The sequence below is a fragment of the Methylosinus sp. LW4 genome (genome assembly GCF_000379125.1).
Lineage (GTDB): Bacteria > Pseudomonadota > Alphaproteobacteria > Rhizobiales > Beijerinckiaceae > Methylosinus.
Genome location: NZ_KB900626.1, coordinates 1,640,230 through 1,749,713, shown reverse-complemented (window position 1 = coordinate 1,749,713; position 109,484 = coordinate 1,640,230). Strand labels below are relative to the sequence as shown.

The window sequence follows — 109,484 nt, the reverse complement described above, 5'->3', positions numbered from 1 at the left end:
CATGCGCGATGAGGCTCGACGCCTTGATCTGATGCATGGCGAAGATCATCGCCGTCGAGGCGCATTGCTGGCCGAGCGAGGTGCAGATCTCGGCGACGTCGGCGAGCGAGGCTCCGCCGCCGCCGAACTCGATCGGGATCAGCAGCGACAGCAGGCGCGCATCCTTGAGCGCCTGAATCGCTTCGATCGGGAAGCGGCCGTTGCGGTCGACGTCATCGGCGTGGCGGGCGGCCGTCGCAATGACATTCGCTCCGCGATCGAGTGGCGCATTCATCAGGCGGCTTCCTTGAGCTCGTGCAGGCAGCCGGCGATCGAGGCGATCGAGGAGAAGCTGCGACGGTTGAGCATGCGGTCGGGAAATTCGACGTCGAAAGTCTCTTCGAGCGCCAGCATCAGCTGGACGGCGGCGAAGGATGTGAGGCCCGTGGCGTAGAGATCGGCGTCGTCGCCGATCGCCTCCGCGGCCACGGCCAAGCGGCCTTGTTCATCGACGAGTCGTCTAATCGTATCGAGCATCTTCTTCTCCATCGACCAAGCTCGAGTTTCAGCGTCACCATACGCGCTCGCGCTGCATTTTCAGCTAAATTGCCGCTCGTTGGTGAACAGTTTGCGGATTTGATCGTTGCCAAATTCGTTCCATAAAATTTGACCCGTTCGGGCAAGAATTTCGCGGCCATTTGCGTGAAAATGAAACGCGGCTATGATGCTCTGGACATGGACGAGACACTCGAGGCGTCTCGAATTCTGTCACGATCGTGAAACGTGGCGAATCGTCCCTGCAAACCCTATTTTCGACATGAAGAGGATGAATGAGAGAGAGGGGTTTAAGAAACGTTAACCATGAAATGGAACATTCGCCTTCAGCGCGAATGCGGGGCTGTGCTCGCTTGTTCGACGTCGGAACGGAACTCGCGTGATGTTGGACTATGAATCCGGGTCGAAAAGCGTCGCCGAACGTCAGCGCCCCATGGCGGAGCCGCCGCGCGCCCGCTCCTCGCTGACGCCGGGGAGCTTGATCGCGCTCGCGCTTCGCAACAAGCTGTTCATCCTGTCCGTCGCGCTCGCCTGCGCGGTCGGCGGCTATGCGCTCACCAAGCTGCTGACGCCGCGCTATGTCGCGGCCGCGCAGATATATCTCGATCCGCGCGGGCTGCCCGGACTCGAGGGCGACGCCAATCAGGGCCAGGATTCGACCGGCTTCATCAATTTCGTCGAGACGCAAACGCGCATTCTGACCTCGCAGGTCGTGCTCGAGCGCGTCGTCGAGGCCGAGAAGCTCACCGAGGATCCCGAGTTCGGAGCCTCTACCTCCTTGCTCGGCAAGCTGTTCGGGCATTTCGGCCGCACGCCGACGAAGGACGAGATCGTCGACGGCGCCGTGCGCGCGCTCGGCACGAAGATCATGGTGCGCCGTCCCGAGCGCACCTTCATCATCGACATCGCCGCCTCGAGCGACAATGCGCAGAAATCCGCGCGCATCGCCAATGCGGTGGCGCAAGCCTATATCGATGTTCGCTCGACGATGCATAAGGATGCGGCGCAGCAGGCGGCGACCTCCTTCACCGGACGCCTCGACGGGCTGCGCGAGCGCCTGCTCGCCGCGGAAAAAGCCGTCGAGGCCTATAAGGCGGAGAATGGCTTCGTCGGCACGCGCGATTCCTACATAGACGAGCAGCGGCTGAAGGAGCTCAATCAGCAGCTCACCTTCGCCCGCACGCGGCTCGAGGACACGCGCTCCCGCTTCGAGCAGGTGCAGCGCGCGGCGCATTCGGACACGGAGCTCGCGGCCATCGCCGCCAATATGAATTTGATGACGCTGAACGCGCTGCGCGGGCAGCAGGCGGAGGCGGCGCAAAAGCTCGCCGATCTTTCCGCCGAGCTCGGGCCGCAGCATCCGGTCGTCAAGAATGCGACCGCGCGGCTCGCCGAGACCAAGCGCCTCGTCAATACCGAGCTGGCGCGTGTCGCCGTCTCGCTGCGCAAGGATTATGAGCGCGCGCGCAGCACGGAAGAGGCGCTGAACCGCGAGATGCAGAAGCTCGAGGGCAAGGCTGTCGTCTCGGCGCAAGCTTCGGTCAAGCTTCGCGATCTCGAGCGCGAGGTCGAGGTCAGCCGCACGATCTACGAATCCTTCCTGACGCGCTCGCGTCAGACCGGCGAGGCGCGGCAGCTCGACGCCGCCAGCACGCATATCATTACAATGGCGACGCCGCCGATCGCGCGCAGCTTTCCGCCGGGCGCCGGGCTGATGACGGGCGCGGGCTTTGTCGCCGGCCTCACTCTGGGCCTCGGCCTCGCTTTTCTGCGGGAGCGCGGCTTCGGCGGCGCGCCCGAGTCGGGTCCGCGTCGCGACGTCGAGAACGAGCCGGTGCGCGTCGCCGTGACCGATGCGACGAAATTCACCGTGCGTGGGCCGACGGCGGGACCCGACCGGCTCGAGCTGACGCGGCTCGGCATTCCTTTTGTGCGGCCTTTCGCCGATCGTCGCGAGCTCGAGGCGGTGGTGTCGCGCTTCGGCGCGCTGGTCGCCGAGAGCGCGCATCGGCCGCTCGTCATCGGTCTGGTCGGCGATGCGCCCGGCTCCATTCGCACCGTGATGGCCGTCAATATCGCGCTGGCGCTGCGGCTGCAGCATCTCGAGGTGGCGCTGGTCGATGCGGACCGCGATCATGCGGCGCTCACCGTTCTCATCGAGGATGGGCTCGAGGCCTTCGGCGACGCCGACGATCCTTTCGTGCGCACCGACGACAGCGTGCTGCTGGCGCTGCCGGCGATCGATCGTCGCTCGCGCGCGGCCGGAGCGGTGGAGCGCATCGTCGACGGCTTCCGCGACGGCAGTCCGGCCGAGGTCGATATCGTGCTCTGCGACGGCGTCGGCTCTGACGAGAGCATGTTCGAGCGGCTCGATTTCGTGGCGCCGGTGCTTGGCCGCGATCAGGATGAGGAGACCGCGATCGGCGAGCTTCCCGAGGCGCTGCGCGCCAAGATCGCGGTGATTTTGCGAGTCGATCATAGCGATCCCTGGCTGCCGCGTCGCGATGCGCGCCGCCGTGCGGAGACGACGCGCAGGACCGCCTGACGCGGTCGTCTTCTCTCTCTTTTACTCGGCCATAAGCGGCGCGGCGTTCATGGGCTCTGTATCGATCGCGGCCGCCACAGCGGCGGCGGCGTCGCGCCAGCACTGATCATAGAGCGGCGATAGCGAGCGCGACGGCAGGCGCTCCGAACGCGCGAGGCGGTCGGCATAGGCGGGCGCATCGGCGTCATTGGCGAGCAGCATCAGCGAGCCGTCGGCGATGGCGCGGCGATAGGCGCGATGATGGTCGAACTCGCCGGCCTCGCGCGGCGCATTGACGATCACCGGCTTGCCGGATTGCAGGCAGGCGAGCACGCTGCCGCGGCGCGAGGTGAGCCCCTCGGGAAAGCGATAGAGGAAGCAGTCGACCTCGGCGAAGAGCGCATGCAGATCGCGCGGGCCGTCGACATAGCCGGTCACGAGGCAATCCTCGGCGAGGCCGAGCGCCCGAGCCTTGGCGCGAAAATCCTCCTCGACGCGATCGACGCCTTTGACGAAGCCGCCGATGAAGAGGCAGAGGACCGGCCGGCCGGAGTCGCGCAGCCGCGCTGCGACATCGAGCACGAAGTCGGATTGCTTCTTGGGATAGATCGAGCCGAAATGGCCGATGACCATGCGTCCCTCGGCGCGCGCCGCCTCTATGCGCGCGGCGAGCGGGGAGGGGCCGTCCGGCGCGGTCGGCGGAATATTGGAAGGGATGGGCGCGATGGCGCTGCGGGCGGCCAGAAAGCGCGTGACGACGCCTTCGGCGAAGCCCTCGCGCACGAAGGGCGAGGAGAAGACGAAGCGCTGCGCGAAGAGGGCGTAGACGGAGATGATGAGGCGGCGGCGCCAGTCGAGATCGGCCCATTCATGCAGGATCAGGACGCGCCCGCGACCGCGCAGCATCGCGAGGACGAGTGCGACGAGCGGCGTCAGCACGATTTTTTTCCAGGCGACGACCGGCAGATTGATCGCGATGGCGTCGACCTCGCCGAGCGCGCGCCAGATCGCCGCCCAATCGGAGAGCTTGCCGGAGACGGCGAGCCGCTGCGCCTCGAGGCCGAGCTCGCCCCAGCGCGCCGCCACATGGCGGGCGAAGGATTCGACGCCGCAAGGCTGCGTGGCCGTCGAGACCAGGAACAGCGTCTTCTTGCGTTCGGTCGCGCGGATCATCAATGGCTCCGTCCTGTTTCAAAATGAGACGGCGGCGGCGCCGCCATCCCACTCGGAGCAAGAGACGAACCGTTTTTCTCAGCGGCCGGTTTTCACCCGCGTCCATTCGCGGGTCACGATCTTCTGGATCGGCTGATCCGGCGCCGTGACGGTGAAGAGGCGCTTCATCGTCGCCGCATCGGGATAGATGGCCGGATTTTCGGCGATCTCCTTGTCCACCAGCGGCCGCGAGGCGCCGACGCCATTGGCGAAATTGGTGATCTTGGTGTTGCGGGCGGCGACCTCCGGCCGCAGCAGATAATCGATGAAGAGATGCGCCTCGTCGGGGTGCGGCGCGTCCTTGGGGATGGCGAGGCTGTCGAGCGACATCAGCGTCCCCTCCTGCGGGATCACAAAGGCGATTTCGACGCCATTGGCGGCCTCACGGGCGCGATTGCGCGCCTGGAAGCTGTCGCCGGCCCAGCCGATGGCGAGGCAAATGTCGCCATTGGCCAGCGCGTTGATATATTCCGAGGAGTGGAATTTCTTTATGTGGCGCCGAAGGCCGGAGAGCAGATCGGCGGCGCGGCGAATGTCGCCCGGCTCCTTGGAATTTGGATCGAGCTTCAGATAATTGAGCGTGATCGAGAAGAGATCTTCGGGACTATCGAGCACATAGACGCCGCAATCGGCGAATTTGCGCAGATTTTCCGGCTTCAGCACCTGCTCCCAGGAGGCGATCGGCTTGTCGCCGATGCGCTCTTTCACCTTGGCGACATTATAGGCGACGCCGGTGGTGAACCACATATAGGGGGCGGCATAGGCGTTGCCTGGATCATAGCGCGACAGACGCTGCGCGATCTCCGGCCACACATTGTCGATATTCTTGAGCTTGCTCTTGTCGAGCGGGCGATAGACGCCGGCCTTGATCTGTCGCTGCAGAAAGGTCGCCGAGGGGACGACGACATCATAGCCGGCGGCGCCGGCGAGCAGGCGCGTCTCCAATATCTCGTTGGAATCATAGGTGTCGTAGACAACCTTCACGCCCGTCTCGCGGGTGAAGTCCTCGAGCACGCGCGGGTCGATATAATCGCTCCAATTGAAGATGTTGACGACACGCTCGGCGCCCTGCGCGCCCATGGCGCTTCCGAGCGCGAGCAGACATGCGGCGAGGATTCTCATTTTGCTTCGCTCTCCCTCAACGTCCGGCGATTTGCTTCGCCGCTTGCGCGGCGCGTCGCCTCATGGGCACAATGGCCATCCTCTCGCTCTCCCGCCATTCCGAGATTATGCGATGGAGCCTGCCTCTCCGCTGGAAAGTCTGCGCGAGCAAAACGCCCGTCTCGTGACGCGCGGCGCGCGGCGCTATTTGCGGGCGGCTGGGTTTTCGGTGCTCGCGGAGCTGCCGCTGCCGGGCGGGCGGCGGGCCGATCTCGTCGCTCTCGCGCCGGATGGAGCGCTGCGCATCGTCGAGGTGAAGAGCTCGCTCGCCGATTTCCGCGCCGATCGCAAATGGATGGACTATCGCCTCCATTGCGATCGTTTTTATTTCGCCATTCCCTGCGATCTCTCCGAGGAGGCCTTTCCCTTGGACGTCGGCCTCATCGTCGCCGACGCGCATGGCGCCATGCTGACGCGCGAGGCGCCGGTCCATAAGCTCGCTCCGGCCAGCCGCAAGGCCATGCTGCTGCGCTTCGCCGGCGCGGCGGCGGAGCGGCTTCATTACGCCCTGCATCGCGACGAATTCTGACCCGCGCCGCCGCGCGTCATCGCGATGCGCTCATCTCGGCGCACGCTTGGCCAATATGCGCTGCAGCGTGCGGCGATGCATGTTGAGCCGGCGCGCCGTCTCCGACACATTGCGGTCGCAGCTCTCATAGACGCGCTGAATATGCTCCCAACGCACGCGATCGGCCGACATGGGATTGTCGACCGCGTCGGGCTTGTCGATCTTCGTCGCCATCAGCGCATGATAGATTTCATCGGCGTCGGCGGGCTTGGCCAGATAGTCGAAGGCGCCGAGCTTCACCGCCGTCACCGCCGTGGCGATATTGCCATAGCCGGTGAGGATGATGCCGCGCGCGTCCGGCCGCTTCACCTTGAGCGAGGAGATGACGTCTATGCCATTGCCGTCGCCGAGCCGCATGTCGATGATGGCGAAGGCCGGCGCGGCGGCTTCGACGGCGGCGAGGCCGTCGGCGACGCTCTCCACCGCCGTGACGAGAAAGCCGCGCGCCTCCATGGCGCGCGTGAGCCGGCCGAGGAAGGGCTTGTCGTCCTCCACGATCAGCAGCGAGCGCTCCTGCGGGAGCTCCCCGAGCGCGGCCTCCACGGCCGCATCGAAATCGGTGTGTTCGGCTGCGCCAGCGTCGTCGATCATGCGTCGTCGTCCTGGTTTGGGATTGTTCAATATAGCATCACGCCGCGTCGGACGAAGGCGTTTGTTGGTCTGAGCCACGCTCGTGCCCGACTGCCTCGCCATTGCCGCTGGAGCGCTCCAGCGCCGCGCGCGGCCAGGAGATCGTCACCTTGGCGCCTGTCTGCGGGGCCTGCACATTGGCGGTCGTCACGGTCGCGCCGGAGCGCTCGAGCAGCGTCTTGGCGATGAAGAGGCCGAGGCCGAGGCCGGAGCCCGGCTCGTTCTTGGTGCGCCGGTCGGTCGGGCGTCCGCTGACATAAGGGTCGCCGAGGCGATTGAGAATCCCCTGCGAGAAGCCGGGGCCGTCATCCTCAATGACGAGGACGACGAGCTCCTTGGACCACAAGGCCTCTATGCGCACGCGCGAATGCGCGAAATCCACGGCGTTCTCGACGAGATTGCCGAGCCCGTAGACGATGCCGGGATTGCGCGAGAAGCTCGGCTCCGGGGGCGGGCCGCGCCGCGTCAGCTCTACGTCCACGCCGAAGGCGCGGTGCGGCTCGATCACCTCCTCGAGCATGGTCTCCAGCGTCTGCATGTCGAGCAGGCCGCCCGTGTCCGCCTGGCCGAGCGAGACGAGCTTGCGCAGAATGTCCCGGCAGCGCCGCGCCTCCTGGGCGAGCAGGGCGAGATCGTCGGCGAGCGCCGGCGCCGTCGCGAGCGCGGATTTCTGCAATTCCTTCGTCACCACGGCGATGGTCGCGAGCGGCGTGCCGAGCTCATGCGCGGCGGCGGCCGCGAGGCCGTCCAGCTGCGAGAGATGCTGCTCGCGCTCCAGCACCAGCTCCGTCGCCGCCAGCGCCGTCGACAATTGCCGCGCCTCGTCGGAAACGCGCGCCGCGTAGAGACCGACGAAGGCCGCGCTCAGCACCAGCGCCGTCCACACGCCGGTGCGATAGAGCAGCGGGAAATGCAGCTCGACGCCCTCGTACCAGGGCAAAGGCTGAAACTCGACGGTCAGTATCGTCGCCGCGGCGATCATCAGCACGCCGAGCAGAATGGTCAGCTTGCGCGGCAGCGACACCGCCGAGATCATGACCGGCGCCAGAAACAGCATGGCGAAAGGATTGGCGACGCCGCCGGTGAGATAGAGCAGGGCCGAGAGCTGCAATATGTCATAGGACAAGAGCAGCGCCGCCTCGCCATCGTCGAGGCGGAAGGTGCGCGTTGTCGCCAGGCGCAGCGCGGCGTTGAGGCAGGCCGAGGTCGCGATGGCGATGAAGCTCAGCCCGATCGGGAAATCGAACTGAAAATAGAAGAAGGTGACGAGCGTCGCGAAGGTCTGGCCGGCGATCGCCAGCCAGCGCAGGATGATGAGCGTGTCGACGCGAAGCTGGCGGGCCTGATGGCCGAAATCGGCGTCGGCTGTATTGGTCATGAGGCGGCGTTGTCTCGAAAATTGCAGCAGCGCGAGACGCGCGGCTCTGCGATTTGTAGCGCGTTTCGCCTGTGCTCCGCAGCGATTTTCCGCAGGACTATATGCCGCGCCCCCTTGCTGCGCGCCACAGCCGCCACTGCCGCCGCCATTGCGGCGGCTCGGCGATCATATGGAGAGGATCGAAGCCTTTGCGCTCCATCGCGCCGAGATAGAGTGGAATCAATGCTGCGGGCAGCAGAGCCGCGCGCGCCGCGCCATCGCCGCGCACGGCTTTGCGCGCCTTTTCGAAATAATCGCGCGCCGAGCCGCGCAGCTCCGCCAGAGCGGCGGCGAGCGCGGGCGTGAGCTTCGCCTCGACGAAATCGCTCTCGGCGCGGCAGCGCGCGAGAAGATCGAGGGGCAAGAATCGCTGCCCTTGCGCCAAATGGCGGGGCAGGGCGCGCAGAATCGCCGTGAGGCCAAAGGCGCGCCCGGCGAGGCGAAGCGCCTCCTCCTGCCGTGCGGCGTCCTCGGCGTCGATGACGCGCGCGCGCCAGCGCAGAGGCGCGCCGAACACGCGGTCGCAATAGGTCTCCAGCGCCGCGAGACTCTCCATCTGCTCGTCATAGAGATCGAAGCTATGGGCCTCGAGCAGCTCGACGACCTCCTCCCGCGGGATAGCGCAGCGCTCGAGCGTGTCGAGAAGAGCGTCGGCGATCGGATGGGCGTGGGCGCCCTCGCTATCGGCCGGCGCCTCCAGCAAATCGTACCACCAGCGCAGCCGCATCTCGCCGAGAATCGGCTGCGAGACGCGCGCCCGCACGCTGGAAATCTCTGCGCAGAAAGCGCCGATCGCATGGAGATGCGGCCGCGCCTGCGCCGGCGCGAACAGGCAGGCGAGCCAGAGATCGAGATCCTGCTCGCGCAGCGCCGCCTCGCAATGGCGGTAATGGTCGGCGAGCTCGGTCTCGCGCGCGGTCGTCGCGGCCTCGTCCATGGGCGAAAAACCTCGGCTCACACCACGATCAGCACAGCGGCGACGCGGCGGTCCTCGTCGAGCAGCATATTATAGGTTCGCACGGCGGCGCCGGTGGCCATGGCCTCGACCATGATTCCCGCCTGCTTCAGCCGCGCGCGCAGGGCGGGCGAGGGCGGGCGCAAATTCGCGCCGGAGCCGAAGATCAGCAGCTCGACCGCGCCGGCGCTCTCGTCGAAGAGCGGCGCGAGCGTGGCCTCGTCGATCTCCGCCGCGGCGACCGGCTCCAGCGCATGAATCCCGGAGGGCAGGGCGAGCAGCGAGCCGCGATGCGACATTTCCGCGAAGCGAAAGCCGCCGCCGCCATAGGACTCGATCCTGTGGCGGCCCGGAACGAAGCCTCGACCCTGCTCGGCCATCAGGCCGCTTTGGGCTTGGCGCGCGTCGTCGCCTTGGCGGCGCCCTTGCCCGGCGCGGCGGCGGCCTCGGGCGCCGGGCCGACATCCTCATTGCGCAGGCCGAGATAGATCAGCATGGGCGAGCAGATGAAGACCGACGAATAAGTGGCGACGAAAATGCCCCAGATCATCGCGAGCGAGAAGGAGCGGATCACATGGCCGCCGAAGATCGCCAGCGAGAGGAGCGCCAGAAACACCGTCGTCGCCGTCATGATCGTGCGCGGCAGCACCGCGTTGATGGAGAGATCGATCATCTGATCTGTCGGCATCTTCTTGTATTTGCGCATCATCTCGCGAATTCGGTCGAGCACGACGACGGTCTCGTTCAGCGAGTAGCCGACGATGGTCAGGATCGCCGCGATCGACGTCGTGTTGAATTCGAGATGGGTGAGCGAGAAGAAGCCGACGGTGAGCAGGAGATCGTGCATGGTCGCGATCACCGCGCCGACGGCGAACTGCCATTCGAAGCGGAACCACAAATAAGTGAGCACGGCGACGATCGACAGCACGACGCCGAGCGTTCCCGATTGCACCAGCTCGCCGGAGACGCGCGGGCCGACGACCTCGACGCGGCGCAGCTCATAGTCGGAGCCGACCGAGCCGCGGACCTTCTCCACCGCCGCCTGCTGGGCGGAATCGCCGCCCTTCTGAGGGCCGAAGCGGACCGTCGCATCGGATTGATTGCCGAAGGCCTGCACCTCGACATCGCCGAGCTCGAGCTTCTCGATCGTCGTGCGCAGAGTGGCGATCTCGGCTTGGCCGGTCTTGGCGCGCAGCTCTATGACCGTGCCGCCGGCGAAATCGATGCCGAAATTCATGCCGCTGAAGATGAACAGCAGAATAGAGCAGATCGAGAGCACGGCCGAAAACGGGTAGCTCACGCGGCGGAACCGCATGAAGGGGAACTTGGTGTTCTCCGGGGCGAGACGCAGCAGCTTCATCTGTTTCACCCTCAGATCGGCAGGCGCGTCGGGCGCGCGTAATGATACCAGATCGCGATCATCATCCGCGTCATGGTGACGGCGGTGACGATAGTCGTCAGAATGCCGAGCGCGAGCGACACGGCGAAGCCGCGCACGGGGCCGGAGCCGAGGAAGTAGAGGATCGCCGCGGCGACGAACATCGTCACATTGGAGTCGACGATGGTCGCGAAGGCGCGGTTGAAGCCCGCGTCCAGCGAGGCGAGGATCGAGCGCCCGCCATGCTGCTCCTCGCGAATACGCTCATAGATCAGCACGTTGGAGTCGACCGCCATGCCGATCGTCAGCACGATTCCGGCGATGCCCGGCAATGTCAACGTCGAGCCGAGCAGCACGAGGCCGGCGAAGATGAAGGCGATATGGACGAAGAGCGCCAGATTGGCGAAGATTCCGAACACGCCATAGGTGATGAGCATATAGACGACGACGAGGCCGGCGCCGACATAGGCCGCACGCTTGCCGGCGTCGATCGAATCCTGGCCGAGGCCGGGGCCGACCGTGCGCTCCTCGATGATGTCGAGCTTGGCGGGCAGGGCGCCGGCACGCAGCAGGATCGAGAGGTTGTTGGCCTGCTCGACGGTGAAATGGCCGGAGATCTGGCCGGAGCCGCCGGTGATCGGCTGCAGGATGCGCGGCGCCGAGATCACCTTATTGTCGAGCACGATGGCGAAGAGCCGGCCGACATTCTTGGATGTGACCTCGCCGAATTTCTGCGCGCCGCGAATATTGAAGCGGAAATTCACCACCGGCTCGCCGCCGCGCTGCTGGTCGAAGCCGGGCTGGGCGTCGGTCAGATCCTCGCCCTGCACCATGACCTGCTTCTCGATGGCGATCTTGCCGGATTGATCGGCCTGATCGAGTTCCTCGAGCTCGGCCGGGCTCTGGCCCGGCTCGGCGACGAGGCGGAATTCCAGCTTGGCGGTCTGGCCGAGGATGGTCTTCAGCTGCTCCGGGTCCTGCAGGCCGGGGACCTGAACGATGATGCGGTCGTCGCCCTCGCGCTGAATGCTGGCCTCGCGCGTGCCGAGCGCGTCGACGCGGCGGCGGATGACCTCGATCGACTGATCGACGGCGTGGCGGACCTTGTCGGTCACGCCGGAGTCGGTGACGACGATCTGCACCAGGCCGTCGCCCGAATCGCGCACTTCGAGGGGCGGCGCGCCGCCGATCTTCGCGCCGAAGCCCTGCGCCAGATTGCGGAACTTCGGCAGCACCTTGGCGCGGTCGGCGGCCTCCGGTATGCGCAGCTGCACGCCGCGCGCCTGCGCGCCTATGCCGCCGGTGATGGCGATCTTCTCCTCGCGCAGGATGCGGCGGACGTCGTCGCGCAGATTGGTCACTTGCGTGTGCAGCACCGAGGCTTTGTCGACCTCGAGCATCACATAGGAGCCGCCCTGCAGATCGAGGCCGAGCACGATGGTGCGCGGCTGCGCCCAGGAGGGCAGGACGTTTTCGAGCGCCTTGACGCTCGCCGGCGCGAGCATGCTGGGGACGACGACGAGAACGGCGGCGAGCGTCAGCGCCAGAATGGCGATGATCTTCCAGGTGGCGAAGCGCAGCATGGATCGTCGGTCCTGTGAGGCGGTCCTAAAAGAAAGGTCCCGGCGCCGGGCGTGGCGGCCGGGATGGGAGACGTCGCGTTCTGAGCGAAGGCTAGCGCGAGGCCGCCTGATCCTTCACCGGCTCGCCCTTGGCGCGCACCTCGGCGATGGCCGAGCGCAGCACGCGCACGCGAATGTTCTGCGCGATCTCGACCTCGACCTCGGCGTCGTCGATGGTCTTGGTGACCTTGCCGATCAGCCCGCCGGCGGTGACGACCGTGTCGCCGCGCCGCACATTCTTGAGCGAGTCCTTCTGCTCCTTCGTGCGGCGCGCCTGCGGGCGCAGCACGATGAAATAGACGATCATGGTGACGAGCAGCAGCGGCACGAGCTGCGTGATCATGTCGGGAGCCGGAGCCGCCGGAGGCGCGCCGACATCCGGCGCCGTCTGCACTGCCGTGCTGGGCGGGACGGGCGGAGCCGAGGGAGCCGCCGGAACAGGGGGAGCGGCCGGGGCCGGCGGAGCGGGAGGAGCCGCGGGAGCGTCGGTCTGAGCAGGGGCCGTCTGAGCTTGGGCGGTCTGGATCAATTTCATGTTCGATCTCTTAGAAGCGGCGCGCGCGCCTTCGTGCCGGCAGGAAGCCGCCTTGCAACGGGCGCGGACTATAGCCGGCCCTATCCCGAAATCAATGGCGGCCCGTGCGCTGCGCTGCGGCGCCTTCGCCGATAGGAATTCGGCGAGGTCTGTGCGACAACTCACAGTCGGAGGCCTCGGCGGGGGAGTATGTCGCCTCTGGGAAGCATCGGGGCGGAGGGGCTCCGCGCGCTTCGCAGCGAAGTGAGGAGAATTCCGATGTTCAAGAAATTATCGCTCGTCGTCGCGCTGGGCGCCGCGCTCGCGCTGCCGTCGGAAGCCTTTGCTCAGCATCACGGCGGCGGCCACGGCGGCGGCGGCCATGGCGGCGGCTGGCATGGCGGTGGCGGTGGTTGGCACGGTGGCGGCGGCTGGCACGGTGGCGGTGGTTGGCACGGCGGTGGTCGTGGTTGGCATGGCGGCCCCGGCTGGCGCGGAGGACCCGCCTATGGCTATGGCGGCCGTGGCCGTTTCTGGCATGGGCGCTGGTATGGCTATGGCGTCGGCCCGTGCTGGCGCTGGGTCGGCTATTGGGTCTGGGCCTGCTACTGAAAGCCTCTGGTTCCGCTCGGCGCCTCTCTCAGGCGCCGAGCTCGCGGGCGAGGCCGCGCATGAAATCGACGCAGGCCGCGAGCTCGCCGATTTCGATATATTCGTCCGGCTGATGCGCCTCGTCTATGCGGCCAGGGCCGCAAATGACGCTGGGAATGCCGGTCTGCTGGAAGTGCCCGGCCTCGGATGCGTAAGGCACGGCGATGGTGCGATTGGCGCGCGCGAGCCGGAGCGCAAGAGTCTCCGCCGGCGACCCCGGCTGCGGCGCGAGGCCCGGAACCGCCACCTCCATTCGCGTCTCTATGCCCGTTCCGGGGAAGGGCGCGAAAAATTTCTGCGTCAGCTCGGCCGAATAGGCGGAGAGCTTCTCCTCGACGATTCGGGCGGCGTCGGTTCCCGGCACGCCGCGCACCTCCCAATGGAAGACGCAGTCCTTGGCGACGATGTTGCGCGCCGTGCCGCCCTCTATCGCGCCGATATGCAGAGTGGAGTAGGGCGGGTCGAAGCGCCCTGTCGGGTCGCCCGCTGCGACCAGCTCCTCGCCGATTCGCAGCAGCTCGGCGCCGAGCAGCAGAGCGACATGCACGGCGCTGACGCCGCGATGCAGATTGGCGGAATGAATCTCATAGCCGCGGACCCGGGTGACGAAGGTCGTCACGCTCTTATGCGCGTCCGCCACCTGCATGGAGGTCGGCTCGCCGATGACGGCGACCGCAGGCCGCGGCAGGTCGTAGCCGAGGCGCCCCAGGAGATCGAGCGGGCCGAGGCAGGTCGTCTCCTCGTCATAGCTGAGGAAGATATGGATCGGCCGCCTGAGCCCCGCCGCCTTGAACTCGGGAATCATGGCGAGGCAGACCGCGCCGAAGCCCTTCATGTCGACGGCGCCGCGGCCGAGCAGCCGGTCGCCCTCGCGACGCAGGGTGAAGGGATCGGCGGTCCAGCTCTGGCCCGTGACCGGCACCACATCCGTATGGCCCGAAAGCACGACGCCCCCCTCGATCGGCGGGCCGATCGTCGCGAAAATCGCCGCCTTGTCGCCGGTGGCGTTGGGCGCGCGAATGCAGGGCACCTCCTGCGCGCGCAAATAGGATTCGACGAAATCGATGAGCGCCAGATTGGATTTGGAGCTCTCCGTGTCGAAAGCGACGAGCCGTCCGGTCAGCTCGATCGCGCGCTCGATCGTCGAATTGTCGACAGCCATGCGCCGCGCTCAGTTCAGCGTCGGCTTGGAGAGCGGGCTGTCCAGCGAGAAGGCCGGCACCTCTATGTCGAAGGTTTCGCCGTCGGTGGTGATCATCGTGTAGCTTCCCTTCATCAGTCCCGAGGGCGTCGTGAGCGGACAGCCGGAGGCGTAGCGGAACGTCTCGCCGGGCTCGAGAACCGGCTGCTCGCCGACCACTCCCGGCCCCTTCACCTCTTCCTTGCGCCCGTAAGCGTCGATGATGATCCAGTGACGTGACAGGAGTTGGACACGCTCCTTGCCGAGATTGGCGATCTCGATCGTGTACGACCAGACGAAGCGATCGTTGGCGGGGTCCGACTGCTCGTGGAGAAAGTCCGGCAGAGCAGTGACCTGAATGTCTCTTGTGATGGATATATACATGGGACCTACTCTAGGACGCATCGCGCCGAAGGGAAATGTGGAATGCGTCGCCGCCCACTGGTGAAAGCCGGCGCCGAGCCGTCTCCGCTTAGCAAAATCTGTGACATAATTGACACGGGTCAAGGAAAAGCTTCTCCGTGGCGCATCGGCTCGATTGCCCACGCCTTCGGCTGCGCGTAGCTTCTGCCGCGGGAAGAAATCTTTCCCGACGGCGATTGGTGGCGATGCGTCGATTTTCTCTCCGTGGCTTGCTGGCGGCAGTCGCCTTGGCGCTTCAGGCGCTGAGCGCGGCCTATACGCTCGGCGTTCCGACGGCGATGGCGCATGGCCGCGGAGGCTCCGCCTATTGCGCCGCGCTCGACGGAAACGCCGATCGTCGCGCGCCGATCAGCGGCCACAGGGACGCCGGCGCCTGCATCGCCTGCCAGAGCTGCCTCGCCGGCTTCTCGCCCTTCCTTCCGTTTTCCATCGCGGGCCATGCGCTCGACCGGCGCAGCGTCGGCGGGGCGGAATGGACCTTCGGCCCGAGCAATGGGCTCGGCTTCGGCCTCTCCCAGGCGCAGCGCGCCCGCGCGCCTCCGGCCTTTTCGTGAAGCGATAGCGCCACGGTCTCCTTCGGGCCGGCGGCGTTCGGCTCGTGAGGCGTTTCGCTAAAGCGCATGGCGCTTTGCCGGAGCGCGCCTTCTCAATCCCAGATCACCGTCGAGACTGCGCGCGCCGGCTCTATGAGAAGCCGCGGCCGCGACATGTCCGAAAGCGCCCGTTCGAAGGCGCAGGAGGAAAAAATGACTCGTCACCATCTGCTGCGCGGCGCCTCCGCCTGCGCGCTGGCCTTCTCGCTCGCCGCCGCGACGGCGCAGGCGCAGGAGGCGCTTCCCGGCATCGATATCGCCGGCGTCCAGAACGGCGCCGAGGGACAGGCGCCGGCTCCGGCTCCGGCCCCGGTCCGTCGCGCCATACCCGACAACATCCCCGCCGTGGTGGAGAGCGTCACCCGCGCCGACATCGACCGCACGGTCAATGTGATGACCACGGCCGAGACGATGAAATATCTGCCGAGCGTGCTGGTGCGCGAGCGCTTCATCGGCGATCGCAACGGCATTTTGCAGACGCGCGTGAACTCGCCCATCGCCGGCGCGCAGAACCTCGTCTATGCGGACAATATTCTGCTCTCCAATCTGCTCGGCAACTCCTTCAACACGGCGCCGCGCTGGGGCATGGTGTCGCCGGGCGAGATCGACCGCATCGATCTCGTCTACGGGCCTTTCTCGGCCCTCTATCCCGGCAACTCCATGGGCGGCGTGATGGCGATCACGACGCGCATGCCGGAGAATTTCGAGTTTCACTTCTCCGGCAACGCCGGCCTGCAGCCCTATTCGCTCTATGGCTCCAAGGAGAATGATCTTGCCGGCGACATGAATATTCTCGTCGGCGACAAGATCAATGATTTCTCTTTTTGGGCCAGCTACGACCGGCTCGACGCGCAAGGGCAGTCGCAGACCTTCCCGGGCGGCAATGTCAAATCCGGCTCCGGCCCGCGCATTCTCGGCGGCTACGCCGACATCGATCAGGCGGGCAATCCGCGATTCGTGGGCGGCGCCAATCAGGCCGACCATTCCGAGCAGCACATGGGCAAGATCAAGCTCGACTATGAGCTCGCGCCCAAAATCCACGCCGCCTACCAGCTCGGCTTCTGGTCGCTCGTCGACAACACCCGTCCGACGACCTACATTCGCGACACGAATGGCGTCCCGATCTACAACACGCAGAACGGCAATGTGCAGGTCGGCAACGCCGTTTTTCCCTTCACCGTCAATCCGAGCCATGGCAACGCCTCGCATCTGATGCAGGCGCTCTCGTTCAAGTCGGACACCAAAGGCGTCTTCGACTTCGACTTCTCGGGAACCTCCTATAATTTCCTGCGCGACTACAACAATACCGCCAAGGCCTATGGTCTCCTGCCCAATGCCGCGGGAACCGCCTATTCGATCGATCCGCGGGGCTCGAACACCAATCAGACCGGCACTTTCTGGCGCACCTTCGACGCGCGCGGAATCTGGCGCCCGGAATGGACCGATCTCGGCAAGCACGAGGTCTCGATCGGCGCGCATTGGGACCTCTACTCGCTCTCGCAGACGCTGACCAACACCAATGTCTTCACCGATAATTATTACAACTCTATCCAGGCGATAAACTACGGAAAGACGGAGACCAAAGCCGTCTATCTGCAAGATGCCTGGGAGTTCGCGCCGAAATGGAAGCTGACCTTCGGCGGTCGCGAGGAGTTCTGGAGCGCCTTCGGCGGCGTCAACAACACGCTCGGCCAAAAATACACGCCCGGCTTCGCCGGCTGGCCGCCGTCGCTGGTCACGCCGCCCTATCTGCCGTCCGTCGCCAAGCCCACCTTCTCGCCCAAGGCGGCGATCGAATATCAAGTCTTTCCAGACCTCAATCTGCGTGGCTCGGTGGGGCGGTACTATCGCTTTCCCACTGTGCTGGAGCTGTTCCAGAACATCGCCGGTCCCAATTCCATCTCGATCAGCAACCCGGATCTGCAGCCGGAAAGCGGCACCTCCTATGATCTGACCGGCGAATATGTGACGACCAATGTGTTCGACGGCCTCATCGGCGAGGCGCGTCCACGCATCTCGCTGTTCATGGATCATCGTTGGAACGCCATCGTCTCGCAGACGGATTTCTCCACCGGCGTCGGCGTGACGCAGAACTCCAATGTCGGAAAGGCGATCTTCCGCGGCGTCGAAGGCGCCGTCGTGCTGAAGGACGTCGTGTGGAAGGGCCTCGACTTCAACGGCAGCGTGACCTTCACCGACGCCAAGGTCGTGTCCGACTATCAGCAGCCTTGGGTGCAGGGGATGCAATATCCGCGCATTCCGCGCATCCGCATCCGCGCCGTCGCCTCCTATGCGCCGACCGACGAGTTCTCCGTCTCGGCGGGCGTGCGCTATGCGACTGGGGCGTTCGTCAGCCTCAACAACTCGGACTTCAACCATAATAATTACGGCAGCGTGGACAGCGAATATCTCGTCTTCGACGCCAAGGCGACCTATAAGATCGCCAAGGAATGGACGCTCAACGCCGGCATCGACAACATCGGCCGGTGGAAATATTACGTCAATCCGAACCCCTATCCGCAGCGGACCTATTTTCTCGGTCTGAAATATGACTTCGGCGGTCCGGCTTCGGGCATGTTCTCCGATGTGAAGCTCGGCGCCAAATAGCCGATTGTGCAATGAAGGCGGGGGAGGGGATGCTGCGGCGCATCACATTCCCCGCCGCTCGCTCTCTTGCCCCGCGGGGTGAATTGCGACAGACTCGCCCCTCATCGCGGGCAGGAGCTTTCATGCGTCGGAATTTGACGAGCATATTGCTGTTTTCGTTGGCGCTGGCCGTTCAGGCCCTTGCGCCCGCGACGGCAGGGCTCGCCCATTCCGCCTTCGTCCCAGGGCAGATTTGCGCGACCGTCGCCGACGCCTCCGGCGCGGCCTCGGCCGCTCCTATCGGCCATGCCGATGTCGGCCCCGGACTTTGCGATCTCTGCGCCCTTTGTTGCGGCGGCGCGGGACCATTGGCGGCGCGGCCGGAAATCTCCGGCGTCGCCTCGCAGGACTGGGCGGCGGCGCAATGGCCGGCGCCGGTCGCGCGCGCTGTTGTTTTCGCCCCGGATCATGCGCGGCGCGCGCGGGCGCCGCCTCTCTCCATCTGATTTTCCAACCGAATTCGACCGTCCGCGGGAGCGGGCGCCGATCATCGCTTCGAAAAGACGATGCGTCGCCAAAACGGCGCGGGGAGGGGAAAAAGTGTTTCGACTTTCAATGAGCGATCGCGCCGGGGTCGGCGCATTCTTTCGGGAGTTTCTGCGCACGCTCGCCGGCGAGCGCCGCGCCTTCGGCGTGTTCGAGACCCGCGGGGCTTTCGTCGTCCCGGCCGCGGCGCCGCCGGCCGAGCGGGAGCCCGAGCCATCGCCGGCGCCCGTGATCGCCGCGCGGCGCAGCGGCCGCCTCATCGACCTCGAGCGCCGCGCGAAATTCGGCCAGTTCTGACCGTTCAGCCGCGCGCGGCGGAAAGGCCGCGCGCCAGATCGTCGAGGAGATCATCCGTATCCTCGAGCCCGACCGAGAGACGCAGCAGCCCATCGCCGACGCCGATGAGCGCCCGCGCCTCTGGCGTCAGCCGCTGATGCGTCGTCGTCGCCGGATGGGTGACGAGGCTCTTGGCGTCCCCGAGATTATTGGAAATCTTGACGATTTTCAGCGCGTTGGCGAGGCGGAAGGCCGCTGCCTTGCCGCCCGCCACGTCGAATGTCACCAGCGTGCCGCCGCCCGTCATTTGCCGCCGCGCCAGCGCGGCCTGCGGATGATCGGCGCGGAAAGGATAGAGAACGCGGGCGATCTCCTTCTGCTCGGCGAGGAAGTCGGCGATCCGCGCCGCGCTCGCCGTCTGCTGCGCGATGCGCAGTGGCAGGGTTTCCAATGCCTTCAGCATGGTCCAGGCGTTGAACGGCGATAGAGCCGGCCCGGTCTGGCGCAGGAAATTATGGATATTCTCCTCGATCAGCGCCTGCGAGGCCAAAATGACGCCGCCCAGGCAGCGGCCCTGGCCGTCTATGTGCTTGGTCGCCGAATAGACGACGACATCGGCGCCCAATTCGAAGGGTTTTTGCAGCAGAGGCGTGGCGAAGACATTGTCGACCACGAGCCGCGCGCCCACCTCATGGGCGATGTCGGCGATGGCGCGAATGTCATAGACCTCGAGACCGGGATTGGTGGGGCTCTCGAGGAAGAAGAGCTTGGTCTCCTTGCGGACGGCGGCCTTCCATTGCGCGAGATCGGCTCCATCGACCAAGGTCGAGGCGACGCCGAATCGCGGCAGCAGATCCTCCACCACATAGAGGCAGGAGCCGAACAGCGCCCGCGCCGCGACGATATGATCGCCGGCGCGCAACTGCGCCAGCAGCGCGGCGGTGACGGCGGCCATTCCGCTCGCGGTGGCGCGCGCCGCCTCGGCCCCCTCGAGCAGGCACATGCGCTGCTCGAACATTGCGACGGTCGGATTGGAGAAGCGCGAATAGATGAAGCCCGGGTCCTCGCCCTTGAAGCGCGCCTCGGCGGCCTCCATCGTGGGGTAGGCAAAGCTCTGCGTGAGGAACATCGCCTCGGACAGCTCGCCGAATTGCGAGCGCAGCCCCCCGCCATGCACGAGCCGTGTCGCGGGGCGCAGTTTCTTCTCGTCGTCGCTCAACTTTCGTCTCCCCTGCGGCGCGACTGGACGCGCCACGGCGACAAAAAGCGGATTTCACGAGGAAACCCGGCCTTTTAGCGCCTTGTTTTACGTGGCGGCAAGCCGGCCGGCTCAAAGAACCACGCGTTCGTTTAACAGAATGAACCGAAGGACGCGGCCAAGTCAACACTGGCCGGCGTCCTCGGCGCATCCTTGCGGCTCGCCGATTTTCTCGCCACTAGAACACGATGGCGTCCCGCGTGTAAGGTCCCCGCGACGACAGAACCGTTGTGATAGGAGTTTCGATGGCGTCCGCCGCCCATGGCGTGCTCTCCTGCGAGCAGATTCGTGAATTGGCGGCTTCCGGCGCGATCGTCGCGACGCCGCCGATCGAGGAGGGCCAGCATCAGCCGGCGAGCCTCGATCTGCGCCTCGGCCCGACGGCCTATCGCGTGCGCGCCAGCTTTCTGCCCGGCAAGCGCCGCAGCGTCGAGGCGCTGCTCGCCGAGCTGACCTATGACGAGATCGACCTGCGCGACGCCGGGGCGGTGCTGGAGCGCGGCTGCGTCTATGTGATTCCTCTGCTCGAGAGCCTCCATCTGCCGGAGGACGTTTCCGGCGTCGCCAATCCCAAGAGCTCGACCGGGCGGCTCGACATCTTCACCCGCCTCATTACCGATGACACGGAGATTTTCGACCATGTCGCGGCCGGCTATCGCGGGCGGCTCTATGCGGAGGTCTCGCCGCGCAGCTTCAGCGTGCGCGCGCGGCAGGGCTCGCGGCTCGATCAGCTGCGCCTGCGCCGCCGCGCCGCCGCCGGCGAGACGACGCTCTCCGACGCCGGGCTCGCCGCCGAGCACGCCCGCGCGCCGCTCGCAGATGGCGAGCTGACGCTGCGCGACGGCGTGATCTTGCGCGTCGCGCTGGACGGGCTCGGCGATGTCGTGGGCTATCGCGCGCAAAAGCATACGGATGTGATCGATGTCGATCGCGTCGATCATTACGCCATAGAGGATTATTGGGAGCGCCTCGCGCCGCGTCGCGGCAAGCTCATCCTCGATCCGAACGAGTTCTACATTCTCGCCTCGCGCGAGCGCATCCGCATTCCCTCGCATCTCTCGGCCGAGATGATGGCGATCGACCCCGCAATGGGCGAGTTCCGCGTGCATTACGCCGGCTTTTTCGATCCCGGCTTCGGCTATGGCGCGCAAGGCCTGCCGGGCAGTCGCGCCGTGCTGGAAGTGCGCAGCCATGACGTGCCTTTTATCTTGGAGGATGGGCAGGTCATCGGCCGGCTCGTCTATGAGCAAATGGCCGCCGAGCCGAAGATTCTCTACGGCCAGGGCGGCGTCTCGAATTACCAGGGGCAGGAGCTGAAGCTCTCCAAGCATTTCAAGGCGCCGTGAGCGCATCCGAGAGCGGCTCGATCGGAGACGGAGATGTCGTTCCAGAGCGTTCATCACATTTTTGTGATCCCGGGATGTCTGCTGCTGGCCCTGGCGGCATTCAATCTCCTCCGCTACAGACATTGGGGTCGTGTGACGGGAACGATTGTGGAACGTCGAGCGCTTCCCATCGAGGGCGCGCACGATAAGATCGAGGTCGCGTACGTCGTATCCGATCGCCGATATGTTTCCGACGTCCAGCAAAACTTCGGTCAAGTACGTATTGACGCCGAAGTGAACGACGAAGTCGAAATAAGCTATGATCCGCTGAACCCGAGCCGATGCATGGCTTATGCGCCGACTGAAAATATCGTCACAATCGCCATTGCGATCGTCATGATTCTCATCTGATGCGCCGCGACAGCGCGTCGCCTCGCTTTTTGTCGGGAAACTGCAATAATTCGATGAGATCAACGGACGCTCCGCCACGTCGGCGGAGCGTCACGCGAGCCGCGCGCAGCGCTCGGCTTTGCCCGCAATGAAGACGCGCGCATTTCGAACGCTAGATTCGAGACAATGGACAAAGACATGGCTGAGGCCCGATCCATCGTCGACGCCGCCGGCCTCGAGGCTCTGCTCGAGGCGCTTCGCGCGCGCGGCTATCTGCTCATTGGCCCGACCGTGCGCGACGCGGCGATCGTCTATGACGAGATCGCCTCTCTGGACGATCTGCCGCGCGGCGTCGGAGACGAGCAGGACGGCGGCCATTATCGGCTGACGCGCCGCAATGACGAAGCTTTGTTCGGCTATGTCGTCGGCCCGCAATCCTGGAAAAAGCTGCTGCACCCGCCCGTGCTCCGCCTGTGGCGCGCGCGACGCGAGGGCGACGAACTGCATGTCGAGGCCGAGCCGGCTCGCGTCGAGAAATTCGCCTTCATCGGCGCGCGCTCCTGCGAGCTGCACGCCATCGCCATTCAAGACCGCGTGTTCCTCGGCGGCGATTACGCCGATTCGCATTATCGCGCGCGGCGCGAGGACGTCTTCATCGTCGCGGTGAATTGCGGCGTCGCCGGCGGCGCCTGCTTTTGCGTCTCGATGAATACGGGGCCGAAGGCGACGACAGGCTTCGACATTGCGCTCACCGAGATCGTCGCGGGAAGCTCTTTTCTCGTCGAGATCGGCACAGAGGCGGGCAGGGCGCTCCTCGATTCTCTGCCGCATCGCGCCGCGAGCGCGAGCGAGACAGAGGAGGCGCAGGCCATTCTCGCGCATACGGCGGCGAATATGGGCCGTAGCCTCGAGGCCGGCGATGTGCGCGAATTGCTCACGCGCAATCTCGACCATCCGCGCTGGGACGATGTCGCCGCCCGCTGTCTCGCCTGCACCAATTGCACAATGGTTTGTCCGACGTGCTTTTGCACCAGCGTCGAGGATGCGAGCGATCTCACAGGCCTCGAGAGCGAGCGCTCGCGCCGCTGGGATTCCTGCTTCACGCTGGATTTCTCCTATATTCACGGCGGCAGCGTGCGGCAGAGCGTCAAATCGCGCTATCGCCAATGGATGACGCATAAGCTCTCCACTTGGCATGACCAGTTCGGAAGCTCCGGCTGCGTCGGCTGCGGACGCTGCATCGTCTGGTGTCCCGTCGGCATTGATATAACGGAGGAGGCGCGCGCCATTCGCGAGAGCGACGCGCAGAAAGGCGCGACATGATCGAGAGCATCGAGCATATCGTCCAAGAGCATCGGTTTTTCGCTGGCATGGATGCGGGCTTCGTCGCGCTCGTCTCCGGCTGCGCGAAGAATATGCGCTCCGATCCGGGGCAATATCTCTTTCACGAAGGCGAGAGCGCCGATTGGTTCTTTCTGCTGCGCAATGGAAGCGTCGCCATAGAGCTGCGCGATCCGGCGCGCGGCGCCGTGACGGTGCAGACGCTGCATGAGGGCGATCTCTGCGGCCTCTCCTGGCTCGTGCCGCCCTATCGCTGGACCTATGACGCGCGCGCGATCGATCTCGTCCGCGCCATCGCCGTCGACGCCGCCTGCCTGCGCCGCAAGAGCGAGGCCGATCCGCGGCTCGGCTATGAGATGATGAAGCGTTTCATGCCGCCGCTGGTCGAGCGATTGCAGGCCGCGCGAATGCAGATGATCGACATTTATGGCGCCCATGGCTGACGCATTTTCCGTGGCGAGCATCGCCGATCCCATGATCCCGCGCGTCGCCCGCGTCGCGAAGCGAAAGCGAGAGATCGCGGATGTCGTGACCCTCGAAATAGAGGGCGGCGCTTTCGATTTCGCGCCGGGGCAATTCAATATGCTCACCGCCTTCGGCGTCGGCGAGGCGGCGATCAGCGTCAGCGGCGATCCAGCGGACAATGCGCGGCTCATTCATACGATCCGCGCGGTCGGCGCCGTCTCTCGCGCGCTCACAGAGCTGCATGTGGGCGAGCCGATCGGCCTGCGCGGACCCTTCGGGCGCGGTTGGCCGATGCGCGAGGCGGAGGGTCGCGATGTGATCGTCGTCGCCGGCGGCCTCGGCCTCGCGCCGCTGCGGCCGGCGCTCTATCGCCTCTTCGCCGAGCGCGAGAAATATGGCCGCATCCTTCTTTTGTTCGGCGCGCGCAGCCCCGCGGATATTCTCTTTCGCGACGAGCTGGAAGCCTGGCGCGGGCGGCTCGACATAGAGGTGGAGGCGACGGTCGATCATGCGCGCGGCGATTGGCGCGGCAATGTCGGAGTGGTGACGACGCTGCTGTCGCGTGCGCAATTCAGCGCCGCCAATGCGCTCGCCATGCTCTGCGGACCGGAGATCATGATGCGCTTCGTCGCCAATGCGCTGCTCGAGCGGGGCGTCGCGCAAGAGCGCGTCTATCTCTCCATGGAGCGCAATATGAAATGCGCGATCGGCTGGTGCGGCCATTGCCAATTCGGGCCGGTCTTCATCTGTCGCGACGGGCCGGTCTTTCCCTATTCGCAATTGCGCGGCCTCATCGCGAAGAAGGAAATCTGAGCATGACTGGGCATCGGACGCCGCCGCGGCTCGCCGTATGGAAATTCGCTTCCTGCGACGGCTGTCAGCTCAGCCTGCTCGATTGCGAGGACGAGCTGCTCGCCGTTGCCCAGGCGCTCGACATCGCCTATTTTCCAGAGGCGACGCGCGCGCCGATCCGCGGCAATTACGATCTCTCGCTCGTCGAGGGCTCGATAACGACGCCGCATGACGCCGAGCGCATACAGGATGTGCGGCGCCGCTCGCGCGCGCTCGTCACCATAGGCGCTTGCGCGACATCGGGCGGCATACAGGCGCTGCGCAATTTCGCCGATGTGCGCGACTATGCGTCGATCGTCTATGCGCGGCCGGATTATATCCATACGCTGGCGACATCGACGCCGATCAGTGATCATGTGAAGGTCGATTTCGAGCTGCGTGGCTGTCCGATCGACAAGGGCCAGCTGATCGAGGTGATCTCCGCCTTTCTCGCCGGCCGCAAGCCGACGACGCCGTCGCATAGCGTCTGCCTGCAATGCAAGCTGAAGGGCAATGTCTGCGTCATGGTCGCGCATGGGACGCCCTGTCTCGGCCCCGTCACCCATGCGGGCTGCGGCGCTCTGTGTCCTTCGTATGATCGCGGCTGCTACGGCTGCTTCGGTCCCGCCGAAACGCCCAATGCGCCATCGCTGAGCGCGCGTCTCTCGGCGCTCGGCATGGATGAGGACGTGTTGCGGCGCGTCTATCGCACATTCAACGCGCAGGCGGAGGCCTTCCGCGAGGAGAGCGAGCGCCATGACGAGTAGAACGATCTCCGTCGGCGCGCTGGCGCGGGTGGAAGGCGAGGGCGGTCTCGAGATCGTGCTGCGCGATGGCGTCGTGCAGAGCGCGGCGCTGACGATTTTCGAGCCGCCGCGCTTTTTCGAGGCGCTGATGCGCGGGCGCGCCTTCACCGAGGCGCCGGACATAGCCGCGCGTATTTGCGGCATTTGTCCTGTCGCCTATCAGATGAGCGCCGTGCATGCGATGGAGGATGCGCTCGGCGTCACTGTGACGGGGCCGCTGCGCGATTTGCGGCGCCTGCTCTATTGCGGCGAATGGATCGAGAGCCACATGCTGCATGTGCATATGCTGCATATGCCGGATTTTCTCGGCTATGCCGGCGGCGTCGACATGGCGCGCGACCATGGCGATATCGTGCGGCGCGGGCTCGCGATCAAAAAGGTCGGCAATGAGATCATGACGCTGGTCGGCGGGCGCGAGATTCATCCGATCAATGTGCGCGTCGGCGGCTTTTATCGCGCGCCGCGCAAGCGCGATCTGCGCGCGCTGGCGGAGCGGCTGGAGCGCGCGCTGGAACAGGCGCTGCAGGTCGCGCGCTTCGTCGCCGGATTGGATTTTCCCGATTGCGCGCGCGATTACGTTTTCGTGTCGCTGCGCCATGGGGACGAATATCCGTTCAACGAAGGCCGCATCGTGTCGAGCCGTGGGCTCGACATCGCCGCGCGCGATTTCGAGGCGCATTTCGAGGAGTTCCACGTCCAGCGCTCGACCGCGCTGCATGCGCGCATGCGCCATTGCGACGCGCCCTATCTGGTCGGCCCGCTCGCGCGTTATGCGCTCAATGCGGATGTGCTGTCGCCGCTGGCGAAGCAGGCCGCGCGCGAGGCCGGCCTCGAGGCCGTCTGCGTCAATCCCTATCGCAGCATCATCGTGCGTGCGATCGAAACGGTCTATGCGCTGGACGAGGCGCTGCGCATCATCGCGCGCTATGAGGAGCCGGACGTCTCCTGCATCGCGATCGAGCCGCGCGCCGGCCACGGCCATGCGGCCACCGAGGCGCCGCGCGGCATGCTCTATCACCGCTATCGGCTGGAGGCGGACGGAACCATCGCGGACGCCGTCATCACCCCGCCGACCTCGCAGAATCAAGCAATGATCGAGGAGGATTTGAAGCGCCTCACCGGCGCCTTTCTGCATCTGCCGGAGGAGGAGCTTCGCCATCGCTGCGAGCAGACCGTCCGCAATCACGATCCCTGCATCTCCTGCTCGACGCATTTTCTGCGGCTCGACATCGATCGGGGCTGACCTTGGGGCGCCGCATCTTCCTGTGCGTCGGCAATCCCGATCGCGGCGATGACGGGGTCGGCGCCCGCGTCGCCGCGCTGTTGCGGGAATCGGCCGTGCAGGACGTCGTGGAATGCTGCGGCGAGGCGGGCGACATCCTCGCGGCGCTGGAGGAGGTCGGGGAGGCGATCATCGTCGACGCATCCTTCTCCGGCGCGCCGGCCGGGACGGTCAGGCGTTTCGATCTCGCCGCCGAGGGCGCGCCGCTGTCGCTCGATCTCGGCTGGTCGAGCCATGGCTTCGGCCTCGCCGAGGCGATCGGCCTCGCGCGCGCGCTCGGCGCGCTTCCGTCTGTTTGCGTTCTGTTCACGATCGAGGGGGAGAGCTTCGCGCCGGGCGCGCCCCTTTCGGCCGCGGCGCAGGCCGGCGCTGCGGCGGCGACCGCGCGGATTCTCGCGGATTTCCGGCCGAAAGCGCGCTCGGACGGCGCTGCGTTTTCCCCCGCCGGAAAAATTGTCCCACCTTGCCCACAGAGCGGAAAAACCCTATAGGAATAGCTGTCTTCAGGCGGTACGCGGGCGTAGTTCAGTGGTAGAACGACAGCTTCCCGAGTTCCAGTAGACCGCTGGGCCACGTTTGATAGCATCAAGGCCGACTGGCCCGCTCCGCTGGCGCCGCACCTCGTTCACGCGGCTCGATCGAGATCGAGCCGATGATTGGGGCTCGATAGAGCCGGGCTGGAGCTATGGACGCATCTATAGGTTCGTCGGCGGCCCGATCACGATCGCTGGTTTTGGGCGGCCTATCATCATGATCCCGCGGGCTATCCATTCAACGGCGGGTCCGGTGACGCCCCAGATGGCCGCACCGCCCGCGAGGAGGTCGAGCAGCGTCTGCCGGAGGAGGTGAGACTGCAGCGCGCAGCCGTTCGACGGACGCCGCCGCAGCGAACCGAGCAAGGAGGGCAATCATCTCGGTACCGGCCGTGGCAGTGCATCTTACCGGCATCATGGCGCAAAGCCCGGCTCCTACCAGTGAATAGCCCGGATTGCGCGCACCCTCAAAGAAATGCAGAAACAGCGCTCACTATCCCTGATTGCCAGGGCCTGACCTGTGAAGAAGCTACAATGGGGAGATGAAATGACGATATTATTTCTCGGCCCGGAAACGTCGCCTTTGCTCAGCTGGATACGACAACAAGAAGGAGATATTATCCAGACGGAAGAAAAGATTACATTAGAATATATCAGGACGAGCGATATAAAGTTCATTGTCAGCTACGGATACCGCCACATACTCAGAAAAGAGATGATCGAAGCGGTATCCGGTCGGGTCATAAATTTGCACATTTCGTATCTGCCCTGGAACAGGGGCGCTGATCCGAATTTCTGGAGCTTCGTCGACGGCACTCCGAAGGGCGTCACGATCCATTACGTCGACGATGGAATCGATACCGGAGACATAATCGCTCAGAAGCTCATTGAATTCGATACCGACGTCGAGACGCTTTCCACAAGCTACCATAGACTACAGGACGAAATTCAAGTTCTGTTCAAACGCCACTGGAGTCAGATAAAATCCGGCGCCTGCGCGCGCCAGAGACAACCCGTTGGAGGGACGTCGCATAGATCGCGAGACAAGGATCCTCTGTCCGCGCTGCTTTCCAAGGGATGGAGCACCCCCGTCTCGGCGCTGTGCGAGTATGCTGCCGAAATGCAATTGTCGGCGCAGTTTTTCGACACTTTCGATCGCGAAACCAAGCCAACGCCCGTTGCGGCCTGTCTTTTCGCATAGACGAGGGATTTTCCCATGACCCCGGACGCAATCGTCGTGCTGGCGCATTTGATGGAGCAAGACGGAACTCTCGGCGTCGAAACGCGCAAGCGAGCCGACAAGGCGGCGGAGCTACATGCTGCGCACAAATGCCCCGTCATCCTAATGGGGTGGGCCTATCGTGGTGACACCGATTTGTGCATATCCGACGCCATCGCTTCGTATCTCAAATCGACTCACCAGATTGGCGATGACGCCTTGTTCATCGATCGAGATTCCCGCGATACTGTGGGTGATGCGATTTTATCGAAGAAGAAATTCGAGCATCTGCTAAGCGGAAAAAATGTCGGAGTTGTTACGAGCGACTATCATGTCGATCGCACTCGCAGAATATTTGAATTCGTCTATGGGGAAATTGCGAATATCCTGGTTTTTGGCGTCCAAACAGAAATCCCCTGGACGCAGGTGAGCCATGAGCAAGAATCCCTTTCCGCGTTTTCACGAACCTTCGCAGGCGTGGAAAGCGGGGATGATCGGTCGATATTCAACGCGCTCGTTCAGAACCACCCGTTCTACAACGGGAAAATTTACCCGGTTCTAGCCGGCTAGACCATCGATAGCCACATGGCGTCAAGCGCCACGCCGGGATTATCGGGCAAGCAGGTTGCCTAATTGCAGCTATCAGGCAACCTCGCCCATGTCCCTCACATCGCCACTCGACGCCGGCTCCGCCGGCGGCGGGCGCGCCTCGGACAGCGCGATATTTCGCGCGTCCGCAGCGCTTCTCCTGGCCCGCTCGAGCGGCCGGCGCAGAGCGTCGGGAAGATCGAGCCCGAGCAGCGCATCGAGATCGCTGACCACTTTGGCGAAGCTCGCGGCGAGGGCTGGCATGATAGCGGGGCCGCCTATCTGAGGTTTTCGAGCAGGGTGAGACGCCGGTCGAGACCATCCATCCTCGCATCGCCGGCCGCCAGCTGCGTGAGAATATCCGTCTGCTTCGCCAGCTCCGCCTCGCTCTTGTCGAGCCGCTCATTGACGGCCCGCAGATCGAACCTCATCTGTGCGACGACGAGCATGCCGCCGGCGGCGATCGTCACGATTTGGATGATGTCGCCAATGCGGATCGAATAATCTATCGCAACGTCGATTGCCATCGTCGAGCCCTCTCGCTCTTTCTGGTAGATCAAAACAACCGCCGAACCCATTCGGCAATCTCTGCATTCAATTCCGCGATCTCGCGGCCGATCTGGTCTATTTCGGCCGTAGGAGCGCCCTGATCGGTGGCGCGGCGACGCCGTGCGCATAATTCTTCGAGCCGGCGCCGCAGTTCGATGACGATGGAGCCGGCGCGGACTGCGGTTCCATCACGATCATTCGGCGCCAAACCGGCTCACGGCCGAGGGCGCGCCGCTGTCGCTCGATTTCGGCTGGTCGAGCCATGGCTTCGGCCTCGCCGAGGCGATCGGCCTCGCGCGCGCGCTCGGCGCGCTTCCGCCTGTTTGCGTTCTGTTCACGATCGAGGGGGAGAGCTTCGCGCCGGGCGCGCCCCTTTCGGCCGCGGCGCAGGCCGGCGCTGCGGCGGCGACCGCGCGGATTCTCGCGGATTTCCCGCCGAAAGCGCGCTCGGACGGCGCTGCGTTTTCCTCCGCCGGAAAACTTGTCCCACCTTGCCCACAGAGCGGAAAAACCCTATAGGAATAGCTGTCTTCAGGCGGTACGCGGGCGTAGTTCAGTGGTAGAACGACAGCTTCCCAAGCTGTATGTCGTGGGTTCGATTCCCATCGCCCGCTCCATTTTGCGCAGTCTGTTTCAACAGCGCTCGCTTTTCGGCCGCCTCGCTCATATGCGTCTTCCATTCGCATGGCGTAGCCGGTCGGAAAGCCCCATGCGGATCGTGTGACTATGGCGGATTGTCTCCCGACTTTGCTGCTGATGAATTCTGCCGTGTTCGCGGTTCTCGGCGCCTTTCTCTATCTGGTCTGGCGCGAGGACGCCGAGGCCGCGGAATATCGCTGGTGGTGCGCGGCGCAGCTCATGATCAGCCTGGGCGTCGCTCTGCTGTCCTTTCGTGAATCCTATCCGCTGCTCGCGATCGGTCTCGGCAATGCGCTCACGCTCTGGGGCGTCGGCCTCGTCTGGGGCGGGTCGCGGGTATTCAACGGCCGTCCCGTGGACATGCGGCTCGTGCTGGCCGGCGGCGCGATCTGGCTACTCTTCTTCTCCTTGAGCGTCGATTCGGTCCGCATCGTCGACCGCTGCGCCATTTCGGCCGTCTATGCTTTTCTGCTCGCCGACGAATTCTCGTCAGCGCGTCGGCACAGGACGCGCACACAGCAGGCGACGATCGCGCTCGCCGCCGCGCATGCGTGCTTCGGGGCCGTGGTGGCGGTCATCGTCGTCATGCTGATGGCGCGCGGCGCTCCTTTCGATCCGAAGCCTTTCGTCATCTCCGTCGCGCTGGAATCCGTGAGCTATGGGCTGCTGATGGGCTTTGCTCTGCTGGCCGTGACCAAGGAGCGCGCGGTCGCGCGGCAAAAATTCATGGCGGCGACCGATCCTCTGACCGGCCTCTCCAATCGGCGCAGCTTCGATCATAACGCCGATGCGGTGATCCGCAGCTCGCGCGGCCAGGGCGATTCGGCGCTGCTCATTTTCGATCTCGATCGGCTGAAGGCGATCAATGACAGCTTCGGCCATTCGATGGGCGACCGCGCGCTGACCACTTTCGGCGAGGTGGCGGCCAAGAGCATTCGCAACGAGGATTTTCTCGCGCGCATCGGCGGCGATGAGTTCGCGCTGCTGCTGACGCGGGTCGATAGCGCGCGGGCGGTCGCCGTCGCCGAACGCATTCGTTCGGCCTATGTTTCCGCGGCCGCGGCGCTCGGCGACGGATTGTCGTCCGTCAGCGTCGGCATCGCGCTTTCAGATCAGGAGACGAGCGATCTCTCCGCGCTGAAGGAGGCCGCCGATAAGGCGCTCTACGCCGCGAAATCCGGCGGCCGCAATCAGGTCTTCGTGGCGCAGGCGTGAGGCTGCGGCCTCACCGCGCCTCGGCTCGGGTCAGGCCGCCCATGCGCTCGATAAAGCCGGCGATCGTGTCGAGCCCGATATTCTCCTTCAGATTGGCGAAGACGAAGGGCCGCTCGCCGCGCATTCGGCGCGCGTCGCGATCCATCACCTCGAGCGAGGCGCCGACCAGAGGCGCGAGATCGATTTTATTGATAACGAGAAGGTCCGAGCGCGTGATGCCGGGGCCGCCCTTGCGCGGAATCTTGTCGCCGGCCGAGACGTCGATCACATAGATGGTGATGTCGGCGAGCTCGGGGCTGAAGGTGGCCGCCAGATTGTCGCCGCCGCTCTCGATGAGAATGAGATCGAGATCGGGGAATTTGCGGTTCATCTCGGCGACGGCGGCCAAATTGGCGGAAGCGTCCTCGCGGATCGCCGTATGCGGGCAGCCGCCGGTCTCGACGCCGACGATGCGCTCGGGCGCGAGCGCGCCGGAACGCGTGAGGAATTCGGCGTCCTCTTTCGTGTAGATGTCGTTGGTGATGGCGGCGAGGCGGTATTTGTCGCGCAGGAGCCTGCACAGCCGATCCATCAGCGCCGTCTTGCCGGAGCCGACCGGACCACCGACGCCGACGCGCAAAGGGCCGTGGGGAGAATGGGGCGCGGTCATGAGCGGAACAGCCTCGTATATTGCGTTTCATGGCGCATGGACGCGATGTCTATGCGCAGGGTGGAGGTGGCGAGCCTATCGAGCGGCGTCGTCTCGGCGGCGCGTGCGGCGCGCATGACGACAGGCGCGAGCGCGGCGAGCGCCAGCAGCCCATCGGTCTGGCCGAGCGGAATGAGCCGCACGCCGGCCGAGACGAGATTGGCGGCGAAGGCGTGAGCATAGGCGCGCAGAGCGGCCTCCAGCGGCGCGTCTGCGACCGCCGCGCCGACGGCGACGGGAAAGGCGATCTCGCCATCGCGCCGTGCGGCGAGCGCATCGAGCGGCGAGCCGGGAAAAGCGGCGCATGTCGCGCGCGCGAAGGCCGCACCTTGGTGGCGCGACTCCAGCGCCGTCTCCGCGCCCGAGCGCCAGGCGGCGGAAAGATCGGCGATCTCGTCCAGCGCGTCCGCGTCATTGGCGCGCGCGGCCCGCCATGCGGCGGCGAGGAAAACGAGATCGCACCAGCCGCCGCCTTTTTCGAGCGTTGCGCCGATATAGGCTTGCAAACCGTCGCGGCCGCGCAGATCGCCAGTCTCGACCGCCCATTCCAGCCCATGGCTGAAGGCGAAGCCGCCGACAGGATAGGCCGGCGACAGGAACGTCAGCAGCGACAGCAGCCAGTCGCGCGGCTCAGCCATGTCCATGGTCGTGCGCGTGATGGTCATGGCGATGATGATCGTGATTATGATGATCGTGGCCATGCGCGGAATGCCCGCCATAGGCGCCATTCTCCGCATCGAAGGGCAGGTCGATCCGCGTGACGACTCCGCCCAAGCCTTCGACCATGTCGGCGATGACGGAATCCTCCCGAATGACGAGCCGATCGGCGAAAATCTGAATGGCGAGATGGCGATTGCCGAGATGATAGGCGAGCCGTGCGAGGCCCGCCGTTCCCGCTTCTATCACCAGAACCGGCTCCGGCTTGGCGACGACGCGGATCACCGAGCCGTCCTCGAGCGCGAGCCCGTCGCCCTCGCCGAGCCGCGCAGCCTCGGCGAGATCGAGCAGGAACGTCTCGCCCTGATCGCTTGTCAGGCTGCGGCGACGGCGATGACGCTCGTCCCAATCCAGCGTCGCCGTCCCGCGCTCTCGCCCTTTGTCCCAGCTTCCTGCAGGGAGCCTGCTCGCTGCACGCATCGTCACCCTCTCAAAACAGGAAATAGCGCTGCGCCATGGGCAGCACGGCGGCGGGCTCGCAGGTCAGCAGCTCGCCGTCGGCGCGCACCTCGTACGTCTGCGCGTCGACTTCTATCTTGGGCGTCGCGTCATTGAGGATCATGCTGCGCTTGGAAATGCCGCCGCGCGTGTTGGTCACGACATGCAGCGGCCGCTCGAGCCCGTATTTCTGCGCGATGGAGGCCTCTCGCGCGGCGCGGCTGACGAAGGTCACGCAGCTCTGCGTGAGGCTGCGGCCGAAGCCGGCGAACATAGGCCGATAATGCACGGGCTGCGGCGTCGGAATGGAGGCGTTGGGATCGCCCATCGCCGCCATCGCAATGCTGCCGCCCTTCAATATGAGATCGGGCTTAACGCCGAAGAAGGCCGGCGACCACAGCACGAGATCGGCGAGCTTGCCCGGCTCGATCGAGCCGACGAGATCGGCGATTCCGTGCGCTATGGCGGGGTTGATCGTATATTTCGCCACATAGCGGCGAGCGCGGAAATTATCATTGCCGGCGCCGTCGCCGGCGAGCTTGCCGCGCTGGCGACGCATCTTGTCGGCCGTCTGCCAGCAGCGGATGACGACCTCGCCGACGCGGCCCATCGCCTGGCTGTCGGAGGAATACATGGAGAGCGCGCCGAGATCGTGGAGAATATCCTCCGCCGCGATCGTCTCCTTGCGAATGCGGCTCTCGGCGAAGGCGATGTCCTCGGGAATCTTCGGATCGAGATGATGGCAGACGAGCAGCATGTCGAGATGCTCGTCGAGCGTGTTGATCGTGTAAGGCCGCGTCGGATTGGTGGAGGAGGGGAGCACATTGGCCTCGCCCGCCACTTTGATGATGTCCGGCGCATGGCCGCCGCCGGCGCCTTCCGTATGAAAGGCGTGAATGGTGCGGCCCTTGAAGGCGGCGATCGTCGCCTCGACGAAGCCGCTCTCATTCAACGTGTCGCTGTGCAGCGTGACCTGCACGTCATATTGATCCGCCACCGAGAGCGCGCAATCGATCGCCGCTGGGCTGGAGCCCCAATCCTCATGCAGCTTGAGGCCGATCGCGCCGGCCTCGATCATCTCGACGAGCGCGCGCGGCTGGCTGGCGTTGCCCTTGCCGAAAAAGCCGAGATTGACCGGCAAGCCCTCCGCCGCCTGCATCATGCGTTTCATATGCCAGGGGCCGGGCGTGCAGGTCGTCGCCTTTGTGCCTTCGGCCGGGCCTGTGCCGCCGCCGAGCATTGTGGTGACGCCGCTCGCCAGCGCTTCTTCCGCCTGCTGCGGGCAGATGAAATGGATGTGCGTGTCGATGCCGCCGGCGGTGACGATGCGGCCTTCGCCGGCGATGATCTCCGTGCCCGGTCCGATGATGATGTCGACGCCCGGCTGCACATCGGGATTGCCTGCCTTGCCGATGCGCGCGATGCGTCCACTGACGACGCCGATATCGGCTTTGACGATTCCCCAATGATCGAGGATCACGGCGTTGGTGATGACGGTGTCGACCGCGCCTTCCGCATTGGAGCGCTGGCTCTGGCCCATGCCGTCGCGGATGACTTTGCCGCCGCCGAACTTCACCTCCTCGCCGTAAATCGTGTAGTCGCGCTCGATCTCGATCAGCAGCTCCGTATCGGCGAGGCGAATGCGGTCGCCGACTGTCGGCCCGAATATTCCGGCATAGGCGCGCCGGCCGATCTTATTCGCCATCTCGCGCCTCCAGAGGCCCCATCACCGCGCCATTGAATCCATAGACCGCGCGCTCGCCGGCATAAGCAACCAGCGTGACGATGCGCGTTTGTCCCGGCTCGAAGCGCACGGCCGAGCCGGCCGGAATGTCGAGCCGCATGCCGCGCGCCTTGGCGCGATCGAATTGCAGCGCGCTATTGGTCTCGCCGAAATGATAATGCGAGCCGACCTGAATCGGCCGATCGCCCGTATTGGCGACGGCGAGCGAGATGGTGGCGCGGCCTTCGTTGAGGGTGATCTCGCCCTCGGCGGGAATGATCTCGCCGGGTATCATCGGATCGGCTCGTGAACGGTGACGAGCTTCACGCCATCCGGGAAGGTCGCCTCCACCTGCACCGCCTCGATCATTTCGGCCACTCCCTCCATCACCTGCTCGCGCGTCAGCACGCTGGCGCCCTGCGTGCGCAGCTCCGCCACCGAACGTCCGTCGCGCGCGCCTTCGACGACGAAATCGGTGATGAGCGCGACCGCCTCTGGATAGTTGAGCTTGGCGCCGCGCTCGAGGCGCCGGCGCGCCACCATCGCCGCCACGGCGACGAGCAGCTTGTCTTTTTCGCGCGGCGTCAGATGCATGCGCGTCCTCCCATCAGCCTATCTAAAGAGCGAGCCTTCAGGCTCGCGGTCCAAGGACCCGCGGCCCGGACCGCGAGCCTTCAGGCTCGCATTCCCGGCGCGGCTTTTCAATTCATCCACAGGCGCGGCGCGCCGCCGCGCCCGCCCGTCGCGAGAGGCCGCAGCGCCGTCAGCGCCTCGACGAGCATGAGGCGCAGCCGCGACGCATCATCTTCGAGGAAGCGCAGCAGCAGGATTCCATTGACGAGGCTCGCGGCGCCGGCCGCGCAATGGCGCGCCAGCGGCAGCAAGTCTGCGATAGTCGGCCCGGCGACGACGATCGTCGCATAGCCGGCGGCGTCTCTAATTCCGAAAGGCGCGGCTCGATGCGCGGCGATGTCGCCCTCGAGGCCGATGGCGTCGGCCCACACCGGCCGTCCGTCGATGCGGAGCATCCAGGCGTCGCGCAGCGCGCCATGGCTCAGCCATTCGCCGCTCGCGCGGCGGCCGAAAAGAATGGTCTCGACGCCGAGAAAGCGCGCGCTCGGCGCGAGCTCTATGTCGATGCGTCGGCGTAGCCGCGCGCCGTCGAAGAGGATCGTCTCCTGCGGCAGCCATTCCAGCCGCGCATCCGCGCCGCAGCGCAGATGCGTGACGATCTCGGCGTCCTCGCCGGCGGAGCGATAGATTTTCTCGGCCGCCGGCGTCGTGACCGTCAAGGCGGCGCCTGCCTCGATCTCTATGTCCAGCGCATAGCGATCGCCGCCGACGACTCCGCCGCCGGTGTTGACGATTGCCGCCTCGGGCGCCTCATGAGGCTCGACGGCGGGAAACAGCGCCCTCAGCGGCGCCTCCTGCGCCAGATGTCGCAACCGGCTCGCTCCCTGAACTTGCGCATAGCGCAATTCTATTCGGCCCCTCGCGCGTTGAGGACCGTTCACAACGCCACGAAATCCCTGATGTTGTCCTTGTCCATATCGGCTCCGAGACCTTGCTTGACGATCTGCCCGCGCGACATGACCATGTAATGGTCCGCCAGCTCGCGGCCGAAGTCATAATATTGCTCGACGAGCAGAATGGCGAGATCGCCGCGCCTGCTCAAGCCCTTTATCACCTCGCCGATGAGCTTGATGATGGAGGGCTGAATTCCCTCGGTCGGCTCGTCGAGAATGATGAGCTTGGGATCAGAGACGAGCGCGCGGGCGATGGCGAGCTGCTGCTGCTGCCCGCCCGAAAGATCGCCGCCACGGCGACGCAGCATCTCCTTCAGCACCGGGAACATCTCATAAATCTCGCTCGGCACTCTGGCGGCCTTTCGCGCCGGCTTTGTCGCCATGCCCATCAGCAGATTTTCCTCCACTGTGAGACGGGAGAAAATCTCGCGGCCCTGCGGCACATAGGCGACGCCGCGCGCCGCGCGCCGATCGGGCGAGAGCTTGGAGATGTCCTCGCCATCGAATCTGATGGCGCCGCCGCGGATCGGCGTGACGCCCATTATGCTGCGCAGCAGCGTCGTCTTGCCGACGCCATTGCGCCCGAGCAGCACGGTGCAGGCGCCTTTGGGCGCGGTGAAGGAGACGTCGCGCAGAATATGGCTGCTGCCGTAATATTGATGGAGGCCGCTGACTTCGAGCATGTTCCTAGCGCCCCAGATAGACTTCGATGACGCGCTCGTCGCTCTGCACCTCGCTGAGCGGGCCTTCGGCGAGCACGGCGCCTTCGTGCAGCACCGTCACCTTGCGCGCTATGGCGCCGACGAACTCCATATCGTGCTCCACCACCATGATCGAATGCTTTCCCGCGAGCGTCAGCAGCAGCTCGGCCGTGCGCTTCGTCTCGTGATCGGTCATGCCGGCGACCGGCTCGTCGAGCAGCAGCAGCAGCGGGCGCTGCGCGAGCAGCATGCCGATCTCCAGCCATTGCTTCTGCCCATGCGAGAGCAGGCCGGCGCGCTCCTTGGCCATGTCGGCGAGTTCCACCGTCTCCAGCAATTCGCTGATGCGGTCGATCTGCTCGCCGCTGATGCGGCGAAACAGCGAGGCGCGCACGCTCTTGTCGGCCTTTATCGCGAGCTCGAGATTCTCGAACACGGTCAGATGCTCGAACACGGTCGGCTTTTGGAACTTGCGGCCTATGCCGGCGGCGGCGATCTGCGGCTCGTTCATCTTGGTGAGATCGAGCGAGCGGCCGAAATAGACGGTTCCCACATCCGGCCGCGTCTTGCCGGTGATGACGTCCATCATCGTCGTCTTGCCGGCGCCATTGGGGCCGATGATGCAGCGCAGCTCGCCCGTGTCGATCGACAGAGAGAGTCCGCGCAGCGCGCGATAGCCGTCGAAAGTGACCTGCACATCGTCGAGATAGAGCGCGACGCCGCTGGAGATATCCGGCTCGCCGATCATCGCGCGCGCTCCTTGCGGAAGGAGGCCAGCGTGTCGAGGAGGCCGATGACGCCCTTGGGCAGCAGCAGAGTGACGAGCACGAAGAGGAGTCCTAAGAAGAACAGCCAATATTCGGGAATGGCGGCGGTGAAGAAGCTCTTTGCGCCATTGACGATAAAGGCGCCGATGAGCGGGCCGATCAGCGTGCCGCGCCCGCCGACCGCCGCCCATATGGCGATCTCGATCGAGGCGGCCGGCGACATTTCGCTCGGATTGATGATGCCGACCTGCGGCACATAGAGCGCGCCGGCCAGTCCGCAGATCGCGGCCGAGAAGGTCCAGATCGCGAGCTTGTAGGAGAGCGTGTCATAGCCGCAGAACATCACGCGGCTCTCCGCCTCGCGGATCGCCGTGAGCACGCGGCCGAATTTGCTGGAGACGAGAAAGCGCGAGACGAGAATGAGCGCGAGAAGAAAGGCCCCGGTCAATGTGAAGAGGATCATGCGCGTTCCCGGCGTCGCCAGCGGATAATCCAATATGCGCTTGAAATCGGTGAAGCCGTTATTGCCGCCGAAGCCTGTCTCGTTGCGGAAGAACAGCAGCATCATCGCATAGGTGAGCGCCTGGGTGATGATGGAGAAATAGACGCCCTTAATGCGCGAGCGAAAGGCGAAATAGCCGAAGACGAAGGCGAGCGTCGCCGGCGCGAGAATGGCGAGCGCGGCGGAATAGGCGAAATGATCGGTGAAGGACCAGAACCAGGGATAGGCCTTCCAATCGAGAAAGACCATGAAGTCGGGCAGATCGGAATGATAGCTGCCGTCCTGGCCGATCTGGCGCATCAGATACATGCCGAAGGCGTAGCCGCCGAGCGCGAAGAATATGCCATGGCCGAGGCTGAGGATTCCGGCGTAGCCCCAGACGAGATCCATGGCCAGCGCCAGCATGGCGTAGCAAAAGAGCTTGCCGATGAGCGCGATCGAAGCGTCGGAGAGATGGAGGAGGGAGCCCTCCGGCGCGACGAGATTGGCGAGCGGCGCGGCGACGAAGATCGCGAGCGCGGCGGCTGCAAAGCCGAGCCAGCCGCTGAGGCCGAAGAGCCGCGTGGCGAGCGATGGGGCAGGGGGGATGTAGAGCATGCTTTTAACTCAATCGGCCTGCCGGCCGCCGAGCGCGAACAGGCCCTGCGGACGCTTTTGTATGAAGACGACGATGAAGATCAGCAGAGCGATCTCCGCGAGGACGGCGCCCGCCATATTCTCGAGAATCTTGCCGGCGACGCCCAATCCGAGCGCGGCGTAGACGGCGCCCGCGAGCTGGCCGACGCCGCCGAGCACCACGACCATGAAGCTGTCGACGATATAATGCTGGCCGAGATCGGGCCCGACATTGCCGACCTGCGACAGCGCCACGCCCGCGAGGCCTGCGAGGCCGGAGCCGAGCGCGAAGGCCATTGTGTCGATGCGCGCGGAATCGACGCCGACGCAGCGCGCCATGCCGCGATTCTGCGTGACAGCGCGCACGAAGAGGCCGAGGCGCGTGCGCGCGAGCAGGAAGGAGACCAGCAGCAGCACGCCGACCGAGAAGATCAGTATGACGATGCGATTATAGGGAAGCTCGAGATTGTCGGTGACGAAGACGCGGCCGGACATCCAGGCGGGGTTTTCCACCTGCACATTCTGCGCGCCGAACAGGCTGCGCACCGCCTGCATCAATATGAGGCTGACGCCCCAGGTGGCGAGCAATGTCTCCAGCGCGCGGCCATAGAGAAAGCGGATCACCGTGCGCTCTATGGCGACGCCGACGAGAGCGGCGACGAGGAAGGCGACCGGCGCGGCGGCGGCGAGATACCATTGGAAATAATCGGGCAGATGCGCGCGGAAGAGATTTTGCACGACATAGGTCGCATAGGCGCCGATCATCATCATCTCGCCATGGGCCATATTGATGACGCCCATCAGCCCGTAAGTGATGGCGAGGCCGAGCGCGGCGAGCAGCAATATGCTGCCGAGGCTGAGGCCGGAAAAGACGACGCCGAGATTGTCGCCGATGGCGAGGCTCGACTCGACATTGCGCAGCGAGCGCGTCAGCGCCACGCGCACTTCGCCGTCTTCCTCCGTGGCGAGGCGCGTCTTCAGCGCCTCGCGCACGCGGCCGGAGATGGTGGTGCGCAGCGCCTGCGCGGCGGAGAGGCGCTGCACGCGATCGGCGCTCTGCAGCTCGCCGAGCGCGCGCATCTGGCGCAGTGCGTCGCGCACGCTGGCGTCGCGCTCCTTTTGCTCTGCTTTGGCGAGCAGCGAGACGCGGCTCTCGTCGAGCTCGGCGCTCTGCAGCCGCTTCACCGCCTCGAGGCGGGCGGCGTGATCGGGCGAAGCGAGCTCGATCAGCGCGATCGTCTCCTCGATCGCGAGACGCAGGCTATTGCTGGTCGACGCGTCCTCTGCGTCGGCGGGAAGCTCGGCGGGCGTGCGCTCCAGCGCGTCCACGGCCTTGTCGTCATCGACGATGAACGCCTTGTCGCCGGAGAGCTTCACGCGGTCGGCGAGGAGATCGCGCAGAAAGGGGATGGCGGAGAGATCGCCGCGCGCGGCGGCGGCGTCGAGCGCCTTGTGCTGCTCGTCGGGATCGCCGCCGGTCAGCTGGGCGATGGTCTCGCGGTCGAGCGCCATGGCCGGCGCGACGGACATCGCCAGCAGCAGGCCGACGATCAGTCTGAGCATACGCAAGTGTCAACGCTCCCATTCAAAGCCGCATCGGGCGGCCCGATCGCCGGGCCGCCCGCCAGTCTTGTCAATGCGTGTCCGGCTCGTCCTTTTTCTTGTCATTGCCGGGAATGAAGGGGCTCCAGGGCTGCGCGCGCACCGGGCCTTGCGTCTTCCACACGACATTGAACTGGCCGTCCGCCTTCACCTCGCCGATGAACACCGGCTTGTGGAGATGGTGGTTCTTCGCATCCATCTCGGCGGTGAAGCCCGATGGGGCCTCGAGCTTCTGACCGCCGACGGCGGCGATCACCTTGTCGACATCGGTGGTCTTGGCCTTCTCGACCGCCTGCTTCCACAGATTGACGCCGATGTAAGTGGCCTCCATCGGATCATTGGTGAGCGGCTTGTCGGCGTTGGCGACGCCATGCGCCTTGGCGTAGGCGGCCCATTTCTTCTTGAACTCCGTATTGGCGGGGTTCTTCAGCGACATGAAATAATTCCACGCCGCGAGATGGCCGACGAGCGGCTTGGCGTCGACGCCGCGCAGCTCCTCCTCGCCGACCGAGAAGGCGACGACAGGAACTTCCGTCGCCTTGAGCCCGGCGTTGCCCAGCTCCTTGTAGAAAGGCACGTTGGAGTCGCCATTGATCGTGGAGACCACCGCCGTCTTGCCGCCGGAGGCGAATTTCTTGATGTTGGCGACGATCGTCTGATAATCGCTGTGACCGAAGGGCGTGTATTCCTCCATTATGTCGGCGTCGGCGACGCCCTTGGAATGGAGGAAGGCGCGCAGAATCTTATTGGTCGTGCGCGGATAGACGTAATCGGTGCCGAGCAGCACGAAGCGTTTGGCGCCGCCGCCCGCCTTGCTCATCAGATATTCGACCGCGGGAATGGCCTGCTGGTTCGGCGCGGCGCCCGTGTAGAAGACGTTCTTCTCGAGCTCCTCGCCCTCATATTGCACCGGATAGAACAAGAGGCCGTTCAGCTCCTTGAACACGGGCAGAACGGATTTGCGCGACACCGAGGTCCAGCAGCCGAAAACGACGGCGACCTTGTCGGTGGCGAGCAGCTGGCGCGCCTTTTCAGCGAAGAGCGGCCAGTTGGAGGCCGGATCGACGACGACGGGCTCGAGCTTGCGGCCGAGCACGCCGCCCTTGGCGTTGATCTCCTCTATCGCCATCAGCGCCGTGTCCTTGAGCACGGTTTCGCTGATGGCCATGGTGCCGGAGAGAGAATGCAGAATGCCGACCTTGATCGGTCCCTTATCTTCCGCGCGCGCCGGAACCAGCGCGGTCGACGCGAGCAACGCGCCTGCGGCGAGCATGCCGAGGCTCTTCACCATAACTCTACGTTTCATTCGTCTCTCTCCCAGATCGAATAGGATCCCGCCGCGGTCAGAACTGGACCTGAAGGCCGAGGATGAACTTGTCGATGTCCTTGCGCGCGGTGAATTGGTTGATGGCGTAATTGGCCGTGATGCGCAGATCATGGCCGTTGATGACATAGGTGACGCCCATGTCGTATTGGCGCTCAACCGTCGTCGCGAGCGTGTCGCGGAACTGCTGGTAGCGGAAGTAAGGCTGCAGCTTGCCCCAGCCGACGGTGAAGGGCGTGAGATAGCCGGCGCCGAGCATGAAGGCCTCGCCGGGGCGAATGCCGCCGACGAGATCGGTCGAGCGAGCGTTGTTGAAGTTGGTCGCCACATCGGCCACGCCTTGCGTGTAGTACCGATAATAAGCGCCTTCGAAGGTCGCCACGCCGAATTCGCCGAGCTTCTTCTCGAACAGCAGATCGGCGTTCCAGGCGGTGAAGTCGCCGCGGCGGAACTGGGTGCCGACGCCGTCCTGCTGATGCTGCACGGCGAAGCCGAGCGCCAGAATATCGGCGGAGCCGTAATAGGTGCTGCCGGTGTAATAGGCGGGGGCCGGATCGGGATCGAGGAAATTATAGGTCACGCGGCCGGCGAACAGGGGATTTCCCGAGGTGTTCGATGCGCCGACGATGTCGTTGTGGCCGCTATAGGCGCCGAAGACATAGACGAGGCGCTTGTCGAACAATTTGCCCCAGACGGCGCCGCCGTCGAGGCGGCCGGCGGCGCGCCCCGGATAGCGGGAGACGACGCCGGGATAGGACCAGCCGAGGAGATAATAGGGACCGTCGAGATTGGCGCGGTCGCTCGGCGGCAGCATGCGGCCGCCCCAGACATTGATCTCGTCCATCGGCTCGAACTGTCCGATGCCGTCGATCACCTGCATCGAGTTGTTGTTGTCGATCTGCGTGTTGAAGGTCGCCTTCAGATATTGATTGAAAGAGGCGGACGAGAACACGCGGAAGCTCTCGAGGTCGACGCGGTCTGGATTGGTCCCGGCAGCGTGATTGCGGGTGACGTCGCTGAAGAAGGGCCGCAGGCCGAAACCGACGCTGACCCATTGATCGTCATCGCCCAACGGGATCACCACACGCGCTTGCGCCGCCTGTTCCCCCAACAGGCAGCAGACCGCGAGCGCGATCGCCGACGCGGCCTTGGCCGCGGGCTTGGACCGACGGCGCGCGGTCGCGGGCGCCGTAAGTGCTTCGTGGGATTGGTTCATCTGTCCCCCTCGTGTCGTCCCCCGGCGATTCGCGCCGGTTTCGTCACGTCAAGGACTAGTCGTGGCGACCCTTAGGTAGGAATACGCTGAAATGCGTATTGCTCCGTTCGCGCCAAATCGTCGAATAGGGCATGAGAGCCGGCAGGGGATTCACCGGCGCGGGGGAGTGACGCGAATGCGCAAGACCATGGCATTGGATATTTTGGGGCTGACCGCGGGAGCGCTCGCGCTCGTCGTCGCGGTCGGACAGGCGAACGCTTCGTCGAAAAGCCATAAGGCGCAGGCGGCGGCGCCGATCGCCAAGCAGCGCTACGCCGTCGACATGTGGTGGAACATCGGCGGCGATATGGGCGGCCTGAAGAAAGCCACAGACGCCTGCGTGAAGAAGCTCGGCGAGTCCGAGCGGCCGACGCTGGTGTCGCCGCCGCCCTCGACGACGATCCTGACCAAGCCCATGCTAGACTGTCTCGAGGCGGAGGGCTGGCGGCCGGCGGGCGAGCCTCGGCCGGTCTGACGCGGGCGACGCCCCAACGTAAAGAGAGCATGCGAGAGCAGCAGCGAATTTTCCCGGTCCGCCGGACCTACAACAAGTTCGTCGCCGACCAGACGCTCGAGGATTATTCGCTGCGCTACACGGCGGAAGCGGCGCGCCGCTTCACGCCTTGGCGCGTCGCCAACACAGCGCTCGGGGCGATCTCCTTTCTCGCCTGCGAGGCGCTGGGCGGCGGCGTGACGCTGATGTTCGGCTTCACCAACGCCATGGCGGCGATCCTCGCCGTCGGCGCGCTGATCTTTCTCGCCAGCCTGCCGATCGGCCATTACGCGGCCAAATATGGCGTCGACATGGATCTGCTGACGCGCGGCGCCGGCTTCGGCTACATCGGCTCCACCGTCACCTCGCTGATCTACGCCTGCTTCACTTTCATTCTCTTCGCCATAGAGGCGACGATCATGGCCGATGCGCTGCAAATGTGCCTCGGCGTTCCGCTCGGCCTCGCTTACGCTATTTCCTCGCTCGCGATATTGCCCATTGCAGCGCTCGGCATTCGCTTCATCAGCCGCTATCAGCTCTGGACGCAGCCGATATGGCTCGTGCTGCAAATCGCGCCTTTCGCCTATCTGATCGTGGTCGGGGGGCCGGCGATCTCCGGCTGGATGGCCTTTCCCGGCGCCGCTGGCGCGCTGGACGGCTCCTTCGATCTGAAGCTCTTCGGCCTTTCCGCCTCGATCCTGCTGTCGCTGCTGCTGCAGATCGGCGAGCAGGTCGATTATCTGCGCTTTTTGCCGACGACGGCGCGCATCGGCCGGCACAGCTGGCGTTTCGCGCTCTTCGCGGCCGGCCCGGGCTGGATATTGATCGGCGTCGCCAAGCTCGCGGCCGGCTCCTTTCTCGCCTATCAGGCGCTGACGCTCGGCGTTCCGGCCGAGCGCGCGGCGCAACCGAGCGAGATCTATTATCTCGCCTTCTCGAGCCTCGTCCATTCGCCCGGCCTCGCGCTGGCGCTCACCGGACTCTTCGTCGTCGTCTGTCAGACGAAGATCAATGTCACCAACGCCTATGCCGGCTCCATCGCCTGGTCGAACTTCTTCTCCCGCATCACGCACAACCATCCGGGCCGAGTCGTATGGCTGGTGTTCAACGTCACTCTGGCGCTGCTGCTGATGGAGTTCGGCGTCAGCCATGTCATCGACAGCATCCTGGCCTTCTATTCCAATTTCGCCGTCGCCTGGATCGGGGCTCTGACCGCCGATCTCGTCGTCGACAAGCCGCTCGGCCTCAGCCCGCCGCAGATCGAGTTTCGCCGCGCCTATCTCTATGACGTCAATCCGGTCGGCTGCGGCGCCATGCTGGGCTCGCTCATCGTCTCGACGGCGGCGCTCTATGGCCTGCTCGGCGACACGCTGCAGCCGCTCTCGGCGCTCATCGGCTTCGTCGTCGCTTTCTCGCTCGCGCCGCTCATCGCCTACGCCACCGGCGGGCGCTATTATATCGCGCGCCCGCAGAGCGTCTTCCGCGAGCCCATGCGCTGCATGATCTGTGAGAATGAGTTCGAGCCGCACGACATGGCGTCCTGCCCGGCCTATGGCGCGGCGATCTGCTCGCTGTGCTGCTCGCTGGACATGCGCTGCAAGGACGCCTGCAAGCCGCAGGCGCGGCTCGCCTCGCAGGCGCGCGCGCTCTTCTCGGCGCTCTTGCCGAGATTCTCGCTGCCCTTCTTCTCGACGCGCGCCGGCCGATTTCTCGTCGTGCTCGGTCTGCTCGCGGTGACGAGCGCGGCGATCCTCGGCGCGATCTATTTCCAATATGCGGCCGTCGTCGGCCCGGCGGCGCGACCGATCATTCGCACGACTCTGGAGATCGTCTTCGTCGGCCTCTTGCTCGTCATGGGCGTCGCCGCCTGGACATTAGTGCTCGCGCAGGAGAGCCGCCGCGTGGCGGAGGAGGAGACGCGCCGCCAGACGGAGATTTTGCAGGACGAAATCGCCGCGCACGAGCGCACCGACGCCGAGCTGCAACGCGCCAAGGAGGCGGCGGAGGCCGCCAATATCGCCAAGACGCGCTTCATAGCGGGGCTCAATCACGAGATACGCACGCCGCTCAACGCCATCAACGGCTATGCGCAATTGCTGGAGCGCGACGCCACCGATCGCCCGCAGGACGCTGTGCGCGTCATCCGCCGCAGCACGGAGCACATCACCAATCTCATCGACGGATTGCTCGACGTCGCCAAGATCGAGACCGGCTCGCTCGATGTGGCGCGCGACATCTTCCGCATTGACGAGACGCTGGACCAGCTCGTCGACATGTTCCGCCTGCAGGCGGCGGCCAAGGGCGTCGCCTTCCGCTATGAGCGCAGCCCCGATCTGCCGCGCTATGTGCGCACCGACAGGAAGCGTCTGCGGCAGATCCTCATCAATCTCGTCTCCAATGCGGTGAAATTCACCGAGCGCGGCCATGCGGGGCTGAAGGTCTCCTATCGCAACGACATTGCGGAATTCATCGTCGAGGACACGGGCATCGGCATAATGCCGGAGGATATGCAGCGCATTTTCGCGCCTTTCGAGCGCGGCCGCATGGCGGCTGTCTCGGCCATTCCCGGCACGGGCCTCGGCCTCACCATCACCAAGCTGCTGACGCAGATCATCGGCGGCGAGATGCGCGTCGAGAGCGAGGTCGGGCGCGGCAGCCGCTTCACCGTGCGCCTCTATCTCACCGCCGCGACCTCGCCGGCGGAGGGGCAGAAGCCGCCGCAGATTCGCGGCTACGCCGGGCCGCGCAAAACCATTCTCGTCGCCGACGACACGGCGACGCATATCGACGTGATGCGCCAATCGCTGGGCGGGCTCGGCTTCGACGTGCTGACGGCGTCCAATGGCGCAGAATGCGTCGCGCTCGCCCTCGCGCGCAATCCCGATCTCGTCATGCTCGACATCGCAATGCCGGGCATGGACGGCTGGGAGGCGGCGCGGCGATTGCGCGACGCGCTCGGGCCGGAGACGCCGATTATGATGGTTTCCGCCAACGCCCATGAGCTGATGGAGCGCCGCGGGCCCGATTCGCCGCATGATGATTTTCTGGTGAAGCCCATCGAATTCTCCGAAATGCTGGACCGCATCGGCAATCTGCTCGGGCTCGACTGGTTCTATGTCGCTGCGCGCGCCACCCCCGGCGCGGAGCCTTTCGCGCCGGCGGCGCTCGCTTTGCCGCGCGAGAGCGTCGAGAAGCTGCTGCATCTTTGCCGCGTCGGCCACAGCCGCGGCATAGAGACCGCTCTGGGCGAGATCGAGGCCGCTGCGCCGGAGCGCGCCGCGGCGATCGCGCAATTGCGCGCCATGGCGCAGAGTTTCGAGTTCGAGGAGCTGGCGCAGACGCTCGAGGCCGCACTGACGCAGGAGGTCGAGCATGTCGGCTGATCTGCGCCAGCGCGACACGGCGCTCGTCGTCGATGACAATCGCGACGAGCTGAGCCTCCTCGTCGAGGCGCTGGAGCGCGCCGATTTCACCGCGCTCGCCGCCACCAATGGCGAGGCGGCTCTGGCTCTGCTGGAGCGCGTGACGCCCAATGTCGTCGTGCTGGACGCAGTGATGTCCGGCCTCGACGGCTTCGCCGCCTGCCGCCGCATCAAGCAGAATCCGCGTTTCGCGCATCTGCCGGTGATCTTCCTCACCGGGCTCAAGGACACGAGCCATGTCCTCATGGGGCTCGAGGCCGGCGGCGTAGATTATGTGGTGAAGCCGGTCATCATAGAGGAGCTCGTCGCCCGCATCCGCATTCACGTCTCCAACGCCAAGGCCGCCTTCGGCGCGCGCGTGGCGCTGGACGCCACGGGCCGCCATCTCCTGGCGACGGACCGCGACGGCCGTCTGCTCTGGTGCACGCCGCAGGCGGCCGATCTTCTCGCCGCGCGTCTCGGCCCCTTCGAGATTTTGCGCTCGCAGCCGCCGGAGGCGTTTTCGGCTCTGCTACGCGAGGCGGCCGCGCGTCGCGAACATGACGCGCCCGCCGTCGCCGGGGAGGCGGTCACCGTCTCTTTTCTCTGCGAGATCGGCGGCGACGAGCTGCTGTTTCGCCTGACCGAGCCGCAGAGCGTCAGCGACGAGGCGCTTCTGGCGCAAAAATTCGCGCTGACGCTGCGCGAGGCGGAAGTGCTGAGCTGGCTCGCGCGCGGCAAGTCGAATCACGACATAGCCGAGATTCTCTGCATTTCCCCGCGCACGGTGCATAAGCATTTGGAGCGCATTTTCGTGAAGCTCGGCGTCGACAGCCGCTCCTCCGCGACCTCCGTGGCGCTGCAGACGCTGAAGGCGCTGGCGACGGATTGAGGGGGGAGCGAAAATGCGTCGGAGTTGTTCCCAGTCTGATTGGATTGGAAACCACTCTTTCTGTTCGTCTAGATCAAATTTTAGATCAATAGATCTTATTCGGGTGGTTTAGAGTGAATGTTACGAGGTTGAAGAAGATTCGCTGTTTCTACTATTTTGTTTGCGCATCTTAAGTATACTTCGCGAACGTAATGGTTTCCATCTATAATGTCGTTGTCCGACGTGATTGCGTCGCTCATTGAAACGAGACCGACGTAGTCATAGTCCTTGACAATATCCCGCACCAGCTCGGTGTAACGTCGACATTCTGGAAAATCATTTATCAATCGCGTGTTTGGGTTGAGTAATTTGTCATGGTCTATGACGAATATGCACTTTGATCCGAGGGGCATTCGATCGATAATAGCAATGACTCCCTGGGCGCACTCGGAGTGCGTCGGATATTGCACAAATTCGTAGTTTTCTCGCACATGAGCATCTACGAGCAAAATGCTTTGGCGTAACTCGGGTGTATAAAAATCAGCGTGCTGATCCAAGTGCGTTCGCAGCTCCTGTTCGGTACTCAACAGAAAATTGTCTCCTAACCTTGGACCGATTGAGAACGTCCACTTATTGGTTTTGTGCCGTAGGCGAGTGACCTGAAAATAATCGAGCTGAAGGTTAAAAATGTAAATTACGTCGTGATTTGTTGTCTGGAAAAACTCAGACGTGTGCATTTCATTTGCAAGGCCGAGCGCCTTTGCTTCGCTAGCGAAATCTACAGTGGTTCGGTCGAGCGAATCGAGCACCATCGACGCGCTCGCGACGCGAACCCATAGACCATTTGCCGTATAGTTTCCAAGTATCCTCAGTTCTGGCGTGTAGGCTCCGAGATATACGCCTACAGCATGCGCCTCGCACCCTCCGACATATATCATACTCGAAGCGATCGGTGAAATCGACGACGCTGAATTGTCGATCGAATCGACTTGACGGATCCAGTCCACCTCACGAGGAGTAGAGAGATCGGTCAACACCTCGCCGACGACTTGTAATGCTGGTCTACGCAGGAAGTTATAGACCCATTGCTCAACAAGCATCCCTAGCGTACGACATGAAAAGCAGAAATGAATGAGCGCGCTGTTCGCAGATGCGATGTCCGGGCTCTGTAGCAAATTCTCAATAAGGAAAAAGCCGACATAGCCATAGTCCCCGTATTTATCGACGACTCGAATAAGCCCCGCTTGACGCCCCATCGGAGCCATTTCGCGAACCAGCTGCTGTCGCGCTAGATCAATGTCCTCAGGTAAACGCTTCTTCGTATAGTTCAGCTGGTTGGTTCGATTTATAAGTTCGATAGCTCGGTCTATGGAGGACTCGATGTCGTAGTCTACGAAAACTCGTATATCGCTGTTACGCAAAAACTCCCCGTTGCCACCTGTGGCGCTTTCTTGATCGCGTTTGCGAATCTCTAGAATCTGATATTGTTTCAGTCTGGTCAGATTTTCATCACGCTTTCCTTTGAAGCGCCAGTCTCCGAGTATATTTTTGATAAAATGCTCATCCTTGACTTGTAGTCCAGGAACTACGGCCGTAGCTTCAGCACGATTGTTCGGGTTATCGTCGATAAACATGACGGTGGGAGCGCGAAGTTGAAAGTCAGAGATCAGGTTTGCGATACGAAACCCTTTGGGCTCCCAAGATATACTAGGAAGTACAAAATAGTTCAAAATTCCCTTCTCTTCAAGTATTGGAAGAATGGTCGATATGTCATTCTTCGAGCATATCGAGCTGACGATACCGCGCCGCGCGAGTTCGACCACAATGTCGTGATGTTCTTGAACGTATTCTTGAATTCCTCCTTCAGTTAGGGTGCCGCGCCAAAAGGTCTCATCGAGATCCCAGATCACCAGTCTGACGGGCTCAAGCGATCGCACTGCACGTTCGTGTGCGATCTTTAATCCAGATGTCCCTGTTGCAAACACTCTGTATTCAACCGAGGAAATGACGTCGATCTCAAATTCTGCTTCATATTTTCCCCTGCGATCACTTAACTCGCGTGCGGATAGCTCTTTTTTGAAATGAGTCGTTTTTCCCATTTCGGAAACGACATCGACGATGCAGCAAATGGCTTCAGGGTTTTGAACATCGATGGGATTGATGCGGAACTGGACGACGTAGCGACCGCGCTCAAGCGTGGCATATGGGCCGAAAACGATGCAGCCGGAATCGCCCTTAGCGCTCACGATGAAGACCTCGTCATCCTCGCGAAGGACCGAACCGGTCTCATGCAATTGGCTCGCGCGCTGTTCCAATACGTTTTCGTGGCTGCTCACCATCACCATCTCTCTTCTCGGCCAAATCCGGGGCGGATCAGCTGCTTTCATCCTCCCATCAGAGTTGGTTGCGATCAAGGTGGAACTTGTTTGTTTCGGTCGATTCGCTTGTGGGTTCTGAGGGTTCTGACATAGCCGGAGAGCAGATAAGAGCTGAATGAGAGGGATAGTCCGCACTGCGGAGCCGGAACGGAAGCTCTTGTCTTTCCGCGCGATCGAAGCTTGGATGCGCGCGCCGGCCGATGGAATGCGCGGCGCAATGGAGCCCTCATGAGCGGTGAGCTTTCGGATTTGTCCTCTCGTCTCGTCGCCCTGGAGACGGCGCTCGCGCATCAGGACAAGACCGTCGCCGAGCTGAACGACGTCATCGCCTCGCAATGGCGACGGATCGACACGCTGGAGCGGCAGATCGCTCGCCTGCGCGAGGAGTTCCAGATGCTCGGCCACCGCGACGCGCCGGAGCGACCGCCGCCGCATTATTGAGGTGGAGACTGGCTATCTAATTGGATTTATTGAGTTTTTGGTGCCCCTGGCCGGAGTCGAACCAGCACTCCTTGCGGAACTCGATTTTGAGTCGAGCGCGTCTACCAATTCCGCCACAGGGGCGCGGGCCGGCGGGGCCGGCGTCGCGGCGCGGATATTAGCCGGGCCGAAGCCTCCGTCAAGGCGCGCTTCCGCGTTTCGCACGGCCGATGCGCCGCCAGCCTCGCCTCCGGCGCCGCGAGGTGGTAAGCGAGGGGCGCTTCGCCCTTAGAACCGGTTGGAAAATGATCAAAAAGCTCTACGACTGGACCATGTCGCTCGCCGGCAGCCGGCATGCGCCTTTCGCGCTCGGCGCCATAGCTTTTGCGGAAAGCTCCTTTTTTCCCATCCCGCCGGATGTGATTCTCCTGCCCATGTCGCTGGCCGAGCCCAAGCGCTCCTGGTTCTATGCCGCCATCTGCACCGTGGCCTCCGTGGCCGGCGGCGCGCTCGGCTACGCCATAGGCGCGCTGTTCTACGACACGATCGGCCTCTGGCTCATCGATCTCTATGGCTATGCCGCCAAAATGGAGGCGCTGCGGGCGTTCTACGCCCATTGGGGCGCGCTCTTCATTCTGGTGAAAGGGCTGACGCCCATTCCCTTCAAGCTCGTCACCATCGTGTCCGGGCTGATGGATTATAATTTCGGCCTGTTTCTCGCGCTCTCGCTGGTGACGCGCGGCGCGCGCTTCTTCATCCTCGCCGCAGCCATCAATCATTTCGGCGATTTTCTGCGCGACAAGCTCGAGGCGCATTTCGGCCTGTTCATCGGCGTGATGGCGGCGATCGTCGTCGTCGGCTTCGTCGTCGCGGCGAAATTCCTGTGATCGCGGCGCTGCTCTCCACGCGACAACGCGCGGCGCTGGCCGTTCTCGGCGTCGCCGTCGCCACCATCGGCGGCGCCTGGATCATCGAGGCGATGGGCTTCGCCCCCTGCGAGCTGTGTCTGAAGCAGCGGATTCCCTATTACGCCGGCATTCCGCTCGCCGCCTTCGCGGCCATAGCGCTGCAGCGGGGCGGGGAGGGCGCCGCGCGCGTCGCCCTGGCGCTGCTCGGGCTTTTGTTCGCGGCGGGAACGGCGCTGGCGCTCTATCATTCCGGCGTCGAGCTGAAGCTCTTTCCCGGCCCCTCCGAATGCACGGGCGCGCTGAGCAAGGCCGGCTCCTTCGACGATTTCCGCTCCTCGCTCGACAAGATGAAAGTGGTGAGCTGCGATCGTCCGGCGCTGCGCATATTCACGCTCACGCTCAGCAATTGGAATGTGCTGATCTCCGCCGCTCTCGCCGCCGTCGCCTTTCGCGCCGCGCGCGGCGACCGCTGAAATTCTCCGAACGGCCTTGTCGCAGGGCCGGCTCGCGCCATCCTCTGCCCGATAGAGATGTGTCCATTCTCAATCGGCGGCGCGGCCCGCTCGCGAGCAATCGGAGAATTCCATGCGAGTCTTCCAGCAATACGACATGCAGACGCAAGGCGTTCAGACGAGCCCGGACGGCTCGCCCAACACGCGGGCGCTCGGCCGGCATCTCATCCTGCTGGAGAATCGCTTCAACGAATTGGCGAATGACGTCAATCTGATGCAGGACAAGCTGACGAAAATTCTCATCACGCTCGACAAGCTCGCCAATAAGGGCGCGCCGTCCAATGGCCCCGTCACCAGCGCGGAAGCGCTGCGTCGGCTCTTGGGCTGACAGGCGCCGCGAACCTCGGGCCGCAGCTAGCTTTCAGGGCGCGCGCGCCTAACGACTCCGCAGGCGGCGAAGAAAGCGTTCAGACGCTCCGCTTCGCCTTCGAAATCGTCATGGGCGATGGCGACGACTTCGCCGGATCGGCGGTCCACGTCGACCGTTTGTCGGCATTTGTGCGTGTGCCAGCGCTCGCCTTTGCGTATGCGATCCGTATAGATCACGGCGACGGACGTGTCGGAGACGTCGGCTCGATCGATCTCCGATTCGTAGACGACTTCATCGAATGTCGCATGCGCCCAAGCCGAGGCGGCGCGATAGGAGGCGATGATCGCGATGCGTCCCGTCACGACGTCGCCGCCGGTGTCGTAGACGCAATCCTCACTCAGAAAACAACTCGCCGCATCGAAATCATCGCGGTCGAGAGCCTTCGCCAGTCCTTCGACGATCGGGACGATGTCTCGCATGGATATCTTTCCGGCGATGTCGTTATTCAGGAGCGAGCGCGCTCTATTCCACCGCGAGCCGCGCCCTCGCGCGCAGCTTCTCGGTCTCGCTCTTCAGTTGACCGCAGGCCGCGAGAATGTCGCGGCCGCGCGGCGTGCGCACCGGGCTCGCATAGCCGGCGTTGAACACAATGTCGGAGAAGCGCTCGATCGTCTCCCAATCGGAGCACTCATAAGGCGCGCCCGGCCAGGGGTTGAAGGGGATCAGATTGATCTTGGCCGGAATGCCCTTCAGCAGCCGCACCAATTCGCGCGCTTCCGCCGGGCTGTCGTTGACGCCCTTCAGCATCACATATTCGAAGGTGATGCGCCGCGCATTGGAGGCGCCGGGATAGTCGCGGCAGGCGTCGAGCAATTCTCGGATCGGATATTTCTTGTTGAGCGGCACCAGCTCATTGCGCAGCGGATCGCGCACGGCGTGCAGCGAGATCGCCAGCATAGGCCCGCATTCGGCGCCGAGCTTCTCGATCTGCGGCACGACGCCCGAGGTGGAAACGGTGATGCGCCGCTTCGACAGCGACAGCCCGTCGCCATCGGACATGATCTCGATCGCATTCTCGACCTGCTCGAGATTATAGAGCGGCTCGCCCATGCCCATGAAGACGATGTTGGAGACCGCGCGCACATCCGGCCCCGAGGGCACGAGCCCGTCGGTCGGCGGTTCGAGGCCCGGAAAATCGCCGAGCCGCGAGCGCGCGACGAGAAGCTGCGCGACGATCTCCCGCGTCGTCAGATTGCGCACCAGCTTTTGCGTGCCGGTGTGGCAGAAGCTGCAATTGAGCGTGCAGCCCACCTGGCTGGAGACGCATAAGGTGCCGCGGTCGCTCTCGGGAATATAGACGCATTCGATCTCCGCGCCCTTGTCGTTCGCGTCCACGGGGTCGAGCCGCAGCAGCCATTTGCGCGTGCCGTCGGTGGAAACCTGCTCGGCGGCGATCTCCGGCAGCGTCAGCGTGAAGCGTTCGGCGAGCTTTGCGCGCACGACTTTCGAGATGTTGAGCATCTCGGAAAACTCGCGCGCGCCGCGGAAATAGATCCAATGCCACAGCTGCGAGACCCGCATTCTGATCTCGCGCTCCGGTATCTCAATGGCGCGCAGCGCATCGGCCAGCTCGGCGCGCGTGGCGCCGGCCAGCGATGGCCTGGGATCGGAAACGGAAGCGGCGGTCATCTGGGTCCTCTTTCTCGGAAGAAATCAGTATAACATGCGCGCCGGCCGACTCCATGGGGCGGAGAGGGGAACGAAGCGGATATGGGAGACGGGCGGAAAATCGTCATAGCGACCTTCGGCTCGCTCGGCGACCTCAATCCCTATGTGGCGCTCGCGCATGCGCTGAAGCGCCTCGGCTTTCGCCCGGTGATCGCCGCCAGCCTCTTCTATCGCGAGTGGATCGAGAGCGAGGGGCTCGGCTTCGCCGCCGTGCGGCCCGACGTCGACGAGCTCGCCCAAAGGCTGGGCATGGACATGGCCGGGCTCGCCGAGCGCGTCGCGCGCGAGGACGGCTTCATGTTCCGCGAGCTGATCTTTCCTTATCTGCGCGAGAGCTATGAGGATGTCGCCGCGGCCAGCGAGGGCGCGGCGGCGATCGTCGCGCATAGCATCTGCTTTTCGGCCAAGCTCGCGGCGGAGCGGCTCCGCGTTCCGCTCTTCGACGGCGTGGTCTCGCCGCTCTTTCTGCTCTCCGCCTATGATCCGCCGCTCGGCCCGCGCTCGCGCTTTCTGGCGCAGCCGCGCTCGCGCCTGGCGCTCGCTTATAATGAGGCGCTCGGCTTCGCCTTGACGCATTTTCTGGCCTGGCAAGGCCGGCCCATCGCGCGGCTGCGGCGCGCGCTCGGCCTGCCGCATCGGCGCGGACGCGCGCTCTTGACCGGCGGCCCCTATGCGCGGGCGACGCTCGGCCTGCTCAGCCCGCTGCTGGCGCCGCCGCAACCCGATCATCCGGCGGACCTCTTTCTCGCCGGCCACACATTCCACGATCGCTTCACCGATGCGGCGGAGGCGCTGCCGGCGGGGCTGGCGGAGTTTCTCGCCGCGGGCGAGCCGCCGATCGTCGTGACGCTGGGCAGTTTCGTCGTACGCGCCCGCTCGGATTTCTACTGCGCCGCCGGCCGCGCCGCGTCGAGCCTGCGGCGCCGCGCGGTGCTGCTGGTCGCCGATGAGGAGAGGGAGGCGCTGGCCGAGGGGCTGCCGCCGCATCTCTTCGTCGCCGGCCATATCCGCCATTCGCTGATCTTCCCGCGCGCCGCGGCGATCGTGCATCATGGCGGGGCGGGAACTTGTGGGCAGGCGCTGCGCGCGGGGAAGCCGCAGCTCGTCGTCCCCGTCTTCGGCGATCAGCACGACAATGCCGCGCGCGTGGCGCGTCTCGGCGTCGGGAGGCTGCTGCCCTATGAGCGCTGCGCCGCCGAGCGTCTGACGACAGAGCTGGGCGCGCTGCTCGCCGATGAGGGCCATGCGCAGAAGGCTCGCGAGGCGGCCGAGCGCATCGGCCGCGAGGATGGCGCCGCCGCCGCCGCGGCGAAGATCGCCGAGCTGATCGGATGCGCGGCAATTGCGGTCGAGGCTTAAGGATGACAAAGCCGATTCTTGTCGCGATAGCGATGATTTTGCTCGAATTATCCGCGGCCCGGGCCGGGGAGGGGCGCCTGTCGCTGGCCAAGGGCGAGACGCGGACGATCGAATTCGTCGAGAATCCGTCCACCGGCTATGTCTGGCGCTTCGATCGCGAGGCGAGCGAAAATCCGGCCATGGTGCGGGTCGGAGAGGGCGGCTTCGCGCCGTCCGGCGGCGCGCCGGATCGGCCGCTGGTGGGCGCGCCGGGTCGGCGCTCCTTCCGCATAGAGGCCGTCGCCGCAGGGCGGGCGCGTCTCGTCTTCGTCGAAGAGCGGCCTTGGGAGAAGCGCGCCGTTCAGCGGCGGACGATCGATATTCAGGCGCGCTAGCCGTCCTTCGGCTTCAGCGCATCGGCGAGCCGCATTTGCGCGGAGCCGGGCTGCAGCGGCTTTTGCTGGCTCTCATGCGGCGCCCAGCCGGAGAGCCAGACCAGCTCCATTGTCGCCCGCACGCGGCCGTCGGCGTCGGAGAAGCGCGTCGCATAGATTTCCGCCGCGCGCAGCAGAATGGCGCGCCGCAGCGGCTTGCGGGAGCGCTGCGTCAGCACATTGGCCGCGCCCATGGCGCGCAGCTCGGCGCAGAGCGCGAACATTGAATCATAGCGCAGCGTGAAGGAATCGACGTCCGTCACCGGCAGGGCGAAGCCCGCCCGCTGCAGCAGCCCGCCGAGATCGCGCAGATCGACGAAAGGCGAGACGCGCGGGCTGGCGCCGCCGGAAATCTCGTCCTCCGCCTGGGCGAGCGCGGCGCGCAGCTCTATGAGGCTGGCGCCGCCGGGAAAGCAGGCCAGGAACAGCCCGTCCGGCGCGAGCATGCGCCGCGCCTGGGCGAGCGCGCCGGGGAGATCGTCCACCCATTGCAGCGCGAAGCCGGAGACGATGAGATCGAAAGCCTCGGCCGCGAAGGGCAGCGCCTCCTCCTCGGCGACGAGATCGACGCCCGCCTCGTAGAATCGCCCGGCCCGCAGCGGCGCCGGCCGCCCGCCGGCGATAACGGTCTGCGCGAAATGCGCCGCAGGGGTGCAGAGATCGAGCGAGCGGGGGAAAGGGCGCTTTATGCCGGCCAGCCGGTCGGCGAGATCGTCGGCCGCCCGCGCCAATAGAAAATCCGGCGCGCCGCGCGCCGCGGCCCGCGCCAGCCGGCGACGCAGCAGAGCGCGATCGAAGATCGCGGGCGCGGACTGTCCTCTCTCCATGCCCCGTCATGCCCCGAACGCGCGCCCCGCGCAACCGCCGCTCGGCGCGCCGGAAACGAGGCGGCGGAAATAAGGCGGGGATTTCTCGGCATTTGTCGCGCTTTAGCGAGACAGGTAAGGAAATCTTAGTGTTAAACCGTAACCGCAACTATGGGATGGCTGGCGCGGAAGATGGCCCGAGCTAGAATGCGCGACATGTTCGAATGCGACGCCGGCCATTCGGAGAAGGTGAGTCATGTGCATTTCGTTTCGTCAGCGTATTTCGCGTTTCACGGCCGCGGCGGCGCTCGCCGGCGGCCTCGCTCTGCCGGGGGCGGCGAGCGCGGCGCATAATGTCGTCTCGTACAGCGCCCCGGTTCAGGCGGGCACGGTGGTCATCAGCGCCCGCCAGCGCAGCCTGTTTCTGGTGAATGGGGACGGCACCGCCATTCGCTACCCCGTCGCCGTGCCCAAGGCCGGCAAGGAATGGTCCGGCTACGCCCATATCGACGGGAAATATGTGAATCCCGACTGGGTGCCGCCGGCGGTGGTCAAGCAGGACCATCCCGAGCTACCCAATTTCATCCATGGCGGCTCGCCGCATAATCCGATGGGCGTCCGCGCCCTGACGCTGGACCGCAACCAGGTGGCGATCCACGGCACCACCAATAAGATGCGCGCCTCGGTCGGCACGGCCGCTTCCTACGGCTGCATCCGCATGCTGAACGAGGATGTCGTCGATCTCTATGAGCGCGTCGGCGTCGGCACGCCGGTGGTCATGACGCCCTGATCGGAATTTCGAACCCGAATTAGAGACCCGTATAGAGAATAGAGAGCGCTGTCCGATCCGATCGGAGCGGACGGCGCTCGCCAAAGACGAAAGCGGAGCAGGTCCAAGGCTGTCGCGCAGCTTCGCGCAAGGCGCGCGGGGGAGACTTGTCCCATGGTTTTTCGTTCCGCGAATGCTTCAGCTTGTGGACGTCGGCTCGCCGCCTGTAGACCGGCCGGAACGAATCCACCACTGTGCGACAAATCGACGAACGCACTTGAGGTTCGCGCCCACGAAGAGTTGAGTCGGCGGCATTTCAATCGTTTCGAGTATAGTGAACGAGCAGGACGATTCGTTATCGTCGGCGGTTTCCGAGCAATGGGAACGCGAGGCTCGCAGTCAGCGTATGCGTCTCTGAAGAGAGAAGCGTCCGTCGCCCTCGTCTGGCCGACCCTCACATTAGGTTTCGCTCATGCTGATCGCACCTGACAAAGACTTCGACCGTCCCCTGCATCCTGTCGACATCGTCGAGCAATTGGCGGCCACCAACGACTGGAGCTTCGATCGTGACGCCGAAGACGAGATTTCCATCTCGGTCGCCGGCGGCTGGACGGACTATCATGTGGCCTTCACTTGGCTGGCGGAGCTCGAGACGCTCCATGTGAGCTGCGCCTTCGATTTGCGCGTGCCGGAGCGCCGCCGCACCGAGGCGCAGGCGCTGATCCGCACCATCAACGAGCAGCTCTGGGTCGGCCATTTCGATCTTTGGCCGAGCGAGGGTGTGGTCATGCACCGCCAGGGCCTGCTGCTGACCGGCGGCGCCCAGCCCTCCGGCCCGCAATGCGCCGCTCTGCTGGACCATGCGCTGGAGACCTGCGAGCGCTATTATCAGGCGTTCCAATTCGTGCTCTGGGCCGGCAAGGGGGCCAAGGAAGCGCTCGAGACCGCGACCTTCGAGACCAAGGGAGAAGCGTGATTCAAATGGCCGAAGCGGCCGAGCTGCCTCGCTCCGTCACTCTGGTCGGGGCCGGAAAAATGGGTTTCGCCCTGCTGCAGGGCTGGGCGGCTCGCGGGCTTTCGGGCGCGGGCGTCTCCATTGTCGAGCCGCAGCCTTCGCCGGCGCTCGTCGCGCTCGCGCAGGAGCGCGGGTTTCGCCTCAACCCCGAAAATCGCGTGGCCCCGCGCGCGCTTCTGCTGGCCATCAAGCCGCAGGCGCTGGATCAGGTGGCGCCGACGATCGCGGGAGAGGCCGGCGCCGATACGCTCATCGTTTCCATTCTCGCCGGCAAGCGCGTCGCCGATCTTTCCGCGCGGCTGCCGCAGGCGCGGCTTTTCGTGCGGGCAATGCCCAACACGCCGGCCGCCATCGGCCGCGGAATCACCGGCGCCTTCGCCGCGCCCGCCGTCGATGCGGAGAATCTCGCGCTGGCGGAGACGCTGCTCGCCGCCGTCGGCGAGGTGGTCTGGGTCGAGAGCGAGCCGCTAGTCGACGCCGTGACCGCCGTATCCGGCTCCGGTCCGGCCTATGTCTTCCATTTCGTCGAATGCCTCACCCGAGCGGGGATCGAGGCCGGCCTGCCGGAGGAGACCGCGGCGCGGCTCGCCCGCGCGACGGTCGCCGGCGCCGGCGAATTATTGCGTCAGAGCGCCGATGCGACGCCGGCGACGCTCCGGCAGAATGTCACATCGCCCGGCGGCACGACGGCCGCAGCGCTCGAGGTTCTGATGGCGGACGACGGCCTCGCGCCGCTGCTGGAGCGCGCGGTCGCCGCGGCGAAGCGGCGGGCGGGGGAATTGTCCGGCTGAGCGGCGCGAGGCGCTTCCGATTTGGCGAAATCACCCTAAATTAGCTTGCATAAATTAACGTGGAAGCGGCTGGCTTCGAGCGATGTGAGGAGGCGGCGATGGCGACGGGCGGCAAGACCAACGAAACAGGCAATGGGAGCGGCTCGGTCCGCGATCGGATCGTCGAATCCTTGATGCGGCTGGCGGCGCGCCGCGCTTTCGAGGATATCGCCATTTCCGACATCGCCCAGGACGCCGATGTCTCGCTCGCGGATTTCCGCGACAGCTTTCCCTCCAAAGGCGCCGTGCTCGCGGCTTTCTCGCGCAAGATCGACCGGCAGGTGCTGGAGGATTTTTCCGGCCGCTACGCCTCGGAGCCCGCCAAGGAGCGGCTCTATGAGGTGCTGCTGCGCCGTCTCGAGGCGCTGGAGCCCTACCGCAATGCGCTGGAATCGGTGTCGCAATGGGCCTCGACCGATCCGCTGGCGGCGGCCGCGCTCAATCACGAGACGGTCAATTCCATGCGCTTCATGCTGGAGGCCGCCGACATAGACAGCGAAGGCGCGCTCGGCGCGTTGAAGCTGCAGGGCCTCGCTATCGCCTGGTGGCGCGTGCTCGGGACCTGGTTCGACGATCGCGACGTCGAGCTGTGCCGCACCAAGGCCGCGCTCGACCGCGAGCTGTCGCGCAGCGAGGCGGTGATCGAGCGGATCGAGGATGTGAGCCGCTTGACCTCGCCGCTGCGCGGTCTGGCGCGCGCCGTGTTCCGCGGCGTCACCGGCCGCCGTCGTCACCGCCATCATGCGCGCGACCGCGACGACGAGTTCGAGGAAGACTATGAGGAGTCGCGTCGCCGTCATCACCACGCCGAAGACCATCCGCATGGAGAAGGTCATCACCACGGCGAGGACCATCGCCGGCATTCGGACGACGCCACCGCTTGATGGCGGCGTCCGGCCGCGAGGCGCTGAACGGCGATCTACGGCTCAGAGAGAGACGTAGACGAATTTGAGGCCCTTGAGCGTCGGATAGTTCTCGCGCAGCGCCTTGGCGATCTTGCCGACGAGATCCTTGTCGCCGGCGGCCGAGGGGCCGACGAAATCCGTTCCCTGCATCCATGTCTCGAGGAAGCAGTGGAGCGTGTTGTCATAGGCGTCGTCGGTCGGATGCGCCGTCTTGTCGACGAGCGAGGCGATTCCGTCCGTGCTGACCTCGAGGCGCCAGTCACGGTCGTCGACGACCGAGCCGATCAGCTTCGCAATGTCGGCGTCGGTCCATTCGCCCTTCAAATCAACGGCCATTTTCTTCGCTCCTTGCTGCGCGCGGCTTTGGCGCGGGACAAAATGGACGAAGGGCCGGGATCGCCTGTCGGATAGCCGACAGGCGCAAATCGCGGCCCTTCCCGCAGGCTCACTTCTTGGTGAGCTTCGCCACCGCCATGTCGATCGCGGTCGTCGCTTCGCCGACGGTGAGCCACGCCTCGGCGCGGTCCTCGTTCTTGAAGGATTTGCCGAGATTATACGGCTCCTCGCCCGGAACGTGCAGGAAGCAGGCCCATTTTCCGTCGGCCTGCTCCTCGACCGTCACTTTGTAGTCCGCCACGCGGTCCTCCTGTTGCTTTGCTGCGTCTGTTCTCACGGTGCGCCGTTCCGTCTCCGGCGCGACCGTGGAGAAGCAGATTGGGCGCCATATGACGAGACTTGCGGCGGCATGCTTATTGAACCGCGCTTTTGGGCCGGCGGCGCGCCGGCGCACGGAGGACGCATCCCATGACCGACATTGTGGAAGGGCCGGCGCTGGCCGCTCTCTCCTGCGGCAAGCCCGCTTTTCTCGTCGTGATGCTGCATGGGGAGGGCGCGGAGGGCCAGACCATGGTCGATCACGCGCTCAATTGGGCTCCGACCATGCCCAAGGCCGAGTTTCTCTCAGCCGAGGCGCCCGCCGGCGCCGATGGCGTGAAGCGCTGGTTCGACGCCGCTGACCCGGAGGGGCTCGCCGAAGGGCTGGCGGCGCTGGAGCGCTTTCTCGAGGCGGCGCTGGCCAAGCGCCGGCTGCCGGCCTCGCATCTGGCGCTGGTCGGCTTCTCGCAAGGCGCGACGCTCGCGCTGCTGGCCGGCGTCGCGCGGCCGGGGCCGGCGGCGGCGGTGGTGGCCTTCGCTGGCGGTCCCTATGGCGCGGCGCCGTCCATCGGCCCCGATGGCGCGCCGCCCGTGCTGCTGATTCATGGCGACGCCGACGCGATCTCGCCGCTCGCCGCCGTGCGAGAGACCAAGGCCGCGCTCACCGGGCAGGGCGCCAAGGTCTTGTCGATGACGCGCAAGGGCCTCGATCATGCAATGGACGATGACGGGGTGATCGCGGCCGGCGATTTCCTCACCGAGCATGTCGTGCACAAGAAGAGCGCGGCGCATGACGATCACGATCATGACCACGACGATCACGACCACGATCACGCGCATTGAGGCTCGGCACGGCTCTTGCGGGACGAGGCCAGGCACATTGCGAAAGGAGATCGGACCATGGCCCTGACCGCCGAGGACATAAAAGAAGGCAAATGCTATGCGACCCGCGGACCCGAGCGATACAAGGTGATCGCCATTAATCCGCGCGGAATCGTCACCTTCCTGACCTGGGAAGGCAATCAGAAGCCGAGCCCCCTGCGCGCCAATTGCGGCATGAAGGCCTTTCTCGAAGGCGTGACGAAGGAAATCCCCTGTCCGGCGGAGGGCTGAGCGTCACACCGGCAAGGTGACGGTCGCGCGCAAGCCGCCGAGCGGCGAGCCTTCGAGCGTCACCTCGCCGCCATGCGAGCGCATGATGTCGCGCGCTATGGCGAGGCCGAGACCCGAATGGCTCTCGTCCTGATTGCGCGACTCGTCCAGCCGGTAGAAGGGGCGGAAAGCGTCCTCCCGCCGCTCGACCGGAATGCCCGGGCCGTCGTCGTCTATGTGGATGGTCAGCATATGGCCGTCGTTGACGGCCGTGAGCGATATGTTTTTCGCATAGCGCTGGGCGTTGCCGACGAGATTGGCGAGGCAGCGGCGGAAGGCGGCCGGACGCACGGCCACCTGCCTGCGGCCGGCGAAGCTCGTCTGCGCGCCGAGGCCGCGCCGCTCCGTGTCGGTCTTCAGCTCGTCGAGAATGGCGGCGACGTCGGTCTCCGCCGTCGCCTCGCCGCCGTCGCCGCGCGCGAAGGCGAGATAGGCCTCGACCATGCGCTCCATCTCGTCGACGTCTTTCTTCAGCTCATTGGTCTCCGCGGTCTCGCCGATGAGGGCGAGCGAGAGCTTGAAGCGCGTGATGATGGTGCGCAGATCATGCGACACGCCATTGAGCATGGTCGTGCGCTGCTCCATGGCGCGCTCGACGCGGCGCTTCATCTCCAAAAAGGCGGCGCCGGCTTGCCGCACCTCGCGCGCGCCGCGCGGGCTGAAGGCGACCTCGCGGCCCTTGCCGAACTCCTCCGCCGCGCGGGCGAGGCGCAGGATCGGGCGGATCTGATTGCGCAGGAAGGAGGTGGCGATGGCGATGATGACCAGCGAGGCGATCACGGTCCAGATGAAGAAGATTTCCGAGTTGGACGCATAGGCCTGGGTGCGATGGGCGAGTAAGCGCATCACCGAATCGTCGAGCGCGACGCGGATTTCGACGATGTTGGAGCGCCCCACCGTGTCGATCCAGAAGGGACGCTGCAGGCGCAGCGACAATTCCCGCGACAAAGTATGGTCGAGCAGCGAGAAGAAGGGCTTGGCGGCGGGCGGCGGCAGCGGCTCCTTGGGCAGGAAATGAACGTCTATGCTCAAATCCTCGCCGGCGATGCGCTGGATGATGTCGCGATGCTCGTCCTTGGGAAAGGCCTCGTAGAAATCGGTGAGCGCGGCGACGTCGCGCGCCACGGCCGCGGAGAGGCGCGACGTCACCGCCTGCCAATGCCGCTCCATGAAGAAATAGGCGACCGCCGATTGCAGCAGCACGATCGGTAGAATCACGATCAGCAGCGAGCGGGCGTAGAGGCCTTTGGGCATGCGCTCGTGCAGCCAGCCGGCGAATCGCCGCCAGAGCTGGCGCGGGGCGTCGAGCGCGGCGGGGAGGGCTGAGGTCATTGCGCTTTTCCGTATTCCTCGTCCGGTCCGATGACGGCCTCCGCCCACAGCCTGTAGCCGCGGCCGCGGATCGTCTGCAAATGGCGCGGGCCTTGCGCGTTGCTCTCGAGCTTGCGGCGCAGCCGCGCCACCTCGACATCGACGCTGCGTTCGCCCGCGCTCTCGACTTTGCCATTGACGAGGCGCTGCGCCAACCTCTGCCGTGACACGATCTCGCCCGCATTCGTCGCCAGCACGCGCAGAATCTCCTCTTCGCGAGTCGTCAAATGGACGATTCGATCATGCTCGCGCAATCGGCCCTTTTCGAGATCGAAGCCGAAGGCGCCGAAGCGCACGCTCGCCGCCGCCGGGGCGGGGCGGGCGGCGCGGCCGGCGCGGCGCAGAATGCTGGCGATGCGCAGCGACAATTCGCGCGGCTCGAAGGGCTTGGCGAGATAATCGTCGACGCCGGCCTCGAGCCCGGCCACGCGATCGGCCGTCTCGCCGCGCGCGGTCAGCATGAGAATGGGGGAGGAGCGCAGCGGCTCCGCCTCGCTGCGCAATTTGCGCGCGAATTCCGCTCCGCTCTCGCCCGGCATCATCACGTCGAGGACGATGAGGTCGAAGGTCATGTCGGCGAGCCGCGCGCGCGCCTGGGCGGCGTCGGCGGCGGCGCTGACCAGATATCCCTCGGCGGCGAGATAGCGCGACAGCAGCGAGCGTATGCGCCTGTCGTCGTCGACGACGAGAATATGCGGGCCGGGCTCGGCCGCGGTCTGCGGCGCCGGCGCGCTCATGCGGCGTCGTCTTCGGCGAGCGGCCGCCGGCGCCGGCGCGGCGGCAGATGCGCGCGCACTTTCTCGCGGTCGGCGACATTGACCATGGCCAGCAGAAAATCCGCGGTCGCCTCGCGCGCCTCCGGCGGCAGCTCGCCGAAGACGCGGCGGAAGCGCTCCGATTGCAGCGCGGCGAGCTCCTGGGCGAGACGCGCGCCCTTGGCCGTCGGATAGAGGAGGCGCTGGCGGCGATCGGTCGCGCCCTCGCGCGCCTCGACGAAGCCGGCGTCGAGCAATTGCTTGAGCACGCGGTTGAGGCTCTGCTTGGTGATCTTCAGAATATCGAGCAGGGCGGCGATGGCGAGGCCGGGGCGGCGATAGACGAAATGCAGCACGCGGTGATGGGCGCGGCCGAACTGGTAATTCTCGAGCAGACGGTCGGCGTCGCCGACGAAATCGCGATAGGCGAAAAAGAACAGCTCGATGAGATCGAACATGGGCTCGCTCTCGGGCGCCGGCTCGCGTCCGACCAGCGCCTGCGTCGAGGCCGGGCGCGGTGGCTTGCGTTCGATGGATGTTTTCACGTCGGGAACCGCTATATGTCGGTGGAAGCGAAAAAGCCGTGAACCATGCCCCGGACAGGGCGCTCGGAAGCCCGTCCTCTGAATGGGAGGGTCAAACGCTCCCTCCGACGCCGCTCGATCGTTCTGAACTTATACGTCAGCTATATTGACATATTTCTGACCGATGGCTAGTGGTTTGGAGAAGGCCGGCTCGAGACCGGCCGCCGCGTGGGACGGCTCCCTCTTTTTTCGCCCTTGACCTCATCGGAGTGTCGGATGTCGGTTTTGCCCTTCGACCAGCGCGACGGCTACATCTGGTTCAATGGCGCGCTCATCCCCTGGCGCGACGCCAAGCTCCATGTGCTCTCGCACGGGCTGCATTACGGCTCCAGCGTGTTCGAGGGCGAGCGCGCCTATGGCGGCGTGATCTTCAAATCCACCGAGCATTCCGAGCGCTTCAAGCGTTCCGCGCAAATCCTCGATTTCGAGATTCCCTATAGCGTCGCCGAGCTGGACGCCGCCAAGGCCGCGGTGGTGAAGGCCAATGGCTTCGACAGCTGCTATGTGCGGCCGGTGGCCTGGCGCGGCAGCGAGATGATGGCCGTCGCCGCGCAGAATTCGACGATCAATGTCGCGATCGCCGTGTGGGACTGGCCGAGCATGTTCGACGTCGCCACCAAGATGAAGGGCATTCGTCTCGACATCGCCGATTATCGCCGGCCCGATCCGCAGACCGCGCCCTCGCTGGCCAAGGCGGCGGGCCTCTATATGATCTGCACCATCTCCAAGCATCGCGCCGAGCGCCGCGGCTACGCCGACGCTCTGATGCTGGACTGGCAGGGCCGCGTCGCCGAATGCACCGGCGCCAATATCTTCTTCGTGAAGGACGGCGTGCTGCACACGCCTCTCGCGGATTGCTTCCTCGACGGCATCACCCGCCGCACGGTCATCGATCTCGCCCGCCGCCGCGGGATGGAGGTGGTCGAGCGCCGCATCCTGCCGGAGGAGCTGCCCGAGTTCAGCGAGTGCTTCATCTGCGGCACGGGCGCCGAGGTCACGCCGGTCGCCGAGGCCGGCCCCTATCGCTTCACGCCGGGCGCCATCTCGCGCACGCTGATCGAGGACTACACGCGCGAAGTCGATCCGAAAGCGGCCGCCGCCTGAGCTTCGCCGCGTAAAGCCGCGCGCTAAAGAGACATTCGCGCGCCGGCGACGGGTCGAGAAAGCGATATCCGAGACGATTTGCTTCGTGTCCTACGCGTCTTCGTGGTAAAAAATCCCTCGAAGGCGCCATTGACGCGACGGGCCGAGGGGTTGGCGAGGCATGGGAAAGGTCACTGGGTTTCTGGAAGTCGACCGGCAGGACCGCAAATACAAGCCGGCCGCCGACCGCATCCGCCATTACGATGAATTCGTCATTCCTCTCTCGGAGGAGGCGACGCGCAATCAGGCGGCGCGCTGCATGGATTGCGGCATTCCGTTCTGCCACAATGGCTGCCCGGTCAATAATCAGATCCCGGATTGGAACGATCTCGTCTACAACGGCGACTGGCGCCGCGCGCTGGCCAATCTCCACTCCACCAATAATTTCCCGGAATTCACCGGCCGCGTCTGCCCCGCGCCCTGCGAGGCCTCCTGCACGCTGAATCTCGTCGACCAGCCGGTCACGATCAAGACGATCGAATGTTCGATCGTCGATCGCGGCTTCGAGGCGGGCTGGATCGCGCCGGAGCCGTCGAAGACCAAGACCGGCAAGCGCGTCGCCGTCGTCGGCGCCGGCCCCGCGGGGCTCGCCGCCGCCCAGCAGCTGGCGCGCGTCGGCCATGACGTGCATGTCTATGAGAAGTTCGCCAAGGCCGGCGGCCTGCTGCGCTACGGCATTCCCGACTTCAAGATGGAGAAGCATCTCATCGACCGCCGCGTGGCGCAGCTCGAGGCGGAAGGGGTGGCCTTCCACTACAATGTGCATGTCGGCGTCGATCTCGAGACGGAGAAGCTCGTCGCCGAGCATGACGCCATCGTGCTCGCCGGCGGAGCGGAACAGCCGCGTGATCTCCCCATTCCGGGGCGCGATCTGCGCGGCGTGCATTTCGCCATGGATTTCCTGCCGCAGCAGAACCGCCGCGTTTCCGGCGAGCCGCTCGTCACCAATGAGCCGATCCTCGCTTCCGGCAAGCATGTCGTCGTCATCGGCGGCGGCGACACCGGCTCGGACTGCATCGGCACATCGGTGCGCCAGGGCGCGCTTTCGGTGACGCAGCTCGAGATCATGCCGCGCCCGCCGGAGAAGGAAGCCAAGCTCGTCACCTGGCCGGACTGGCCGCTGAAGCTGCGCACCTCCTCCTCGCATGACGAGGGCTCGACGCGCGAGTTCGCGGTGATGACGCGCGAGTTCATCGGCGCCGACGGCGCCATCACGGGCCTGCGCTGCGAGCGCGTCGACGGCAAGCTGGCCGCCATTCCCGGCAGCGAGTTCACGCTGAAGGCCGATCTCGTGCTGCTGGCCATGGGCTTCGTCTCGCCGGTCCGCGAGGGTCTGCTGGAAAAGCTCGCGGTCACGCTGGACCCGCGCGGCAATGTGGCCGCCGACGTCAAATCCTATCGATCGTCACGCGAGAACGTCTTCGCGTGCGGAGACATGCGGCGCGGGCAATCGCTCGTCGTATGGGCGATCCGCGAGGGCCGGCAGTGCGCCGCCTCGGTGGACGCCTTCCTGATGGGCGAAACAAATCTACCGAGGTGAGGAAAAATGCCCACGGCCCTGTGGTACTGTGAGAATATCGGAAATTCCGCGCTGCCTTATCTGCTGCTCGCCATGCCGATCGGCGGAGCCTATCTCTACGGGCAGAAGAAGACGCGCATCGCCTGGGCGCTGATCGGCGTCTGGGTCGTCGCGCAGATCATCATGTCCGGCCTGACCAACGCCAATTGCGTCGGCTGACGCCGCCGAGCCGAAAATAAGACGCCGGCGCTCGTCGCGAGACGAGCCGCCGGCGTTTTGCGTTCAGAGAACGTGGACCTGCGTGCCGACCTTCACGCGGCCGTAGAGATCGCTGACGTCGCCGTTCAGCATGCGGATGCAGCCGGAGGAGACGCCATGGCCGATCGTCCAGGGCTCGTTGGAGCCATGGATGCGGAACATCGTGTCGCGGCCGCCGGAATAGAGATACATGGCGCGCGCGCCGAGCGGATTATTGGCTCCGCCCGTCATATGGCGCGGCAGATCCGGGCGGCGGTGGAGCATGGCGGACGGCGGCGTCCAGGCCGGCCACGCCTCCTTGCGGCCGATATGCGTATGGCCATGCCAGGTGAAGCCCGGACGGCCGACGCCGACGCCATAGCGGATCGCCTGACCGTCGTTCATCGACAGGTAGAGATAGCGATTTTGCGTGTCGACGGTGATCGTTCCCGGCCGCTGGCGGGTCGGATCGGCGACCACGGAACGCGTCGACGAATATTCGCCGGAGAGCTGGCCGTCCGAGGAGGACGGGGCGCTCGCCGCCGCCGAGCGTCCGCTGAACAGAAAGGCGAACGGATTTTCGAAAGCCTGCGCGGCGGGCGCGGCGCAGCCGAAGCCCAGCACGAGCGCGACAGAAAGAGACGAACGACGAAAATACATGATGGATACTCCCTTCGAGGCCCTCGGGCCTTTCGAGCGGGAGAAAAATGCAGCGCCGGGGCGCCCGTTCCCTCGAGACGCCGGCGCCGGCGCGCTTCATTCGAGACGAATTGAATGCGGAATTGACGGTTTCCGCGCGTTTTGAGCGAACGGTCCCGCTCAGCGCGTCTCGACGGCCGAGGGGGCGACGACGGGCGCCGGGGTCGAGGCCTGCGCAGGAGCCGGCGTGGAGACGGGCGTGACCTTGGCGCCGCCGCGCGGCCAGGAGAAATCATCGGCGCGGCCGGGCTGGCTCGGCTGCTCGCCGCCCTCGACGAAAATATGATCGACGAGCGCGCGCGCCGCGGCGGCTTGCGTCGCCTCCGTCGTGGAGGGGGATTTCACGCGCCGCGCCAGCTCGCCGTCGGCCGCGAGGGCGGCGCCGGTCAGCGGTTGCGTCTGGCCGATCGCCGGGCGGTCCGCGGGCAGAGTGGGCGCGACCGCCGGAGTCGGGCCGCTCGGCGCGATGATCTGCACCGGCGGCGCGACGACGGCGGCCTCGGCAGGCGGCGCCGGGGGCAGGGCGGCTTCCGTCGGCGCGGCGTCCGGCGCCGGATGGCGCGCGTCGAAGAGCCGCTTGATCTCGCCCTCGACGAAATGGGCGAGCTTGCGCGCGCCGACATCGGTGAAATGGACGCCGTCCGCCGACCGCAGCTTGACGATGCGCCCGTTTATATCCGGGCCGAAGGCCTGATATTGGTTGCGGTCATCGGCGAAGGCTTCCCAAATATCGATGAAAGCCGCGCTGTCCTGCGCCGCCGCCTGTCGGTAGATGTCGTTGAGCTTCGCCATATCGACGGCGAAATGCTCGTTCTTGGTGACGGGCAGAGAGACCCAGACGAGCGGAATCTTCTTCTCGCGAAACGCCGCGCGCACCGCCTCCACCCGCTGGGCGTAGCGCTCGCGCCAGCGCGGCGACAGGGTCTCGATCGTCTCCGCGCCCTCGTGAATGGCCTGACGATCATTGGAGCCGATCATGATGACGGCCATGTCGATCTTGTCGCCGCCGGCGAGCAGCTCGCGCGCGGCTTTGGGCCAGTCGAAATAATCCTCGCGCACCAGGCCCGTGCTGTCCTTGGCGCGGTGCAGGATGCGAATGTCGGGACGGTCCGCATAGGCCTCGTCCAAGCCGTCGGCCAGCATCTGGCCCAGGCTGTCGCCGATCACCGCCACCTGGAACGGCGGCGGGGCGTTGGGGTCCTCGGGCTTTTGCGTCTTGTCCTTCTTGGCCGCCTTGCTCTGGCCGTGCCAATAGGCGGGCGCGCTATATTCGCGATGCGGCACCAGCCGGCGCATGCGGCCGGCGTCGCGCGCAGCCGGGCGGGCCTGCGGGGGGTGCTGTCGGCCGCCGAACAGCCCCTGGAAGAAATCCGCGACCGGGTCCTGCGCCCGCGCGCTGTCCATGCCGCCCGAGAGCAGCGCGAGAAGGAGAATCGCGAAAAGGCCGAGGGTGCGGGAAAAGCTGCGCATATCGACAATATAGCGCGGCCCCGGCGGCAAAGCGATCCGGCGCCGCGCTGAGAGGCGCGTGCGCCGGGGCCGAGTTCAGAGATCAGCGCAAATGCGCGGGGGCTTGCGGATTATTCGCGGGATTGGTGTCGTGCTTGGAGAGCTTCTCCACCACGCCGGCGCCCACCAGAGGCGCGAGATCGGCCTCGAGCGCGTCCGCGGCGGCCTTGGGATAGACCTCCTCGCCTTCCACATAGATGGAGAAGGATTTGACGTGCTTGGCCTTTTTGGCCGGGTCCTCGATCGTCGCCTTGGTCCATTTGTAGAGCGGAAAATGCTCGACGCCCTGCTTCTCCGCCTCAGTGACATAATTGACGAAAGCGTCGAACTGATTGCTCAGCGCCGCGTGATGCTTGGCCAAGATCGCGGCGATCGGGGCGATCGCCGCATTCTGCGGATCGGTGCGGGCGATCTCGGCGAAATCGTCGCTGATGTTCAGCCGGATCTGATATTCCCACTCTTCGCTCATCGTCATGCTCCTCGGAATGCCCGCATCGGGCTCAATTGGCGCGGCGCGGCGGTTTCGTCGCGATATTGCGCTCGGCTTGGCGCTCGGCCTGCTGCAAGGCGGCGAGGCAGGGACTTGCCGAAGCTCGCGCCTCGGCGGCGCGGGCGCCGGCGCGATCGGTCCAGGCCGAACGCCGAAAGCCGCTGAAGTAATTATAGAAGCCGAGAGTCGACCGCGGCGCGAGGCCGAAACGCCAGGAGGCGTCGCCGAAGAACGGATCGATCTCGCGTAGCAGCGTCCGATCGGAGGAGAGCGATTGCCGCCAACTCGGCGGATCGCCGGGGCCGCCGAAGGGCGTCAGACGCCGCGTCTGAATATAGCCCGTCTCGCCGTCGTAGGAGACGATGCTCCATTTCGGCCCTTGGCGCACGAGCACGATGGACGACAGCGCCGGTATGACGCCGATGAGATGCTCGCCGCTTCCAGCGTCGCTGCGAAGCGCGGCGTCCTGAAAAACGCAAGCGGGCCGGGCCGCCGTCTGTCCGGCGAGACCGAGCGCCGCCGCGGCCGCGCAGATCATGCGAGTTGCGCTTCTCATGCAGTCCTTCCATGAATTCAGCAATATCCTAGTGAATAAGTAGGGTGTGTCAACGCCGTCGGCCTTTGTCGCGGCGCCTTGACGCGGCGCCTCACGCTCCGGCATCACTCGAGCGACGATATTTCGGAGCGGCGCATGTTCGTGCAATGGTCTCGTGTCTGCGTCCTCGCGGCGCTGGTCTCGCTCTTCGCCTCGAGCGGCATGGCGCAATCGGCGCCGGAGGCGCGCAGCGGCGGCTTCGACTTCTATGTGCTGACGCTCTCCTGGTCGCCGGCCTTTTGCGAGAGCGGCGGCGGTCGCGAATATCGCGCGCAATGCGAGCCCGGCCTCGGCAAGGGCTTTGTCACCCATGGCCTGTGGCCGCAATATGAGCATGGCTTTCCGAGCGAATGCGACGGCGCCGCGACGCCCTCGCGCATGGCGCTCGAGCATGTCGCCGGCGTCTATCCCGACGAAGGGCTGGCGCGGCACGAATGGCGCAAGCATGGCCGCTGCTCGGGCAAGAGCCCGACCGATTATTTCCTCGACGTGCGCCGCGCGACGGAGAGCGTGACCATTCCGGCCCTGCTCGAGCGGTCGCGGCAGGCGCAGAGCTTCGCGCCGCTCGACATTCAGCGCGCCTTCATCGCCGCCAATCCGCGGCTGCGTCCGGGCATGCTCGCCGTCACCTGCCGCAAGGGCGCGCTGCAGGATGTGCGCATCTGCTTCTCGCGCGATCTGCGCGAGTTCCGCCCCTGTCCCGAGATCGCGCGCGGCGCCTGCCGCGCCGGCGAAATCTCCGTGCCGGCGCCGCTGTAGCCGATGAATTATCGCCATGGGTTTCACGCCGGCAATTTCGCCGATGTGCTCAAGCATGCGCTGCTGGCGCGGCTTCTCCTCTATCTCACGCGCAAGGAGACGCCGTTTCGAGTCGTCGACACACATGCGGGGGAGGGCGCCTATGACCTTTCCGCCGACGCCGCCGAGCGCACCGGCGAATGGCGTGGCGGCATAGGGCGGCTAGGCGATCTCTCCGGCGCCGATGCGCGGCTGCGCGAATTGCTCGCGCCCTATCTCGATATTGTCGGCCCGCTCGGCGCGGAGGGGCGGCCGGCGCTCTATCCCGGCTCGCCGCTGATCGCGGCGCGCTTCATGCGCGCGCAGGACCGCGCCGTCTTCTGCGAATTGCGGCCGGACGCATTCGAAGCGCTGCAGAGGCGCTTCGCGCGCGACAAGCGCGTGAAGGCCATTCATCTCGACGGCTATGTCGGCCTCTCGGCCTTCGTGCCGCCCAAGGAGCGGCGCGGGCTCGTGCTGATCGATCCGCCCTTCGAGCAGCGCGACGAGACCGAGCGCATGCTGAAGACCTTTCTCGACGCGCATCGCAAATGGCCGACCGGGATTTATGCGCTCTGGAGGCCGATCAAGGACGCTGCGGAGCAGCGCTGGCTGATCGGCGCCTTGCGCGCCAGCGGCGTGAGGAAGATTCTGCGTCTCGATCTTTGCGTCGGCGGCGACGAGCAGGATACGAGATTGCGCAGCACCGGTCTCCTCGTCGTCAATCCGCCCTTCACCTTCGAGGCGGAGGCGCGGACGATCTCGGCCTTTTTCGCCGAGCGTCTCGCGCAAGGGCCGGGCGCGGGATGCGAGATCGAATGGGTGAGCGGGGAGTGAGGCTTCTCGTCTTTCTTCTAATGTGAGGCGTCATTGCGAGGCGAAGCGGGGACGGGATGCCGCGATATGAAACAGCCAGCCGTCTACATCATGGCCAGCAAGCGCAACGGAACCGTCTACACGGGCGTCACATCGAATTTATCGCAACGCATCTATCAGCATCGAGAAAGCCTGACGCCGGGATTTACCGCGCGCTACGGATGCAAGACGCTTGTCTGGTACGAATATTACGAGAGGATGGATGAGGCCATCGCCCGTGAGAAACAGATCAAAGCGGGATCGCGGCTAAAGAAGCTCGTGCTGATCGAGGCGATGAATCCGACATGGCGGGATCTCTACGACGAGCTCGCTCTCTGAGCGCCGTCATTGCGAGCGTAGCGAAGCAATCCAGAGCCGCAGGGCGGCGTCTCGATTGATTCGCCGCTTCTGTCCTCGCGATGACGATCGCTCGGCGTTGCGCGATCTGACGAGAGCCGGCTCGTGGCGCTGGATTGCTTCGCTTCGCTCGCAATGACGGGGGCTATTCTGCGAGGCGCTCTGGCGTCGCGCCGCCTGAGCGGAAGGGGTGAACGGGGAGTGACGGTTCCGCCGCTTCTCCGGCGCCGTCATTGCGAACGAAGCGAAGCAATCCAGAGCCGCAGGGCGGCCCCTCGATCATTCACCGCGCTCCTCGCGATCACGTTCGCTCGGCGTTGCGCGAGCTGACGAGAGCCGGCTCATGGCGCTGGATTGCTTCGCTGCGCTCGCAATGACGGGGGCTATTCTGCGGGACGCTCTGGCGTCGCCGCCTGAGCGGAAGGGGTGAACGGGGAATACAGTCGCCCCCGCTTTTCCGGCGCCGTCATTGCGAGCGCAGCGAAGCAATCCAGAGCCACAGGGCGGCCCCTCGATCATTCACCGCGATCCTCGCGATGACGATCGCGCGGCGTTGCGCGATCTGCCGAGAGTCGGCTCATGGCTCTGGATTGCTTCGCTTCGCTCGCAATGACGGCGTGGCTTATTCTTCCGGCACTTCTCGCACGGCGCCGCGCGCCGCGCTGGTGGTCATGGCCGCATAGGCGCGCAGCGCCTTCGAGACTTTGCGCGCGCGTTTCGCCGGCTTCCAGGCGTCCTTGCCGTGCGCCTCTTCCGCCGTGCGGCGCTTCGCCAGCTCGTCCTCAGAAACGGCGAGGCGGATGGAGCGCGCCGGAATGTCGATCTCGATCTTGTCGCCTTCCTGCACCAGGCCGATGAGGCCGCCTTCGGCCGCCTCCGGCGAGACATGGCCGATGGAGAGGCCCGACGTGCCGCCCGAAAAGCGCCCGTCGGTGATGAGCGCGCAGGCTTTGCCGAGGCCCTTCGACTTCAGATAGCTCGTCGGATAGAGCATTTCCTGCATGCCGGGGCCGCCACGCGGGCCTTCATAGCGGATCACCACCACATCGCCGGCGACGATCTTGCCGGTCAGGATCGCATCGACCGCGGCGTCCTGGCTCTCGAAGACGCGCGCCGGGCCAGCGAATTTCAGGATGGAATCGTCGACGCCGGCCGTCTTCACGATGCAGCCGTCGAGCGCGAGATTGCCGGTCAGCACGGCGAGCCCGCCATCCTTGGAGAAAGCGTGGGCGGCGTCGCGCACGGCGCCTTTCTCGCGGTCGAGATCGAGCGCGTCGAAACGGCGGCTCTGGCTGAAGGCCACTTGCGTCGGCACGCCGCCCGGCGCGGCGCGGTAGAAAGTCGCGACGCTCTCGCTATTGGAGACGCGCACGTCCCAGCGCGTGAGCGCCTCGCCGAGCGTGGTCGCATGCACGGTCGGCAGGTCGGTGTGCAGCAGGCCGGCGCGCGCCAGCTCGCCGAGAATGGCGTAAATGCCGCCGGCGCGATGCACATCCTCGAGGTGAATGTCCGGCACGCTGGGCGCGACCTTGCACAGAACCGGCACGCGCCGCGACAGACGGTCGATATCCGCCATTGTGAAGGGGACCTCCGCCTCATAAGCGGCGGCGAGAATATGCAGCACGGTGTTGGTGGAGCCGCCCATGGCAATGTCGAGCGTCATGGCGTTCTCGAAGGCTTCGAACTTGGCGATGGAGCGCGGCAGCACGCTGGAATCGTCCTGCTCGTACCAGCGGCGGGCGAGATCGACGATGAGATGGCCGGCCTCGACGAAGAGGCGCTCGCGATCCGCATGCGTCGCCAGCACAGTGCCATTGCCGGGCAAAGCGAGGCCGAGCGCCTCGGCGAGGCAGTTCATCGAATTTGCGGTGAACATGCCGGAGCAGGAGCCGCAGGTGGGGCAGGCGGAACGCTCGATGACGGCGACGTCGGCGTCGCTCACCTTGTCGTCGCCGGCGGCCACCATGGCGTCGACGAGATCGAGCGCGTGGCTCTCGCCATGCAGCGTGACCTTGCCGGCCTCCATCGGCCCGCCGGAGACGAAGATGGTGGGGATGTTCAGCCGCAGCGCGGCCATCAGCATGCCGGGGGTGATCTTGTCGCAATTGGAGATGCAGACGAGAGCGTCGGCGCAATGGGCGTTGCACATATATTCGACGCTATCGGCGATGATCTCGCGCGAGGGCAGGGAATAGAGCATTCCGTCATGGCCCATGGCGATGCCGTCATCGACGGCGATCGTGTCGAACTCCTTGGCGACGCCGCCGGCCTTCTCGATCTCGCGCGCGACCAGCTGGCCGAGATCTTTCAGATGCACATGGCCGGGCACGAATTGCGTGAAGGAATTGGCGACGGCGATGATCGGCTTGCCGAAGTCGTCGTCCTTCATTCCAGTGGCGCGCCACAGGCCGCGCGCGCCCGCCATATTGCGTCCATGGGTGGTGGTGCGGGAGCGGAACGGCGGCATGGGCGGCTCTCTTCTTCTTTCAAAACGCGTGTCGCAGATGCACTATCCCAAGGAAGCAGGCCCCGCAACCGGCCGAAGCCGGCTGAGCGTGAGCCTCGGCCTCGCCATTCTTCGAGAAGGAGGCGGCCCATGGCGCGCGCATTGATCGTCGGCGCCGGCGTGGTGGGGCTCGCGGTCGCCCGCAGCCTCGCGGCGAAGGGCCATGAGGTCATCGTCGCCGAGGCCGACCCCGTCATCGGCGGCGGCGTCTCCTCCCGCAACAGCGGGGTGATCCACGCCGGGCTCTATTATCCGACCGGCAGCCTGCGCCATCGGCTCTGCATCGAAGGGCGGCGCGCGCTCTATGCTTTCGCGCAGAGCCATGGCGTCGCGCATCGCCGGCTCGGCAAGCTGATCGTCGCGACCGAGCCGGGCGAGGAGGAGAAGCTCGACGCTCTGCTGGCAAATGGGCGCGCCAATGGCGTCGAAGGTCTTTCCGCCTGTAGCGCCGCGGAGGCGCGACGGCTGGAGCCGGCGCTTTCCTGCACGGCGGCGCTGCTCAGCGCGGAGACCGGAATCATAGACGCGCCTGGGCTGATGCTGGCGCTGCGCGGCGAAATAGAGGACCGAGGCGGCGCCATCGCTCTGGCGACGCCTGTGCTGGGAGCCGAGCGGATCGGCGAGCGCTGGCGCATTCGCTTCGGCGGCGCCGACGCCGGCATGGCGGAGGCGGAGCTTCTCGTCGTGGCCGCGGGGCTGCGCGCTCAGACCGTCGCCGCCGCCATAGAGGGGCTCGATCGGGCTGCGATTCCGCCGCTCTTCCTCGCCAAGGGCTGCTATTTCGCCTTTTCCGGCCGCGCGCCTTTCTCGCGGCTGATCTATCCCGCTCCGGTCGATGGCGGGCTCGGAGTCCATGTCACATTGGATATCGCCGGCCGCATGCGCTTCGGGCCGGATGTGGAGTGGATCGACGCCGAGGACTATCGCGTCTCCGCCGCGCGGCGCGCCGATTTCGAGATGCGCATCCGTCGCTATTGGCCGCAGCTGCCGGCCGAGCGGCTCGCTCCCGATTATGCCGGAATTAGGCCCAAGCTCACCGGGCCGGGCGCGCCCGCAGCGGATTTTCGCATTCTCGGCCCGGCGGATCACGGCCTTTCGGGTCTGGTCTGCCTGTTCGGCATAGAGAGCCCCGGGCTCACCTCGGCTCTGGCGATCGGCGATCACGTCGCGGCCTTGCTGGACTGAACGCGACTGTCTCGAAACAGAGCATATGCGCAGCACATGCGCGACTTGCATTGACAGAAAATTAAGCTAGATTACTTCCGAATATTTTCGGGGTTGACTAGTATGTGGTTGGATTTCTGCGACTCGCGGGACGTCGTGTGGTCCCGCAGATCGACTCGCAAGTCGAAACGAATTTCGCTCCATAATTTTTCCGCCGGATTTGCCGCCTTCGACATTCTCACTCTGATCGTCGCGGGTTTCGCATGCGTCGGGCTTCCCGGCGGATCGGCCGGGGCCTCGCCGCAGGAGTGGCAGATTTGGGCGATTTTCTTCGCCGCCTCCCTGCAGTTCGGATTGGCGCATATTTTCGAGGTCTATCGGACGTCGAGCGTGCTCGATCGCCGACATGTGCTGCGGCGCGCCACTCTGTCCTTCCTCGCCACTTTCGCCTTGATGATCTGCATCGCCGCGGCGACGAAATCGGCGGAGAGCTATTCGCGCCTCTGGTTCTTCTCCTGGGCGGGGACGAGCACGGCGATCGCGATCGCCGCGCGCGCCTTGATCTTAAGGCGCATTCGCGAGGCGCTGGCGGAGAGCGCCTTCGTCCATCGCGCGCTCTCGGTCGGCGTGTTCTGCGATCCGCTGCATCCGCGCGAGATCGAGGGCGAGACCCGCAATGAGGAGGTCGTCGTCGGCTACGCCACATACGCCGATCTCGCCGAGCTCGCCGATTTGTCGGATCGCATCGTCCAGGAAGCGATCGACCATGTCTATCTCGCCGCGCCCTGGGCCGAGATTCCGAATGTTCTGCGCCATCTCGACATGCTGCGGCATCTTTCCACGCGCGTGTTCGTCCTGCCGGCGGATCGGCGCGTGATGGCGGATGTCGTCAGCGTCGCGAAATTCGGCGACCGCATCTCCTTCTGCGGCATGGAGGAGCCGATCCACGGCTGGAACCTCTGGTTCAAGCGCATCGAGGATATCGCGCTCGCCTCCTGCGCCCTCGTTCTGCTGTCGCCGCTGATGGCGGCGACAGCCCTGGCGATCAGGATCGACTCTCCCGGTCCCATCTTCTTTCGGCAGCAGCGCGTCGGCTTCAATGGCCGCATTTTCGAATTGTGGAAATTCCGCTCGATGTTCGCCGAGAAGACCGATGCGCACGCCACGGTGCAGACGAGCCGCGGCGACCCCCGCGTCACGCGCGTCGGGCGTTTCATCCGACGCTCGAGCATCGACGAGCTGCCGCAGCTGATCAATGTGATCCTCGGCGATATGTCGATCGTCGGTCCGCGTCCGCATGCGCTGGCCACCAAGACCGACGGTCGCAACCTCGAGGAGCTGGTCGAATATTACGCCGTGCGCCACAGGGTGAAGCCGGGCATGACCGGCTGGGCGCAAGTCAAAGGCTTTCGCGGCGAGCTGGACACTTTGGATAAGCTACGCAACCGCGTGGACTGCGACCTCTATTACATCGACAATTGGACGTTGCTGCTCGACGTCGGCATCATATTCCGCACCATGATGATGGTGCTGCGCGATTCGCGCGCTTATTGAGAGGCGCGGCGTCCGCTCGCCGAGCCTAGCGTGTTTTTGAGCGAAGTGCGAACCGGCTCGCGTGACGAAAACACGACCGAGCAAGGGTATCTAGAGTCTTTTCGGTTCGATCTGAACCGGAAAGGCTCCAGGGCCACAGCGGTGAGGGCCGCGCCGGGGCGGGGCCTCTGACGCTGCGCGCTCCCCTCACCACTCCCGATTTGCGTCATTGATGATGACGACGCCGACCGCCTTATCGGCGTCCATGCCGCTCGACAGCCGATGCGGGCCGAGATTGTCCCTGCTGTCGGGGTATCGATTGAGCATCACCAGCTCGATCATGGGAGCGCCGCAGTCATAGAGGCTGTCGTCCTCGCCATGGACCAAGACGCGGGCGTTCGCGGGCAGCTTCTGCAAGGCCTCGATCAGCTCGCCGACCGTCTTAGGGCGCTCGCGGGTGAATTTCGGTTCCTCGGCCAAGTCGATCTCCTCTTACGCATCGGGGGTCGCCTGCGGCGCAGGTCGGTCCATGCGAGCATGGCCATGCAAGAAACGGCGCGCGGGCAGGCCGAGCGGGGGCCTCATCCGGCCGGCGCCAAAAAAGAGCCGCCCCGGATAGGGCGGCTCGAAGGAGGCTCAGGAGAAGGTCGAGAGAAATTCAGGACCTGCTCATAGTGGCCGGCGCCGGATCACGGCGATGTGCGTGAACGCACGGGCCGGCGGCGCGGCGGCGTAGCGACGCCCGCATATTGAAGCAGGAGCGCGCGGCGATATCTGACGGTTTCGGCGCTTTGCCGAACTCCAGCCGGACGTCGCAAATGACGGCGCTGTTTTCGCTCGAAAGGCTCTTGACGAGAACCATCGCCGCCGGCTCGCTGACGCTGGTCGGGCCGGGGGCCGGCGTGCGCCGCTTCGGGCGCGGCGCGCCCGAGGTGACGGTCGAGATCAAGGATCGTCATCTCGCGCAAAAGCTGGCGCTGGCCCCGGACATCGCTCTCGGCGAAGCCTATATGGACGGCTCCTTCGTCATAGAGAGCGGCGATATCTATGATTTTTTCGACTTGTGCTTCGCCAATTTCGGCCATGGCTACGGCCATTGGCTGTGGCGCGCCGGCGCCATGGCGCGCCGCATGCAGAAGCGCCTCGCGCGCAGCAATTCGTTGAGCGCCGCGCCGGACGAGATCAGCGCGCATTATGATCTCTCCGACGAGCTCTATGCGCTGTTTCTCGATTCCGAGCGTCAATATTCCTGCGCTTATTATCTGACGCGGGAGGACTCGCTCGAGCAGGCGCAGGAGCACAAGCTCGCCCATATCGCCGCCAAGCTGCTGCTGCGACGCGGCCAGCGCGTTCTCGATATCGGATGCGGCTGGGGCGGGCTCGCGCTCTATCTCGCGCGCGTCGCCGATGTCGAGGTGACGGGTCTCACTCTCTCGGAGGCGCAATGCGACTATGCGCAAAAGCGCGCGCGAGAGACCGGCCTCGACAATCGCGTTCGGTTCGCTGTGCGGGACTATCGCAAGGAGGCCGAGCGCTACGACCGGATCATATCTGTCGGCATGTTCGAGCATGTCGGATATGGCCGCTATAGCGAATATTTCGAGAAGCTGCGCGCGCTTCTCGTCGAGGATGGCGTCGCGCTCGTCGACACCACGGGCAGCGCCGCCGGGCCGGGCGCCGGCAGCCCATGGATCGAGAAATACATTTTTCCCGGCGGCCAGGTGCCCGCTCTCTCGGAGATCAGCGCGGCGATCGAACGCGCCGGCCTCTATGCGACCGACATAGAGATTCTTCGGCTCCATTACGCCGACACGCTGCGCATGTGGCGACGGCGCTTCAAGGACAATTGGTCGCGCATAGCGCAGATTTACGACGAGCGCTTCTGCCGCATGTGGGAATTCTATCTCGCGAGCTGTGAGGCGGGATTTCGACATTCCGGCCTCGTCGACTTTCACATTCAGCTGGCGCGGCGCATCGACGCCGTGCCGCTCACCCGCGACTATCTGTATCGCACGAGCATATGAGGAGACAGTCATGGCGTCCGGCGAGGAGACCAGCCAGGTTCGCGAAGCCGTCGGCGTGTTCGACACGGCCGATGCGCTTCAAGAGGCGATCGACGAATTGCAGACGTCCGGCTTCGATCGCGCCGACATCAGCCTCATGGCCGGCGAGCAGACCGTCGACGCCAAGCTCGGCCACGCCTATGAGAAGGCGACGGACGTGGCGGACGACGCCGACGTTCCGCGCGGCGCTTATATCTCGCCCGAGTCGATCGGCGAGGCGCAAGGCGCGCTGGTCGGCGGCCTCGGCTATGTAGGCGCGATCGGCGCGGCGGGGCTGATCTTCGCGAGCGGCGGAACCATGGCGGCCGCGCTCGCGGCGGCGGCCATCGCCGGCGGCGGCGGCGGTCTGGTTGGAGCGCTCTTCGCCAGGCTGATCGGCGAGCATCACGCGCAATATCTGCAAGAGCAGCTGGATCGCGGCGGCATATTGCTATGGGTGCGCACGCGCGACGCCGCGCATGAGAAAAGCGCCGTCGATATTCTCAACAAGCATTCCGGCCGCGACGTCCATGTGCATGGCGTGCCGGACGCGCTTTTGTGAGCGGCGCGCGGCTTTTTTCATGGCGTCGGCGGCGAATGCGAAGATTCGCCGCCGATTCATATGTCGTCAGTCAGTTGTCAGAATACGCGCGGCTCAGCTGCAGCCTGTGGTGCTGCCGCAGGTCTCGCATTTCAGGCAGGTGCCATTGCGGACGAGCGTGAAATTCGCGCATTCCGGGCAGGCCTCGCCGACATAGCCCTTCATCCGCGCTTCGGCGCGCTTGTCGGCGACGCTCTCCACCGGGCGCGTCGGCGCCGTCCAGCCGAGCTCGGACAAAGGCTGCTCGACCTCTTCCGCGACATTCTCGCGCAGCGCCGTCGCGCCGCCGCGCACCAGCATCAGCCGATCCGTCTTGGAGCGCAATAGTCCTTTCGAGACGACCGACGATGCGCTCTCGGGCGCCTTGCCCTCATGCTCGCCCTTGCCGAGCACGTCATGGCCGATGTCGTCCGGCGAGACATGGGCGAGATCATTGCGGCCGAGATAGGAGATCGCCAGCTCGCGGAACACATAGTCCAGAATGGAGGTGGCGTTCTTGATCGCGTCATTGCCCTGCACGAAGCCCGCGGGCTCGAAGCGCGTGAAGGTGAAGGCGTCGACATATTCCTCGAGCGGCACGCCATATTGCAGGCCGAGCGAGATGGCGATGGCGAAGTTGTTCATCAAGCTGCGGAAGGCGGCGCCTTCCTTGTGCATGTCGATGAAGATCTCGCCGAGGCGCCCGTCCACATATTCGCCCGTTCGCAGATAGACCTTGTGGCCGCCGACGGCCGCCTTCTGCGTATAGCCTTTGCGCCGATCCGGCAGCTTCTCGCGCTCGCGCACCACTTGATGCACCACGCGCTCGACGATGCGCTCGGCTATGGCCGCCGCGCGCGCCGGCGCATTGGCGGAGATGATCTCCTCGGCGACTTCCTCCGCCTCGTCGTCCGCGTCGGAGACGAGCTGCGAGGAGAGCGGCTGCGACAGCTTGGAGCCGTCGCGATAGAGGGCGTTGGCCTTCAGCGCCAGCTTCCAGGAGAGGAGATAGGCCGCCTCGCAATCCTCGATCGTGGCGTCATTGGGCATGTTGATCGTCTTGGAGATCGCGCCCGAGATGAAGGGCTGCGCCGCCGCCATCATGCGAATATGGCTCTCGACCGAGAGATAGCGCTTGCCCGTGCGCCCGCAGGGATTGGCGCAATCGAAGACGGGATAGTGCTCCGCCTTCAAATGCGGCGCGCCTTCCAGAGTCATCGCGCCGCAAATGTGGACATTGGCGGCCTCTATCTCCTGGCGCGAGAAGCCGAGATGGGTGAGCAGATCGAAGCTCGCATCTTCCAGCGCCGCCGCCGGAACCTTCAGCGCGCCGGCGAGGAAATCCGCGCCGAGCGTCCATTTGTTGAAGACGAATTTGATGTCGAAGGCGGAGGCCAGCGCCTTTTCCACCGTCTCGATCTTCTCGTCGGTGAAGCCGCGCGTGCGCAGCGAGGTGGTGTTGATCGCCGGGGCGTTGGAGAGCGAGGCGTGGCCGACGGCGTAGGCCTCGATCTCGGCGATCTCGGATTCCCGATAGCCGAGGGCGCGCAGCGCTTCCGGCGCGGCGCGATTGACGATCTTCAAATAGCCGCCGCCGGCGAGCTTCTTGAATTTCACCAGAGCGAAATCCGGCTCTATGCCGGTGGTGTCGCAATCCATGACGAGGCCGATCGTGCCGGTCGGCGCGACGACGGAGACTTGCGCATTGCGATAGCCATGCTCCTCGCCGAGCGCGAGCGCCTCGTCCCAGGCGCGGGTCGCGCGGGCGATGAGCGCCGCATCGGGGCAGGCGGCGTGGTCGAGCGGCACGGGCGCGGTCGCGAGGCCCTCATAGCCGGCGCGCTGGCCATGGGCGGCGCGACGGTGATTGCGAATGACGCGCAGCATGGCTTCGCGATTGGCCTCGAAGCCCGAGAAGGGGCCGCGCTCCTTGGCCATTTCCGCCGAGGCGCGATAGGCGACGCCGGTCATGATGGCGGAGAGCGCGCCGCAGAGCGCGCGGCCGGCTTCGCTGTCATAGGCGATGCCCGAAGACATGAGCAGGCCGCCGACATTGGCGTAGCCGAGGCCGAGCGTGCGATATTCGTATGAGAGCTGCGCGATCTCCCGCGAGGGGAATTGCGCCATCAGCACGGAGATTTCCAGCACGACGGTCCATAGCCGGACGGCGTGCTCGTAAGAATCGACGTCGATGCGCTTCGTCTGCGCGTCGCGGAACTGCAGCAGGTTCAGCGAGGCGAGATTGCAGGCCGTGTCGTCGAGGAACATATATTCCGAGCACGGATTGGAGGCGCGAATGGCGCCGCCGGCCGGGCAGGTGTGCCAATCATTGATCGTCGTGTGGAACTGAATGCCGGGATCGGCGGAAGCCCAGGCGGCGTAGCCGATCTTCTCCCACAATTCGCGGGCCTTCAGCGTCTTCGACGGCTTGCCGTCGAGCCGGCGCGTCAGCGTCCATTCGCTGTCGCTCTCCACCGATTTCAGAAACTCGTCGGTGACGCGCACGGTGTTGTTGGAGTTCTGGCCGGAGACGGTGAGATAGGCCTCGCTGTCCCAATCCGTGTCATAGGTGTCGAAGGAAATGTCCTTATAGCCCTGACGCGCGAATTGAATGACGCGCTTGATGTAATTGTCCGGCACCTCGGCGCGGCGCGCGGCGCGGATCTCACGCTTCAGCGCCGGATTCTTCTCCGGGTCGAAACAGTCGAAGCCCGGCCCCTCGCAATTGACGCAGGCGCGCAGCACCGCCTTCAGATGCTTCTTGACGATCTTGGAGCCGGCGACGAGCGAGGCGACCTTCTCCTCCTCCTTCACCTTCCAATCGATGAAGGCCTCGATATCGGGATGGTCGACGTCGACCACCACCATTTTGGCGGCGCGGCGCGTCGTGCCGCCGGATTTGATCGCGCCCGCCGCGCGGTCGCCGATCTTGAGGAAGGACATGAGGCCGGAGGAGGAGCCGCCGCCCGAGAGCTTCTCCTTCTCGCCGCGCAGCTTGGAGAAATTGGAGCCGGTGCCGGAGCCGTATTTGAACAGGCGCGCCTCGCGCACCCAAAGGTCCATTATGCCGCCGTCATTGACGAGATCGTCCTCCACCGACTGGATGAAGCAGGCGTGCGGCTGCGGATGCTCATAGGCGGTCTTGGACTTGGTCAGCTTGCCGGTCTGATAATCGACGTAGAAATGGCCCTGGCTGGGGCCGTCGACGCCATAGGCCCAATGCAGGCCGGTGTTGAACCATTGCGGCGAATTGGGCGCCGCCATCTGGCGGGCCAGCATGTAGCGCAGCTCGTCCTGAAAGGCGGAGGCGTCCTCCTCCGTGTCGAAATAGCCGCCCTTCCAGCCCCAATAGGCCCAGGCGCCGGCGAGGCGGTCGAACACCTCGCGCGCCGAGGTCTCGGAGGAGTAGCGCTCCGCTTTGGGCAGAAGGGCGAGCGCCTCCGCATCGGGAAGGGAGCGCCACAGGAAGCTCGGAACCTCATGCTCCTCGACGCGCTTCAGCCGCGCCGGCACGCCGGCCTTGCGGAAATATTTCTGCGCCAGCACGTCGATGGCGACCTGGCTCCAATCGGCCGGCGCGTCGATATTCTCGAGCGAGAACACGATCGAGCCGTCTGGGTTGCGGATTTCGCTACGCGCCGCGCGAAACTCGATGTCCGCATAGGGAGACTGGCCGGCTGTCGTGTGGCGTCGCTCGATCTTCATCGTATTTCGATCCTCGAAAAATGCGCGCGGTGAATCGATCGCGGCCGATGGATCGGTCGCGACAAGCTCGTTCTGGAAGGGACTCTACGTCGGCAGGAAACGCAGATACGGGGGTCGGGCCGCGGCGCGGCGGAGAGCCGCTGCGACGAGCCGCAGCTTTGGCTGCCGAAAAGCGTCGCGCCGCCCGCCGGGGGCGCGCGAGAAACAGCTTTTTCGTTCATCCGCCGCTGCGTCATGAGACACCCGCACAGTGCGTCACTCTTCCGACGGCGTCAAGATATAGTGTGAGGAATAAATAATTGGACAATATCTTGCAAAATACCGTGGATAATGGGGAAAGCCGAGTCGCGCTCTGGACAGCGGGCTCGACGTGAGCCGCACTTTACGTAAGGGCCTCGAAAGCGCGATTCTCGAGCAGGTCCGAGGGGCGGCGCCTCATTTCTGCGACGAAAGCTTCGGGAACTTTGCCGTAGCGCAGCGGGATTTTCCGCCCGCAGAGATCGGGAGTCTTGACGCCGCAGGGCGCGGAGGAGTTAGTTGCGCGCCGGCGGCGCCGGGGCAATAGGCGCCTAAATGCCCTTCAGGAGGTAGTCATGTCATTCGTCGTCGCGCGCCGGGGGTTCCTGGCCGCCTTGTCGCTCGCGGCTCTCGCCTCGTCGGCCGCGCTCGCCCACGGCCCCTCGCGCCAGAAGGTGACGGAGACGATCGAGATCGCCGCTCCGGCCGAGAAGGTCTGGGCCATCGTCGGCAATTTCCAGGATTTGAGCTGGCTTCCCCCTGTCGCCAAGACGGAAGGAACGGGCGACAACACGCCCGACAAGGCGACGCGCCACATCACGCTGAAGAATGGCGGCGAGATCGACGAGCTGCTGACCAAATATGACGCCAAGGACTTCTCGCTCGCCTATCGCATCGAGAAGGTGGATGTGAAGATCCTGCCGGTGAACAATTATTCCTCGACGATCACGGTGAAGCCGCAGGGCGACAAGAGCGTCGTCGAATGGCGCGGCGCCTTCTATCGCGGTTTCCCCAACAATGATCCGCCGCCGGAGCTCTCCGACGAGGCGGCGCTGAAGGCCGTGGGCGATCTCTACAAGGCCGGCCTCGCCGCGCTGAAGGCCAAGGTCGAAGGCAAGTGATCTCTGCATCCTGGGGCAGGGCGGCGCGCGCCGCCCTTCTCGGGCTCGCTCTCGCTTCGCCCGCGGGGGCGGACGAGGCTTTCGTCACCAATCAGGGCAGCGGCGATCTCACCATCGTCGATCTTTCGACCATGGCGCCCGTCGCGACCCTGCCGATCGGCGGCAAGCCGGCCGGCGTCGCCGTCTCGGCCGATGGCGCGCGCGCCTATGTGACGAGCCCGGAAGGCAAATATCTCTCCGTCGTCGATACGCGCGAGCGTCGCGTCCTACGCAAGATACCGCTCGAGGGCGGTCCGCTCGGCCTCGCCGTCGCGCCGGACGGCAAGCGCGTCTATGTCGCCGACATGTACGAGCAGCGGCTCTTTTCGGTCGATCCCGAATCGGGCGTCGTCGCCACGGCGCAAGTCGGCGTCACTCCATCGGGCGTCGCGGTGACGCCGGACGGCAAGACGATCCTCGTCGCGATTCGCGACGCCAACAAGATCGCCTTCGTCGACGCCGCGTCCTTCCAAAAGCTCGGCGAGCTCGATGTCGGCCGCCATCCTTTCGGCGTCACCATCGACGCGGATGGAAAGCGCGCCTATTCCGCCAATGTCGAATCGGACGACGTCAGCGTCATCGATCTCGCGAGCCGGCGCGTCATCGCCACGGTGAAGGTCGGCAAGCGGCCCTATTGCGTGGCGCTGGCGCAGGGCAGGGGCTTCGTCACCGACCAATATGCCGAATCGGTCAGCGTCTTCGATCTCTCGACATTCGCGCCGGTGGCGCAGGTGAAGGTCGGCGAATATCCAGAAGGCATCGGCGCGAGCCGCGACGGCAAGACCGTCTATGTCGCCAATTGGTTCACCAATGAATTCTGGTCGATCGCCGCCGACAGCCTGAAAGTGATCGCCAAGGCCAAGACCGGCGACGGACCGCGCGCCTTCGGGGCTTTTATCCGCGCGATGAATTGAGAGATCGAGAGCGGCGGCGTCAGAAGACGGTCCTGTGATCGCGCCGCCAGACCGAGCCGTTGGTCCATCGGATGATTTCCCCGTCGGCGGAGACCAGTCCGTCGGCGCCGAAGCAGTGGATCGTCCGATCCGAGGTAAGCCGGCCTTTCGACAATTCGCCCGTTTCGTCGCGACACTCCGCCGCTCCGCCGACGATTGTGATGCTCGAGCCGGCGTCGAACACCTTGCAAAGCCGATCGCATCGCCAAGCGCCCGCAAAGCCGGGGCGTTCTGCCGAATGAGCTTGGGAACAGGCCATGACGATCGCGACCGGCAACGAACGAAACAGGCGCATCCCGCAGTCCTCGCAAGATCGACAGGGAAATGCTCATTTGAGAAGCTGAATGTGCTCCGGCCGCACGCCGAGGCCGATCAGCCGCGCCGGAATCTGCCGTAGGATCGGGAAGACGTCGAGAAGCCGCAGCGCCAATGGCGGCTCGAAGGGCTTGTCCGCCGCGAGCACATTGCGGATCACGCGGTTCTGGAGGAAGAGCTGCAGCCTTTGCGTCACCCGCGCGGGAAACTCCCGGCGCTTCTGCACGGCGCCGACGTCCTCGTCGCGCAGCGTTCCATCGCGCAGCTTTTCGGCCAGCAGATTGGCGGTCGCCACGGCGTCCTGGATCGCCAGATTGATTCCGACGCCGCCGATCGGGGACATCGCATGAGCCGCGTCGCCGATGCAGAGCAGGCCCGGCCGGCTCCAATTCTTCAGCCGATCGACCTGCACGGTCAGCAGATTCACATCCTCCCAATCGCGCAAATCCTCGACGCGATCCTCGAGAAAGGGAACGCTGTCGGCGAGGGCGCGGCGAAACGCGTCGATCGGCCGGCTCCGCAGCGCCTGCGCGCCGCCTTTGGGGATGACATAGCCGATCTGCCAATAGGAGCCGCGCTCGATCATCGCCACCATGCGGCCCGGCGCGATGCGGCCGAAGGTCTCGTCGGGGTCATCCGCCTTGCGCCGCAGCTCCAGCCACAGCACATCCATGGGCGCGCCGAAATCCTCCACCGCGAGGCCCGCCGATTCGCGCATTCGCGAGGTCCGCCCATCCGCGGCGATGGTGAGATCGGCTCTGATCTCGAGCGGCTCCTCCGGCCCCTCGGCGCGCAGGCCGACGATGCGGCCGTTTTCCTCGATCACGCTCTCTGCGGCGGTCTTCATCAGCAGGCGGAAATTTTGCAGCTTCTTCGCCTCGCCGGCGATGAAGTCGAGAAAATCCCATTGCGGCATGAAGGCGACGAATTTGCACGAGGTCGGCAGGCTGCGGAAATCGGCGACGACGAATTTTCGCTCCCCCAGATCCGCCGAGACCTGAAACGCCTTGCGATGCGGCAGCTTCAGAAAATCCTCGAGCAGGCCGAGCTCGAACATCAGCTGAAGCGTCGAAGGGTGGATCGTGTCGCCGCGGAAATCGCGCAGGAAATCCGCATGCTTTTCGAGGACGATGGTCTCGACGCCGGCGCGGGCGAGCAGAAAGCCCGCCATCAGCCCCGCCGGGCCGCCGCCGACCACGCAGCATCTCGTGGAGATCGTCTGCGTCATCGGCCGCTCCTGTGCGAATCGGCCGCGCGCGGCCGCTGCCGACCTTTATGGTCAGTTCAGCAGCGGTTTTCCATTCGCATCCTTCACATTGGCCGCCCAGCTCTTGCGGATCAGCGTGACCACAGAGGCGGGCATGGGCTCGAAATCCAGCTCCTGCGCCGCCGCCGCGCCTTTCGAGAAGGCCCAGTCGAAGAATTTCAGCGCTTCCAGCGCCGCCGCGGCGTCCTGCGGCTGCTTGGGCAGCAGAATGAAGGTCGCCGCGGCGATCGGCCAGGAGGCGGCGCCCGGCTGCTCGGTCAGCAGATGGAAGAAGCCCGGCGCGCCGGCCCAATCGGCATTGGCGGCGGCGGCCTCGAAGCTCTCCTTGCCCGGCGCGACGACCTTGCCGTCGCGATTCACCAGGCTGACGGCGGCGAGCTTGTTCTGCTTGGCGTAGGCGAATTCGACGTAGCCGATCGCGCCTTTGGAGTTGGCGACATTATTGGCGACGCCCTCATTGCCCTTGGCGCCGAGGCCGAGCGGCCATTCCACGGCGACGTTCTCGCCCACCTTCTCTTTCCAATCGGCGGAGACGCGGGAAAGATAATCGGTGAAGCAGAAGGTCGTGCCCGAGCCGTCGGAGCGGTGGACGACGACGATCGCCGTCGCCGGAAGCGCGATCTTCGGATTGAGCGCGCGGATCGCCGGATCGTTCCAGAGCTTGATCTCGCCGAGAAAAATGCGCGCGAGAGTCGCGCCGTCGAGGACCAGCTCATTGGAGGCGACGCCGTCCAGATTGACGACGGGCGTGACGCCGCCGACGACCTGCGGCCATTGGATGAGACCTGCGGCGTCGAGCTCCTTGGCCGTCAGCGGCTGGTCCGAGGCGCCGAAAGTGACGGTCCGCGCCTTGATCTGGCGGATGCCGCCGCCCGAGCCGATCGATTGATAATTGACGCGATTGCCCGTCTCTTTCGAATAGCTCTGCGCCCATTTGGCGTAGATGGGCAGGGGAAAAGTCGCGCCGGCGCCGGAAATATCGAGGGCGCGCGCGCTCCCCACGGAAAGGATCGCCGCCAGAGCGGCGTGAAGAATGAGCCTCGAGGCTTTGGAAATCATGCGGCCTTTCCCTGGAGTTTCGACGCGGCGCTCTTGTCCGCGAGAGCTGGAGCCCAATGGTTTCAGCTCTCTGCGGCGCGCCTTGGCGGCGCGGCGGCTGTCGTCTTTCTGTCACATGCCTCCTTTTCCACGACTTCGCGCCAAAAGCAAAGCTCATGACGCGGGAGTGGCGCGCCCGACTGGACATTGCGCTGTCTTGACGCAATAAGGGGCCACGCAAACTTTCTTGGACGCTTCCGACATGTCCTACATCATTCGCTTCTTCACCTGGTGGAACCGGGCGACGCTCAGCACGGGCCTGTGGACGCTGCTCTATGGCGAGCGCGTCGGGACGGATGAGTTCGGCAACGTCTATTACCGCCGTCGCGGCGGCAAGAAGGACAAGGCGCTCGGCTTCGAGCGCCGCTGGGTCATCTATAAGGGCTATGCCGAGGGCTCGGCGACGCCGCCCGGCTGGTATGGCTGGCTGCACCACACGGTCGACACGCCGCCGACGCAGGAGAAATACGAGCCGAAGGAATGGGAGCTGACCTATCGCCCCAATCTGACCGGCACCTCCGCCGCCTATCATCCGCCGGGCTCGATCCTGGCCGAGGGCCGCCGCGCTCCCGCCGGCGGCGATTATCAGGCTTGGTCCCCCGAGGCTTGAGGCGAGGCGGTCGCGGCTCTATCCGCGACCATCGATCCGCCACGCTCTTCCTATTCAACGACGGCGCATGAGGCGCGGGCGGCCGGCCCGAGCCAGAGATCGGAAACGAGAGCCGATATGATCTCCCGCTGCTTCCGCCTGCGTTTCGCTCTTTCCGGGGCCGCCTTGCTCGTCGGCCTCGGCGCGGCGGCCGCCGATCCCATCCGCAATCCCACCGCCATTTTCGCCGGGCTCGACAAGACCACGGGTCGAATCATCAATTTCGACGTCGCCATAGACGAGACCGTGCAATTCGGCTCGCTTCAGGTGACGCCGCGCGTCTGCAACACGCGCCCGCAGACCGAGGCGCCGCAGACGACCAGCTTCGTCGAGGTCGACGAGCAGGACGCCGGGAAGAACGAAGCCAAGCGGATTTTCTCCGGCTGGATGTTCGCCGCGAGCCCGGGCCTGCATGGCGTCGAGCACCCCGTCTATGATGTGTGGCTGGTCGATTGCCGCGGCGGCAAGGAGATCGTCCAGGCGCCGGCGGCCGATCCTGCGGCCGCGGCGGCGCCCGCCGCCCCCGCGCCGGAGAAGAAACGCTCCCGCTCCCGCAAGGTCGAGCCGGTCGCGCCCGTTCCGGTCGAGGCTGCGCCGATCGGACCGCGCGATTCGGTTCCGCCGGAGGGCGCCAAGGCCCCGGAGAGCGCCGAGCCCGCCGCTGCGGCCCCGGCCGAAAAGCCCAAGAAGAAGAAAAAGAAGCAGCCGCCGGCTCCGGCCCCCGCTACGGCGCCTTCGCCTTTTCCGTTCTGAGCGTCGGCTCCGGCCGCAGAATGGCGACGATCTCCCGACCGGGGACGGGCGCCGCCTCGTCCGGCCAGGCGGCGAAGCGGCCCGAGACCGACAAAGCCTGCTCCAGCAGAGCGTGATAGGCGTCGCGGCTGACCTCGACCGCGCCGAGCGAAGCGAGATGCGTGGTCATGAATTGCGTGTCGAGCAGGCGGAAGCCGCCTTTGACCAGCCGCGCCACGAGATGCGCCAGCGCCACTTTCGAGGCGTCGGTCTCGGTGTGGAACATGCTCTCGCCGAAAAAGGCGGCGCGCATCGACACGCCATAGAGGCCGCCGACCAGCCGTCCCTCCCGCCAGCATTCGACCGTATGGGCGAAGCCCATGTCGAACAGCTTGCGATAGAGCCGCTTGATCTCGGAATTGATCCAAGTGTTCTCGCGCTTGGGCGCGGAGGCGGCGCAAGCCGCGATCACGGCGTCGAAATCCGTGTCGACCCGCACCTCGAAACGATCCGAGCGGATCGTCTTGGCGAGCGAATGCGAGACCTTGAACGCATCCAGCGGAAAAATGGCGCGCTCCTGGGGATCGACCCAGAAGAGCTGCTCCTCCTCGGCGCTCTCCGCCATAGGGAAAAGGCCGATGGAATAGGCGCGCAGCAAAATCTGCGGCGTGATGGCGTAATCTGCGTGTGAAGGGCGCGACATTCCACAGATTGTAGCGCAATGCGCGCCGGAATCGAGAGCGTTCCGTTCCGGGGTGAGCGATAGAGCGGGCGCTCGCGAGGGGGACGAGCCCCCTCGTCTTCGTCGTTGAACCCGACCCCGCCCAGCTATCGCTGGCCGACCCTCCCCGTGAAGGGGAGGGCGCATAGGCCGCGCGTCTTCTGCGTCGTCAGCCTTCGCCGATCACCTCGAGGAAGCTGTGCGCGTCCTCCTTGCGCTCGAAGACATGCGGAGCGATGCCGCGCTTGCTCAGCGCTTCCTTGAGCTTCAAGCGCAGGAAGGCGCTGGTCGTGTAGCGCGTCGTCGTCACATAATAATTCTCGAGCATATATTGGATCATCTCCGCATAGTAATCGTAGAGATGCTCGCTGATGCGGAAATTATCGAGATTGACGACCTGATTGACGCGCTTGCCGATCTTCTGGCAGGCGTCGATCAGCATCTTGCGCAGATCGTCGATGTCGCGCTTGGAGCGCGCGCTCCAGCCCTCGAGATTGAGGAACTGAATATTGCGATCGGCGTCATAGCTCACGCGATCTTGCAGATCGAGATTGAGCAGATCGGAGATCAGTCCCATCGGTTCGTCGATGAAGATGCGCTTGTCCATCAGGATCGGATGCTTGACGATGGGCTTGAAGTCCATATGCGGGAGAATGTCCCGCTCTATGTCTATGCCCGGCGCGATCTCGATCAGCTCGAGACCTTCCTTCGTCAGCTGGAAGACGCAGCGTTCGGTGACATAGATCACCGGCTGCTCGCGCTTTTGCGCATATTTGCCGCTGAACGTCACCTGCTCGACGAATTTCAGGAATTTGCGCGCGCGGCCTTCCTTGAGGATTTTCACCTCGCCATCTTGAATCGCAATGTCGAGCCCGCCGGCGGTGAAGGTGCCGGCGAAGACAACGCTGCGCGCGTTCTGGCTGATGTTGATGAAGCCGCCGCAGCCGTTGAGGCGTCCGCCAAAACGGCTGGTGTTCACATTGCCCTGCTCGTCGCATTCGGCCATGCCGAGGCAGGTCATGTCGAGACCGCCGCCGTCATAGAAGTCGAATTGCGTGTTCTGATCGATGATCGAATCGGCGTTGGTGGCCGAGCCGAAGGAGGAGCCCGAGGCGAGCACGCCGCCTATGGCGCCGGCTTCCGTCGTCAGCGTGATGAAGGGGGTGAGCTTCTCTTCATTGGCGACGGCGGCAATGCCCTCCGGCGCGCCGACGCCGAGATTGACGACGCCATTGGGCGGCAGCTCGAAGGCGGCGCGGCGCGCGATGATCTTGCGCGCGTCGAGCGGCATTTTCGCCATGCTCTCGACCGGCACGCGAATCTCGCCGGCCAGCGCCGGATTATACATCACGCCGTAGTTCATCCGGTGCAGCTCGGGCTGGTCGGCGACGACGACGCAATCGACCAGAATGCCCGGAACCTTCACGTCCTTGGGACGAATCGAGCCGGCCTCGACGATGCGCTCGACCTGCGCGATGACAATGCCGCCATTATTATGCGCGGCCATCGCCTGGGCGAGCACGTCGAGCGTCAGCGCCTCCTTCTCCATGCTGATATTGCCGGAAGGATCGGCGCTGGTGCCGCGGATGAAGGCCACGTCGATCTTGGTCGCCGTGTAGAACAGCCACTCTTCCTCGTCGATGACGACATGCTTGACGATCTCTTCCGTCGTCACTTCGTTGACGCGGCCGCCGCCGAAGCGCGGATCGACATAAGTATAGAGGCCGACCTTGGAGAAGAGGCCGGGCTGGCCGGCGGCGCAGGCGCGATAGAGCTGCGAGATGACGCCCTGCGGCAGGTTGTAGCCGAGAATCTTGTTCTCCGCGGCGGCCTGGGCGACCTTGGGCATGCGGCCGAAATTGCCGGCGATGACCCGGCGCAGCAGGCCTTCATGATGCAGGCGGCCGGTGCCGAGCCCTTTGCTGTCGCCGGCGCCGGCGGTCATGATGAGCGTGAGGCCGCTCGGTCCGCCCGTCTCGACGAAGCGCTTCTCTAGCGCGGCGTGCAGCGCCTCGGGAATGCAGCTCTGGACGAAGCCGGTGGTGGTCAGAACGTCATTTTCGCTGATCAGCGCAATCGCTTCGTCGGCTGTAATGACCTTGTTGTTCTTGTTGTTCATTTCCCTCGGGTTTCCTCTTCGCCGCCCGGCAGGGCGAAGGCTGCGGGCGTTGTCATTCCCGCGTTCCGCAATCAATAGGGCGCCGGGTTCGAACCGGGCTCGACACTAGAGTTTGCGACAGGGTTTCGCAATAGCGTCAGGAAATTGCCGCAGAGCCGCGACGGCGCAAAACGCTGCGGCTCCGCGTCGCAGCTCGGCGCGCGCGCTGCGGCGCCGCGCGGGCGCGATGCGACGTTCATTCTCATATTTATCTTATAGGCTTTAGCGACTATGCTGCGCTCATGGTCGGCGAGACGCGGCCGAACTGCGATATTTTCTGACGGCGTCCATAGAGCAAACCATGACCAAGCTCAGATTTCTCCTCGCGGGCGCCGCAGCGACGGCGGTCCTCGGCCAGACCCTGCCCATCGGCGCGGAGCCGGAAAAGAGTTTCGTCTATAAGCCCGCCGATGAGGTTCAATTCAAGAGCCCGCTCGGCGTCGGCCCCGCCCAGGCGGTGCTGTTCGGCGATCCGTCCAAGCCCGGCGTCTATGTGGTGCGCGTGCGCTTCCCGCCCGGACACCATTCCAATCCGCATTTTCATTCGCAGGACCGCCATGCGGTGGTGGTCTCGGGAACATGGTGGAACGGCGTCGGCGAGGAGCTGGATTTCAAAAAGGCGCGGCCTGTGAAGGCGGGCTCCTATGTGCTGCATCCGGCCGGCGGCGTGCATTGGGACGGCGCGGGCGAGGAGGAGGTCGTCATTCAGATCACCGGCGAAGGGCCGGTGGAGACGACGCAGGTCGGGGCGCCGGGCGCGCCGCAGGGCTATTGGCCGAAGCCGAAGTGAGAGCGGCCCATCTCCAGTGACGCGATGGCGCGCGGCTCCATCGCGTCCATTGCATGGGCGGCCGCGTCCGAGAGCGCCGCGACCGCCATCAGCAGAAGCCCGGCCAGCGCGGCCGATGCGAGAACGCGCTGCGCCGGCGGCAGCGGCTCGTCAGCGGCCGGCCGCGGGGCCACGACGACGAGCCGGCGCGGCGCCATTATGCGCGGGGCCGATGCGTCCGCGCTCTCCGATCGCAGCACGCGCAGCGAGGCGCGCAGCTCTTCTCTGCGCGCTGCGTCTCCTGGGCGAAGGTCCGATTCCATCTGATCCCTCATGCGGAAATGCGTTCTTCGGATGGGGCGATCGCCAGAGGCTCTGGCGCCGTCTCCCGTCGCTGCGGCGCGCGCAGCCGGGCGAAGATCGGCGGCGGCGCGAATTCCTCGGGGACGCCGCAGAGCCCCGCCTGCGTGAACCAGGCGCCGAGACGCGGCCAAGCGCTGGCGAGCGCGAAGGGAATCGCGGCGACATAGCCGAAGGTCAGCGGCGCCGACCATAAGGCCAGCGACGGAGCGGAAAGTCCGGCGACGGCGAGGACGAATGCGCCGAAAGCGAAGGCCGGCCAGAGCGCGCGCGCTGTCTCCCATGCGCCGAGACCATGCGCGTCGCGCGCCTGTCCGCTCCAGCCCGCGTCGCGCTCGAAGGGGAGGCGCGCGAGCAGCAGAGTGACGCCGAATGTCGTGACCGCGCCGATGATGAAGGAGAAGACGATCTCGAGCGTCGCGCCCGCGAGCAGGCGGATCGCGCCGCCATAGCGCCGCACGCCGCCCGGCGTCAGCGCTATATCCGCATAGCCGGCGAGCTTGGGCGCGAGATAGAAGCCGAGAAACAGCAGATAGAGCGCCGCCGCCGAGCCGGACGGAAAGCGCGACACGTCCTCGACCAGCGGCAGCAGCGCGCCGAGCAGGATGATCGCCGTCCAGGCCGGCGCGCCGATGAACATGCTGATCGCCCAGACGAGCTGAAAGCGGCTCATCGGCAGCAGTCCCGGAAGAGAGAGCAGCTCCCAATATTGCATGTTGCCGCGGCACCAGCGCAGATCGCGGCGCATGAATTCCAGCAGCGTCGGCGGATTTTCCTCATAGCTGCCGCTCTCTATCGGCAGCACGCGCACCTCATAGCCCGCGCGTCGCATCAGCGCCGCCTCGATCTGGTCATGCGAGAGAATATGCCGTCCGCCGGACAGGCGCGGAAGATCGCAATGCCGCGCGAATGGCGCGATGCGCACCAGCGCATTGTGTCCCCAGAAGGGGCCGCAATCGGCGCCCCACCAGGCTGCGCCCATCGTGTAGCTGCGCATTCCGGCGCGCATGCCGAATTGAAAGGCGCGCGCGAAGGCGGAGCGCGACGGCGCGCCGACCACGAGACTCTGAATAATGCCGATGCGCGGATAGGCTTCGCCGATGCGCACGAGGCGCAAAATCGTTCCGCCATCCATCAGGCTGTCGGCGTCGAGCGGAATCATGAATTCATAGGCGCCGCCGAAACGCTCGCAGAAATCGCGGATGTTGCCGGCCTTGTATCCGATATTGTCGGAGCGCCGGCGGTAATGCAGCCGTGACGCCTCAGCGCCTTCGGCCGCGCGCCAGCGGGCGAATTCGGTCTCTTCCTGCGCGGCGATGCGCGGATCGGTGGTGTCGCTCAGCACGAACCAATCGAAGAGTGCGCCTTCGCCGGTCGCGTCGAGATCGGCCTTCATGGCGGCGAGCCGCGTCAACGCGCGGGCGGCGTCCTCGTTTCGGATCGTCAGCGTGACGGCCGTGCGCGCGCGGATGCGGCGGCGCGTGTCGCCGGCGCGGGCGAAGGGCGCGACGCTGTCGAGCGGGCGCGGATGAAAATGCAGGAGCCAGAAGCCGAGAACGGCGTTGCCGACGCCGAGCACGCTCCAGGGCGCGGCGATGGCGAAGCAGAAGAGAATCGCGGCGTCGATGACGCTCCAGCCGTCTTGCCCCAGAATATCGGCGAGCCAGATCAGCAAAGCGAGATAGACGGCGGCGTCGATCGCGGCGACCAGCAGGCGTCGCCGAAAGAGTTCGGCGCGGCTCTGGAGGCCGGCGGGGGCGGCGGCGGTCATTCGCGTCGTCGTTTCCTATGCAGAACACGGGAAAATCGGCTGGCGCGCATCGCCGCCGTGCTCTAGCAATATCCGCGAAGCACGAGGTTTGTAAATTGGGCGAATCGGAAAAATCCTACTTTAATGGTATGAAAGAGGCGCATTCCCTGTGGATCGAGGCGCCACGGAGCGCGGCGCTGCGCGCTGCGGCTCTCGCTCCGCCTGGACCGGAGGAGGCGCTGGTGCGGACTTCGTGGAGCGCGGTCAGCCGCGGCACGGAGCGGCTTGTCTTCGAAGGCCGCGCGCCGCGCTCGGAATGGGAGCGCATGCGCGCGCCGTTTCAGGAGGGCGCATTCTCCTTTCCGGTCAAATACGGCTATTGCGCCGTCGGCCGCGTGGAGGAGGGGCCGGCCGGCCTTCTCGGCCGCGACGTCTTCTGCCTCCATCCGCATCAGGATTTTTTCGTTGCGCCCGTCGCCATGCTGCGGCCGATTCCGCGGGAGACGCCGACGCGCCGGGCGCCGCTCGCCGCCAATATGGAGACGGCGCTGAACGGGCTCTGGGATTCGGGCGCCGGGCCGGGCGACCGTATCGCCGTCATCGGCGCCGGCGTTCTCGGCCTGCTGGTCGCCACGCTCGCCGCGCGCCTGCCGGGCGCCGAGGTGCTGATCCATGATCGCGAGGAGTCTCGCGCGCAGATCGCCGAGAGTCTCGGCGCGCGATTCGTCGGCGCCGACGCGCTGGAGGGCCTCGGCGCGGATGTCGTCTTCCACGCCAGCGCCTCCTCCGAGGGGCTGGCGCTGTCGCTCGCCGCGGCGGGGCTGGAGGCGACGATCGTCGAATTGAGCTGGTATGGGGAGGGGCAGGTCTCCGCCCCGCTCGGCGGCGGCTTTCACGCCAATCGGCTGCGGCTCGTCTCCTCGCAAGTGGGGCAGGTCGCGCCCTCGCGGCGGCCGCGCTGGAGCTACGCCCGCCGGCTCGACAAGGCGCTGGAGCTGCTCGCCGATCCGCGGCTCGACGCGCTCATCACCGAGGAAATTCCCTTCGCCGACGCGCCGCGGGAGCTGGAGCGCATTCTCGCGCCCGGGGCGAGCGGCCTCGCCACCTTGTTTCGCTATTGAACGGAGAAGAAAATGTACGCAGTCGAAGTCCGCGACCACATCATGATCGCCCATAGCTTCAAGGGCGAGCTGTTCGGCCCGGCGCAGCGCCTTCACGGCGCGACCTTCGTCGTCGATGTGGCGTTTTTTCGCGAGACGCTCACCGTCGACGAGGTGGTGGTCGACATCGGCCGCGCCCATGACGCGCTGAAGGCGACGCTGGCGCCGCTGAACTATCAAAATCTCGACGAGATCGAGCAGTTCAAGGGCCGGCAGACGACGACCGAATTTCTCTCGCGGCATATTTTCGACGCCATGGCCGCCGCCGCCCGCTCGGGCGCGCTCGGGCCGGGCGGCGAGGGCATCTCGCGCATTCGGGTGACGCTGCACGAATCCCATGTCGCCCGCGCCTGGTTCGAGGGCGCCGTGTGAGGCGCATCGTCTTCGCCATTCCGGGAGACATAGAGGCGAGGACCGGCGGTTATGGCTATGACCGCCGCGTGCTCGCGGAATTGACGCGGCAGGGCGTCGCGGCGGTCCATCTCGCTCTGCCGGGAGGATTTCCGCATCCGACGGCCGCGGAGGAGCGCGCCGTCGCCGCGTTTCTCGAGCGTGAATTGACGGCGGATGATGTCGCGCTCATCGACGGCCTCGCCTATGGCGCGCTCTCCGAGACGGCGATCGCATCCATTGCGGCGCCGATCGTGGCGCTCTGCCATCATCCGCTCTGCCTCGAGGCGGGCCTCGCGCCGGAGCGCGCGGCGGCCCTGCGCGAGAGCGAGCGACGGGCGCTGGCCCGCGCCGCTCATGTGATCGCCACCAGCGCGCATACGGGCGAGACGCTGATCCGCGATTTCGGCGCGTCCGAGCGCAAGCTGACCATCGCGCCGCCGGGAACCGATCCGGCCGCGCGAGCGGAGGGCTCGGGCGGCGCGCCGGCGCTGTTCGCCGTGGGCTCGATCATTCCGCGCAAGGCGTTCCATCTTCTGGTCGAGGCGCTGAGCGGCCTCGCCGATCTCGACTGGCGCCTCGCCATCGTCGGCGGCGCCGGCCATTCGCCGCAGACGGCGGCCGACCTCGCTCGGCTCATCGAGGCGAAGGGCCTCGGCGGGCGCATCGTTCTGCGCGGCGAGCTTTCCGGCGAGGCGCTGGACGCGGCCTATCATGGCGCCGATGTCTTCGTCTCCGCATCGCTCCATGAGGGCTATGGCATGGCGCTCGCCGAGGCGCTGGCGCGGGGGCTGCCCATTGTCGCGACGACGGGAGGCGCCGCGGGCGACACCATCCCCGACAGTGCCGCGCTGAAAATCCCGCCGGGGGATGTCGGCGCGCTGCGCGACGCTCTGCGCGCGATCATTGCGGATTCGGCCTTGCGGGCGTGGCTCGCCGAGGCCTCCTGGCGCGCCGGGCAGGCGCTGCCGCGCTGGGAAGAGACGGCGCGCATCATCGCGGACGTGACGAGGGGGCTGGCATGAGCGGTTTCTCGGCCGAATGGCTCGATCTGCGCGAGAGCGCCGACCACGTAGCGCGCAATCCCATCCTGCGCGAGAGCGTCGCGCGCGCCTTCGCGGATCGCGACTCTCTGACCGTGGTCGATCTCGCCTGCGGCGCCGGCTCCAATCTGCGTGGCCTCGCCGAGCATCTGCCGGCGCGCCAGAAATGGCGTCTCGTCGATCATGATCCGGCGCTGCTCGCCGCCGCGCGAGCGCGCCTCATCGCCTGGGCCGACGCTGCGGAGGAGGGCGAGACGCTGATCCTCTCCAAGGGCGCGCGACGACTCGAGGTCGCGTTTCGGATCGCCGATCTCTCCGGCGGGGCAGGGGCGGCGCTCGACGGAATGATCGATCTCGTGACCTCGGCGGCTTTTTTCGATCTCGTCTCGGCGCAATGGCTCGAGGCCTTCGCGGCGCAGATCGCGGCGCGCCGCCTGCCGCTCTATGCGATACTGAGCTATTCCGGCGAGGAGCGCTGGACGCCGCCGCACGTCGATGACGCCCCGATGCTCGCCGCCTTCCACCGCCATCAGGCGCGCGACAAGGGCTTTGGACCTGCCGCCGGGCCGCGCGCGGCGGAATTGTTGGCGAAAGCGCTGGAGGCGCTCGGCTATAGCGTCGAGACGGCGCCGAGCCCCTGGCGGCTCGGCGCGGCGGAGGCGGCGCTGATCGCCGCTCTCGCCGAGGGCTCGGCGGCGGCCGTGGCCGAGACCGGGGAGGTTTCGGCCGGGATCGTCGAGGATTGGCGTCATGCCCGTCGGATCGCCGAGGCCTGCGAGATCGGACATTCGGATCTCTTCGCGCAGCCGAAGGGCGGTTGAGGCCGGGACGTCGGCGCGGCCATGGCGCCATCTGTGCTAGAAAGGAATTGGTTCCCGACATGGGGCAATCGGGCGGAGAGTCCGCTTCGGCCTCTCGCGTCAATTCTCACCTTTCACCCGGAGCCCAGAATGGCCGCCCCCAATGACACAATGCTCGCGCTCGTCCTCTCGAAGGACGGGCTGCTTCCCGAGGGGGAGGCGCTCGCCGCCGCGATCCGTCGGCACTTGCCGCAGGCGCAGACGCCGGACAAGGAAATCCCCGGTGGAACCAGCGTGTTTCTCGTCGACGGCGCCATGCTGGCCATCGGCGGCGTGGCGGCGCCGGCGCCCATCGCCGAGGACGATCCTTGCGTCGCCTACGCTTGGCATTGGAAGGATGTCTGGCCGGCGATCGAAGGCCATGCCGGCCATTTGGTAGTGGCCGTGACCGGCGGCGCCGACGCCAAGACCCGCTCGCTCCTGCTCGGCCGCGCCGTCTCGGCGGTCATCGAGGCGACGCCCGCCGCTTGCGCCGTGCATTTCGCCGGCTCCGACGCTCTCTGGCCGGCCGCGCTGGTCGCCGAGGTGGTGTCGAAAAGCGGCGACCAGCCGCCGATCCCCTTCCTCGTCGCGGTGGCGCTCGGTCGCGACCCGGACGGCGGCGTTTCGGCCATCACCAAAGGCCTCACGGCTTTCGGCCTGATGGAGATCGAGACCCGCGGCTATAAGGACGATCCCAGCGAGCTGAACGGCTTTCTGATCGATATCGCCGCTTATCTCGTCGACGCCGGCGCCGTGCTCGGCGATGGCGAGACCATCGGCCCGGACGCCGACACGAAGATCATCGTGCGGCACGAGGAATCCGTCGTGGCGCCGGGGCAGAAAGTCTACCGGCTGTATTTCCCGACGCAGGGCCACGCCTGAGAGAGCGCGATCGGCGGGGACGCGTCGCTCGTCCCCGCGCTTCGCTATTTGCGCCAGGCTTCGGGAAGCATGCGCCAGATCACCTCGTCGCCGGCGATGCGATGGCGGATGACGCCGGCGACATGCAGCGCGATCAGCGCCAGCAAGGCCCAGCCGAGACTCTCATGCAGCTCGAAGAGCTGCTTCGACAGCGGCTCGTTCTTGGCGAGGAGCGCGGGGAGATGGCCGAGCCAGAAGAAGCTCGGCCCGAGTCCATAGGCCGACAGCGCCAGCCAGCCGACGATGGGCGTCGCGATCAGCAGCAGATAGAGCCCGCGATGCGTCGCCTTCGAGACGATGCGCTCGGCCGGGGTCAGATCGGCGCTGGAGCCCGGCCGATGGCGCAGCCGCGCGAGAAGCCTGGGAAGCATCAGACCCAGCACGATGACGCCGAGCGATTCGTGCAGCACGAAGAGATTGTTCTGCAACGGCCCCTCGTCGAGATCGGCCATCACTATGCCTGTCGGCAGGGACGTCAGCGCCAGCGCGGCGATGATCCAATGCAGCGCCTTGGCGAGAGGCGAATAGGGCTGTCGCTCGACCATGCGAATCCTCCGTGCCGTCGCGGCGGCGATGATCGCGCAGCCGCCGCGAATGCGCAATTGGCCTCAGAATTACTATGTAAATCCCATAGGAATAGTTGACTATAACGGCGTCCTGGCCTATAGCTGAACCGCGCTCCGATCTCCCCGAAAAGCGTTTTGACTCTATGAGAGTCATCGAGAGCTAGCTTGGCGCGTCCCCCATGTGCGCCAGGCGGCCGGCGCGGCGAACCACGATGGTTCGCCGCGCTTTTCTCGCTGCAGCCGTCGCAGGGCCTGCCGGCGCAACGGCGCAGCCGAGAACGCAGAGCGCGGCGCAAAGAATATTTTCTATATTTTTCGGCTCGCCGACGTAAAATGGTCATATATCGGCGCTCGATTCCATATCCGTATGAAACGCCGCTAATTCGTCCTCCGCCATTGCTCGGCCGATGTCGCGCCTATTCGCGTCCTGATTGATTTTTTTGTCCCGATGGATCGGAAGCCGGGCAGATGCGTCGGATATGTCGTTTCGTTTCGCCCGCGCCGCGCGGCGGATCGACGCGCCGAGGTTTGGCGCGGCGGCGTTTTTCCCTTATGTGCATGCGAACCGAGGTTCGTCCTTTAGGAGATGCGATGTTTCCGACCCCCGTTTCCGATCTCGCCCCGAACACTTACGCCTATGAGACGACGCCGCTCGTGAAGCCGACGGGCTTTCGCGAATATGACGCGCGCTGGCTGTTCGAGAAGGAGCTCAACCTCATGGGGGTGCAGGCGCTCGGCCTCGGATTGGGCACGCTGCTCCATGAGATGGGCGTGCCGCTGGAGCTCGCCACCGGCCACGACTATCGCGCTTATTCCGCCTCCATAAAGCTCGCGCTGATCTCCGGCCTGATGGCCGCCGGCGTGCGCGTGCACGATATCGGCCTCGCGCTCTCGCCCATGGCCTATTTCGCGCAATTCGCGCTGGATGTTCCCGCCGTCGCCATGGTCACGGCCTCGCACAATGACAATGGCTGGACCGGCGTGAAGATGGGCGCGCAGCGTCCCGTGACCTTCGGCCCGGTGGAGATGACGCGCCTCAAGGAGATCGTGCTCGCCGGCGCCTTCCGTTCCGCCGAGGGCGGCTCCTATCGCTATGTCGAGAATTTCGGCCAGATCTATCTCGACGATCTCGCTTCCGGCGTGACGCTCTCCCGCAAGCTGAAGGTCGTCGCGGCCTGCGGCAATGGCACGGCCGGCGCCTTCGCGCCCAAGCTCTTGGAGCGCATCGGCTGCGAGGTCGTGCCGCTCGACACCGAGCTCGACTATAATTTCCCGCATTACAATCCCAACCCCGAAGATCTGCATATGCTGCACGCCATGGCCGACAAGGTGCGCGAGAGCGGCGCCGATGTCGGTCTCGGCTTCGACGGCGACGGCGATCGCTGCGGCGTCGTCGACAATACGGGCGAGGAGATTTTCGCGGATAAGATCGGCGTGATGCTGGCGCGCGATCTCTCCAAGCTGCATCCCGGCGCGACCTTCGTCGTCGACGTGAAGTCCACCGGATTGTTCGCGACCGATCCCGAGCTCATCTCGCGCAATGTGAAGGCCGATTATTGGAAGACCGGCCATTCCTACATCAAGCGCCGCGTGACCGAGCTGAAGGCGCTCGCCGGCTTCGAGAAGTCCGGCCACTTCTTCTTCAACGCCCCGGTCGGCCGCGGCTATGACGACGGTCTGCTGACGGCGGTGCATGTGCTGCAGATGCTCGATCGCAATCCAGGCAAGTCCATGTCCGATCTCTACGCCGCTCTGCCCAAGACCTGGGGCTCGCCCACCATGTCGCCGCATTGCGCCGACGAGACGAAATATGGCGTCGTCGACAAGGTGATCGCGCGCTTCCAGAAAATGGAGGCCGATGGCGTCGCCTTCACCGGGCAGAAGATTCGCGATCTCGTCACCGTCAATGGCGTGCGCGTGACGACCGCCGACGGCACCTGGGGACTGGTGCGCGCCTCATCGAACAAGCCGGAGCTGGTGGTCGTCGTCGAGAGTCCGGTGTCGGAGGCGCGCATGCGCGAGATGTTCCATGCGGTGGACGCCGTGCTGCGCGAGAACCCCGAGGTCGGCGCCTATAATCAGACGATCTGACCGCCTATCAGGGCGATGTGGAGCAGTTGGTTCCGCTCGTCATGTAATATTGAACATGATTGGGACTGTAGGTGTTGCGCACCGGCGAATAGCTGGTGCGCGACATCAGCGGCGCCGCCGACTTCAGCCAGGTGATCGTGCGGCTGAATGAGGGCTGATAGCTGTAGCTCACATCGGCGACGATGATCGAGCCGATGGTCGGCGTCACGCTGGTCGTCGTCGTGCCGCCGCCGGCGTTGGCCAGCGTCACCGATTTCGCGCTCGTATAGCTCGTCGGCATGGAATTGGGATCGATAGGCGTGACATCGGCCGCGTTCAGCTTGGCGACGCCATTGATCTTGCAAGGGCGCAGCGTGCCCGAGTTCTTGGCGATCGTCCAATTCACGCTCGCCTTGAAGCCGCTCGTCTGCGTGGCGTCGGCGCTGACCGTGACCTCCGAGATGGTCATTTTGAGAGTGGTGGTCGGCAGCGGTGACATCAGCGTCGTCGCGGCGGAGAAGATCGCCTGAATCGTCGTCTCGTCCATTCCGGCCTGGCCGGAATTGGAGCCGCCGGTTAATTGCTGCGCGGCGAGATCGGAGAGCGTATGCGCGACGAGATCGAGCCTCTGGCTCGCGCGCTGCCCGAGCGCCAGCTCCGCGAGGCCGAGATAGATCACCAGCACCAACGGCAGCATGAGCGCGAATTCCACCGCCGCGAAGGCGCGCTCCTCGCGCAGCCAGGCGCGCGCGTCGCGGCGCTGGGCCGGCGACGCGCTCATGTCGGCTCCACGCGAAAAGCGGCGACGCCGAACAGCAGATGCGTCCATCGGCTGTTATATGTGACCTCTCCGCCCGTCGTTTTGCCGAGCGTTATGCCGGTCAAAATGCCGCCGGTGAGAATCGCCGTCACCGCCGGCATGGGATAGACGATGCGCACGACGGCGACATGGCCGGAGGCCGGCATCGTGATCGTCGAGCTCGCCGCCGGAGGAGACGAATAGAAGGAATTGGAGGTCGAGGCGCTGGACCAACCCGAGCCATTGCCGACATCGGCGATATCGACGAGAATCTTCGAGCAATCGAAGGACGTGCTCAACGTGCCGGCCGCGACGACGCCGCTGGCCTGCCAAGTGCAGACATATTTGTCGATGAAATTCTGATAGGTCATGTTGGCGAGGCTGTGCGTCAGCACGGCGCGGCTCGCATGAATTGTGGTCACCTGCAGCTGCTGGCTCTTGAAATAGACGATTCCCGTCTCGAAAATCGCGCCGAGCAGCCCGAGCATCGGCACGAGCACCATGGCGAACTCGACCGCGAGCGCCCCGTTCCGGTCGCGCCCGAAGCGAATCACGCTCGCGGCGAATCGGCGCGTCGGCTGTCGCGACAAATTTTCGTCTCCGCTCATGCCTCGAACCCACGGCCCGAAAGGGCGTTTCGCAGCCGCCCCTTTTGATCTCCCATGCGCGCCTTCGGCGATGCCCGTCAGCGCTTGGGCGAGGACGAGCCCTCGTGCTGCTTCACCGCCTCGAGAACGCGCGCCGTATAGTCCTTGTCGTCGCCGAGATCGACGGCCGGCGCGCAATCGGGCGCGCAAGCGTAGGATTCGCGTCGCGAGCCGCGTAGCACGACGAGCTTGTCCATCGGCTGGGTGACGGTGATGATCTCCTCGCCGACCTGATTGCCCGTCGGATCGAGCAGGATGAGATTGGTCGAGCCGAAGCTTTTTCCGGTGACGACCATGAGACGATTGGTCTTCAGCATCGTCACATCGGCGATGAGCGGATTTCCGATGATCAGCGTTTGCGCGCCTTCCGGCATGCGCACCACGCGAGCGCGGTCCACGTCCACGAAAACGCCGCGTTTTTCGCCCTCGCGCGCCATAGCGACGCCGGCGGTGACGGTCGCGCCGACCAATAATGCCAAATATCCATGGAAACGAGTCGAGCGCATCACGCACCTCTGAACAATCATCGCCTTTGCGAGGCTTCGTGTCGAACAAAACCACGTAATAGTGAATCATTGCTGAAAATGAGGTGGATCGACGTTTCGCGCCGCGAGCTTCATAGGTCGATGATGCGATTAACGCGTTTGCAAGAAGTTCTACGTAGGGTCTCGTCCTGTCCGGCGAACGGGCTCGATCGAGCGACGCCGCCGAACTCAGTCAATAGAGCGAGGAGCACGAGTATGAAGAGCTTGTTTTCGCGGTTCGTTAAGGACGAGTCCGGCGCGACCGCCATCGAATACGGCCTGATCGGCGCGCTGATCTCCGTCATCATCATCACCGCAGTGAAGCTCGTCGGCAGCAACCTGTCGCAGACCTTCAACAAGATCGCTCAGAATCTGAGCTGAGGTCTGAAGGGCGCTGATCTCGTCGCCTCCCCGCGCCGAGATCATTTCAATGCGCGCATTTCCGCCGAAGGCCGGCTCGTGAACGGAGCCGGCCGGCTCGGCGCATGGGCGGCGAATTACGACGCCCTATATTGGGAGAAGGCGATGAAATTGTCGGTCTTGAAATTCCTGGACGATGAATCGGGCGCCACGGCTATCGAATATGGCCTCATCGGCGCTCTGATTTCGGTCATTATCATTACCGCCGTGAAGCTCGTCGGCAGCAATCTGTCGGAGACTTTCAACAAGATCGCTCAGAACCTCAGCTGAGCGATCGCCCGAATCGTGCGCGCGCGTCGGCTCCTCGCCGCGCGTCGCGCGAATCGCGCGCTCATCCGAGCGCGCCGAAGCGACTTCGAGAGGCGCCTTTGTCGCAAAAAGAGAAAGGCGCGGCGACAGGAACGACACTGATGATCGCAGCCCCCGCCGCGCTAATCCTCTTTCCGGCCCTTATGGCGTTTTCGGCCTTCGCCGATCTCCTCACCATGACGATTCCCAATCGCGTCTCCTTGGCGCTCAGCGCGCTGTTCGCGATTTTCGCCGCATGGCTCGGCATGCCGCTCGACAGCGTTGCGTCGCATGTCGCCTGCGGGGCGGCGGTGCTCGCTGCGACCTTCCTTATGTTCAATCGCGGCTGGATGGGCGGCGGCGACGCCAAGCTCGCATCCGCGACGGCGCTGTGGCTCGGCTTCGAGCAGCTCGCCGATTATGCGCTCATCGCCTCTCTGGCCGGCGGCGCGCTGACCATAGCGATTCTCGCGCTGCGGCGATTCGAGCCGCGCTTCGTCGCCCAATCGCCGCGCCTCGCCCATCTTTGCGACGCCGCCGAGGGCGTTCCTTACGGCGTGGCGCTCGCGATCGCCGGCGTCGTCGTCTATCCCAATTCTCAGCTCTGGGCGCTGCTCGCCGCCGCATGAGCCTATCGCCCGGCTCTTCGCCGAGAGCCGCGAGACACATGGGCTTCGCAATGCGAAAGAGCCTGTCGTCTTACCGGCGATTAACCATAATTTGACGTTTTTCCGCTTTCATTCGGAATGCTCCGCTCTAGCCGGGGCGATCGGACTGGAAGCAGATGAACAAGGCGCAGATCGTGGTTCTCGGCGTCGCCGTCGTGGCGGGCGGCGGAGCCTTCCTGATGATGAACGGATCGCCGCCAGAGGCGCCGAAGATCGTTCAGATGATCCCCACGCCGCCGCCGACCGACAAGGTTCTCGTGGCGACGCGCGATCTCTCCTATGGAACCGCGCTCGGCGAGCCGGACACCAATTGGATCGATTGGCCGATGGGCGCGGTGCCGCCGGGCGTGCTGCGCAAGAGCGAGGTGCCGAACGCCAAGGAAGATCTGCAGGGCTCCTATGTCCGCAATCCGATCTCCAATGGCGAGCCGGTGCGGCGCGAGCGTCTGGTCAAGGGTCCGACCGCGGGCCTGATGTCCACTCTGCTTCCCGCCGGCCATCGGGCGGTCGCCATCGACATCTCGCCCAACACGACGGCGGGCGGCTTCATTCTTCCGAATGATCATGTCGATGTGATGCGCACTTATCGCGACAGCGATCGCGGCCGTGAAGGCGGCTCCGCCGATCTCTCGTCGGAAGTCATTCTCACCAATGTGCGCGTGATGGCGATCGGGCCGATGGTCGAGACGAAGAACGGCGAATCCGTCGTGACCGGCGCGACCGCCACGCTCGATCTCGAGCCGCGGCAGGCCGAGCTCGTCATCCTCGCGCAGCGCACCGGCCAATTGGCGCTGATGCTGCGCTCGATGGCGGACGCGCATGACGACGACAAGCGCGCTTCGGCGGCGGACGATTCATTGACGGTCGTGCGCTTCGGCTTCCCAACAACCTTGCGCACGCGCTGAGGCGATGCGGCTCATCGAAGGACAGCGCCACATGGCGAAAATCGAACGCGGAACGACGAAAATGGGAGGGTCGGCGCGTCGGCTGTCGGGGGCGGCGGCGCTCGCGATGCTCGCGTTCGCCGGGGCGTCGCTCGGAGCCATTCCGGCGTCTGGCCAGGAAAAAGGGGGCGTCCAGTCGAGCGCAGAGGCGATGATGTCGCGACGCATCGCCATGGGCGTCGGCAAGTCGATCATCGTCGATCTTCCGGCGGAGGCGTCGGAGATCGTCGTCGGCAATCCGAAGGTCGCCAATGCGGTCGCCCGCTCGGCGCGCAAGCTGTACATAATGGGCGCCGAAACGGGCCAGACGACGATTTTCGCGCTCGACCGCGCCGGGCGGCAGATCGCCAATCTCGAGATCAGTATCGGCCGCGACGTCGGCGAGCTCGGGCCGCTTCTGCATGCCGCTCTGCCGAAATCCAACATCACCACGCGCACGGTCAATGACACGATCATTTTGACCGGCACGGTCGAATCCGCCTCGGAGGCGCAGCGCGCCGTCGACATCGCCAAGGGCTTCGCCGCGCGCGCGTCCTCCGCGCAGGGCAATGGCGCGGGCGGCGACGGCCTCGTCGTCAATGCGCTCACCATCAGCACGCAAGATCAGGTGATGCTGAAGGTCACGGTCGCCGAAGTGCAGCGCCGTGTAATCAAGCAGCTGGGCGTCTCCGCCAAATCCGGCGGCGAGGCGATCTTGTCGGGCGGCTGGGGCAAGCTGGTTCAGGAAAATCCCTTCGCCATCAATTCCGCTCTCACCTCGAGCGCTTTGAGCCTCAATGGCCCCAACAGCACCTCTGCGACTCTGCAGGCCTATGAGCGCTACGGCGTCTCGCGCATCCTCGCCGAGCCGACCGTCACAGCGGTCTCCGGCGAGTCGGCGAAATTCACCGTCGGCGGCGAGGTCGCGGTGCCCGGCAATGGCAATTGTATCAGCGGCTCGATCCTCTGCACGGTCGGCATCGTGTTCAAGCAATATGGCGTGTCGCTGAACTTCACGCCCGTTGTGCTCGCCGAAGGCCGCATTCTCCTGCATCTCGCGACGGAAGTGACCGAGGTCGATTACCAAGGCGCGCAGACCTACAATGGCGTGACCGTTCCCGGCTTCAAGACTCGCAAGAACGAGACGAGCGTCGAGCTTCCGTCCGGCGGCTCCATCGCCACTGCGGGCCTGCTGCAGCAGAAGTCCGATCAGGCGATCAACGGCCTGCCGGGCCTCATCAATCTGCCGGTGCTCGGAACGCTGTTCCGCTCGCGCGATTATCTGCGCAACGAGACCGAGCTGCTCATCATCGTCACGCCCTTCATCGCGCGCTCGATCCAGGCGCGCGATGTGGCGCGGCCGGACGACGGCTTCGCGGACGCCAGCGATCCGCAGGCCTGGCTGCTCGGCCGCGTCAATCGGCTCTACGCCAATCCCCAACATCCGCAAGCGGTTCCACGCCTGAAGGGCCGCGTCGGCTTCATTCAGGACTGAGCGCGCGAGGAGCGGTAAACATGTCTATCCGACTGAACAGCGCGAAACTCAAAGCCTTCGGAGCGAGGCTCGCTTGCCTCGCCGCTATGGCGCCTCTCGCCGGCTGCGGCGTGAACAGAACGCTGCCGGCGCCCGCCGTCGCGCAAGACTATCGCGACCGTCATCCCGTCGTGCTCGCGGACGCCAGCACCTCCATCGACGTGCTGCCGTCGGCCCGCATCGACTATGCGACCACCGGGCGCATTCACGATTTCGTGCTGCGCTATCGCCGCTTCGGCCATGGCCAGATCACGCTTCTCGCGCCCACCGGAACGAAAGATCAGCTCGCGGTGCGCGGCGGCGTCGATGCGGTGAAGCGCATATT

Annotated in this window: 117 protein-coding genes, 2 tRNA genes and 1 riboswitch (2 of these 120 only partly in view); of the genes, 61 read left to right on the top strand and 58 right to left on the bottom strand. The window is 65.3% G+C overall.

Going from position 1 to position 109,484, the window contains the following annotated elements:
* Positions 1-274, bottom strand: the 5' end (the start) of a protein-coding gene (locus tag METLW4_RS0108910; RefSeq protein ID WP_018265863.1) for an acyl-CoA dehydrogenase family protein. The gene continues 884 nt to the left of window position 1, outside the view; the window shows 274 of its 1,158 coding nt (coding positions 1-274); the start codon lies at positions 272-274; its stop codon lies beyond the left edge, outside the window.
* Positions 274-516, bottom strand: coding sequence for an acyl carrier protein (locus METLW4_RS0108905; RefSeq protein ID WP_026191372.1), 243 nt, complete (start codon positions 514-516; stop codon positions 274-276). The genes METLW4_RS0108910 and METLW4_RS0108905 overlap by 1 nt, the downstream gene beginning before the upstream one ends.
* A gap of 400 nt (positions 517-916) precedes the next feature.
* On the opposite strand from METLW4_RS0108905, the gene METLW4_RS0108900 reads away from it, so the two are divergent.
* Positions 917-3,079: a GumC family protein gene (locus METLW4_RS0108900; RefSeq protein ID WP_043331785.1), complete on the top strand. Its 2,163-nt coding sequence runs from the start codon at positions 917-919 to the stop codon at positions 3,077-3,079.
* Between the two features lie 21 nt (positions 3,080-3,100).
* Here METLW4_RS0108900 and METLW4_RS0108895 read toward each other — a convergent pair whose 3' ends face one another.
* Together METLW4_RS0108895 and METLW4_RS0108890 are read right to left on the bottom strand one after the other, a co-directional pair.
* On the bottom strand, positions 3,101-4,231 hold the full coding sequence (locus tag METLW4_RS0108895; protein WP_043332503.1) for a glycosyltransferase: 1,131 nt from the start codon (positions 4,229-4,231) through the stop codon (positions 3,101-3,103).
* 78 nt (positions 4,232-4,309) lie between these two features.
* The gene (locus METLW4_RS0108890; protein WP_051079623.1) at positions 4,310-5,392 is read right to left on the bottom strand and encodes a polyamine ABC transporter substrate-binding protein; all 1,083 of its coding nucleotides are present in this window, start codon (positions 5,390-5,392) and stop codon (positions 4,310-4,312) included.
* Between the two features lie 112 nt (positions 5,393-5,504).
* Between METLW4_RS0108890 and METLW4_RS0108885 the strand changes: the two genes are divergently transcribed.
* A complete protein-coding gene (locus METLW4_RS0108885; protein WP_026191370.1) occupies positions 5,505-5,960 on the top strand; it encodes an MmcB family DNA repair protein in 456 nt (151 codons plus the stop codon).
* A 30-nt stretch (positions 5,961-5,990) separates the two neighbouring features.
* On the opposite strand, the gene METLW4_RS0108880 is transcribed toward METLW4_RS0108885, so the two are convergent.
* The 7 genes from METLW4_RS0108880 to yajC form a co-directional block, all read right to left on the bottom strand.
* Positions 5,991-6,590, bottom strand: coding sequence for an ActR/PrrA/RegA family redox response regulator transcription factor (locus METLW4_RS0108880; RefSeq protein ID WP_018265857.1), 600 nt, complete (start codon positions 6,588-6,590; stop codon positions 5,991-5,993).
* Positions 6,591-6,627: 37 nt separating this feature from the next.
* Positions 6,628-8,007, bottom strand: coding sequence for an ActS/PrrB/RegB family redox-sensitive histidine kinase (locus METLW4_RS0108875; protein ID WP_018265856.1), 1,380 nt, complete (start codon positions 8,005-8,007; stop codon positions 6,628-6,630).
* Between the two features lie 97 nt (positions 8,008-8,104).
* Positions 8,105-8,983 carry a phytoene/squalene synthase family protein gene (locus METLW4_RS0108870; protein ID WP_018265855.1) on the bottom strand — a complete coding sequence of 293 codons (879 nt, stop codon included), beginning with the start codon at positions 8,981-8,983 and terminating at the stop codon, positions 8,105-8,107.
* A 17-nt stretch (positions 8,984-9,000) separates the two neighbouring features.
* The gene (locus METLW4_RS0108865; RefSeq protein WP_018265854.1) at positions 9,001-9,381 is read right to left on the bottom strand and encodes an Mth938-like domain-containing protein; all 381 of its coding nucleotides are present in this window, start codon (positions 9,379-9,381) and stop codon (positions 9,001-9,003) included.
* Positions 9,381-10,361, bottom strand: coding sequence for a protein translocase subunit SecF (gene secF / locus METLW4_RS0108860; protein WP_018265853.1), 981 nt, complete (start codon positions 10,359-10,361; stop codon positions 9,381-9,383). The genes METLW4_RS0108865 and secF overlap by 1 nt, the downstream gene beginning before the upstream one ends.
* An 11-nt stretch (positions 10,362-10,372) precedes the next feature.
* A complete protein-coding gene (secD, locus tag METLW4_RS0108855; RefSeq protein WP_018265852.1) occupies positions 10,373-11,962 on the bottom strand; it encodes a protein translocase subunit SecD in 1,590 nt (529 codons plus the stop codon).
* 91 nt (positions 11,963-12,053) lie between these two features.
* Positions 12,054-12,536, bottom strand: coding sequence for a preprotein translocase subunit YajC (gene yajC, locus METLW4_RS27025; protein ID WP_083919247.1), 483 nt, complete (start codon positions 12,534-12,536; stop codon positions 12,054-12,056).
* 243 nt (positions 12,537-12,779) lie between these two features.
* Between yajC and METLW4_RS27020 the strand changes: the two genes are divergently transcribed.
* The gene (locus tag METLW4_RS27020) at positions 12,780-13,127 is read left to right on the top strand and encodes a hypothetical protein (protein WP_157235004.1); all 348 of its coding nucleotides are present in this window, start codon (positions 12,780-12,782) and stop codon (positions 13,125-13,127) included.
* A 28-nt stretch (positions 13,128-13,155) separates the two neighbouring features.
* Here METLW4_RS27020 and argE read toward each other — a convergent pair whose 3' ends face one another.
* Together argE and apaG are read right to left on the bottom strand one after the other, a co-directional pair.
* Positions 13,156-14,328 carry an acetylornithine deacetylase gene (gene argE / locus METLW4_RS0108840; RefSeq protein WP_018265849.1) on the bottom strand — a complete coding sequence of 391 codons (1,173 nt, stop codon included), beginning with the start codon at positions 14,326-14,328 and terminating at the stop codon, positions 13,156-13,158.
* A gap of 9 nt (positions 14,329-14,337) precedes the next feature.
* On the bottom strand, positions 14,338-14,730 hold the full coding sequence (gene apaG / locus METLW4_RS0108835; RefSeq protein WP_018265848.1) for a Co2+/Mg2+ efflux protein ApaG: 393 nt from the start codon (positions 14,728-14,730) through the stop codon (positions 14,338-14,340).
* A gap of 224 nt (positions 14,731-14,954) precedes the next feature.
* Between apaG and METLW4_RS0108830 the strand changes: the two genes are divergently transcribed.
* The 4 genes from METLW4_RS0108830 (at position 14,955) to METLW4_RS24475 (ending at position 18,791) form a co-directional block, all read left to right on the top strand.
* Positions 14,955-15,323, top strand: a complete 369-nt coding sequence (locus tag METLW4_RS0108830) for a hypothetical protein (RefSeq protein WP_157235002.1) — start codon at positions 14,955-14,957, stop codon at positions 15,321-15,323.
* Between the two features lie 192 nt (positions 15,324-15,515).
* Positions 15,516-17,969, top strand: coding sequence for a TonB-dependent receptor (locus METLW4_RS0108825; protein WP_198290182.1), 2,454 nt, complete (start codon positions 15,516-15,518; stop codon positions 17,967-17,969).
* Positions 17,970-18,091: 122 nt separating this feature from the next.
* Positions 18,092-18,454, top strand: coding sequence for a hypothetical protein (locus tag METLW4_RS0108820; protein WP_018265845.1), 363 nt, complete (start codon positions 18,092-18,094; stop codon positions 18,452-18,454).
* Positions 18,455-18,548: 94 nt separating this feature from the next.
* Positions 18,549-18,791, top strand: a complete 243-nt coding sequence (locus tag METLW4_RS24475; RefSeq protein WP_157234998.1) for a hypothetical protein — start codon at positions 18,549-18,551, stop codon at positions 18,789-18,791.
* Between the two features lie 4 nt (positions 18,792-18,795).
* Here METLW4_RS24475 and METLW4_RS0108810 read toward each other — a convergent pair whose 3' ends face one another.
* Positions 18,796-19,989: an O-succinylhomoserine sulfhydrylase gene (locus tag METLW4_RS0108810; RefSeq protein WP_018265843.1), complete on the bottom strand. Its 1,194-nt coding sequence runs from the start codon at positions 19,987-19,989 to the stop codon at positions 18,796-18,798.
* A gap of 54 nt (positions 19,990-20,043) precedes the next feature.
* Positions 20,044-20,122, bottom strand: a riboswitch (SAM riboswitch).
* 151 nt (positions 20,123-20,273) lie between these two features.
* Here METLW4_RS0108810 and METLW4_RS0108805 point away from each other — a divergent pair.
* The 10 genes from METLW4_RS0108805 (at position 20,274) to METLW4_RS0108755 (ending at position 28,790) form a co-directional block, all read left to right on the top strand.
* Entirely contained in the window at positions 20,274-21,374 is a 1,101-nt protein-coding gene (locus METLW4_RS0108805) for a 2'-deoxycytidine 5'-triphosphate deaminase (RefSeq protein WP_018265842.1), read from the top strand.
* Between the two features lie 33 nt (positions 21,375-21,407).
* Positions 21,408-21,764: a DUF3592 domain-containing protein gene (locus METLW4_RS0108800; RefSeq protein ID WP_018265841.1), complete on the top strand. Its 357-nt coding sequence runs from the start codon at positions 21,408-21,410 to the stop codon at positions 21,762-21,764.
* A gap of 177 nt (positions 21,765-21,941) precedes the next feature.
* Entirely contained in the window at positions 21,942-23,066 is a 1,125-nt protein-coding gene (locus tag METLW4_RS0108795; RefSeq protein WP_043332497.1) for a 4Fe-4S dicluster domain-containing protein, read from the top strand.
* The gene (locus METLW4_RS0108790; RefSeq protein WP_018265839.1) at positions 23,063-23,527 is read left to right on the top strand and encodes a cyclic nucleotide-binding domain-containing protein; all 465 of its coding nucleotides are present in this window, start codon (positions 23,063-23,065) and stop codon (positions 23,525-23,527) included. Before METLW4_RS0108795 ends, METLW4_RS0108790 begins: the two co-directional genes overlap by 4 nt.
* Positions 23,511-24,362, top strand: a complete 852-nt coding sequence (locus METLW4_RS0108785) for an FAD/NAD(P)-binding protein (protein WP_018265838.1) — start codon at positions 23,511-23,513, stop codon at positions 24,360-24,362. Before METLW4_RS0108790 ends, METLW4_RS0108785 begins: the two co-directional genes overlap by 17 nt.
* Before the next feature lie 2 nt (positions 24,363-24,364).
* On the top strand, positions 24,365-25,147 hold the full coding sequence (locus tag METLW4_RS0108780; protein ID WP_018265837.1) for an oxidoreductase: 783 nt from the start codon (positions 24,365-24,367) through the stop codon (positions 25,145-25,147).
* Positions 25,137-26,429, top strand: a complete 1,293-nt coding sequence (locus METLW4_RS0108775) for a Ni/Fe hydrogenase subunit alpha (protein ID WP_018265836.1) — start codon at positions 25,137-25,139, stop codon at positions 26,427-26,429. Before METLW4_RS0108780 ends, METLW4_RS0108775 begins: the two co-directional genes overlap by 11 nt.
* Positions 26,430-26,431: 2 nt before the next feature.
* On the top strand, positions 26,432-26,959 hold the full coding sequence (locus METLW4_RS24470; protein WP_018265835.1) for a hydrogenase maturation protease: 528 nt from the start codon (positions 26,432-26,434) through the stop codon (positions 26,957-26,959).
* A gap of 589 nt (positions 26,960-27,548) precedes the next feature.
* On the top strand, positions 27,549-28,202 hold the full coding sequence (locus METLW4_RS24465; RefSeq protein ID WP_051079665.1) for a formyltransferase family protein: 654 nt from the start codon (positions 27,549-27,551) through the stop codon (positions 28,200-28,202).
* A gap of 15 nt (positions 28,203-28,217) precedes the next feature.
* Entirely contained in the window at positions 28,218-28,790 is a 573-nt protein-coding gene (locus METLW4_RS0108755) for a YdcF family protein (RefSeq protein ID WP_018265832.1), read from the top strand.
* A gap of 72 nt (positions 28,791-28,862) precedes the next feature.
* Here METLW4_RS0108755 and METLW4_RS0108750 read toward each other — a convergent pair whose 3' ends face one another.
* From METLW4_RS0108750 to METLW4_RS0108740, 3 genes are read right to left on the bottom strand one after another with little or no spacing between them, the layout of a single operon-like run.
* Positions 28,863-29,072 (bottom strand): hypothetical protein, encoded by a 210-nt coding sequence (locus tag METLW4_RS0108750; protein WP_018265831.1) that lies wholly within the window; start codon positions 29,070-29,072, stop codon positions 28,863-28,865.
* Between the two features lie 14 nt (positions 29,073-29,086).
* Positions 29,087-29,335 (bottom strand): hypothetical protein, encoded by a 249-nt coding sequence (locus METLW4_RS0108745; protein ID WP_018265830.1) that lies wholly within the window; start codon positions 29,333-29,335, stop codon positions 29,087-29,089.
* A gap of 29 nt (positions 29,336-29,364) precedes the next feature.
* A complete protein-coding gene (locus tag METLW4_RS0108740; RefSeq protein ID WP_018265829.1) occupies positions 29,365-29,565 on the bottom strand; it encodes a hypothetical protein in 201 nt (66 codons plus the stop codon).
* 334 nt (positions 29,566-29,899) lie between these two features.
* Here METLW4_RS0108740 and METLW4_RS0108730 point away from each other — a divergent pair.
* Together METLW4_RS0108730 and METLW4_RS26415 are read left to right on the top strand one after the other, a co-directional pair.
* A tRNA-Gly gene (locus METLW4_RS0108730) sits at positions 29,900-29,974 on the top strand.
* Positions 29,975-30,083: 109 nt separating this feature from the next.
* Positions 30,084-31,211 carry a GGDEF domain-containing protein gene (locus METLW4_RS26415; RefSeq protein ID WP_018265828.1) on the top strand — a complete coding sequence of 376 codons (1,128 nt, stop codon included), beginning with the start codon at positions 30,084-30,086 and terminating at the stop codon, positions 31,209-31,211.
* Positions 31,212-31,221: 10 nt separating this feature from the next.
* On the opposite strand, the gene ureG is transcribed toward METLW4_RS26415, so the two are convergent.
* From ureG to METLW4_RS0108660, 13 genes are all read right to left on the bottom strand, one after another.
* Complete coding sequence (ureG, locus tag METLW4_RS0108720; RefSeq protein WP_026191367.1) at positions 31,222-31,860, bottom strand: urease accessory protein UreG; 639 nt, start codon at positions 31,858-31,860, stop codon at positions 31,222-31,224.
* Positions 31,857-32,600, bottom strand: a complete 744-nt coding sequence (locus METLW4_RS0108715) for an urease accessory protein UreF (protein WP_245258428.1) — start codon at positions 32,598-32,600, stop codon at positions 31,857-31,859. Before METLW4_RS0108715 ends, ureG begins: the two co-directional genes overlap by 4 nt.
* Positions 32,530-33,036, bottom strand: coding sequence for an urease accessory protein UreE (locus tag METLW4_RS0108710; protein WP_018265825.1), 507 nt, complete (start codon positions 33,034-33,036; stop codon positions 32,530-32,532). The genes METLW4_RS0108715 and METLW4_RS0108710 overlap by 71 nt, the downstream gene beginning before the upstream one ends.
* A 10-nt stretch (positions 33,037-33,046) precedes the next feature.
* The gene (gene ureC / locus METLW4_RS0108705; RefSeq protein WP_018265824.1) at positions 33,047-34,759 is read right to left on the bottom strand and encodes an urease subunit alpha; all 1,713 of its coding nucleotides are present in this window, start codon (positions 34,757-34,759) and stop codon (positions 33,047-33,049) included.
* The gene (locus METLW4_RS0108700) at positions 34,749-35,072 is read right to left on the bottom strand and encodes an urease subunit beta (RefSeq protein WP_018265823.1); all 324 of its coding nucleotides are present in this window, start codon (positions 35,070-35,072) and stop codon (positions 34,749-34,751) included. Before METLW4_RS0108700 ends, ureC begins: the two co-directional genes overlap by 11 nt.
* Positions 35,069-35,371 (bottom strand): urease subunit gamma, encoded by a 303-nt coding sequence (locus tag METLW4_RS0108695; protein ID WP_018265822.1) that lies wholly within the window; start codon positions 35,369-35,371, stop codon positions 35,069-35,071. Before METLW4_RS0108695 ends, METLW4_RS0108700 begins: the two co-directional genes overlap by 4 nt.
* A 107-nt stretch (positions 35,372-35,478) precedes the next feature.
* A complete protein-coding gene (locus tag METLW4_RS0108690) occupies positions 35,479-36,222 on the bottom strand; it encodes an urease accessory protein UreD (RefSeq protein ID WP_018265821.1) in 744 nt (247 codons plus the stop codon).
* Positions 36,223-36,287: 65 nt separating this feature from the next.
* On the bottom strand, positions 36,288-36,986 hold the full coding sequence (urtE, locus tag METLW4_RS0108685; RefSeq protein WP_018265820.1) for an urea ABC transporter ATP-binding subunit UrtE: 699 nt from the start codon (positions 36,984-36,986) through the stop codon (positions 36,288-36,290).
* Positions 36,987-36,990: 4 nt separating this feature from the next.
* Entirely contained in the window at positions 36,991-37,752 is a 762-nt protein-coding gene (gene urtD, locus METLW4_RS0108680; protein WP_018265819.1) for an urea ABC transporter ATP-binding protein UrtD, read from the bottom strand.
* Positions 37,749-38,870 (bottom strand): urea ABC transporter permease subunit UrtC, encoded by a 1,122-nt coding sequence (gene urtC, locus METLW4_RS24450; protein ID WP_018265818.1) that lies wholly within the window; start codon positions 38,868-38,870, stop codon positions 37,749-37,751. The genes urtD and urtC overlap by 4 nt, the downstream gene beginning before the upstream one ends.
* 9 nt (positions 38,871-38,879) lie before the next feature.
* Positions 38,880-40,451, bottom strand: a complete 1,572-nt coding sequence (gene urtB, locus METLW4_RS0108670) for an urea ABC transporter permease subunit UrtB (protein ID WP_018265817.1) — start codon at positions 40,449-40,451, stop codon at positions 38,880-38,882.
* A gap of 70 nt (positions 40,452-40,521) precedes the next feature.
* Positions 40,522-41,796, bottom strand: a complete 1,275-nt coding sequence (urtA, locus tag METLW4_RS0108665; RefSeq protein WP_026191363.1) for an urea ABC transporter substrate-binding protein — start codon at positions 41,794-41,796, stop codon at positions 40,522-40,524.
* A gap of 37 nt (positions 41,797-41,833) precedes the next feature.
* Entirely contained in the window at positions 41,834-43,030 is a 1,197-nt protein-coding gene (locus tag METLW4_RS0108660) for a hypothetical protein (protein WP_018265815.1), read from the bottom strand.
* Positions 43,031-43,205: 175 nt separating this feature from the next.
* Here METLW4_RS0108660 and METLW4_RS0108655 point away from each other — a divergent pair, with 175 nt between their 5' ends.
* From METLW4_RS0108655 to METLW4_RS0108645, 3 genes are read left to right on the top strand one after another with little or no spacing between them, the layout of a single operon-like run.
* Positions 43,206-43,544 carry a hypothetical protein gene (locus METLW4_RS0108655; protein ID WP_018265814.1) on the top strand — a complete coding sequence of 113 codons (339 nt, stop codon included), beginning with the start codon at positions 43,206-43,208 and terminating at the stop codon, positions 43,542-43,544.
* 29 nt (positions 43,545-43,573) lie between these two features.
* A complete protein-coding gene (locus METLW4_RS0108650; protein WP_018265813.1) occupies positions 43,574-46,945 on the top strand; it encodes a hybrid sensor histidine kinase/response regulator in 3,372 nt (1,123 codons plus the stop codon).
* Positions 46,935-47,855 carry a response regulator transcription factor gene (locus tag METLW4_RS0108645; RefSeq protein ID WP_018265812.1) on the top strand — a complete coding sequence of 307 codons (921 nt, stop codon included), beginning with the start codon at positions 46,935-46,937 and terminating at the stop codon, positions 47,853-47,855. Before METLW4_RS0108650 ends, METLW4_RS0108645 begins: the two co-directional genes overlap by 11 nt.
* 95 nt (positions 47,856-47,950) lie before the next feature.
* On the opposite strand, the gene METLW4_RS26410 is transcribed toward METLW4_RS0108645, so the two are convergent.
* On the bottom strand, positions 47,951-50,248 hold the full coding sequence (locus tag METLW4_RS26410) for a hypothetical protein (RefSeq protein ID WP_210162318.1): 2,298 nt from the start codon (positions 50,246-50,248) through the stop codon (positions 47,951-47,953).
* Between the two features lie 192 nt (positions 50,249-50,440).
* Here METLW4_RS26410 and METLW4_RS0108635 point away from each other — a divergent pair, with 192 nt between their 5' ends.
* Positions 50,441-50,653, top strand: coding sequence for a SlyX family protein (locus METLW4_RS0108635; RefSeq protein ID WP_026191362.1), 213 nt, complete (start codon positions 50,441-50,443; stop codon positions 50,651-50,653).
* A 38-nt stretch (positions 50,654-50,691) separates the two neighbouring features.
* Here the strand turns inward: METLW4_RS0108635 and METLW4_RS0108630 are convergent.
* A tRNA-Leu gene (locus METLW4_RS0108630) sits at positions 50,692-50,776 on the bottom strand.
* Positions 50,777-50,937: 161 nt separating this feature from the next.
* Between METLW4_RS0108630 and METLW4_RS0108625 the strand changes: the two genes are divergently transcribed.
* From METLW4_RS0108625 to METLW4_RS0108615, 3 genes are all read left to right on the top strand, one after another.
* Complete coding sequence (locus METLW4_RS0108625) at positions 50,938-51,519, top strand: YqaA family protein (protein WP_018265809.1); 582 nt, start codon at positions 50,938-50,940, stop codon at positions 51,517-51,519.
* Complete coding sequence (locus METLW4_RS0108620) at positions 51,516-52,013, top strand: disulfide bond formation protein B (protein ID WP_018265808.1); 498 nt, start codon at positions 51,516-51,518, stop codon at positions 52,011-52,013. The genes METLW4_RS0108625 and METLW4_RS0108620 overlap by 4 nt, the downstream gene beginning before the upstream one ends.
* Positions 52,014-52,125: 112 nt before the next feature.
* Entirely contained in the window at positions 52,126-52,380 is a 255-nt protein-coding gene (locus METLW4_RS0108615; protein WP_018265807.1) for a hypothetical protein, read from the top strand.
* Positions 52,381-52,406: 26 nt separating this feature from the next.
* Here METLW4_RS0108615 and METLW4_RS0108610 read toward each other — a convergent pair whose 3' ends face one another.
* Both METLW4_RS0108610 and rlmN read right to left on the bottom strand, forming a co-directional pair.
* Positions 52,407-52,841: a hypothetical protein gene (locus tag METLW4_RS0108610; RefSeq protein WP_018265806.1), complete on the bottom strand. Its 435-nt coding sequence runs from the start codon at positions 52,839-52,841 to the stop codon at positions 52,407-52,409.
* Between the two features lie 43 nt (positions 52,842-52,884).
* Positions 52,885-54,051: a 23S rRNA (adenine(2503)-C(2))-methyltransferase RlmN gene (rlmN, locus tag METLW4_RS0108605; RefSeq protein WP_018265805.1), complete on the bottom strand. Its 1,167-nt coding sequence runs from the start codon at positions 54,049-54,051 to the stop codon at positions 52,885-52,887.
* 81 nt (positions 54,052-54,132) lie between these two features.
* On the opposite strand from rlmN, the gene METLW4_RS24440 reads away from it, so the two are divergent.
* Together METLW4_RS24440 and METLW4_RS24435 are read left to right on the top strand one after the other, a co-directional pair.
* On the top strand, positions 54,133-55,449 hold the full coding sequence (locus METLW4_RS24440) for a glycosyltransferase (protein ID WP_018265804.1): 1,317 nt from the start codon (positions 54,133-54,135) through the stop codon (positions 55,447-55,449).
* Between the two features lie 2 nt (positions 55,450-55,451).
* Complete coding sequence (locus METLW4_RS24435) at positions 55,452-55,823, top strand: protease inhibitor I42 family protein (RefSeq protein ID WP_018265803.1); 372 nt, start codon at positions 55,452-55,454, stop codon at positions 55,821-55,823.
* On the opposite strand, the gene METLW4_RS0108590 is transcribed toward METLW4_RS24435, so the two are convergent.
* Positions 55,820-56,689, bottom strand: coding sequence for a methyltransferase domain-containing protein (locus tag METLW4_RS0108590; protein ID WP_018265802.1), 870 nt, complete (start codon positions 56,687-56,689; stop codon positions 55,820-55,822). The genes METLW4_RS24435 and METLW4_RS0108590 overlap by 4 nt on opposite strands.
* Before the next feature lie 235 nt (positions 56,690-56,924).
* Here METLW4_RS0108590 and METLW4_RS0108585 point away from each other — a divergent pair, with 235 nt between their 5' ends.
* The 4 genes from METLW4_RS0108585 to METLW4_RS0108570 all read left to right on the top strand — a co-directional run bounded on the left by METLW4_RS0108585 (position 56,925) and on the right by METLW4_RS0108570 (position 60,166).
* On the top strand, positions 56,925-57,458 hold the full coding sequence (locus METLW4_RS0108585) for a L,D-transpeptidase (RefSeq protein ID WP_018265801.1): 534 nt from the start codon (positions 56,925-56,927) through the stop codon (positions 57,456-57,458).
* Between the two features lie 451 nt (positions 57,459-57,909).
* Positions 57,910-58,413: a YbjN domain-containing protein gene (locus tag METLW4_RS0108580; RefSeq protein WP_018265800.1), complete on the top strand. Its 504-nt coding sequence runs from the start codon at positions 57,910-57,912 to the stop codon at positions 58,411-58,413.
* Between the two features lie 5 nt (positions 58,414-58,418).
* Positions 58,419-59,243: a pyrroline-5-carboxylate reductase gene (proC, locus tag METLW4_RS0108575; RefSeq protein ID WP_018265799.1), complete on the top strand. Its 825-nt coding sequence runs from the start codon at positions 58,419-58,421 to the stop codon at positions 59,241-59,243.
* 98 nt (positions 59,244-59,341) lie between these two features.
* Positions 59,342-60,166 carry a TetR/AcrR family transcriptional regulator gene (locus METLW4_RS0108570; RefSeq protein WP_018265798.1) on the top strand — a complete coding sequence of 275 codons (825 nt, stop codon included), beginning with the start codon at positions 59,342-59,344 and terminating at the stop codon, positions 60,164-60,166.
* A gap of 42 nt (positions 60,167-60,208) precedes the next feature.
* On the opposite strand, the gene METLW4_RS0108565 is transcribed toward METLW4_RS0108570, so the two are convergent.
* Together METLW4_RS0108565 and METLW4_RS0108560 are read right to left on the bottom strand one after the other, a co-directional pair.
* Positions 60,209-60,523 (bottom strand): hypothetical protein, encoded by a 315-nt coding sequence (locus METLW4_RS0108565; RefSeq protein ID WP_018265797.1) that lies wholly within the window; start codon positions 60,521-60,523, stop codon positions 60,209-60,211.
* Positions 60,524-60,632: 109 nt separating this feature from the next.
* Complete coding sequence (locus METLW4_RS0108560; RefSeq protein WP_026191360.1) at positions 60,633-60,824, bottom strand: hypothetical protein; 192 nt, start codon at positions 60,822-60,824, stop codon at positions 60,633-60,635.
* Positions 60,825-60,991: 167 nt separating this feature from the next.
* Here METLW4_RS0108560 and METLW4_RS0108555 point away from each other — a divergent pair, with 167 nt between their 5' ends.
* Together METLW4_RS0108555 and METLW4_RS0108550 are read left to right on the top strand one after the other, a co-directional pair.
* Positions 60,992-61,684: an alpha/beta hydrolase gene (locus tag METLW4_RS0108555; protein WP_018265795.1), complete on the top strand. Its 693-nt coding sequence runs from the start codon at positions 60,992-60,994 to the stop codon at positions 61,682-61,684.
* Positions 61,685-61,741: 57 nt separating this feature from the next.
* Positions 61,742-61,954 (top strand): hypothetical protein, encoded by a 213-nt coding sequence (locus METLW4_RS0108550; protein ID WP_018265794.1) that lies wholly within the window; start codon positions 61,742-61,744, stop codon positions 61,952-61,954.
* A gap of 3 nt (positions 61,955-61,957) precedes the next feature.
* On the opposite strand, the gene METLW4_RS0108545 is transcribed toward METLW4_RS0108550, so the two are convergent.
* From METLW4_RS0108545 to METLW4_RS0108535, 3 genes are read right to left on the bottom strand one after another with little or no spacing between them, the layout of a single operon-like run.
* Positions 61,958-63,325, bottom strand: coding sequence for an ATP-binding protein (locus METLW4_RS0108545; protein ID WP_018265793.1), 1,368 nt, complete (start codon positions 63,323-63,325; stop codon positions 61,958-61,960).
* Positions 63,322-64,101 carry a response regulator gene (locus METLW4_RS24430; RefSeq protein WP_018265792.1) on the bottom strand — a complete coding sequence of 260 codons (780 nt, stop codon included), beginning with the start codon at positions 64,099-64,101 and terminating at the stop codon, positions 63,322-63,324. Before METLW4_RS24430 ends, METLW4_RS0108545 begins: the two co-directional genes overlap by 4 nt.
* A complete protein-coding gene (locus METLW4_RS0108535) occupies positions 64,098-64,664 on the bottom strand; it encodes a MarR family winged helix-turn-helix transcriptional regulator (protein WP_018265791.1) in 567 nt (188 codons plus the stop codon). The genes METLW4_RS24430 and METLW4_RS0108535 overlap by 4 nt, the downstream gene beginning before the upstream one ends.
* Before the next feature lie 255 nt (positions 64,665-64,919).
* Here METLW4_RS0108535 and METLW4_RS0108530 point away from each other — a divergent pair, with 255 nt between their 5' ends.
* From METLW4_RS0108530 to METLW4_RS0108520, 3 genes are all read left to right on the top strand, one after another.
* Entirely contained in the window at positions 64,920-65,807 is an 888-nt protein-coding gene (locus METLW4_RS0108530; protein WP_018265790.1) for a branched-chain amino acid aminotransferase, read from the top strand.
* 160 nt (positions 65,808-65,967) lie between these two features.
* A complete protein-coding gene (locus METLW4_RS0108525; RefSeq protein ID WP_018265789.1) occupies positions 65,968-67,386 on the top strand; it encodes a glutamate synthase subunit beta in 1,419 nt (472 codons plus the stop codon).
* A gap of 6 nt (positions 67,387-67,392) precedes the next feature.
* Positions 67,393-67,584, top strand: a complete 192-nt coding sequence (locus METLW4_RS0108520; protein ID WP_018265788.1) for a hypothetical protein — start codon at positions 67,393-67,395, stop codon at positions 67,582-67,584.
* Positions 67,585-67,647: 63 nt separating this feature from the next.
* Here METLW4_RS0108520 and METLW4_RS0108515 read toward each other — a convergent pair whose 3' ends face one another.
* From METLW4_RS0108515 to METLW4_RS0108500, 4 genes are all read right to left on the bottom strand, one after another.
* Complete coding sequence (locus METLW4_RS0108515; protein ID WP_018265787.1) at positions 67,648-68,262, bottom strand: L,D-transpeptidase; 615 nt, start codon at positions 68,260-68,262, stop codon at positions 67,648-67,650.
* A gap of 159 nt (positions 68,263-68,421) precedes the next feature.
* On the bottom strand, positions 68,422-69,771 hold the full coding sequence (locus tag METLW4_RS24425) for an SGNH/GDSL hydrolase family protein (RefSeq protein ID WP_083919309.1): 1,350 nt from the start codon (positions 69,769-69,771) through the stop codon (positions 68,422-68,424).
* Positions 69,772-69,853: 82 nt separating this feature from the next.
* Positions 69,854-70,279 (bottom strand): hypothetical protein, encoded by a 426-nt coding sequence (locus METLW4_RS0108505; protein WP_026191359.1) that lies wholly within the window; start codon positions 70,277-70,279, stop codon positions 69,854-69,856.
* Positions 70,280-70,310: 31 nt separating this feature from the next.
* On the bottom strand, positions 70,311-70,856 hold the full coding sequence (locus tag METLW4_RS0108500; protein ID WP_157234994.1) for a hypothetical protein: 546 nt from the start codon (positions 70,854-70,856) through the stop codon (positions 70,311-70,313).
* A gap of 135 nt (positions 70,857-70,991) precedes the next feature.
* Between METLW4_RS0108500 and METLW4_RS0108495 the strand changes: the two genes are divergently transcribed.
* From METLW4_RS0108495 to METLW4_RS0108485, 3 genes are all read left to right on the top strand, one after another.
* Entirely contained in the window at positions 70,992-71,654 is a 663-nt protein-coding gene (locus METLW4_RS0108495) for a ribonuclease T2 family protein (RefSeq protein WP_043332466.1), read from the top strand.
* Positions 71,655-71,657: 3 nt separating this feature from the next.
* The gene (locus tag METLW4_RS0108490; RefSeq protein ID WP_018265783.1) at positions 71,658-72,509 is read left to right on the top strand and encodes a 23S rRNA (adenine(2030)-N(6))-methyltransferase RlmJ; all 852 of its coding nucleotides are present in this window, start codon (positions 71,658-71,660) and stop codon (positions 72,507-72,509) included.
* A gap of 66 nt (positions 72,510-72,575) precedes the next feature.
* Entirely contained in the window at positions 72,576-72,866 is a 291-nt protein-coding gene (locus tag METLW4_RS0108485; RefSeq protein ID WP_018265782.1) for a GIY-YIG nuclease family protein, read from the top strand.
* Positions 72,867-73,506: 640 nt separating this feature from the next.
* Here METLW4_RS0108485 and ilvD read toward each other — a convergent pair.
* Positions 73,507-75,351, bottom strand: coding sequence for a dihydroxy-acid dehydratase (gene ilvD / locus METLW4_RS0108480; RefSeq protein WP_018265781.1), 1,845 nt, complete (start codon positions 75,349-75,351; stop codon positions 73,507-73,509).
* 129 nt (positions 75,352-75,480) lie between these two features.
* Here ilvD and METLW4_RS0108475 point away from each other — a divergent pair, with 129 nt between their 5' ends.
* Together METLW4_RS0108475 and METLW4_RS24420 are read left to right on the top strand one after the other, a co-directional pair.
* Positions 75,481-76,575 (top strand): NAD(P)/FAD-dependent oxidoreductase, encoded by a 1,095-nt coding sequence (locus METLW4_RS0108475; RefSeq protein WP_018265780.1) that lies wholly within the window; start codon positions 75,481-75,483, stop codon positions 76,573-76,575.
* A 135-nt stretch (positions 76,576-76,710) separates the two neighbouring features.
* Complete coding sequence (locus METLW4_RS24420) at positions 76,711-78,108, top strand: exopolysaccharide biosynthesis polyprenyl glycosylphosphotransferase (protein ID WP_157234992.1); 1,398 nt, start codon at positions 76,711-76,713, stop codon at positions 78,106-78,108.
* A gap of 186 nt (positions 78,109-78,294) precedes the next feature.
* Here METLW4_RS24420 and METLW4_RS0108465 read toward each other — a convergent pair whose 3' ends face one another.
* The gene (locus METLW4_RS0108465; RefSeq protein ID WP_018265778.1) at positions 78,295-78,567 is read right to left on the bottom strand and encodes a hypothetical protein; all 273 of its coding nucleotides are present in this window, start codon (positions 78,565-78,567) and stop codon (positions 78,295-78,297) included.
* 368 nt (positions 78,568-78,935) lie between these two features.
* Between METLW4_RS0108465 and METLW4_RS0108460 the strand changes: the two genes are divergently transcribed.
* Both METLW4_RS0108460 and METLW4_RS0108455 read left to right on the top strand, forming a co-directional pair.
* Positions 78,936-80,111 (top strand): SAM-dependent methyltransferase, encoded by a 1,176-nt coding sequence (locus tag METLW4_RS0108460; protein WP_198290181.1) that lies wholly within the window; start codon positions 78,936-78,938, stop codon positions 80,109-80,111.
* 10 nt (positions 80,112-80,121) lie between these two features.
* Positions 80,122-80,691: a hypothetical protein gene (locus METLW4_RS0108455; protein WP_018265776.1), complete on the top strand. Its 570-nt coding sequence runs from the start codon at positions 80,122-80,124 to the stop codon at positions 80,689-80,691.
* A gap of 93 nt (positions 80,692-80,784) precedes the next feature.
* Here METLW4_RS0108455 and METLW4_RS0108450 read toward each other — a convergent pair whose 3' ends face one another.
* Positions 80,785-84,414, bottom strand: coding sequence for a vitamin B12-dependent ribonucleotide reductase (locus METLW4_RS0108450; protein ID WP_018265775.1), 3,630 nt, complete (start codon positions 84,412-84,414; stop codon positions 80,785-80,787).
* A gap of 593 nt (positions 84,415-85,007) precedes the next feature.
* Between METLW4_RS0108450 and METLW4_RS0108445 the strand changes: the two genes are divergently transcribed.
* Entirely contained in the window at positions 85,008-85,553 is a 546-nt protein-coding gene (locus METLW4_RS0108445; protein ID WP_018265774.1) for an SRPBCC family protein, read from the top strand.
* A complete protein-coding gene (locus METLW4_RS0108440; protein WP_018265773.1) occupies positions 85,550-86,506 on the top strand; it encodes a hypothetical protein in 957 nt (318 codons plus the stop codon). The genes METLW4_RS0108445 and METLW4_RS0108440 overlap by 4 nt, the downstream gene beginning before the upstream one ends.
* Before the next feature lie 19 nt (positions 86,507-86,525).
* Here the strand turns inward: METLW4_RS0108440 and METLW4_RS0108435 are convergent, their stop codons facing one another.
* Genes METLW4_RS0108435 through pstS form a run of 3 tightly spaced genes read right to left on the bottom strand, consistent with a single transcriptional unit; the run spans position 86,526 to position 89,186 of the window.
* On the bottom strand, positions 86,526-86,840 hold the full coding sequence (locus METLW4_RS0108435) for a hypothetical protein (RefSeq protein WP_018265772.1): 315 nt from the start codon (positions 86,838-86,840) through the stop codon (positions 86,526-86,528).
* A gap of 33 nt (positions 86,841-86,873) precedes the next feature.
* Positions 86,874-88,088: an FAD-dependent oxidoreductase gene (locus tag METLW4_RS0108430; RefSeq protein ID WP_018265771.1), complete on the bottom strand. Its 1,215-nt coding sequence runs from the start codon at positions 88,086-88,088 to the stop codon at positions 86,874-86,876.
* Positions 88,089-88,139: 51 nt separating this feature from the next.
* Positions 88,140-89,186: a phosphate ABC transporter substrate-binding protein PstS gene (gene pstS / locus METLW4_RS0108425; RefSeq protein ID WP_018265770.1), complete on the bottom strand. Its 1,047-nt coding sequence runs from the start codon at positions 89,184-89,186 to the stop codon at positions 88,140-88,142.
* Positions 89,187-89,427: 241 nt separating this feature from the next.
* On the opposite strand from pstS, the gene METLW4_RS0108420 reads away from it, so the two are divergent.
* The gene (locus tag METLW4_RS0108420; RefSeq protein WP_026191357.1) at positions 89,428-89,835 is read left to right on the top strand and encodes an NADH:ubiquinone oxidoreductase subunit NDUFA12; all 408 of its coding nucleotides are present in this window, start codon (positions 89,428-89,430) and stop codon (positions 89,833-89,835) included.
* A gap of 117 nt (positions 89,836-89,952) precedes the next feature.
* Positions 89,953-90,627: a DUF2155 domain-containing protein gene (locus tag METLW4_RS0108415; RefSeq protein ID WP_018265768.1), complete on the top strand. Its 675-nt coding sequence runs from the start codon at positions 89,953-89,955 to the stop codon at positions 90,625-90,627.
* On the opposite strand, the gene aat is transcribed toward METLW4_RS0108415, so the two are convergent.
* Together aat and METLW4_RS0108405 are read right to left on the bottom strand one after the other, a co-directional pair.
* The gene (gene aat, locus METLW4_RS0108410) at positions 90,599-91,309 is read right to left on the bottom strand and encodes a leucyl/phenylalanyl-tRNA--protein transferase (RefSeq protein ID WP_018265767.1); all 711 of its coding nucleotides are present in this window, start codon (positions 91,307-91,309) and stop codon (positions 90,599-90,601) included. The two genes, METLW4_RS0108415 and aat, sit on opposite strands and share 29 nt — an antisense overlap.
* Positions 91,310-91,496: 187 nt before the next feature.
* A complete protein-coding gene (locus tag METLW4_RS0108405) occupies positions 91,497-93,446 on the bottom strand; it encodes an acyl CoA:acetate/3-ketoacid CoA transferase (RefSeq protein ID WP_018265766.1) in 1,950 nt (649 codons plus the stop codon).
* A gap of 340 nt (positions 93,447-93,786) precedes the next feature.
* Between METLW4_RS0108405 and METLW4_RS0108395 the strand changes: the two genes are divergently transcribed.
* Positions 93,787-94,275, top strand: a complete 489-nt coding sequence (locus METLW4_RS0108395; protein ID WP_018265764.1) for a cupin domain-containing protein — start codon at positions 93,787-93,789, stop codon at positions 94,273-94,275.
* Here METLW4_RS0108395 and METLW4_RS0108390 read toward each other — a convergent pair.
* Positions 94,254-94,577: a hypothetical protein gene (locus METLW4_RS0108390; protein ID WP_018265763.1), complete on the bottom strand. Its 324-nt coding sequence runs from the start codon at positions 94,575-94,577 to the stop codon at positions 94,254-94,256. The genes METLW4_RS0108395 and METLW4_RS0108390 overlap by 22 nt on opposite strands.
* Before the next feature lie 8 nt (positions 94,578-94,585).
* Positions 94,586-96,385, bottom strand: a complete 1,800-nt coding sequence (gene mdoH / locus METLW4_RS24415; protein ID WP_018265762.1) for a glucans biosynthesis glucosyltransferase MdoH — start codon at positions 96,383-96,385, stop codon at positions 94,586-94,588.
* A gap of 128 nt (positions 96,386-96,513) precedes the next feature.
* Here mdoH and METLW4_RS0108380 point away from each other — a divergent pair, with 128 nt between their 5' ends.
* From METLW4_RS0108380 to METLW4_RS0108360, 5 genes are all read left to right on the top strand, one after another.
* Positions 96,514-97,485, top strand: a complete 972-nt coding sequence (locus METLW4_RS0108380; protein ID WP_018265761.1) for a zinc-dependent alcohol dehydrogenase — start codon at positions 96,514-96,516, stop codon at positions 97,483-97,485.
* Positions 97,486-97,497: 12 nt separating this feature from the next.
* Positions 97,498-97,896: a 6-pyruvoyl trahydropterin synthase family protein gene (locus METLW4_RS0108375; protein WP_018265760.1), complete on the top strand. Its 399-nt coding sequence runs from the start codon at positions 97,498-97,500 to the stop codon at positions 97,894-97,896.
* A complete protein-coding gene (locus tag METLW4_RS0108370) occupies positions 97,893-98,939 on the top strand; it encodes a glycosyltransferase family 4 protein (RefSeq protein WP_018265759.1) in 1,047 nt (348 codons plus the stop codon). The genes METLW4_RS0108375 and METLW4_RS0108370 overlap by 4 nt, the downstream gene beginning before the upstream one ends.
* The gene (locus METLW4_RS0108365; protein ID WP_018265758.1) at positions 98,936-99,778 is read left to right on the top strand and encodes a hypothetical protein; all 843 of its coding nucleotides are present in this window, start codon (positions 98,936-98,938) and stop codon (positions 99,776-99,778) included. Before METLW4_RS0108370 ends, METLW4_RS0108365 begins: the two co-directional genes overlap by 4 nt.
* Positions 99,779-99,907: 129 nt before the next feature.
* Positions 99,908-100,681, top strand: coding sequence for a DUF4261 domain-containing protein (locus METLW4_RS0108360; protein WP_018265757.1), 774 nt, complete (start codon positions 99,908-99,910; stop codon positions 100,679-100,681).
* Positions 100,682-100,725: 44 nt separating this feature from the next.
* Here METLW4_RS0108360 and METLW4_RS0108355 read toward each other — a convergent pair whose 3' ends face one another.
* Positions 100,726-101,265, bottom strand: a complete 540-nt coding sequence (locus METLW4_RS0108355; RefSeq protein WP_018265756.1) for a cytochrome b — start codon at positions 101,263-101,265, stop codon at positions 100,726-100,728.
* Positions 101,266-101,877: 612 nt separating this feature from the next.
* Here METLW4_RS0108355 and METLW4_RS0108340 point away from each other — a divergent pair.
* Positions 101,878-103,377, top strand: a complete 1,500-nt coding sequence (locus tag METLW4_RS0108340; protein ID WP_018265753.1) for a phosphomannomutase/phosphoglucomutase — start codon at positions 101,878-101,880, stop codon at positions 103,375-103,377.
* A gap of 7 nt (positions 103,378-103,384) precedes the next feature.
* Here the strand turns inward: METLW4_RS0108340 and METLW4_RS0108335 are convergent, their stop codons facing one another.
* From METLW4_RS0108335 to METLW4_RS0108325, 3 genes are all read right to left on the bottom strand, one after another.
* Positions 103,385-104,137: a TadE/TadG family type IV pilus assembly protein gene (locus tag METLW4_RS0108335; RefSeq protein ID WP_018265752.1), complete on the bottom strand. Its 753-nt coding sequence runs from the start codon at positions 104,135-104,137 to the stop codon at positions 103,385-103,387.
* Positions 104,134-104,763, bottom strand: a complete 630-nt coding sequence (locus METLW4_RS0108330; protein ID WP_018265751.1) for a TadE/TadG family type IV pilus assembly protein — start codon at positions 104,761-104,763, stop codon at positions 104,134-104,136. Before METLW4_RS0108330 ends, METLW4_RS0108335 begins: the two co-directional genes overlap by 4 nt.
* A 77-nt stretch (positions 104,764-104,840) precedes the next feature.
* Positions 104,841-105,281, bottom strand: coding sequence for a pilus assembly protein N-terminal domain-containing protein (locus tag METLW4_RS0108325; RefSeq protein WP_245258426.1), 441 nt, complete (start codon positions 105,279-105,281; stop codon positions 104,841-104,843).
* 261 nt (positions 105,282-105,542) lie between these two features.
* Here METLW4_RS0108325 and METLW4_RS0108320 point away from each other — a divergent pair, with 261 nt between their 5' ends.
* From METLW4_RS0108320 to METLW4_RS24405, 6 genes are all read left to right on the top strand, one after another.
* Positions 105,543-105,707, top strand: coding sequence for a Flp family type IVb pilin (locus METLW4_RS0108320; RefSeq protein WP_018265749.1), 165 nt, complete (start codon positions 105,543-105,545; stop codon positions 105,705-105,707).
* Positions 105,708-105,851: 144 nt separating this feature from the next.
* Complete coding sequence (locus METLW4_RS24410) at positions 105,852-106,016, top strand: Flp family type IVb pilin (RefSeq protein ID WP_043332460.1); 165 nt, start codon at positions 105,852-105,854, stop codon at positions 106,014-106,016.
* Positions 106,017-106,156: 140 nt separating this feature from the next.
* A complete protein-coding gene (locus METLW4_RS0108310; RefSeq protein ID WP_026191355.1) occupies positions 106,157-106,663 on the top strand; it encodes an A24 family peptidase in 507 nt (168 codons plus the stop codon).
* A gap of 155 nt (positions 106,664-106,818) precedes the next feature.
* Complete coding sequence (gene cpaB / locus METLW4_RS0108305) at positions 106,819-107,607, top strand: Flp pilus assembly protein CpaB (protein ID WP_018265746.1); 789 nt, start codon at positions 106,819-106,821, stop codon at positions 107,605-107,607.
* Positions 107,608-107,638: 31 nt separating this feature from the next.
* Entirely contained in the window at positions 107,639-109,120 is a 1,482-nt protein-coding gene (locus tag METLW4_RS0108300) for a type II and III secretion system protein family protein (RefSeq protein WP_245258425.1), read from the top strand.
* Between the two features lie 20 nt (positions 109,121-109,140).
* Positions 109,141-109,484 carry the 5' end (the start) of a CpaD family pilus assembly protein gene (locus METLW4_RS24405; protein WP_043331779.1) on the top strand. Its footprint extends 382 nt past the window's final position, so only the first 344 of its 726 coding nucleotides appear in the window; it begins with the start codon at positions 109,141-109,143; its stop codon lies off the right edge, out of view.

Bases quoted from the DNA above. Each gene is read 5' to 3' on its own strand.
- METLW4_RS0108880 (WP_018265857.1), bottom strand. From the start codon at position 6,590: ATGATCGACGACGCTGGCGCAGCCGAACACACCGATTTCGATGCGGCC.
- METLW4_RS0108890 (WP_051079623.1), bottom strand. From the start codon at position 5,392: ATGAGAATCCTCGCCGCATGTCTGCTCGCGCTCGGAAGCGCCATGGGC.
- pstS (WP_018265770.1), bottom strand. From the start codon at position 89,186: ATGATTTCCAAAGCCTCGAGGCTCATTCTTCACGCCGCTCTGGCGGCG.
- METLW4_RS24465 (WP_051079665.1), top strand. From the start codon at position 27,549: ATGACGATATTATTTCTCGGCCCGGAAACGTCGCCTTTGCTCAGCTGG.
- METLW4_RS0108700 (WP_018265823.1), bottom strand. From the start codon at position 35,072: ATGATACCCGGCGAGATCATTCCCGCCGAGGGCGAGATCACCCTCAAC.
- cpaB (WP_018265746.1), top strand. From the start codon at position 106,819: ATGAACAAGGCGCAGATCGTGGTTCTCGGCGTCGCCGTCGTGGCGGGC.
- METLW4_RS0108520 (WP_018265788.1), top strand. From the start codon at position 67,393: ATGCCCACGGCCCTGTGGTACTGTGAGAATATCGGAAATTCCGCGCTG.
- METLW4_RS0108870 (WP_018265855.1), bottom strand. From the start codon at position 8,983: ATGGACGAGGCCGCGACGACCGCGCGCGAGACCGAGCTCGCCGACCAT.
- METLW4_RS0108755 (WP_018265832.1), top strand. From the start codon at position 28,218: ATGACCCCGGACGCAATCGTCGTGCTGGCGCATTTGATGGAGCAAGAC.
- METLW4_RS0108435 (WP_018265772.1), bottom strand. From the start codon at position 86,840: ATGCGCCTGTTTCGTTCGTTGCCGGTCGCGATCGTCATGGCCTGTTCC.
- METLW4_RS0108430 (WP_018265771.1), bottom strand. From the start codon at position 88,088: ATGACGCAGACGATCTCCACGAGATGCTGCGTGGTCGGCGGCGGCCCG.
- METLW4_RS0108775 (WP_018265836.1), top strand. From the start codon at position 25,137: ATGACGAGTAGAACGATCTCCGTCGGCGCGCTGGCGCGGGTGGAAGGC.
- ilvD (WP_018265781.1), bottom strand. From the start codon at position 75,351: ATGCCGCCGTTCCGCTCCCGCACCACCACCCATGGACGCAATATGGCG.
- METLW4_RS0108650 (WP_018265813.1), top strand. From the start codon at position 43,574: ATGCGAGAGCAGCAGCGAATTTTCCCGGTCCGCCGGACCTACAACAAG.
- METLW4_RS0108865 (WP_018265854.1), bottom strand. From the start codon at position 9,381: ATGGCCGAGCAGGGTCGAGGCTTCGTTCCGGGCCGCCACAGGATCGAG.
- METLW4_RS0108495 (WP_043332466.1), top strand. From the start codon at position 70,992: ATGTTCGTGCAATGGTCTCGTGTCTGCGTCCTCGCGGCGCTGGTCTCG.
- METLW4_RS0108330 (WP_018265751.1), bottom strand. From the start codon at position 104,763: ATGAGCGGAGACGAAAATTTGTCGCGACAGCCGACGCGCCGATTCGCC.
- METLW4_RS0108505 (WP_026191359.1), bottom strand. From the start codon at position 70,279: ATGAGCGAAGAGTGGGAATATCAGATCCGGCTGAACATCAGCGACGAT.
- METLW4_RS0108885 (WP_026191370.1), top strand. From the start codon at position 5,505: ATGGAGCCTGCCTCTCCGCTGGAAAGTCTGCGCGAGCAAAACGCCCGT.
- METLW4_RS0108900 (WP_043331785.1), top strand. From the start codon at position 917: ATGTTGGACTATGAATCCGGGTCGAAAAGCGTCGCCGAACGTCAGCGC.
- METLW4_RS0108805 (WP_018265842.1), top strand. From the start codon at position 20,274: ATGGCGTCCGCCGCCCATGGCGTGCTCTCCTGCGAGCAGATTCGTGAA.
- METLW4_RS0108485 (WP_018265782.1), top strand. From the start codon at position 72,576: ATGAAACAGCCAGCCGTCTACATCATGGCCAGCAAGCGCAACGGAACC.
- METLW4_RS0108545 (WP_018265793.1), bottom strand. From the start codon at position 63,325: ATGACCTCAGCCCTCCCCGCCGCGCTCGACGCCCCGCGCCAGCTCTGG.
- METLW4_RS0108795 (WP_043332497.1), top strand. From the start codon at position 21,942: ATGGCTGAGGCCCGATCCATCGTCGACGCCGCCGGCCTCGAGGCTCTG.
- rlmN (WP_018265805.1), bottom strand. From the start codon at position 54,051: ATGACCGCCGCTTCCGTTTCCGATCCCAGGCCATCGCTGGCCGGCGCC.
- METLW4_RS0108375 (WP_018265760.1), top strand. From the start codon at position 97,498: ATGTACGCAGTCGAAGTCCGCGACCACATCATGATCGCCCATAGCTTC.
- METLW4_RS24410 (WP_043332460.1), top strand. From the start codon at position 105,852: ATGAAATTGTCGGTCTTGAAATTCCTGGACGATGAATCGGGCGCCACG.
- METLW4_RS0108615 (WP_018265807.1), top strand. From the start codon at position 52,126: ATGCGAGTCTTCCAGCAATACGACATGCAGACGCAAGGCGTTCAGACG.
- mdoH (WP_018265762.1), bottom strand. From the start codon at position 96,385: ATGACCGCCGCCGCCCCCGCCGGCCTCCAGAGCCGCGCCGAACTCTTT.
- METLW4_RS0108340 (WP_018265753.1), top strand. From the start codon at position 101,878: ATGTTTCCGACCCCCGTTTCCGATCTCGCCCCGAACACTTACGCCTAT.
- METLW4_RS24425 (WP_083919309.1), bottom strand. From the start codon at position 69,771: ATGCGCAGCTTTTCCCGCACCCTCGGCCTTTTCGCGATTCTCCTTCTC.
- METLW4_RS0108780 (WP_018265837.1), top strand. From the start codon at position 24,365: ATGACTGGGCATCGGACGCCGCCGCGGCTCGCCGTATGGAAATTCGCT.
- METLW4_RS0108365 (WP_018265758.1), top strand. From the start codon at position 98,936: ATGAGCGGTTTCTCGGCCGAATGGCTCGATCTGCGCGAGAGCGCCGAC.
- METLW4_RS0108525 (WP_018265789.1), top strand. From the start codon at position 65,968: ATGGGAAAGGTCACTGGGTTTCTGGAAGTCGACCGGCAGGACCGCAAA.
- secF (WP_018265853.1), bottom strand. From the start codon at position 10,361: ATGAAGCTGCTGCGTCTCGCCCCGGAGAACACCAAGTTCCCCTTCATG.
- secD (WP_018265852.1), bottom strand. From the start codon at position 11,962: ATGCTGCGCTTCGCCACCTGGAAGATCATCGCCATTCTGGCGCTGACG.
- aat (WP_018265767.1), bottom strand. From the start codon at position 91,309: ATGTCGCGCCCTTCACACGCAGATTACGCCATCACGCCGCAGATTTTG.
- apaG (WP_018265848.1), bottom strand. From the start codon at position 14,730: ATGTATATATCCATCACAAGAGACATTCAGGTCACTGCTCTGCCGGAC.
- METLW4_RS0108790 (WP_018265839.1), top strand. From the start codon at position 23,063: ATGATCGAGAGCATCGAGCATATCGTCCAAGAGCATCGGTTTTTCGCT.
- METLW4_RS24440 (WP_018265804.1), top strand. From the start codon at position 54,133: ATGGGAGACGGGCGGAAAATCGTCATAGCGACCTTCGGCTCGCTCGGC.
- METLW4_RS0108390 (WP_018265763.1), bottom strand. From the start codon at position 94,577: ATGGAATCGGACCTTCGCCCAGGAGACGCAGCGCGCAGAGAAGAGCTG.
- METLW4_RS0108475 (WP_018265780.1), top strand. From the start codon at position 75,481: ATGGCGCGCGCATTGATCGTCGGCGCCGGCGTGGTGGGGCTCGCGGTC.
- METLW4_RS0108585 (WP_018265801.1), top strand. From the start codon at position 56,925: ATGTGCATTTCGTTTCGTCAGCGTATTTCGCGTTTCACGGCCGCGGCG.
- ureC (WP_018265824.1), bottom strand. From the start codon at position 34,759: ATGGCGAATAAGATCGGCCGGCGCGCCTATGCCGGAATATTCGGGCCG.
- METLW4_RS0108445 (WP_018265774.1), top strand. From the start codon at position 85,008: ATGTCATTCGTCGTCGCGCGCCGGGGGTTCCTGGCCGCCTTGTCGCTC.
- METLW4_RS0108555 (WP_018265795.1), top strand. From the start codon at position 60,992: ATGACCGACATTGTGGAAGGGCCGGCGCTGGCCGCTCTCTCCTGCGGC.
- METLW4_RS0108455 (WP_018265776.1), top strand. From the start codon at position 80,122: ATGGCGTCCGGCGAGGAGACCAGCCAGGTTCGCGAAGCCGTCGGCGTG.
- METLW4_RS0108750 (WP_018265831.1), bottom strand. From the start codon at position 29,072: ATGCCAGCCCTCGCCGCGAGCTTCGCCAAAGTGGTCAGCGATCTCGAT.
- METLW4_RS0108825 (WP_198290182.1), top strand. From the start codon at position 15,516: ATGACTCGTCACCATCTGCTGCGCGGCGCCTCCGCCTGCGCGCTGGCC.
- METLW4_RS0108530 (WP_018265790.1), top strand. From the start codon at position 64,920: ATGTCGGTTTTGCCCTTCGACCAGCGCGACGGCTACATCTGGTTCAAT.
- METLW4_RS0108895 (WP_043332503.1), bottom strand. From the start codon at position 4,231: ATGATCCGCGCGACCGAACGCAAGAAGACGCTGTTCCTGGTCTCGACG.
- METLW4_RS0108715 (WP_245258428.1), bottom strand. From the start codon at position 32,600: ATGGCCACGATCATCATAATCACGATCATCATCGCCATGACCATCACG.
- METLW4_RS0108590 (WP_018265802.1), bottom strand. From the start codon at position 56,689: ATGGAGAGAGGACAGTCCGCGCCCGCGATCTTCGATCGCGCTCTGCTG.
- METLW4_RS0108565 (WP_018265797.1), bottom strand. From the start codon at position 60,523: ATGGCCGTTGATTTGAAGGGCGAATGGACCGACGCCGACATTGCGAAG.
- METLW4_RS0108830 (WP_157235002.1), top strand. From the start codon at position 14,955: ATGCGTCGATTTTCTCTCCGTGGCTTGCTGGCGGCAGTCGCCTTGGCG.
- yajC (WP_083919247.1), bottom strand. From the start codon at position 12,536: ATGAAATTGATCCAGACCGCCCAAGCTCAGACGGCCCCTGCTCAGACC.
- METLW4_RS0108395 (WP_018265764.1), top strand. From the start codon at position 93,787: ATGACCAAGCTCAGATTTCTCCTCGCGGGCGCCGCAGCGACGGCGGTC.
- METLW4_RS0108875 (WP_018265856.1), bottom strand. From the start codon at position 8,007: ATGACCAATACAGCCGACGCCGATTTCGGCCATCAGGCCCGCCAGCTT.
- METLW4_RS0108450 (WP_018265775.1), bottom strand. From the start codon at position 84,414: ATGAAGATCGAGCGACGCCACACGACAGCCGGCCAGTCTCCCTATGCG.
- METLW4_RS0108820 (WP_018265845.1), top strand. From the start codon at position 18,092: ATGCGTCGGAATTTGACGAGCATATTGCTGTTTTCGTTGGCGCTGGCC.
- METLW4_RS0108380 (WP_018265761.1), top strand. From the start codon at position 96,514: ATGAAAGAGGCGCATTCCCTGTGGATCGAGGCGCCACGGAGCGCGGCG.
- METLW4_RS0108710 (WP_018265825.1), bottom strand. From the start codon at position 33,036: ATGCGTGCAGCGAGCAGGCTCCCTGCAGGAAGCTGGGACAAAGGGCGA.
- METLW4_RS0108415 (WP_018265768.1), top strand. From the start codon at position 89,953: ATGATCTCCCGCTGCTTCCGCCTGCGTTTCGCTCTTTCCGGGGCCGCC.
- urtD (WP_018265819.1), bottom strand. From the start codon at position 37,752: ATGATCGGCGAGCCGGATATCTCCAGCGGCGTCGCGCTCTATCTCGAC.
- METLW4_RS0108610 (WP_018265806.1), bottom strand. From the start codon at position 52,841: ATGCGAGACATCGTCCCGATCGTCGAAGGACTGGCGAAGGCTCTCGAC.
- argE (WP_018265849.1), bottom strand. From the start codon at position 14,328: ATGGCTGTCGACAATTCGACGATCGAGCGCGCGATCGAGCTGACCGGA.
- ureG (WP_026191367.1), bottom strand. From the start codon at position 31,860: ATGACCGCGCCCCATTCTCCCCACGGCCCTTTGCGCGTCGGCGTCGGT.
- urtC (WP_018265818.1), bottom strand. From the start codon at position 38,870: ATGCTCTACATCCCCCCTGCCCCATCGCTCGCCACGCGGCTCTTCGGC.
- METLW4_RS0108580 (WP_018265800.1), top strand. From the start codon at position 57,910: ATGCTGATCGCACCTGACAAAGACTTCGACCGTCCCCTGCATCCTGTC.
- METLW4_RS0108320 (WP_018265749.1), top strand. From the start codon at position 105,543: ATGAAGAGCTTGTTTTCGCGGTTCGTTAAGGACGAGTCCGGCGCGACC.
- METLW4_RS0108905 (WP_026191372.1), bottom strand. From the start codon at position 516: ATGCTCGATACGATTAGACGACTCGTCGATGAACAAGGCCGCTTGGCC.
- METLW4_RS26415 (WP_018265828.1), top strand. From the start codon at position 30,084: ATGGCGGATTGTCTCCCGACTTTGCTGCTGATGAATTCTGCCGTGTTC.
- METLW4_RS0108695 (WP_018265822.1), bottom strand. From the start codon at position 35,371: ATGCATCTGACGCCGCGCGAAAAAGACAAGCTGCTCGTCGCCGTGGCG.
- METLW4_RS24430 (WP_018265792.1), bottom strand. From the start codon at position 64,101: ATGAGCGCGCCGGCGCCGCAGACCGCGGCCGAGCCCGGCCCGCATATT.
- METLW4_RS0108745 (WP_018265830.1), bottom strand. From the start codon at position 29,335: ATGGCAATCGACGTTGCGATAGATTATTCGATCCGCATTGGCGACATC.
- METLW4_RS0108490 (WP_018265783.1), top strand. From the start codon at position 71,658: ATGAATTATCGCCATGGGTTTCACGCCGGCAATTTCGCCGATGTGCTC.
- METLW4_RS0108355 (WP_018265756.1), bottom strand. From the start codon at position 101,265: ATGGTCGAGCGACAGCCCTATTCGCCTCTCGCCAAGGCGCTGCATTGG.
- METLW4_RS0108515 (WP_018265787.1), bottom strand. From the start codon at position 68,262: ATGTATTTTCGTCGTTCGTCTCTTTCTGTCGCGCTCGTGCTGGGCTTC.
- METLW4_RS0108660 (WP_018265815.1), bottom strand. From the start codon at position 43,030: ATGAACCAATCCCACGAAGCACTTACGGCGCCCGCGACCGCGCGCCGT.
- METLW4_RS0108405 (WP_018265766.1), bottom strand. From the start codon at position 93,446: ATGAACAACAAGAACAACAAGGTCATTACAGCCGACGAAGCGATTGCG.
- METLW4_RS0108625 (WP_018265809.1), top strand. From the start codon at position 50,938: ATGATCAAAAAGCTCTACGACTGGACCATGTCGCTCGCCGGCAGCCGG.
- METLW4_RS0108500 (WP_157234994.1), bottom strand. From the start codon at position 70,856: ATGAGAAGCGCAACTCGCATGATCTGCGCGGCCGCGGCGGCGCTCGGT.
- METLW4_RS0108310 (WP_026191355.1), top strand. From the start codon at position 106,157: ATGATCGCAGCCCCCGCCGCGCTAATCCTCTTTCCGGCCCTTATGGCG.
- METLW4_RS0108800 (WP_018265841.1), top strand. From the start codon at position 21,408: ATGTCGTTCCAGAGCGTTCATCACATTTTTGTGATCCCGGGATGTCTG.
- METLW4_RS0108635 (WP_026191362.1), top strand. From the start codon at position 50,441: ATGAGCGGTGAGCTTTCGGATTTGTCCTCTCGTCTCGTCGCCCTGGAG.
- METLW4_RS0108550 (WP_018265794.1), top strand. From the start codon at position 61,742: ATGGCCCTGACCGCCGAGGACATAAAAGAAGGCAAATGCTATGCGACC.
- METLW4_RS0108570 (WP_018265798.1), top strand. From the start codon at position 59,342: ATGGCGACGGGCGGCAAGACCAACGAAACAGGCAATGGGAGCGGCTCG.
- METLW4_RS0108300 (WP_245258425.1), top strand. From the start codon at position 107,639: ATGGCGAAAATCGAACGCGGAACGACGAAAATGGGAGGGTCGGCGCGT.
- METLW4_RS0108785 (WP_018265838.1), top strand. From the start codon at position 23,511: ATGGCGCCCATGGCTGACGCATTTTCCGTGGCGAGCATCGCCGATCCC.
- METLW4_RS0108645 (WP_018265812.1), top strand. From the start codon at position 46,935: ATGTCGGCTGATCTGCGCCAGCGCGACACGGCGCTCGTCGTCGATGAC.
- proC (WP_018265799.1), top strand. From the start codon at position 58,419: ATGGCCGAAGCGGCCGAGCTGCCTCGCTCCGTCACTCTGGTCGGGGCC.
- METLW4_RS0108420 (WP_026191357.1), top strand. From the start codon at position 89,428: ATGTCCTACATCATTCGCTTCTTCACCTGGTGGAACCGGGCGACGCTC.
- urtA (WP_026191363.1), bottom strand. From the start codon at position 41,796: ATGAAACGTAGAGTTATGGTGAAGAGCCTCGGCATGCTCGCCGCAGGC.
- METLW4_RS0108655 (WP_018265814.1), top strand. From the start codon at position 43,206: ATGCGCAAGACCATGGCATTGGATATTTTGGGGCTGACCGCGGGAGCG.
- METLW4_RS24435 (WP_018265803.1), top strand. From the start codon at position 55,452: ATGACAAAGCCGATTCTTGTCGCGATAGCGATGATTTTGCTCGAATTA.
- METLW4_RS0108335 (WP_018265752.1), bottom strand. From the start codon at position 104,137: ATGAGCGCGTCGCCGGCCCAGCGCCGCGACGCGCGCGCCTGGCTGCGC.
- urtE (WP_018265820.1), bottom strand. From the start codon at position 36,986: ATGCTCGAAGTCAGCGGCCTCCATCAATATTACGGCAGCAGCCATATT.
- urtB (WP_018265817.1), bottom strand. From the start codon at position 40,451: ATGCTCAGACTGATCGTCGGCCTGCTGCTGGCGATGTCCGTCGCGCCG.
- METLW4_RS0108360 (WP_018265757.1), top strand. From the start codon at position 99,908: ATGGCCGCCCCCAATGACACAATGCTCGCGCTCGTCCTCTCGAAGGAC.